The 115,343-nt window shown below is 60.0% G+C and carries 94 protein-coding genes and 1 pseudogene (2 of these 95 cut by a window edge); 41 read left to right on the forward strand and 54 right to left on the reverse strand.

The window, feature by feature from the left end; genetic code table 11:
• From IPQ13_07750 to IPQ13_07895, 30 genes and pseudogenes are all read right to left on the reverse strand, one after another.
• Nucleotides 1-496, reverse strand: partial view of a class I SAM-dependent methyltransferase gene (locus IPQ13_07750; protein ID MBL0210784.1) — the 5' portion only. 152 nt of this gene lie to the left of the window's left edge; the window shows 496 of its 648 coding nt (coding positions 1-496); it begins with the start codon at nt 494-496; its stop codon lies off the left edge, out of view.
• Between the two features lie 53 nt (nt 497-549).
• Nucleotides 550-831, reverse strand: a complete 282-nt coding sequence (locus IPQ13_07755; protein MBL0210785.1) for a TRASH domain-containing protein — start codon at nt 829-831, stop codon at nt 550-552.
• 10 nt (nt 832-841) lie between these two features.
• Nucleotides 842-2,323, reverse strand: a complete 1,482-nt coding sequence (locus IPQ13_07760) for an aminotransferase class V-fold PLP-dependent enzyme (protein ID MBL0210786.1) — start codon at nt 2,321-2,323, stop codon at nt 842-844.
• Between the two features lie 10 nt (nt 2,324-2,333).
• Complete coding sequence (locus IPQ13_07765) at nt 2,334-5,696, reverse strand: efflux RND transporter permease subunit (protein MBL0210787.1); 3,363 nt, start codon at nt 5,694-5,696, stop codon at nt 2,334-2,336.
• Between the two features lie 10 nt (nt 5,697-5,706).
• The gene (locus IPQ13_07770) at nt 5,707-7,176 is read right to left on the reverse strand and encodes an efflux RND transporter periplasmic adaptor subunit (protein ID MBL0210788.1); all 1,470 of its coding nucleotides are present in this window, start codon (nt 7,174-7,176) and stop codon (nt 5,707-5,709) included.
• 329 nt (nt 7,177-7,505) lie between these two features.
• A complete protein-coding gene (locus IPQ13_07775; protein MBL0210789.1) occupies nt 7,506-8,930 on the reverse strand; it encodes a TolC family protein in 1,425 nt (474 codons plus the stop codon).
• A gap of 904 nt (nt 8,931-9,834) precedes the next feature.
• Nucleotides 9,835-11,355 carry a hypothetical protein gene (locus IPQ13_07780; protein ID MBL0210790.1) on the reverse strand — a complete coding sequence of 507 codons (1,521 nt, stop codon included), beginning with the start codon at nt 11,353-11,355 and terminating at the stop codon, nt 9,835-9,837.
• A gap of 229 nt (nt 11,356-11,584) precedes the next feature.
• Entirely contained in the window at nt 11,585-12,364 is a 780-nt protein-coding gene (locus tag IPQ13_07785; GenBank protein MBL0210791.1) for a hypothetical protein, read from the reverse strand.
• 52 nt (nt 12,365-12,416) lie between these two features.
• Nucleotides 12,417-13,118, reverse strand: a complete 702-nt coding sequence (locus IPQ13_07790) for a FecR domain-containing protein (protein MBL0210792.1) — start codon at nt 13,116-13,118, stop codon at nt 12,417-12,419.
• Nucleotides 13,115-14,497, reverse strand: a complete 1,383-nt coding sequence (locus IPQ13_07795) for a sigma-54-dependent Fis family transcriptional regulator (protein MBL0210793.1) — start codon at nt 14,495-14,497, stop codon at nt 13,115-13,117. Before IPQ13_07795 ends, IPQ13_07790 begins: the two co-directional genes overlap by 4 nt.
• 7 nt (nt 14,498-14,504) lie before the next feature.
• The gene (locus IPQ13_07800) at nt 14,505-16,202 is read right to left on the reverse strand and encodes a CHASE2 domain-containing protein (protein ID MBL0210794.1); all 1,698 of its coding nucleotides are present in this window, start codon (nt 16,200-16,202) and stop codon (nt 14,505-14,507) included.
• 496 nt (nt 16,203-16,698) lie between these two features.
• On the reverse strand, nt 16,699-18,861 hold the full coding sequence (gene cadA, locus IPQ13_07805) for a cadmium-translocating P-type ATPase (GenBank protein ID MBL0210795.1): 2,163 nt from the start codon (nt 18,859-18,861) through the stop codon (nt 16,699-16,701).
• Between the two features lie 118 nt (nt 18,862-18,979).
• A complete protein-coding gene (gene dmeF / locus IPQ13_07810; protein MBL0210796.1) occupies nt 18,980-19,924 on the reverse strand; it encodes a CDF family Co(II)/Ni(II) efflux transporter DmeF in 945 nt (314 codons plus the stop codon).
• A 2-nt stretch (nt 19,925-19,926) separates the two neighbouring features.
• Complete coding sequence (locus IPQ13_07815; protein ID MBL0210797.1) at nt 19,927-20,094, reverse strand: hypothetical protein; 168 nt, start codon at nt 20,092-20,094, stop codon at nt 19,927-19,929.
• On the reverse strand, nt 20,091-20,642 hold the full coding sequence (locus IPQ13_07820) for a hypothetical protein (GenBank protein ID MBL0210798.1): 552 nt from the start codon (nt 20,640-20,642) through the stop codon (nt 20,091-20,093). The genes IPQ13_07815 and IPQ13_07820 overlap by 4 nt, the downstream gene beginning before the upstream one ends.
• A 254-nt stretch (nt 20,643-20,896) precedes the next feature.
• Nucleotides 20,897-21,219 (reverse strand): annotated as a pseudogene (locus IPQ13_07825) (YnfA family protein).
• Nucleotides 21,220-21,332: 113 nt separating this feature from the next.
• Nucleotides 21,333-22,175 (reverse strand): PEGA domain-containing protein, encoded by an 843-nt coding sequence (locus tag IPQ13_07830; GenBank protein ID MBL0210799.1) that lies wholly within the window; start codon nt 22,173-22,175, stop codon nt 21,333-21,335.
• 140 nt (nt 22,176-22,315) lie between these two features.
• Nucleotides 22,316-25,414: an efflux RND transporter permease subunit gene (locus IPQ13_07835; protein ID MBL0210800.1), complete on the reverse strand. Its 3,099-nt coding sequence runs from the start codon at nt 25,412-25,414 to the stop codon at nt 22,316-22,318.
• Nucleotides 25,415-25,457: 43 nt separating this feature from the next.
• Nucleotides 25,458-26,588, reverse strand: coding sequence for an efflux RND transporter periplasmic adaptor subunit (locus IPQ13_07840; GenBank protein MBL0210801.1), 1,131 nt, complete (start codon nt 26,586-26,588; stop codon nt 25,458-25,460).
• Nucleotides 26,585-27,763, reverse strand: coding sequence for a TolC family protein (locus IPQ13_07845; protein ID MBL0210802.1), 1,179 nt, complete (start codon nt 27,761-27,763; stop codon nt 26,585-26,587). Before IPQ13_07845 ends, IPQ13_07840 begins: the two co-directional genes overlap by 4 nt.
• A gap of 69 nt (nt 27,764-27,832) precedes the next feature.
• Nucleotides 27,833-28,099, reverse strand: coding sequence for a hypothetical protein (locus tag IPQ13_07850; GenBank protein ID MBL0210803.1), 267 nt, complete (start codon nt 28,097-28,099; stop codon nt 27,833-27,835).
• Nucleotides 28,096-28,476, reverse strand: coding sequence for a winged helix-turn-helix transcriptional regulator (locus IPQ13_07855; protein MBL0210804.1), 381 nt, complete (start codon nt 28,474-28,476; stop codon nt 28,096-28,098). Before IPQ13_07855 ends, IPQ13_07850 begins: the two co-directional genes overlap by 4 nt.
• Nucleotides 28,477-28,566: 90 nt before the next feature.
• The gene (locus tag IPQ13_07860; GenBank protein MBL0210805.1) at nt 28,567-31,686 is read right to left on the reverse strand and encodes an efflux RND transporter permease subunit; all 3,120 of its coding nucleotides are present in this window, start codon (nt 31,684-31,686) and stop codon (nt 28,567-28,569) included.
• Nucleotides 31,687-31,693: 7 nt separating this feature from the next.
• Entirely contained in the window at nt 31,694-33,223 is a 1,530-nt protein-coding gene (locus IPQ13_07865; GenBank protein ID MBL0210806.1) for an efflux RND transporter periplasmic adaptor subunit, read from the reverse strand.
• Nucleotides 33,220-34,338, reverse strand: a complete 1,119-nt coding sequence (locus IPQ13_07870; protein ID MBL0210807.1) for a TolC family protein — start codon at nt 34,336-34,338, stop codon at nt 33,220-33,222. Before IPQ13_07870 ends, IPQ13_07865 begins: the two co-directional genes overlap by 4 nt.
• Nucleotides 34,339-34,480: 142 nt before the next feature.
• On the reverse strand, nt 34,481-35,470 hold the full coding sequence (locus IPQ13_07875; protein MBL0210808.1) for a M56 family metallopeptidase: 990 nt from the start codon (nt 35,468-35,470) through the stop codon (nt 34,481-34,483).
• A complete protein-coding gene (locus IPQ13_07880) occupies nt 35,467-35,835 on the reverse strand; it encodes a BlaI/MecI/CopY family transcriptional regulator (protein MBL0210809.1) in 369 nt (122 codons plus the stop codon). The genes IPQ13_07875 and IPQ13_07880 overlap by 4 nt, the downstream gene beginning before the upstream one ends.
• 187 nt (nt 35,836-36,022) lie before the next feature.
• Nucleotides 36,023-36,508, reverse strand: a complete 486-nt coding sequence (locus IPQ13_07885) for a hypothetical protein (protein ID MBL0210810.1) — start codon at nt 36,506-36,508, stop codon at nt 36,023-36,025.
• The gene (locus IPQ13_07890; GenBank protein MBL0210811.1) at nt 36,447-37,004 is read right to left on the reverse strand and encodes a hypothetical protein; all 558 of its coding nucleotides are present in this window, start codon (nt 37,002-37,004) and stop codon (nt 36,447-36,449) included. Before IPQ13_07890 ends, IPQ13_07885 begins: the two co-directional genes overlap by 62 nt.
• Nucleotides 37,005-37,006: 2 nt before the next feature.
• Entirely contained in the window at nt 37,007-37,567 is a 561-nt protein-coding gene (locus tag IPQ13_07895) for a helix-turn-helix domain-containing protein (protein MBL0210812.1), read from the reverse strand.
• A 33-nt stretch (nt 37,568-37,600) separates the two neighbouring features.
• Here IPQ13_07895 and IPQ13_07900 point away from each other — a divergent pair, with 33 nt between their 5' ends.
• Both IPQ13_07900 and IPQ13_07905 read left to right on the forward strand, forming a co-directional pair.
• Complete coding sequence (locus IPQ13_07900; protein MBL0210813.1) at nt 37,601-37,840, forward strand: helix-turn-helix domain-containing protein; 240 nt, start codon at nt 37,601-37,603, stop codon at nt 37,838-37,840.
• Nucleotides 37,841-38,342: 502 nt separating this feature from the next.
• Nucleotides 38,343-39,230: a DDE-type integrase/transposase/recombinase gene (locus IPQ13_07905; GenBank protein ID MBL0210814.1), complete on the forward strand. Its 888-nt coding sequence runs from the start codon at nt 38,343-38,345 to the stop codon at nt 39,228-39,230.
• A 4-nt stretch (nt 39,231-39,234) separates the two neighbouring features.
• Here the strand turns inward: IPQ13_07905 and IPQ13_07910 are convergent, their stop codons facing one another.
• The 12 genes from IPQ13_07910 to IPQ13_07965 all read right to left on the reverse strand — a co-directional run bounded on the left by IPQ13_07910 (nt 39,235) and on the right by IPQ13_07965 (nt 54,415).
• Nucleotides 39,235-39,672 carry a response regulator gene (locus tag IPQ13_07910; GenBank protein ID MBL0210815.1) on the reverse strand — a complete coding sequence of 146 codons (438 nt, stop codon included), beginning with the start codon at nt 39,670-39,672 and terminating at the stop codon, nt 39,235-39,237.
• Nucleotides 39,669-40,664: a histidine kinase gene (locus IPQ13_07915; protein ID MBL0210816.1), complete on the reverse strand. Its 996-nt coding sequence runs from the start codon at nt 40,662-40,664 to the stop codon at nt 39,669-39,671. The genes IPQ13_07910 and IPQ13_07915 overlap by 4 nt, the downstream gene beginning before the upstream one ends.
• Nucleotides 40,665-40,978: 314 nt before the next feature.
• Entirely contained in the window at nt 40,979-41,821 is an 843-nt protein-coding gene (locus tag IPQ13_07920; protein ID MBL0210817.1) for a MipA/OmpV family protein, read from the reverse strand.
• A gap of 135 nt (nt 41,822-41,956) precedes the next feature.
• Nucleotides 41,957-42,778, reverse strand: a complete 822-nt coding sequence (locus IPQ13_07925) for a hypothetical protein (protein MBL0210818.1) — start codon at nt 42,776-42,778, stop codon at nt 41,957-41,959.
• Nucleotides 42,779-43,312: 534 nt separating this feature from the next.
• The gene (locus tag IPQ13_07930) at nt 43,313-47,551 is read right to left on the reverse strand and encodes a PAS domain S-box protein (GenBank protein ID MBL0210819.1); all 4,239 of its coding nucleotides are present in this window, start codon (nt 47,549-47,551) and stop codon (nt 43,313-43,315) included.
• 494 nt (nt 47,552-48,045) lie between these two features.
• Nucleotides 48,046-48,462 carry a hypothetical protein gene (locus tag IPQ13_07935; protein MBL0210820.1) on the reverse strand — a complete coding sequence of 139 codons (417 nt, stop codon included), beginning with the start codon at nt 48,460-48,462 and terminating at the stop codon, nt 48,046-48,048.
• Nucleotides 48,463-48,604: 142 nt separating this feature from the next.
• On the reverse strand, nt 48,605-50,128 hold the full coding sequence (locus IPQ13_07940) for an efflux transporter outer membrane subunit (protein MBL0210821.1): 1,524 nt from the start codon (nt 50,126-50,128) through the stop codon (nt 48,605-48,607).
• 51 nt (nt 50,129-50,179) lie between these two features.
• A complete protein-coding gene (locus IPQ13_07945; GenBank protein MBL0210822.1) occupies nt 50,180-50,515 on the reverse strand; it encodes a cytochrome c in 336 nt (111 codons plus the stop codon).
• 163 nt (nt 50,516-50,678) lie between these two features.
• Nucleotides 50,679-51,410 (reverse strand): ABC transporter ATP-binding protein, encoded by a 732-nt coding sequence (locus IPQ13_07950; GenBank protein MBL0210823.1) that lies wholly within the window; start codon nt 51,408-51,410, stop codon nt 50,679-50,681.
• Complete coding sequence (locus IPQ13_07955; GenBank protein MBL0210824.1) at nt 51,403-52,617, reverse strand: ABC transporter permease; 1,215 nt, start codon at nt 52,615-52,617, stop codon at nt 51,403-51,405. Before IPQ13_07955 ends, IPQ13_07950 begins: the two co-directional genes overlap by 8 nt.
• A complete protein-coding gene (locus IPQ13_07960) occupies nt 52,614-53,810 on the reverse strand; it encodes an efflux RND transporter periplasmic adaptor subunit (GenBank protein ID MBL0210825.1) in 1,197 nt (398 codons plus the stop codon). The genes IPQ13_07955 and IPQ13_07960 overlap by 4 nt, the downstream gene beginning before the upstream one ends.
• Entirely contained in the window at nt 53,807-54,415 is a 609-nt protein-coding gene (locus tag IPQ13_07965; protein ID MBL0210826.1) for a TetR/AcrR family transcriptional regulator, read from the reverse strand. The genes IPQ13_07960 and IPQ13_07965 overlap by 4 nt, the downstream gene beginning before the upstream one ends.
• Nucleotides 54,416-54,759: 344 nt before the next feature.
• Between IPQ13_07965 and IPQ13_07970 the strand changes: the two genes are divergently transcribed.
• The 8 genes from IPQ13_07970 (at nt 54,760) to yfcC (ending at nt 63,636) form a co-directional block, all read left to right on the forward strand.
• Nucleotides 54,760-55,614 (forward strand): MurR/RpiR family transcriptional regulator, encoded by an 855-nt coding sequence (locus tag IPQ13_07970; protein MBL0210827.1) that lies wholly within the window; start codon nt 54,760-54,762, stop codon nt 55,612-55,614.
• Between the two features lie 255 nt (nt 55,615-55,869).
• Nucleotides 55,870-58,173, forward strand: a complete 2,304-nt coding sequence (locus tag IPQ13_07975; protein MBL0210828.1) for a TonB-dependent receptor — start codon at nt 55,870-55,872, stop codon at nt 58,171-58,173.
• A gap of 37 nt (nt 58,174-58,210) precedes the next feature.
• Nucleotides 58,211-58,576: a TonB-dependent receptor gene (locus tag IPQ13_07980; protein MBL0210829.1), complete on the forward strand. Its 366-nt coding sequence runs from the start codon at nt 58,211-58,213 to the stop codon at nt 58,574-58,576.
• A gap of 79 nt (nt 58,577-58,655) precedes the next feature.
• Nucleotides 58,656-59,216 carry a cyanophycinase gene (locus IPQ13_07985; GenBank protein MBL0210830.1) on the forward strand — a complete coding sequence of 187 codons (561 nt, stop codon included), beginning with the start codon at nt 58,656-58,658 and terminating at the stop codon, nt 59,214-59,216.
• A 10-nt stretch (nt 59,217-59,226) separates the two neighbouring features.
• Nucleotides 59,227-59,496 carry a hypothetical protein gene (locus IPQ13_07990; protein MBL0210831.1) on the forward strand — a complete coding sequence of 90 codons (270 nt, stop codon included), beginning with the start codon at nt 59,227-59,229 and terminating at the stop codon, nt 59,494-59,496.
• Complete coding sequence (locus IPQ13_07995) at nt 59,493-60,986, forward strand: DUF2817 domain-containing protein (GenBank protein MBL0210832.1); 1,494 nt, start codon at nt 59,493-59,495, stop codon at nt 60,984-60,986. Before IPQ13_07990 ends, IPQ13_07995 begins: the two co-directional genes overlap by 4 nt.
• Nucleotides 60,987-61,021: 35 nt before the next feature.
• The gene (locus IPQ13_08000) at nt 61,022-62,188 is read left to right on the forward strand and encodes a beta-aspartyl-peptidase (protein MBL0210833.1); all 1,167 of its coding nucleotides are present in this window, start codon (nt 61,022-61,024) and stop codon (nt 62,186-62,188) included.
• A gap of 56 nt (nt 62,189-62,244) precedes the next feature.
• Nucleotides 62,245-63,636, forward strand: coding sequence for a putative basic amino acid antiporter YfcC (yfcC, locus tag IPQ13_08005; GenBank protein MBL0210834.1), 1,392 nt, complete (start codon nt 62,245-62,247; stop codon nt 63,634-63,636).
• A 142-nt stretch (nt 63,637-63,778) separates the two neighbouring features.
• On the opposite strand, the gene IPQ13_08010 is transcribed toward yfcC, so the two are convergent.
• From IPQ13_08010 to IPQ13_08025, 4 genes are all read right to left on the reverse strand, one after another.
• The gene (locus tag IPQ13_08010; GenBank protein ID MBL0210835.1) at nt 63,779-65,068 is read right to left on the reverse strand and encodes a CapA family protein; all 1,290 of its coding nucleotides are present in this window, start codon (nt 65,066-65,068) and stop codon (nt 63,779-63,781) included.
• A gap of 550 nt (nt 65,069-65,618) precedes the next feature.
• The gene (locus IPQ13_08015; GenBank protein ID MBL0210836.1) at nt 65,619-66,812 is read right to left on the reverse strand and encodes an alpha/beta hydrolase; all 1,194 of its coding nucleotides are present in this window, start codon (nt 66,810-66,812) and stop codon (nt 65,619-65,621) included.
• A 132-nt stretch (nt 66,813-66,944) separates the two neighbouring features.
• Nucleotides 66,945-68,342, reverse strand: a complete 1,398-nt coding sequence (locus tag IPQ13_08020) for a hypothetical protein (protein ID MBL0210837.1) — start codon at nt 68,340-68,342, stop codon at nt 66,945-66,947.
• Nucleotides 68,343-68,873: 531 nt separating this feature from the next.
• The gene (locus IPQ13_08025) at nt 68,874-69,470 is read right to left on the reverse strand and encodes a GAF domain-containing protein (GenBank protein MBL0210838.1); all 597 of its coding nucleotides are present in this window, start codon (nt 69,468-69,470) and stop codon (nt 68,874-68,876) included.
• A gap of 853 nt (nt 69,471-70,323) precedes the next feature.
• Between IPQ13_08025 and IPQ13_08030 the strand changes: the two genes are divergently transcribed.
• From IPQ13_08030 to IPQ13_08085, 12 genes are all read left to right on the forward strand, one after another.
• Complete coding sequence (locus tag IPQ13_08030) at nt 70,324-73,299, forward strand: TerB N-terminal domain-containing protein (protein MBL0210839.1); 2,976 nt, start codon at nt 70,324-70,326, stop codon at nt 73,297-73,299.
• A complete protein-coding gene (locus IPQ13_08035) occupies nt 73,296-74,642 on the forward strand; it encodes an ATP-binding protein (GenBank protein MBL0210840.1) in 1,347 nt (448 codons plus the stop codon). Before IPQ13_08030 ends, IPQ13_08035 begins: the two co-directional genes overlap by 4 nt.
• Nucleotides 74,614-76,797 (forward strand): DEAD/DEAH box helicase, encoded by a 2,184-nt coding sequence (locus tag IPQ13_08040; protein ID MBL0210841.1) that lies wholly within the window; start codon nt 74,614-74,616, stop codon nt 76,795-76,797. The genes IPQ13_08035 and IPQ13_08040 overlap by 29 nt, the downstream gene beginning before the upstream one ends.
• A gap of 855 nt (nt 76,798-77,652) precedes the next feature.
• Nucleotides 77,653-78,336, forward strand: a complete 684-nt coding sequence (locus IPQ13_08045) for a transposase (GenBank protein MBL0210842.1) — start codon at nt 77,653-77,655, stop codon at nt 78,334-78,336.
• An 11-nt stretch (nt 78,337-78,347) separates the two neighbouring features.
• Nucleotides 78,348-79,166: a hypothetical protein gene (locus IPQ13_08050; protein MBL0210843.1), complete on the forward strand. Its 819-nt coding sequence runs from the start codon at nt 78,348-78,350 to the stop codon at nt 79,164-79,166.
• A 22-nt stretch (nt 79,167-79,188) separates the two neighbouring features.
• Entirely contained in the window at nt 79,189-80,034 is an 846-nt protein-coding gene (locus tag IPQ13_08055; protein ID MBL0210844.1) for a serine/threonine protein kinase, read from the forward strand.
• Entirely contained in the window at nt 80,031-81,263 is a 1,233-nt protein-coding gene (locus tag IPQ13_08060) for a hypothetical protein (protein ID MBL0210845.1), read from the forward strand. The genes IPQ13_08055 and IPQ13_08060 overlap by 4 nt, the downstream gene beginning before the upstream one ends.
• An 858-nt stretch (nt 81,264-82,121) precedes the next feature.
• Complete coding sequence (locus IPQ13_08065) at nt 82,122-84,149, forward strand: hypothetical protein (protein ID MBL0210846.1); 2,028 nt, start codon at nt 82,122-82,124, stop codon at nt 84,147-84,149.
• Between the two features lie 286 nt (nt 84,150-84,435).
• Entirely contained in the window at nt 84,436-85,365 is a 930-nt protein-coding gene (locus IPQ13_08070) for a patatin-like phospholipase family protein (protein MBL0210847.1), read from the forward strand.
• A gap of 34 nt (nt 85,366-85,399) precedes the next feature.
• A complete protein-coding gene (gene gmk / locus IPQ13_08075) occupies nt 85,400-86,014 on the forward strand; it encodes a guanylate kinase (protein MBL0210848.1) in 615 nt (204 codons plus the stop codon).
• A gap of 58 nt (nt 86,015-86,072) precedes the next feature.
• The gene (locus tag IPQ13_08080) at nt 86,073-87,659 is read left to right on the forward strand and encodes a S41 family peptidase (GenBank protein MBL0210849.1); all 1,587 of its coding nucleotides are present in this window, start codon (nt 86,073-86,075) and stop codon (nt 87,657-87,659) included.
• Between the two features lie 102 nt (nt 87,660-87,761).
• Complete coding sequence (locus IPQ13_08085; GenBank protein ID MBL0210850.1) at nt 87,762-88,907, forward strand: acyl-CoA dehydrogenase; 1,146 nt, start codon at nt 87,762-87,764, stop codon at nt 88,905-88,907.
• Between the two features lie 134 nt (nt 88,908-89,041).
• Here IPQ13_08085 and tnpA read toward each other — a convergent pair whose 3' ends face one another.
• Nucleotides 89,042-89,392, reverse strand: a complete 351-nt coding sequence (gene tnpA, locus IPQ13_08090; GenBank protein MBL0210851.1) for an IS200/IS605 family transposase — start codon at nt 89,390-89,392, stop codon at nt 89,042-89,044.
• A gap of 239 nt (nt 89,393-89,631) precedes the next feature.
• On the opposite strand from tnpA, the gene IPQ13_08095 reads away from it, so the two are divergent.
• Complete coding sequence (locus IPQ13_08095; GenBank protein MBL0210852.1) at nt 89,632-91,713, forward strand: S9 family peptidase; 2,082 nt, start codon at nt 89,632-89,634, stop codon at nt 91,711-91,713.
• Nucleotides 91,700-92,044: a hypothetical protein gene (locus IPQ13_08100; GenBank protein MBL0210853.1), complete on the forward strand. Its 345-nt coding sequence runs from the start codon at nt 91,700-91,702 to the stop codon at nt 92,042-92,044. The genes IPQ13_08095 and IPQ13_08100 overlap by 14 nt, the downstream gene beginning before the upstream one ends.
• 88 nt (nt 92,045-92,132) lie before the next feature.
• Here the strand turns inward: IPQ13_08100 and aceA are convergent, their stop codons facing one another.
• A complete protein-coding gene (gene aceA / locus IPQ13_08105) occupies nt 92,133-93,404 on the reverse strand; it encodes an isocitrate lyase (protein ID MBL0210854.1) in 1,272 nt (423 codons plus the stop codon).
• Between the two features lie 26 nt (nt 93,405-93,430).
• Nucleotides 93,431-95,062, reverse strand: coding sequence for a malate synthase A (aceB, locus tag IPQ13_08110; protein ID MBL0210855.1), 1,632 nt, complete (start codon nt 95,060-95,062; stop codon nt 93,431-93,433).
• Between the two features lie 144 nt (nt 95,063-95,206).
• Here aceB and IPQ13_08115 point away from each other — a divergent pair, with 144 nt between their 5' ends.
• Nucleotides 95,207-96,637, forward strand: a complete 1,431-nt coding sequence (locus tag IPQ13_08115; GenBank protein ID MBL0210856.1) for a DUF2083 domain-containing protein — start codon at nt 95,207-95,209, stop codon at nt 96,635-96,637.
• Here IPQ13_08115 and folK read toward each other — a convergent pair.
• The 3 genes from folK to IPQ13_08130 all read right to left on the reverse strand — a co-directional run bounded on the left by folK (nt 96,622) and on the right by IPQ13_08130 (nt 98,226).
• Nucleotides 96,622-97,104: a 2-amino-4-hydroxy-6-hydroxymethyldihydropteridine diphosphokinase gene (gene folK / locus IPQ13_08120; protein ID MBL0210857.1), complete on the reverse strand. Its 483-nt coding sequence runs from the start codon at nt 97,102-97,104 to the stop codon at nt 96,622-96,624. The genes IPQ13_08115 and folK overlap by 16 nt on opposite strands.
• Before the next feature lie 73 nt (nt 97,105-97,177).
• Complete coding sequence (queF, locus tag IPQ13_08125) at nt 97,178-97,579, reverse strand: NADPH-dependent 7-cyano-7-deazaguanine reductase QueF (GenBank protein ID MBL0210858.1); 402 nt, start codon at nt 97,577-97,579, stop codon at nt 97,178-97,180.
• Between the two features lie 47 nt (nt 97,580-97,626).
• Nucleotides 97,627-98,226, reverse strand: coding sequence for an HNH endonuclease (locus IPQ13_08130; protein ID MBL0210859.1), 600 nt, complete (start codon nt 98,224-98,226; stop codon nt 97,627-97,629).
• A 44-nt stretch (nt 98,227-98,270) separates the two neighbouring features.
• Between IPQ13_08130 and IPQ13_08135 the strand changes: the two genes are divergently transcribed.
• The 5 genes from IPQ13_08135 to IPQ13_08155 all read left to right on the forward strand — a co-directional run bounded on the left by IPQ13_08135 (nt 98,271) and on the right by IPQ13_08155 (nt 101,648).
• Entirely contained in the window at nt 98,271-98,879 is a 609-nt protein-coding gene (locus IPQ13_08135) for a peptidyl-tRNA hydrolase (protein MBL0210860.1), read from the forward strand.
• Between the two features lie 274 nt (nt 98,880-99,153).
• Entirely contained in the window at nt 99,154-99,543 is a 390-nt protein-coding gene (gene rpsF, locus IPQ13_08140) for a 30S ribosomal protein S6 (protein ID MBL0210861.1), read from the forward strand.
• Nucleotides 99,540-99,803 carry a 30S ribosomal protein S18 gene (locus IPQ13_08145; GenBank protein ID MBL0210862.1) on the forward strand — a complete coding sequence of 88 codons (264 nt, stop codon included), beginning with the start codon at nt 99,540-99,542 and terminating at the stop codon, nt 99,801-99,803. Before rpsF ends, IPQ13_08145 begins: the two co-directional genes overlap by 4 nt.
• Nucleotides 99,804-99,987: 184 nt before the next feature.
• On the forward strand, nt 99,988-101,010 hold the full coding sequence (locus tag IPQ13_08150) for an alpha/beta hydrolase (GenBank protein ID MBL0210863.1): 1,023 nt from the start codon (nt 99,988-99,990) through the stop codon (nt 101,008-101,010).
• Nucleotides 101,011-101,096: 86 nt separating this feature from the next.
• Nucleotides 101,097-101,648 (forward strand): hypothetical protein, encoded by a 552-nt coding sequence (locus tag IPQ13_08155; protein MBL0210864.1) that lies wholly within the window; start codon nt 101,097-101,099, stop codon nt 101,646-101,648.
• Nucleotides 101,649-101,659: 11 nt separating this feature from the next.
• On the opposite strand, the gene IPQ13_08160 is transcribed toward IPQ13_08155, so the two are convergent.
• Together IPQ13_08160 and prfB are read right to left on the reverse strand one after the other, a co-directional pair.
• Nucleotides 101,660-104,119 carry a heavy metal translocating P-type ATPase gene (locus tag IPQ13_08160; GenBank protein ID MBL0210865.1) on the reverse strand — a complete coding sequence of 820 codons (2,460 nt, stop codon included), beginning with the start codon at nt 104,117-104,119 and terminating at the stop codon, nt 101,660-101,662.
• Between the two features lie 16 nt (nt 104,120-104,135).
• The gene (prfB, locus tag IPQ13_08165) at nt 104,136-105,242 is read right to left on the reverse strand and encodes a peptide chain release factor 2 (protein MBL0210866.1); all 1,107 of its coding nucleotides are present in this window, start codon (nt 105,240-105,242) and stop codon (nt 104,136-104,138) included.
• An 80-nt stretch (nt 105,243-105,322) separates the two neighbouring features.
• Here prfB and IPQ13_08170 point away from each other — a divergent pair, with 80 nt between their 5' ends.
• The 11 genes from IPQ13_08170 to IPQ13_08220 all read left to right on the forward strand — a co-directional run.
• Nucleotides 105,323-106,318, forward strand: coding sequence for an alpha/beta hydrolase (locus IPQ13_08170; protein MBL0210867.1), 996 nt, complete (start codon nt 105,323-105,325; stop codon nt 106,316-106,318).
• Between the two features lie 33 nt (nt 106,319-106,351).
• Nucleotides 106,352-107,287 (forward strand): outer membrane protein assembly factor BamD, encoded by a 936-nt coding sequence (bamD, locus tag IPQ13_08175; GenBank protein ID MBL0210868.1) that lies wholly within the window; start codon nt 106,352-106,354, stop codon nt 107,285-107,287.
• 19 nt (nt 107,288-107,306) lie between these two features.
• Complete coding sequence (locus IPQ13_08180; GenBank protein ID MBL0210869.1) at nt 107,307-108,311, forward strand: aldo/keto reductase; 1,005 nt, start codon at nt 107,307-107,309, stop codon at nt 108,309-108,311.
• A 70-nt stretch (nt 108,312-108,381) separates the two neighbouring features.
• Nucleotides 108,382-108,687: a helix-turn-helix transcriptional regulator gene (locus tag IPQ13_08185; protein MBL0210870.1), complete on the forward strand. Its 306-nt coding sequence runs from the start codon at nt 108,382-108,384 to the stop codon at nt 108,685-108,687.
• A gap of 160 nt (nt 108,688-108,847) precedes the next feature.
• On the forward strand, nt 108,848-109,225 hold the full coding sequence (locus tag IPQ13_08190; protein ID MBL0210871.1) for an arsenate reductase ArsC: 378 nt from the start codon (nt 108,848-108,850) through the stop codon (nt 109,223-109,225).
• Nucleotides 109,226-109,307: 82 nt separating this feature from the next.
• Complete coding sequence (gene arsM, locus IPQ13_08195; protein ID MBL0210872.1) at nt 109,308-110,144, forward strand: arsenite methyltransferase; 837 nt, start codon at nt 109,308-109,310, stop codon at nt 110,142-110,144.
• A 51-nt stretch (nt 110,145-110,195) separates the two neighbouring features.
• Nucleotides 110,196-110,825: an arsenite efflux transporter metallochaperone ArsD gene (gene arsD / locus IPQ13_08200; GenBank protein ID MBL0210873.1), complete on the forward strand. Its 630-nt coding sequence runs from the start codon at nt 110,196-110,198 to the stop codon at nt 110,823-110,825.
• 13 nt (nt 110,826-110,838) lie between these two features.
• A complete protein-coding gene (gene arsA / locus IPQ13_08205) occupies nt 110,839-112,587 on the forward strand; it encodes an arsenical pump-driving ATPase (protein ID MBL0210874.1) in 1,749 nt (582 codons plus the stop codon).
• Nucleotides 112,584-113,660 carry an ACR3 family arsenite efflux transporter gene (arsB, locus tag IPQ13_08210; protein MBL0210875.1) on the forward strand — a complete coding sequence of 359 codons (1,077 nt, stop codon included), beginning with the start codon at nt 112,584-112,586 and terminating at the stop codon, nt 113,658-113,660. The genes arsA and arsB overlap by 4 nt, the downstream gene beginning before the upstream one ends.
• Nucleotides 113,661-113,696: 36 nt before the next feature.
• Nucleotides 113,697-114,257 (forward strand): thiamine phosphate synthase, encoded by a 561-nt coding sequence (locus IPQ13_08215; protein ID MBL0210876.1) that lies wholly within the window; start codon nt 113,697-113,699, stop codon nt 114,255-114,257.
• 85 nt (nt 114,258-114,342) lie between these two features.
• Nucleotides 114,343-115,343 carry the 5' portion of a mechanosensitive ion channel gene (locus IPQ13_08220; GenBank protein MBL0210877.1) on the forward strand. 409 nt of this gene lie beyond the right edge of the window, so only the first 1,001 of its 1,410 coding nucleotides appear in the window; it begins with the start codon at nt 114,343-114,345; its stop codon lies beyond the right edge, outside the window.

The raw sequence follows: 115,343 nt of genomic DNA on the forward strand, positions 1-115,343 counted from the left end.
CCAGGGTAAAGCCGATCCATTGGAGGGCGTTTGCAGGGCGGTCCCAATCCGCGATGTGAAGTTCTCCCTCTTCTTTCAGGGAATTTCGCACCTTATCGAGAACCGCCTTCCGTTCAGATGCGGGAATATGGTGAAGGAAGAGGCTCGTGACCACCCGGTCGAAGGGGCCCAGGTCAGGATCCAGATCCTGGGCGAAACCGCGGAGGAATGTCACATCGCTGCCCAGCCGCAGTGCCTTGGCTTGCGCCCGCTCTAATACATTAGGATCCGCATCCACCCCCAGGAGGAAGGCACCAGGGCAGTCGCGCTTCAGGGCGAGCGTCATGGTGCCCGTCCCGCTGCCCAGGTCCAAGACATTCTGACCAGGGCTGAGTGCTGCCTGGGCCACGAGGGCGGCCTTGAATGCCTTCTCCCGGCACAAGATGGCAACCAAGGCATCGTATAGACCCGTCAAGGCGTGGAAGCGCAACGCGGGAACATAGGCGTTTTTTGTCATGGTGGCTCCAAGGGATGCCCGGGCCCTCTCGCGCCCGGGCAGAGGAAATGGACTCAGTGCTTGTGCTCGCTGGGCTCCTTCGGGGCCTCGGGAGCCTTGTCCTTTTTCGCGTTCTTGGGCGTCCCATCCTGTTCGAGATATTTTGATGGATCAGCCAAGAGCTGCTTGTCGCATCCCGCGCAGCAGACGTAGTATTCGTGCCCCTTCACTTTGACGATGGGGCTCTTGCCGGGAGTTACGGCGTTCCCCAGGACGGGGCAGATCGTGTTGGTTGGCCCGCCCGTGGTGGGACTGGCGATAGCAGCCAGGGCACTGAAGATGAGGGTTGTGTACATGAGACGTTCCTTATGAATGGAGGCGTTGAGCCTCAGGGTTGGAAAAGACAGACGATGAAAACCCGTCGCGAAGACTGGGGCAAAAATCCTCCAGAAGGGCTAAGAAGCAGCGCGCATCCTCGAAATTGCTGGCAAGGCCGAAGGAGATTCGCACCGCCCCCGAACCCTTCCCTTCGATGCAATGTAGAAAGTCTTCTGGATTGAAGTGGTGCTCGTGCTCTGGAAGGCTGAAGCAATCTTCCAGTTCCTCTTTCCCAAGGCCCAGGGCGGTCTCGCCCGATCCGGGGTTGCAGAAACAACCCGTGCGCAATGAGATTCGAAGAGATTCGGCTCTGAGCATGACCTCGCGGTGATCCACGAGGTTCCCCTGAGGATCAAGAAGGTTGAACGTGATCGTCGCACCCCGTTGATTCGTGTCCGAGGGCCCATAGATGCGAACGGCGGGAAGGCCATTCTGATGCTTGAGTTGTTGCATCTGCTCCAGCATCCAGCCCGTCAGGCATAGCCCGCGAACGCCGATGGATTCGAGACCCAGGGAGTCGAGGTAGCGGAGTCCCTGAGTGACTGCGGGAAGGTCCAGGAAATTAACGGTTCCATCCTCGAAGGCCTGCTCGCCCTCCGCGAAGTAATGGCGGTCTCCCTGGACCGAGGCGGCGGTGACGGTTCCTCCCGCGAACCAGGGGCGTCGCAGTTTGGAGAGGGCCTCGCGTTGGGCCAAGAGGCAGCCCACTCCTGTTGGATAGCCAAACATTTTATAGAAGGAGATGGATACGAAATCCGGTTTCCAATGGCTGACCTCCAGGCGATGCGAAGGGACGAAGGCCGCGGCATCCAAGAGCACGTCCCATCCATAGCCGTGGGCCAGAGCGATCCATTCAGGCGAGTGCAGGACACCGGAAAAGTTAGAACGCGCGGGATAACCGAAAAGACGTGGGGCGCCGTTGTGGGAGGAGGCTAGCGCAAATTCTAGAGCGCCTTCGTCCAAACGCATCTCAGGGAGGGTCAGGGGGGCGTAGGTGGTTTCGCACCCCTTTCTCTTCGCGAATTCCCGGATGCCATTCATGGAGTTGTGGTTGTCGGAAGACAGGAGTAGGCGCCCTCCGGCCTGGAAGGGATAGGATTCCCCCACCAGCTTCAAGGCCCCCGAGGCGTTGGAGGTGAAGATCACGGTGTAATCCACCGGATCGGCCCGGAAGAAATCAAGGACCTCCCTCCGTGCTTCCTCCAAGTCCTGCGAGGTGAGCCGGGAAGCAGGACTCAAAGAGTGGGGATTTCCCAACACGTGATGGGAGAGATAGGACAGGTGTCCCTGGAGCTGGGATTCGGCGTAAAGACCCGACCCGGAATAATCCAGGTAGACCTGATGATTCTCATCCAGACGGGCGTAGTCCTTGGCCCGGGCGGCGTCCAGGTGGCGAGTCTGGGCGTACATCGCGTATTCAGCGAGAAAGCGTTCCTCTAGGAACGAGCTGGGATTCAGCGGCGTTGCCATGGGATGTGCCTTAGGAATGGAAGCATCGCGGCCCCGGGGAGTCATGTGATTGCCAAGCCAAGTTCAGGCGCGGAATCGGGGGTGATTGGTCCATCCACCACCTCGCGTTTTTCCAGAGGTAGTACACCGCTGGATAGACGAGCAGTTCGAGGATGAAGCTGGTGGCCAGGCCTCCCACCATGGGCGCGGCGATTCGCTTCATGAGATCCGCACCGGTGCCCGTGCTCCACATGATGGGGAGCAGTCCGATGAAGGCTGCGAAGACGGTCATGGCCTTGGGGCGGATGCGCTTCACGGCGCCATGGATGATGGCCTCCACGAGATCGGCCTTGGTGTTGAGCTTGCCGGCTTCCTTGGCCTCATCGTGGGACAGGTCCAGGAAGAGGAGCATGAAGACGCCGGTTTCGGCGTCCAAGCCCATGAGCGCGATGAGGCCCACCCACACCGCGATGGACATGTTGTAGTCCAGGAAGTACAGCAGCCAGAAGGCGCCGATGGCGCTGAAGGGCACCGCCGACATCACGATGGACGCCTTGAAGGCCGACTTCGTGTTCGCGTAGAGCAGGCCGAAGATCAGCACCAGCGTGATCGGCAGAATGAGCTTCAGCCGTTCTTTCACGCGGATCATGTTCTCGTACTGGCCGCTCCAGCTGAGGCTGTAGCCAGCGGGAAGCTTCAGCTCCGTTTCGATGGCCTTCTTGGCCTGGTCCACGTAGGTTCCCACGTCGGTCTTGGACGTGTCGAAGTCAACCAGGACATAACCCGCGAGCAGTGCGTTCTCGTCCCGGATCATGGCGGGACCCGTGGTCCATTTCAGCTCGGCGATCTCCGCCATGGGGATGGTGGACCCGTTCGGCAGGGGCACCAGCACGCGCTTCAGGGCCTCCGGGGACTCGCGGTAGTCCCGGGCATAGCGGACATTGATGGGGTACCGCGCCCGGCCATCGAAGACCGTGCTCTGGTTGTCGCCGCCGATGGCGGTCATCACCATCATGTTGGCCTGCTCGACGCTGAGGCCGTACCGCGCCAGCTGCTCGCGCTTGAGGACGAAGTCCAGGAAGTAGCCCTGGGCGGTGCGCTCGGCGAAAGCGCTGCGGGTGCCCGGCACGCGCTGAAGGATGCTTTCAGCGTCCACGGCGATCTTCTGGATGACATCCAGATCAGCGCCGTTGATCTTCAGGCCCACCGGCGTGCGGATGCCCGTGGAAAGCATGTCGAGGCGCGCCTTGATGGGCATGGTCCAGGCGTTGGGAATGGCCGGAAGCTTCACCACACGGTCCAGTTCCGCGACGATTTCCTCCTGGGTGATGCGGTCCCGCCAGAAGGGGCGAAGCATGGACTTCCCCCAGTCCGGGGCCCAGGAGGAAAACCACCGGGGTTTTTCGCGCCATTGTTCTTCGGGCTTCAGCACGATGACCGTCTCCATCATGGAGAAGGGTGCGGGGTCCGTGGCGGTATCGGCCCGCCCGGCTTTGCCGAACACGCTCCCCACTTCGGGGACCGTCCGGATCAATCGGTCCTGTACTTGAAGGATTCGCTGGGCCTCGGTTTGGCTGATTCCCGGCAGGGTCGAGGGCATGTAGAGCAGCGTGCCCTCGTTCAGGGGCGGCATGAATTCGCTGCCCAGGCCCATGAAGGCCGGGATGGTGGCGAGGACCAGCAGGAAGGCCACCGCGATGGTCGCCTTGGCGTGCCTGATCACGAAGCGGCAAGGGGGTTCGTAGATCCGGTGGAGGAAGACACTGATGGGGTGTTTTTCTTCCGAGTAGTACTTCCCGACCGCGACTTGAGTGAACGTCCAGGCCAGCCATTTGGGCTTGAAGGTGAAAGGTTCGACCCGGGCGAAGAGCATGCGCATGGCCGGGTCCAGGGTAAGCGCCAAGAGCGCGGCGATGCCCATGGCGAAGTTCTTGGAGAAGGCCAGCGGCTTGAAGAGCCGGCCTTCCTGATCCATCAGCGTGAAGATGGGCAGAAAGCTCACCGCCACCACCAGCAGGCTGAAGAAGACGCTGGGGCCGACCTCCATCAAAGCTTCGAGGCGGACATGGTAGAAGTCGCCGGGCTTCCCGGCCTCTATCCACTTCTCAATCTTCCGGTAGGCGTTTTCCACCTCCACGATGGCGCCATCCACCAGCACGCCGATGGAGATGGCGATGCCTGCCAGGCTCATGAGGTTTGCGTTTTGGCCGATCCCATACATAGGGATGAATGCAAGCGCCACCGAGACTGGGATGGTGATGATGGGCACGATGGCGGAGGGGACATGCCAGAGGAAGATCAGGATGATGATCGAAACGACGATCATCTCTTCGATCAGCTTGTGCTTCACGGTTTTGATGGAGCGCTCGATCAGTTCCGAGCGGTCATAGACGGGGACCACCTCAACGCCCTTGGGTAGGCTGACCTTCAGTTCAGCGATGCGGGTTTTCACCCGTTCGATGACATTGAGCGCGTTCTCTCCCTGTCGCATCACCACGATGCCGCCAACCACATCGCCGTGCCCGTCTAAATCCGCGATGCCCCTGCGCATCTCTGGACCAAGGCTGACAGTGGCTACATCGCTGAGGCGGACTGGTGTTCCATTCTCCGCCTTGAGGACGGCGCTTTCGAGGTCCTTCGTGCTCTTCACATAGCCTCGACCTCTGACCATGTACTCGCGCCCGCTGAATTCGACCAGGCGCCCACCGACTTCGGCATTCGCACCCTTCACGGCCTGGATCACGGTCTCGATTGAGATTTTGTAGGACGCCAGTTTGTTCGGGTTGATGCTGACCTGGAACTGCCTGGATTGGCCGCCGATGGTTGCCACTTCAGCCACTCCGGGCACGCTCTGGAGCGAGTAGCGCAGAAACCAGTCTTGATAGGACCGGATCTCGTCCGTGCTGTGTTGGCCTGAGTGATCCACCAAAGCGTACTGGTAGACCCAACCAACGCTCGTGGCGTCCGGTCCCAATTCTGTTTTCACGCCAGGAGGGAGGTTCGATGAGATCTTGCTCAGGTATTCGAGCACCCGGGACCTGGCCCAGTAGATGTCCGTTCCATCCTCGAAGATGACGTACACGTAAGAGAATCCGAAGTCCGAGAGCGCGCGCACCGTTTTCACCTTGGGCGCGCCGAGGAGGCTGGTAACGATGGGATAGGTGACCTGGTCTTCCACCAGGTCGGGGCTGCGATCCCATTTGGAGTAGACGATGACCTGCGTGTCGGAAAGATCCGGCACGGCGTCCAGGGGGATGTTCCGCATGGTCCAGAAGGACATGGCCAAGGCCAGGGCGGTGGCCGCCATGACCAGCCAGCGGTTCTCCGCCGAGAACCGGATGATCTTTTGCAGGAAAGTCGGGTGTTCGGGATCGTAGGCGCTGTTTCCGTGCATGGCGATCTCCTTAATGCTTGTGCCCATCCGCAGGCGCGGATGGGGATGCGGATGAGGAGCTCGCCTTTTGGCTGAGGTGCGCCAGGGCAGCCCTTAGGCGGGATTCGGAATCCACCAGGAAGTTGGCGCGGGTGACCACTTCATCCCCCGCCTTCACACCCGACAGGATCTCAACCTGTTCTCCAACCTTGGTACCCGTGGTGACCTCGCGGGGTTCGAACTTTCCGTCCCCCAGCGCGACGAACACGACCTTCTGGATCCCGGCATCGAGGACTGCATCCAGAGGCACAAGAATGCCTTTGTGGCCCTGTCCCTTCAGCACGACTTCTCCGAAGAGTTCAGGCTTCAACTCCCCCTTCGGATTCGGGAACTCAATGCGGACCTTGGTGGTGCGCGTCTTCGGATCCAGGAGCGGATCGATGAATACAACCCGACCGGTGAAAGTCTTGCCAGGGAACGACCCCAAGGTCATCGTGGCGGTCAGGCCGACCTTGGCGAGCCCGATTTCGGTCTGGTAAATGTCCGCGAGAGCCCATACCCGGCCCAGGTCCGTGATCTCCAGGGGTATGTCCGCGGGTGTGATGCGGGCTCCTTCCACGACGTTCTTGACCGTGACCACGCCCGAGATGGGGGACCGCAGGGTGAGGGCCCGTTGGACTTCCCCGGTCTGCTCAAGGCGATCGATCGTCTCTTGCGGAACATCCCACAGGGTGAGGCGGTGTTTGGCCGCCTCCAGCAGGTCGGTCCCACTAGAGGTCAAAGATCCCCCCGCCAGAGCCTTCTGGGTCTTGAGCGCCAAGAGGAATTCCCTCTGGGAACTCACGAACTCCGGGCTGTAGAGGCTGAAGAGCGGTTGGCCCTTGGCCACGGGCTTCCCGACGAAGTCCACGAAGAGTTTCTCGACGAAACCTTCGACCTTGACGTTGATCTTGCGGACGCGGGTTTCGTCCACGGCCAGCCGGACGGTGGTGCGGACCTCGCCGCTCACCATGCCTTCCTTGACCTTGGCCGTGTTCAGGCCGATGAGCTGTTGCCGTTCGTGGTCGATGGTGACCGTTGCATGGTCCTCGACCTTGGGTCCTTCACCCTTGAGTTCCGCCTCGTAGACCGGCACGTAATCCATACCCATCTCATCCTTCCTGGGCGTGGGAGAAGTCATGGAAGGGTTCATCGGCGAGCGGTAGAAGGAGATCTTGCCCGGGGTGTTGGAAGGTTTGGTGTCCCCACTGCCTTCCATGGGCACCAGCTTCATGCCGCAGATGGGGCAATCCCCGGGATGGTCCATGATGATCTGCGGATGCATCGGGCACTGGTACATCTGCTTCGTTTGCGCCTGGTCCGTGGGGGCTCCGGGTTTAGGTGAGCCAGGCCTTATGAGGAGGGTTCCTCCCACGCCCGCGGCCAGTCCAAGGGCGACCAGGCCAAGGGTCCGGAGTTTCCAGGAGCGCTTGGGCGTAACTTCGTTTATCTCGTCATTCATTGGGAACTCCGTTTCGCTTAGGATTGGGGAGTGAACCCGCCTTCGTCTGATTGGAGGCGCGCATCTCGCAGACTTCTGGGGTTGTGGCCTTGGTTGAGGGTGGCTTCCCTCGGGGTCCACAGCCGTTGCAGCCGACACCCGCAAAGGCCGAGGTCCGTCTTTCCTGATCCCGGGTTGGTTCGGCCACTGGGCACGTTAGCACCACGAAAGCGAAGACAAGGCCCATCGCAGTAGCCAAAAGGCTGAGGTACGGCCTGAGCATGGCGGTGAGATTCAAGGCTTCACACGGGATGGGCTTATTTGGCTCTGGAGTCATGGGTGTCTCCAGATCACATGGATTTCGAAGGAGCGCCACTGTCGCCCATGGCAGCGGTGGCGCCGGACTTCGAGGGCGCGGGTGTGCCCATGGCGGATCCACCGGGAGCGCCCCCCATTCCAATGGAACCCGCGGCAAGGCCTTGGGCGCTGATGGCGGGTGTCCCCGAAAGGTTGATTTCCTCAACGGCGATCTGGATCGCTTCCGCTTGGGCTATAGCCTGCAGGAGTCCCCCGCGGTCCGATACCCAGCCATTGAGCGTTTCCAACACGCTCAGGAAGGGGGCGCGGCCCGTCTCATACTGGGCGAGGGTGGCTTGAAAGGTGGCCTCGCTCTGCACCAGCAGCCCATCCCGGTAGATCCGGATGGTTCCCAAGGCGGAGTCGAACTGTGCGAAACGTTCGCGGATGCGCTGGTTCAAGATATTCCGCACGCTTGTGGCTTCGGAACCTTGAGACTTGCGGCGCCAATCCTGCTCAGCCACGGCCCGCTGCTGTTTCTGTTTCGACCAGACCGGGAGGGAAATCGAGAAGCCGACCGACCACATGGGCTCAAGGGCGCCCCGGGGCATGACGGCACCGCTCACTGCGAAATCCGGATAGCGGTCCCGTTTTGCCAGATCCAGACTACGCTCGGCCTGTTTCACACCGAGGCGCGCGGCCTGAAGTTCGGGGCTTTGCGCCTCGGCTTGGGCAAGCATTCCTTCGACGGGCGTGGCCTGAAATTGCATCTTCTCAAGCGACGCTGTAGTGGGGATGGGCGAATCTTCCGTCGATCCACGAAGGCGATTGAGCGCCGCCAAGAAAACTCGTTCCTCTGCCTGCAGGGAGAAGCGCGTTTGGCTGAGGCGGTTCAGTTCGAGCTGGGCCCGAAGCAGATCCGCTTGCGCCCCCTGCCCGACCTCATAACGCGCCTGGGTGATAGCCAGGGCATTCTTAAGGAAGATCGCCTGATCCTCCAGAAGCCTGATTTGGCCGCGCACCAATAGCAAGCCGAAATAGGCGCGTTTGACATCCGCTTGCAGGCTTAATCGGGTTCGCTCGACCGCTACCTTCGAGATGTCCGCACCGAGCCCGGCGACTTCCCCACGCAGGCCTCGCTTGCCCGGCCACGGCAGCGGCTGGGTGAGCATTACCTGGTAGAAGGATGTCTCCATCTTCCCGACCTGGATGCTCTTGAAACTGTCGTTTTGGATGCCCAGGGAGAGGCTTGGATCGGGAAGCGCCTTTGCCTGAGGAATGCGTTCGCGATCGGCTTCCACCAAAGCATTGGACTTGGCAAGATCGGGGTTGCGGTCGAGGGATTCACTGATAAGGGATTTGAGGACGGGGTCCTCCGCCGCTGCCGGTTCCTGGCGGGACGGGGCGGCTGGCTCCTGGGCTTGGGCCCTGCCGACCATCGGCATGAGACCCAAGGCCAGGCACAGGAATGTGCGCATGGCTTTCTCCGGAAATGAGAGACGTGGCTGATCTGCTTAAGAAATCTGCAGACCGCCTCTCAATTCCGGAAGACTGAAAGCAAGGCTAGGCGTTCGAGGCATCGTGAAGGAGGGGGGATGCCTCCTAAGAAACCGTAACCAGTCCGAAGGAGGGAAGCACCTGCATCACGTGCGACCTGGGCAACCTGAAGGGGCCATGGATGGGGTTCCGGCTTTGGTTCAGGGTTCTTAGCCGGTTCCTCTGCCTGCTTGGAGGCCGTAATTACACTCGTGGCGAGATTGCTGGTGGAACAACCACTGGAAGAATTGGAGCAAGGCTCCGGGCTCTTCGGTGGAGTTGCAGGCTGTGTAGGCCCCTTACATGTGCAGAGATCATCAGAAGGGGCGCCACATCCGCAGACGCAAGCTTGAAGCGAGGGAACCACCGCAATGCGTACGCCCTCCACCGACCCAGAGAGGGTCAGCAGGAAGAGCGCCACGAGGCGGAGGATCAAGCGCAACCGGACCACCTTTCCTTTCTTGAAATATCGAACATCCCCTGGAGGTGAAGCCAGGTTTCTTAAAATATGCACAAAACTCAGACCTCTGCATCTCTTTTCTGAAACGAAAGTTACCCTTGTGACCTTTGCTATAGCCGCTCTTTGAGTGTACATAGCTGTACAGATTCTTCTACGACTCCCTGCATGCAGCATTTACCCGAAAGGACGGCGCTCATTTAGACATTGAGTTGAGTGGGTTCACGGCAACTCCGTGGTCAAGGTGGACTTGCCAGCTCCCAGGGGGGCATTGGGCCTTCGTTCGCGGTAAGGGCCAGCACCTTGCAATTGCATGGTGCTGGCTTCCGTAAGACTGTTATCAAGTTGATGGGCTGTTTCCAACCCAGGTCTCGAGGTTGAAGACCGCCTCACATGCCTCCGCCGCCCATTCCACCCATTCCGCCAAGCACGAGCCGTGTGGCGACGAGGGTTGAACCTGAGGGGGTGGGGGTTCCAATGGCTTCCACTCTGCTGCCCACCTTGACCGCTGTCCAGAAGCTGGCTGCCGTCATGGAAGCACCTTGAGACGCATAAGTGGTGCTGGAGGTGACACTGACCGTGAAGCCGTTAAGGACGAGAGTTTGCGCGCTGGCATTCACCGAGGTCACCGATCCCATCAGGTCGCTGGAGCCCATCCCGCCGCCGCTCCCGATCATTTCAGAAATCCGGAGGGCGTAGGCATACCCAGCGCTGTTCTTCCGCGTCGAGTCCGCCATCACAGCCACCCAGTCGCCCACCTTCAGTTGTGGGGCGGTCATGGGGGTGTCGTGGGACATGATCAATGTAGCGGTGTCCAACCAGAATGTCGTTCCCGACACCGTGAGGGTCATCGCGCTCAGGTCCAGGGCGGTGATCGTTCCATTCACCTGCAGGTTGCTCATCCCTGTTCCAGAGCCCATCCCACCGCCCATGCCCATGGATTCCACTTCGACCCGTGTGGCGTTTACGGTGGTGGTCGAGCCTGAGGCTAGGCTTCCCTCAACTTCCACCATGGCGCCCTCGGCGAGGGTGCCAACCACCGTTGCCTGGGCGTAGTTCACCGTGAGAGACATCAGGCTGAAGGTTTTGGCGGAGGTGTTCAGGTTCAGTACCAGCCCACGGAGCCCCATTCCGCTTCCTGGATCTCCCATGGCGCCCATCACGTTCACCCAGGCGGCAGTGATCTGTGTGCCGGAGACGGTGCCGCGGACCTGTGCCCAGGCGCCGTTGGCCAGAGTACCGTTCACAGTGGCGGAGCCATAACTAACGCTCCAGGTGCCGAGGTTGAACGTTTTGGCCGTCGTATTGAGGTTGGAGACCTGCCCCATGGTGCCGTTCTGGCTGGTGTCCATGCCGGGTTTGCGATGTTCCACGCGGGTGGCCATGTAGGTGCCGTCTGCAAGGAAGGAACCATGCACCGACACGAAATCGCCCGAGTGGAAGTCCGCCATGGTGAGGCTGGTATAGGTTCCGTCCTGGTTCTCCTGGGCTAGCTGAGTGAGAGCATTCATCTGAATCGCCTGGCCCATGACGGTCATGCGGGCAGAGGACTGATCAACTGCCTGGATCGATCCCATGAAGGAGGACATGAGCTGAACGCTCTGCATGGTGTAGCCGCTCCCACCCATGCCCATGCCGCCCGCGGTAGTCATACCTGTCATCACCGTGCCTGGCTGAACCATGGTAGAGGTCGCCGACTGACCATTCATGGTTACCGTTGCCCCGTTCATCCCCAAGGGCGTGTGGTTGATCTGAGGCGCATCGGACGTGCCACCCACCACACCCGCCACAAAGCCCGCAATCGGAGCAGGAGGGTGAGTTGTGGTGGTCCCACCGGTCCCACCACTGCTGCCTCCACAAGCCAGCGACAGCCCGGCGATCAAGATTGCAAAAGAGGCGAAGGATTTCATGAGTACTCCTGTGGTGCAGTGGTCCGAGGGCATTCCTCGAACGAGCAGAGGAACGATTTCAACGGAACAAATTTCAAGGAACGTGCCAGGAGTTTTTTAAAGGACTTACCTTCAACACCGAGACATCGTGACCCGTTTCCGTTGGCAGGGTGGGTAGGAATGTCTCGGTCCAGGGTCCGAGGGAGATGAGCGAAGGAACAGTCCCTGTCAGTCATCCATGGACAGTCATCTACGGGAAAACACGAACGAGAGCCACGCCCACACTCTGTTTGGGGCCGCCGTCGCTAAATCCCGCCGTGATTACCGCCTTCATGGCCCACTTCGACGAGATGGGATGAAACACGTCCATAGAGAGTTCCTTTATCCCTGGCTCGCCTTGGAAGGTAGCCCCACGCGCTTCGAACGCAACCCCCCAGCGATTCCGGTTGAGGTCCCATGTCCCACGGAGGCCCACAACGTAGGAACCGGACGTGAGAGTGTCAGCGGTGCCCGCCTGGTTCGTGGAGGCGCCCTGAATCCATCCGCCGAGAAGTGTCCATTGGAAGAGGCCTAGCCGCTGGTGCAGGGCAAGGAAGCCCCCCACATCAGTCCTCCCCGTACCAAGCCCCTTGGTGTCGCTGGCGGTGGGCAATTTGACGGCGCCCTCTCCATCCAATGACCAACCGTCCTCGTTTTCTGGAAGGAACCGGTAGCTGCCGCGAACGACAACGTCGCCGATTCCCTGATCTTGCGAAGAATCCCCTCCGCCATCACGATTGAGCCAAAGGAATGGGACCGTCAGGCTCGCATCCCATCGAGCCCCGGTGACACCATAAGTGGCATAGCCTAGCCAGAATGTGCTTCGAGTCGGTGAACCGAAGTCGCCCTGTTTTCGACCCACACCCGTCTCCATGTAAGGAAGAACATCCTGGCTCCACAGGGCGCTTCCCGGCAGTGAGAAAGCAAGGGCGGCAAGCATGCTCCAAAAGACCCGAAAACGGGTCTGGAGACTTTCGCAGCAATCGGACATCACTCCTCCACCACGGCCACATCGCCCCCCAGCTTATTGGCCATATCCCGGATCACATATGCTTATGGCCAGGGCCCGAAGGCATTCCCTTGGGCATGGTACCGCCGGGTGACATGGCCCCGGTCCCCATGGACCCATCCGGGCGCATTCCCTGGTTCCATGTCCTCTCCATGAATCCACGCGTGTGCATCGATTCAATCTTGGGTGCGCTAGCAGGCCCGAAGGTAGACCACTCGCCCGCCTTCACGCGGATCGGTTCCGCGTGTGGCGCATCGTGGAGTATTTCCACGACACCTTCGAAGACCACCAGGATGGATTTTCCATCTCTGTCTACCTCTATGCCATACCTCGTTCCCCGCACGGCCAGGAGTGCTCCGGGGACCGCGACACGCCGCTCCTCGCGGCCTCCTTCGATGAGGGCCTGGAAGAATGCTTTGATGCGTCCCTTTTCGAGGACGAGCAAAACCCCGGGTTCACCGCCTGCAAGTTTGACTTGGGTGTTTGCGAAAACCTCGAATCGCGAATTTCGAGCTGGCACGGCAATCACTGTTTGACCCAGCCAGCCCGTCCGAACCATGTCCCCGGAGTTTGCGGCACCGCCCTTTGCGACCTTGGACTCTCTGCTCTTGTCACCACCAGGCAAGAGGAAGACCGATCGTTTGACTTCATCGAACCGGTAAACGAGTGGTGCCTCGGTTCCAGGCCCCGAAGTTTGGAGCAGGGTTAACGCTAGCGGAACAAGAAAGGGGATCATACGTCGCCTCCATCAAGGTCTTCCATTTCGCCACCATCGGTCCGCCTGAGTTTGCGTGCAAGAGTCTTCCGCTCGATTCCGAGGATGCGGGCGGCCTCGGTCTTGTTTCCTCCGGTGTGGGCCAACACCGAAAGAATGTAAATTCGTTCCATGTCGTCCAGCGGCACGAACGGTTCTTGAAAACATCCGGGGAAAAGCACCGATGCGGCAGCAGGTTCTCGAGGGTTTGCAGTGGCTCCGAGAATCTGTTCAAAGACGGCCACATCATCGAGTGAGCCCGTCTCGATGAGCACACGCCGAATCACATGTCCGAGTTCCCGAACGTTCCCCGGCCAGGGGTGGGCCGCCAGGATTGAAACCACTTCCTTCGGCGGGCTGCCGACTTCGGGAAGCCCGAGTTCATGATGGAAACGCTCTTGGAAGTGCGCAACCAGGGCCGTGAGATCCGAGATCCGGTCCCGGAGCGATGGAATCCTGATTTCATATCCCGCCAGCCGATAGTACAGGTCCTCCCGGAATTCCCCTGAGGCCACCATGGCTCTCAAATCGCGGTGGGTCGCAGCAACGACACGCACGTCCACGGGTTCCGCCTTTTCCGCGCCGAGCGGCTGGACGACTCCGTCCTCGAGAAACCTCAAGAGCTTCACCTGAAATACCGGGGAGATCTCGCCGATCTCATCGAAGAAGACCGTGCCGCCATTCGCCTGGGTGAGAGCGCCGCGCCGGTCATTGTGGGCATCTGTGAAGGCGCCGCGCCGGTGGCCGAAGAGTTCGCTCTCGATCAGCGTGTCCGGAATCGCACCGCAGTGGATTGGGATGAAGGGCCCCTCCGGGTGGGCTCCAAATCGGTGGAGCGCCCGGGCCACGAGTTCCTTCCCTGTTCCGGTTTCACCGAAGATTATGACTGGGACCCGCAGCGGCGCAACCCGGCTCGTTGCCTTGTAGACCTCCACAATGGATGGATGGGAGCCTATGATCATGCTCCTCGGGCCGCTTTCCTCGCGTGGGGCTGCGGGGGCATGGCTCGCCAATGCAGCCCGCACCCGTTCCAGCATGACGTCAAGATCGAAGGGCTTGGCTAGGTAGTCGAAAACTCCATCTTTTAGAGCCAGGGCCGCGGTTTCGATGCTCCCTTTGGCCGTCATCAGGATCAGAGGCGGGGGATCGGAGAGTTCCTGGACCTCCTTCAGCAGATCCAATCCACTCCCGCCCGGCATGTAGATGTCGCTGACGATGAGATCTGGCCGTCGTTCCCGAATCGAGGCTCGGCCAGCAGCGTAACCATCGGCGCGTTCCACGCGATAGCCGCTCTTCTCCAACGCCATGGCGACCATCTCGCGGATCGCCAGATCATCATCCACTACTAGAATCCGTGTCATGCCATCCTCAACCGGTGCTTTGAATCGTGATCATCGGGAGTCTAACTCGAAAAATACCACCGCCGTTGGTGCCACTATCGGCCTCCACAGCGCCACGGTGCCAGTCAACCACCTCAGCGACCAAAGCCAATCCAAGGCCGAGCCCCGGCGCAAGTGCCTGGGCGCTTCCCCTTGCGAACCGCCCAAAAATCTTTGAGCGCTCGTGTATAGGAATCCCGGGCCCACGGTCTTCGACTTCTAGCACAGCTAGCGATCCATCTGCCCTTAACCCAATCCGAACCGGGGATCCTTCCGGAGAGAATTTAATGGCGTTGGAAACGAGGTTTTCGATGACCCTCTCAAGGAGGGCTTTGTCGCCCAGCACCTGAAGCCCAGTCCCAATGTCGGCCACTATGTCCCGCTGAGCACCGGCGCGAAGGTAGTCCACCCTCTCGGCGCAGAGAGCCGAGAAATCCAAGAGCTGTGCATCCCGGCCGAAATCCCTTAGCCGCAGTCGCTCCAAGTCGAGCAAGGCATCAACCATCTGCGCGAGACGGGCAGTTTCGGAAACCACCATCCGTGCCACGCGATTTCTTTCCGGCGCGGAAAGGTCGAACTGGGCCAGAAGCTGGGCCAACCCCTTCACGGAGGTCAGGGGAGTCTTGAGTTCATGGGCGACGACACGACGTGCCTCGGCATCCTGCTTTCTTGCTTCGGAGATGATCACCTGGAGGCTCTCCAACTCCGAAATCCGGTTCTCGGCAGTGCTCATGGCTAATTTGGATCGGCGCCAGCGATCAGCCCCCACGACCACACCCACAAAAAGGAGGGCGAGAATCACCGAAAGCGGAGCCAACTCCAGATTTAGAAAGTGGAGCGAAGCTGCCGAGACCATTAGAGGTGCCAGCGCAAGGCCAGAGGTGAATAAAGGTAGTGTGCGGCCTGGGGCCATCGGAAGGAGAGTTCCCAGCAAGGCCAGGCCGAAAGCTAGCAGAACGTTGACGAGGGGCGATGCGCGGTGCAGGAGATCCTTTGACAGGATGGCCTCGGCTGAAATCGCCTCGACCAGGACTCCGGGTTCGGGAGAACCACCCTGGGAAACAGGAGTAACGAATCGGTCGCCTACACCAGCGGCACTCGTGCCAATGAAAACGATCCGGTCCCGGAGGATATCTATTTTGTGCGAGTCAAGAACGGATGCAGCGCTGACAAAAGGAATGGGTCGTGTTCGGAACGCGGGCCGGAGCATCAAGCCCACGGGGATGGGGAGCTGGGCATTGCCAAGCCGCGCTGCAGCCACGGGAAGTGCAGGGAACGCCCTCCCTTCCATCTGTTTCGTCGAGGAGAATCGCCGCACCACACCGTCCCGATCGAGATCGAAGCTGACGTGCCCGACAGGGGTGGCCTGAAGAACCTGATTCGGCAACAGCCAGTGGCCCGCATCATCAACACCCGCTGCCAAAACCGAAGGCCCGCGTCCTAAAGCACGCGCCAAGAGATCGTCGCCTTCTCGTTCCTCCGGTAGCAGTAGGTCGATTGCAACTCCCTTCGCTCCCCCCGAAATCACCTGTTCGACCAGTCGCGCGAGATGTGCTCTATCCCAAGGCCAGCGGCCTCCCAAGCAAATTGCTTCTTCGTCGATGAGCACCACCGCGACCCCTTTTGCAGGTCTGGTTGGTAGATTTCTGAGCATGGTATCCCGGACGAGCAATTCGGCTGATGTCATCACGCCCGCCATCTGCAGGATGAGGGCAAGGACGGCAGCCAGTGCGGGCCAGAGCAGTCTCAGGGCGGGATCTCCTCGTGATTCACCGCGGGTCCATTAAGGTTCGCGGCACCCCTGGATTGTCACTCATCCAGGGGAATGGTCCTATGCGTCTTGCTTGTTGGGTCGTTGGGTTCTCGGCACTGAGCCAATCTCAAGGAACGTGCCAGTGGTTGATCAAGGACTTACGTTTGATACCGAGGCATCCTGACCCAATTTGGGTCAACGATGCGGGTAATAATGTCCCGGCTCTCTCCTGATCACTCCCCGGTGGTGGTTCGCTAGCTGAGGAACGAATTCCCAGTCGAGGCGGCACATCATGAAATCCTTGATGGTCGAAGATGAAAAACGGTCTCAGGTGCTGGTACTGGGCCTTTGAGAAGATGGGTACATCACCGAATGGATCGAGGTTGGGATCCAAGGTTAAGAGATGCCATTCAAGGTCACTCTGAAATCCTCACCCCCTGAGAAGCCGCAGCCCATTGAAGATCACAAGCAGGGACGCTCCCATGTCCGCCGTGATGGCGGACCACAGCGAGGCATGGCCCATGAGGGTCAGGACCACGAAGACCGCTTTCACAGCGAGCGCGAAGGTGATGTTTTGGCGAATCACTTTGAGGGTGCGCCGCGAGTGCTGGATCAGCCATGGCAACCGCGTGAGGTCGTCGTTCATGAGGGCGATATCGGCGGTCTCGATGGCGGCGTCGCTGCCCATGGCGCCCATGGCGATGCCGAGGGAGGCTCGCGCCATGGCGGGCGCGTCGTTCACGCCGTCGCCGACCATGGCTACCTGACCATACTTGGCGACTAGCGCCTCGATTGCTTTCACCTTGTCCTCGGGCAGTAGTTCAGCTTGGATCTCGGTCAGGCCGACCTGTCGGCCTACGGCTTGGGCTGTACCCGAATTGTCACCCGTAAGGAGGACAAGATGCTCTATTCCGGCATCGCGCAGGCCCTGAAGGGTTGAGGCACTGGTGGGTCGAACGGCATCCGCCAGGGCGAGGAAACCGATCAATTCCCGCTCCACCCCGAAGGCCACCACGGTCCGGCCATCACTCTCCAAGGATTCCAATTGGGCATGGATCTCTGGTGTCTCTGCACCCTGATCCTCCATGAAGCGATGGGAGCCGAGCCAGTGGGCACGTCCTTCCAGAACCGCTTTGGCGCCTTTGCCCTGAAGGGACTGAAAGTCCTTGGCGGGCGTGAAGGCTACACCTTGGGATTTCACGTGGGCTACGATCGCCCGGGCCAAGGGATGATCGCTTTGGGACTCCATAGATCCGGCCACGCGAAGGAGTTCCTGCTCGGTGTGGCCGTTGAACGGAGCGACTTGCACGACGCTGGGATGACCTTCGGTGAGGGTTCCGGTCTTATCGAAGGCAATGGCCTTCAGGCGGGCGGGTGCTTCCAGATACATGCCGCCTTTCACGAGGACCCCATGCCGGGCGGCGGAGGCCAAACCCGCCACGATGCTCACAGGAGTGGAGATCACGAGGGCGCAGGGACATGCGATCACCAACAGCACCAGGGCCCGATAGAACCAATCCGCCCAGACGCCGCTCATGAGCAGCGGCGGAATCAATGCCACTAGAATGGCCAGAATCATCACCACGGGTGTGTAGACTTGCGCGAAGCGATCCACCCACTGCTCCGCGGCTGCGCGCTTGCTTGAAGCCTCTCCTATCATTCGGATGATCCGGGCGAGCACCGTGTCGCTCGCTGGCTTGGAACACTCGACCACGAGGGCGCCATCGCCGTTGATGCTCCCGGCGAAGACTTCCTCACCGTGGTCCTTAGAGACCGGCATGCTCTCCCCGGTAATGGGGGCCTGGTTGAGGGCGCTGGTGCCTTGGAGGATCATCCCATCGAGGGGCACGCGCTCTCCTGGTTTCACCTGAAAGAGAGCGCCCACGGGCACCTCCTCGGGCCGAACGGACACAGTCCCGCCATCTTTCACAAGCTGGACAAGCGTCGGCGTCAGATCCATGAGAGCTTCCACGGCTCGGCGCGCACGACTGAGGCTCCAACCCTCAAGAGCATTCGAGACCGCGAAAAGGAAGGCCACCGTGGAAGCTTCGAACCATTCACCTATGCTGATGGCCCCAAGGATCGCCACCACCATCAGCAGGTTCATGTCCGGGCGCAGGCGTCGGGCCGAAAGCCAGGCCTTCGGCGCAATGAACCAGCAGGCGGCCAACATGGCCCCCAAGTAGGCGCCCTTGGAAAACCAGGGGATTGCGTGGACATGGCCCACACCCTCGGCACCCAGGGCCTCGTGCAATCCACCTGATGCCCAGACATGCAGGCCAAAGGCCAACAACGTGAGTCCACCACTGAAAATCGTGAGGGCCAACTGGAGCTTTTGGCGCGCGGATTTCTTCAGTCCTGTTCCCGTGCTTTCTTGCCATGGCTCGGCGCTCATTCCCGTGCGTGCCACGGCTTTGAGGATGGCCTCGGGGGAGGCCGAGGCCCCCTCTGAGACGATCATCTTCGCGTTCAAAAGGTCGAAGGCGAGGTTGGCTGCGCCTCCCACGAGTGGCCCGATTTCGCGCTTGAGGACGGCGATCTCCTCGGCGCAATCCATGCCGTGGATTTTGAAGGCCAGCTTGCGGGGGCTCATGGCACGTCTCCATGGGGTGTAGGGATGTGGCCTATTTCTTTGATGGATGGGAGGTCCATCCTTTTCTTGCCGGGGGACAGTCTGGAGTCATGGTGGGTGATGTCGAACATCGATGGCCTCAAGCTGGCACGCGATGGCGGTTGACTTCCACGGAGATATGAACCAGTTCGTCATGAACACTTAATGCCCGTTTGAAGTAATTGGGATCGGCCTCATCCGTGGTCACGAGCGAAAGAATGCAGGCATATTTACCCTTGCCGACGCGCCACACATGCAGGTCGCAGATGTGGGCCTTGATGGGGCTGGCCTTAATCACCTCCCTGATCTCGGCTACCACCGGGGCCTCCATTTCCGCATCGAGCAACACACGCCCTGAATCACGCAGCAGACCGTAAGCCCAAACCGCCACCAATCCGGCCCCGGCAATACCCATGACTGGGTCCAGCCAGCTCGCCCCCCAGGTTTTGCCGCCAATCAGCGCCAAGATGGCGAGTACCGACGTGGCCGCGTCGGCAACAACATGAAGATAGGCGGAGCGCAGGTTCAAATCATGATGATGACCTGGGTTAACGTGATCGTCATGGGCATGGTGATGATCATGGCCATGACCGTCCTTGAGCAGCCAGGCGCAAGCGATATTGACCAGCAATCCGACCACGGCGATGGCGATGGCTTGGTTGTAACGAATGGGCGTCGGAGCGAGTAAACGCTCAACCGACTGATACAGCATCAATGCGGCGACCAGCACCAGCAAGATCGCGCTCGTATAGCCGCCAAGAACCTCAATCTTCCAGGTGCCGAAGGTGAAGCGGCCATCGTGGGCGAATCGCCGGGCTGCTCCGTATGCCAGCACCGACAGGCCGAGCGCCAAGGCATGCGAACTCATGTGCCAGCCGTCCGCCAGCAGCGCCATGGAGTTGAACATCCAACCGCCGGCGATTTCGGCAACCATCATGACGGCGGTCAATACTACCGCCCACCGCGTGTTTCTCTCGGCGAGCGGATTGCCTTCGTCAAAAACGTGAGAGTGCCGCCATCCATCAATTGAAGAAACAGAACGCATGATCAGTTCCCTTCTTTGGGCTTGCCGGGCCAAGCGTAGAAGCTTGGCAGGGCCAGCAGCGTGAAGAGCCTACTCGTAATGAGCCCGCCCACGTTGACGATGGCACGGGGCTGTCCCAGCTCGCTGCCGCCGATGCCGTGGATCTTTAAGATCATGCGCGGTGCGTTCACTGGAGTTCTCCAACGGACATTTCCACATCTGCTTCAACAGAGTCCTTCCAATCCTGCCGCCGCAGGGAGAGCCGGTATTTCGTCGTGTAGAGCTGTCCTGCGCCAACAGAAAAGGTCCATGTCTCTCGGCGGTTCAACATGTACCTGCCGAAGTGAGGTGACAAATCGCCTATATAGGCCTGGACGACTTCGAAACTCGCAGGAGAACCATCCTTGCGGACCTGGAGTCGTGCTTCTCCGGCCTTGGGTTGAAAGGTCCAGAACTTGGCAACAGGGCGCGGGGGCTCTAAGTGGTAGACCAGGATCTGGTCTCCTGGCTCACCAACACCCTCCAAGGGGTTTTCTATGCCTTTCAGTTGGAGTTTGTTGACGAAACCACTTAAGAGAGTCCCTGGATCAGCCATTGGGGCCACCCGGGAGGGTTCGCAGAGTTGCTTGAACCAGCGCTGTCCTTCGGATGGAGGAGTCGTCTCCCCGATTTGAAATTCGTGCTGTTGTTGGGAGGCGCTTACCCAGACAGCTCCCTTGCCGGTCGTTCCGATGAGCATGGCTCCAGACTCTTGGAACACCCCGTTGGGTTTCCCCTGGCGGAAGGCTTTGAATGAAACCCGGTACTCCACGGATCTCGAAGCTGGCCCCGTGGGAGGCCGGGCTTCAAGGAAGCCTTTTAGCGCTGGCAGGCCCTGCGTTGATGGGGGTGCGGCAGGCAGTGTGATGGCGAAAAGGACTACAAGAGCAATTTTCATAGTCAGTTCTCCGGACTCGGTTCAATGGCGGATTTTGGAGGCAAAGAACTAGAGATTCATGACCTGGGCCCCATCATGGCAAGGGTTCCGGCCAAGGCGAGCGCGGAGCCGATGCCATCCCTCAGGCCGGGCCGATGCCCGCCCACGTCCCATCCCCAGAGCAGGGATAGGACGATGAACACAGCGCCGTAGGCCGCATAGAGCCGACCGAAAAGTGCTGGGATGGCTGGAGGACCAGGGCAATCCCGTAGAGCGCCAATGCGATGAAGCCCCCAAGACCCAACCATGGGCTCCGCCCGCCACGCAGCCAAATCCACACCAAGTAGCCGCCCCCGATTCCAAGGAGGCCCGCCATGAGAAAGAGCATGGAGGAAGGCATTGTCTGTTTCCTTCTCAAGTCGATAGAGGGTGATCTTTTCTGGCGGGAATTCATGGGGTCGGCTGACGGGCAGGCCTTCTCGATGGCTCTGGTTTTTTTGTTGTGGACCGGAGCTACTTTTCCAGTTCCACCACCACGTTGGCCGCTTTGCCCGCGACGACTTCCACGTCGAGAATCTTTGTCTTGAAACCTGGGCGCACCACCGTGATCGTGTGCCTGCCGACTCCAGCCCTTACGCCGCGGCTGTTGGCCGAAAGGTCCTCGGCCGTGCCGATCAGGCGGTCATCCAGGTAGACCGCGGCGTCGTCCGGCAACACCAGGATGCGGAGGCTGCCCTGGTTGGCCGCTAAGGGTGGCAGCGGCGTTTTCTCGGCCTGATTGTTCCGCGGTTCCTCGCCATCCTCCCTGGCCGAAGCGGTCAGCGGCATCGGCTTTCCGCCTGGCTCGAACAGTCGTCCGTAAGGCATCGGCTTCCGCACCGAGTCGAAGGCGTCAAGCTTCTCGCGGCCCGCCAATCGAGGCATGCGCTTGTCGAGGTTCACCTTCTGGCCGGGCCTGGCGTCGAGATTGATGCCGTAGGTCTCGTGGCCCGGGTAACGGAACTCAAGGTGGTAGCTGCCCGGCTTCAGGTAGAGATAGTCCGGATAGCCGTCGAAGTCGTCGGCGATACCGACGTAGACTCCGTCGAGCCAGACTTCAGCATCTTCTGGTGAGATGTCGGTATCCACGACCGCGAAGGCAGGAAGGGTTGGATAGCCAAACCAAGTGCCGACATAGACCGATGGGCCTCGCCGCCACCCGCCCCAGTACCCTGTGCCAAACGAATAATAGCCCCCGCGGTAGTGACTGCTACCACCTAGGTGGCCGCCACCGCGACCACCACCCCGGCCGCCGCCGCGTTGGGCTGCGGCCGGGGTGGTGCCCAAGAGGGCGATAAGGGTCGCGAAGATGATCATTCGTGTTCCAGTGGATCTCATGGAATCTCCTTCATGTCCTGTGTAAACAAGTTGCCCACTCACTACTAATTTCCTTCCCGGGCGCCCAGCAAGCAGCCCCGGGCAAGGTATTCCAAGAGGCCCCCTCCGCCTCAATAACCTCACGCGGGTTCATGGTTTGATTCCTTCGGCTTGCCAATCCATGCGTAGAAGCTCGGCAGGGCTAACAAGGTGAAAAGGGTTGAGGTGACGAGCCCACCCACCATAACGATGGCGAGGGGCCGTTCCAATTCGCTGCCGCCAATGCCGAAGAGCATGGGCATCAGGCCGAGGATGGCGGCGCCTGCCGTCATGAGCTTAGGGCGCACACGGCCAATGGAGGCTTCCCGGATGGCCTCTGCGAAGGGCATGCCCTCGGCCATCAAGTTCTTTGCTTGGATGATGAGCACAAGGCTGTTCTGTACGGCCACACCGAAGAGCCCGATCACACCGACGATGGAACTGATATTCCATGTCTCACCAGCCAACCACAGGGCGATCAGGCCGCCTGCGAAGGCGTTCGGCAGCGTGGCGACGACCGCCAGCACTTCCCGCCACCGTCCCAGAGCCAGGTAGAGGAGCCCGACCACCAGCGCCAGTGCAACAGCGATTGCCACGCTCAGCCGCCGCTGAGTTTCCCGTGCCTCCTCGATTTGTCCGCCGATCTTGACGACGGTGCCCTTGGGCAGTTCCATCGCCGCCATGGCCTTCTCAACGCGAGTAGCGGTGCCGCCCAGATCGCCCTTGGTGCGGATGTTCACGGCGAGGCGGCGCTGGGCCGCTTCACGACGTATGAGGCTGGGCGTGACGGTCTCGTCGAAACGCGTGACCTGGCCCAGCTCCACGATGCGGCCATCCTCCAGAACGATGGGCAGGCGTTTGAGCTTTTCAGGGCTCACCCTTCCATCGTTAGGAAAGCGCAGGATCCGCTCGATGCGCTGGGGTCCGTCGAAGCGGGTTTCCGTTTCCAGGCCTTGGAGGCTGGCTTTCAAGGTTTGGGCGACCAGGGTCCGCGGCACGTTGAGCCGCCGCAAGGCATCTTCGTCCGGCACAATACGCCACTTGGGCAGCGGACCGCTGCCATCCGGGCTCACGGAGGCCACACCTTCGACTTTGCTGAGGCGCTCTTGGATTTCCGGAAGTTTGGCCTGGAGGGCGTCCAGGTCCGGGTTGAAGAGCTTCACCTGAAGGTCCGCGGGTGTGCCCCCAATGCCTTCGGAGATCCGCATCTGCATGGGTGTGGTCAGCTCGACAGGATAAGGAAGATCCTCGATGGCTTCGGCCACATCCCGCTCCACGGCCTTCGCGGGGCGCTGGCCGTCCAACACCACCAGCACATCGCTGATGGTGTGGGGCATGGGATCCTCCGTCAGTTCGGCGCGGCCCGTGCGGCGGTAGACGGAAGACACACCGGAAATCCTCGCTAGCTTTTCCTCCAGCTGGAGGTTCGCCTCATCCACGGAAGCCAGACTGGTTTCCGAGGGCAGGCGGGAATTGAGCATCAGCGCGCCCTCGTCCAGCTTGGGCAAGAAGTTGCTTCCCAGATTGAAGGCCAAGACGAGGCTCGGAATGGTGATGGCCAATGCGATCACCTGAACGACGGCCCCGTGGCGCATGGCCCATTCCAGGCGAGGCTTGTAGAAGCGCTTAATGGCCACGACGAAACGGGGCTCCTCTAGCGAGGATCCCGGGGGAAGGAAGCGTTCCACCAGGGCTGGAACTAGGGTGAAGCTGAGGATCAGGCTGAGAGTCATGGCGGAAGCCACGGCCACGGCCAAGGGCGCATACAGACGGCCCGCCAGGCCACCGATGGCCAACAGCGGAATGAACACCGCTAGGATCACCAGCACCGCCGTGAGGATGGGGACGCCCACCTCGGCGGCGGCGCGGGTCAGGGCCACGCGCCGGGGCTCGATATGCTCCTGATGCTCATGCAGCCGATGAGCGAGGTTTTCCACCATGATGACGGCGGCATCCACCAGCAGGCCCACGGAGATGGCCAGGCCACCCAGCGTCATGGCATTGAGGCCCATTCCCATAATGCTGAGAGGAATGGCCGCGCCGAAGGTGGCAAGGGGCAGCACTGCGATGACCAGCAAGGCCCCCCGGAAGTTTCCCAGCAGCACAATGAGCACCAGCGCCACAAAGAACCCCCCCAGTAACAAGGCCACCGTGACGCCGCTAAGGGCGTGAGTGACGAGGGTGCCTTGGTCGTACATCAGGGTGAGCGACATGCCTTCGGGCAGTCCTTTGCGGAGTTCATCCAAGGCCGCTCGGACCGCCTTGGAAGTGCTCAGCACATCCGCCGTGGGCTGCTTGACCACGCGCAAGCTCACGTCCTCGTGGCCCTGATGCCTGGCCAGACCCCGGCGGAAGGCGGGCCCTTCGCGCACATCCGCCACATCACCCAGTTGCACCATCCCGCGATGGGTTTTGAGTGGGAGGTGACGGACTTCTTCGGAGGTGCCCGCGAGGCTGCCCACGGTCATGAACCAGCCTTTGTCCTGGATTTCCATGACACCCGCAGCCGTGTCCTGTGCGCTGCCTTTCATCGCGTCCGCCACCTGATCCAAGCTGACGCCCTGGAGGCGCATGCGCTCGGGATCGAGGGTCACTTGGAGTTGGCGTTCTTCGCCGCCCAAGCGTTCCACCCGTGCTACGCCAGGGACGGCCTGAAGGCGCGGGACGAGGACCTTTTCGGTGAGGTCCCGGAGCTTCATGGGATCCACGGAGGGGCCTTCTAGGACGATCTCCTGGATCTCCTGGAGGCGCCCCGCGGCGCTGGACATCAACGGTGAACGGGTCCCTTCCGGGAAGCCGCCGATCACACCCGAAAGGCGCTCTGCCACGAGCTGACGGGCTCGCCAGGGGTCGGTGTCACCCTCGAAGGCAACAACCACCTGGACCACTTCTGCCTGCACAGTGGTGATCACGCGCTTGACGCCAGGCAGACCGCCGACGGCCTGTTCCACCGGCTGGGCCACCGTCAATTCCAGCTCCGAAGCCGCCCGGCCTGGACTCTGGATGAGCAAACTCAGAGATGGGAGGGTGAGATCGGGGAACAGGTCCCGCTTGAGGTTTAAGAAGGTCGCGATGCCTGCGACCAGCCACACCAGGGCCAGTGCGAAGACCCACCCCTTGCGCGGCAGCAGCCAGTCGAACCAGCGGCGGATAAGGGTACGGTGCTGGGGCGTGTAGACCGCGTATGGATCGTGCGGCATATGCGGATCAAGAGGGATTTCCTCATCGTTCGGCAAGTTCGGCTCAGTGGTCATGGTCTTCCCCTCCGCTCTTGCGCTTGATCTGGAGGGACTTCAGCAGGTAGGCGCCCTCGCCAACCACGGTCTCGCCGGGTTTCACGCCTTCCAACACCATCACGTCGCCACCCAGTTCAACGCCCCGGCGCACGGGCCGGAACACGGCCTCTTCGCCCTCCTTCACGAATACGCCCCAGATGCCTTCCACCTGCTGCAAGGCACTTTGGGGCAGCACCATGGCCTTGGTCAGGGGCACGTGCACTTCGAGCGGCGTGCCGGGAATGGGCAAGGGTCCGCCCGACAAGCGGAGGCGGTAGCTCAGGCGCCGGGTGTCTCCCGTCAGGGTTGCAGGCGTTCCTTCCAGACGGGCTTTCCAGTGCTGGCCATCTGCCCGCCGGACTTCCGTGAGGGTTCCCTGGGACCAGTCCTGGGGGGCCGGGAGCGGCAGTTCCAGGCGCGCCAGGGATGCGGCGGCGGACTGGAAACTGCCCAACTCAAGGCCTGCTTCGACACCTTGTCCGAGTTGGGCTTTGTATGCGACCACCGTTCCAGCACTGGGCGCCTTCAACGTGAACGTGGCTCCAGCGGTCTCAGGGCTTAGACCCCTAGCCTCCAATGCCAAACGTGAAGCTTCCTCGTCGGCCTGGGCCGTCGCTGCCTCACTACGGGCCGCCTCCAACTCCCGGCGGGAACCCGCCTGGGCCTCTGAGAGGCGCCGTTCGCGCGCAAGCTCGGCCTCGGCTCTTTGTTGCTTGGCTTTCGACGCGAGCCAGTCGGCCTTCAACCGCGCTAGTTCCGGGCTTTGAATCGTCAAAAGAGGTGTGCCGGGACCCACATGCTTTCCAGGAGGGATTGAAATGGCCGAGATGATGCCCCTCACCGGGGAGGTGAGCAAAGCCTGGGCGGTTTCATCGCCGATGGCTTCGGCGGGATACCACGCACCCTCGGCTTTAGACTCGGGCACCTGCATGAAGTGCAGGCCACGCACATCTTTCAGGGGCAAACGGTTCAGGTCTCCGGTCGATGTCTCCCCGGCATGTTGTTCGGTGGAAGGCGGCGCAGCTTCCTTCTTGTGGTCACATGAGGTGAAGGCGATCAGCGCAAGGCTCAAGGCAGAAATTTGAAGCACATTGTTCATGGGTTGTTCCCGTCGGTGAGGGCCTGGAGTTCGGCGGTGAGAAGGTGGGCGGCGTACAGGCGGCGTAGGGAGGCGACCTGGGCTTCCAAGAGCTGGCGGCGGATGGGGAGCGCTTCGGAGGGCCGCTCTTTCCCTTCGTTGAGGCGCATCCCCACGGCCCGAAGCGCGGTATCGAAGGCGGAGAATGGCGTGGGCGCGGACGTGCTTTGAAGACGGATGAGAGCCGATTGGAAACGTGCGTCCAGCTCCAGCCTTGCAATCTCCAGCTCCTGCTTCGCCGCGGAGAGATTGGCTTCGGTTTCCCGATGGATCGCTCGCGTTTCGGAAGGTCTTGGAAAGCGGTAGGCGACACCCAGTGTGGTGATGCGTTCCGGACCTTCCCGGCTGGTGCTTCCGCGCAGGCTCCACCGGCTCGTGGCCAGGGCTTCCTGCTGGCGAAGGGATTGCTCCTCCAGCCCCAACCGCGCGTCGATGGCGCGACGAAGCGAGCTGCGCTCGAACCGGGCAGGTAGGTCCAGTGCAGACAAAAGGACGGGATCGCCGGGATCGGCCAGAGGCACCGGCGTCTCAGACACGGCGGCGAGCGTGCGCAGGTTGGCCCAGGTCAGAAAGCGCGTCCTCCGCGCCTCATCGAGGTCCAGTTGGGCCCTGAGGGCTTCGCCTTCAACAAGGTTGACCTGGAACGCGGGATCAGCCCCGGCTTCGAGACGGGCGCGGGCCGCCTTGAGCCAGGTCTGCACGGTGCCGAGATCAGACTCGCGCAGCCCGAGCAAGCGCTCTGCGAGCCACGCATCTAGGTAGGCCTGCCGCAAGCGGAAGCCAGTCTCGATGCGGGCGGACTCCCGCAGAGCGGGATCGGCCTTGCCCAGGGCTTCCTCCAGACCCCGCTGGGTGCTGGGCGAGAGGAATAGGGGCAGGTCCACTTGCACCGACCGGTCGGTGGTGGAGGGGGAAAGCGACGAGGTGCGCGGGCCCGCGGAGAGCCCAACGGATGGACCCTCCCTAAGCAGACCGCTGGCGCTGCGGAGCTGTCGCTCCCGGCCCGCCAGCAGAGCTTCAGTCCGAAGCTGCTCTGGGCTGGTTCGTGCGCGCTGGAGAATTTCATCATATGAAAGGGGCGCGGGTGCCTGCGCAACCAATACGCAGGGCAAGACCCCCAGTAAAAGGGTTCTCATTCAGACCTCGGAAGAAGGACGGATATTCAGGCAGGGCTAGGCCCCGCGATGCGCTCGCTCAGCAGTTCCTCACGCCTTCGGCGGGTCCTTCTCAGGTTCGATGTAGAGGCTGATCAGCGCAGGTGCCAGCTCATCTTCGTAGCGGACAAGCGGAAGGGGGTCAGGTGGTGGTGGGGCCGGGGTCGGAGGAAGGGGAGCCGCCGTGCAACCATCGCCGCAAATGATATGGCACACCTGCACGCAATCCGCATTGTTGTCTTCGCAACGCTCTCTGCTCACCGCACCCAAGTAGAAGGTGGTAAGCACCAGGAAAAGAACCGCGATCCAACGTCTCATCCAGCGCTCACATGGACATGGGCCTGGGCTTCTTCGTTCAGGCATAGCCCGTGGTACATGAGTTTGGCGATGCAGGTATCCACGATCCGGTAGTGCACGTGGTTGCCATGCCGACGCGTGTCGAGGATGCCCATATCCACGAGACGCCGCAATTGGTTCGAAACTGCCTGGGGCTTCATTCCCACCGCTTCCGCCAAGTCGCCCATGCAAGGATCATCCAGACGGATCAGCGCATGCAACAAACGCAAGCGCGTGTCTGAGGCTAGAACCTCGAAAAGCCGTGCTAATTCCAGCGCCTTTGGACCGCTCAACAGGGGCCGCTCCGCGAGTGACGCTTTGGGCGGACAGATGGGTGGATGGCCTGCATGGTTAGTCATGGGTGATCATTTCACGGCTCAGTGTAACAGTTAATCAGCTTACCGCAACCCCCCTTGCCGAATCTTTTTGGGACTCGGATCCCCAAGGGTTCAGTCGATCCTGCCAGCATCGCCATTCTCCTCCTGTCGGTGCGCCCTGGCTCCGAAGCGCAGGTACAGGCTGGGGACGATGAGCATGTTAAGGGTGGTGGACGATAGGAGGCCGAACAGGATCACGGAGGCCATGGGGGCCTGGATCTCGCTGCCGGGTTCATGGCGGCGGAGGATGATCGGAACGAGGGCCAGGCCCGCCGTCAAAGCGGTCATGAGGATCGGAGCGAGGCGCTGCATGGCGGCCCGCCGCACAGCTTCCTTCAGGTTGACAATGCCCTCTTTATCCATGAGGTGGTGGATGTGGGAGACCAGCATGATGCCGTTGCGGGTGGCGATGCCAAAGAGCGTGATGAAGCCGATGAGGGTTGCCACACTGAGTACGCCGCCGCTGAAGTAGACGCCGACGACGCCGCCCATCCAGGCCAGGGGCAGGTTCAGCATGATGAGCGTGGCATCCTTGGTGGACTTGAAGGCCATGAAGAGCAATCCAAACACCACCGCGATGGCGCCGATTCCCATGAGCACGAGGTTGCGGGCGGCGGATTCACCGCTTTCGAACTGGCCTCCGTACTCCACGTGGTAGCCCTGGGGCATAGGCACCTGGGCCTCGAGGCGCGTGCGGATGTCTTTCACCACATTGAAGAGATCACGGTCCCCGAGGTTGCAGGTGACCACCATCTTCCGCTGGCCATTTTCGCGGGAAATCGCGCTGGGGCCACGATCCATGGAAATGCTGGCCAAGCTTTTCAGGGGAATGGTTCCACCTGAGGGTGTGCTGACAAGGGTGTCTCCAAGGGTGTCCGCGTCCTTTAGAACGCCATGCTCCATGCGCACCAGCACGTCGAAGGCTGCTTGGTCCTCCCGCACGCGCCCGGCGACTTCACCCGCGAAAGCCAGTTCCAGAATATGGGCGAAGGCTGTGGAACTGAGCCCTGCTTGCGCGAGCGCTGCCCGATCGGGATGGACAGACAAGATCGGCAGCTCGGCCGAAGCCTCCACCATGAGGTCCACCACGCCTGGGACCTGGGCCATTTGGGCTTTAGCGGCCTCCGCTAATCGTTTCAACTCCACCCGATCCGTCCCGAATAGTTTCACGGCGATGGCCGCCCGGCTGCCTGAAAGCAGGTGGTCGATGCGGTGGGAAAGAGGTTGCCCGATGGCGATGTAGACCCCAGGGACCTGGGCCAGATCCTTGCGCAAAGCCGTCAGAAGCTCTTCCTTGCTGCGGCCTTTCATTTTAAGGCCCGCATCGATCTCGGACGCGAAGACCTCCATGGCGTGTTCGTCGAGTTCGGCGCGACCCGTCCGGCGGGCCGTGGCCACGACTTCAGGAAGTTTTAAAAGGATCTGCTCTACCTGCCGCCCCAGTTGGTCCGATACACCTAGCGGGGTGCCAGGAAGGCAGGTCATGCTGAGGGTGAGCGTGCCTTCGTTGAATTCGGGCAGGAAGCTGCGGCCCGCCAGAAACAGTGAGCCGAACGCGAGCAGAAGACCCACGACTCCGCCCCAGATCATGATTTTCCATCGGGGCATGGCCCAGGTGAGCAACGGTTCGTACTTGGCCTTGACCCACCGGACCACGCGCCCTTCCTCGTGGGCGCGGTCGCTCATCCCCTTGGGCAGGAGCCAGAGGCACATGGCCGGGGTGACCGTGAGGGCCACCAGAAGCGAAGCGGCGAGAGACACGGTGAAGGCGATGCCCAGGGGCTGGAGCAGTCGCCCCTCCACACCCGCCAGGAAGAAGATCGGCAGGAAGACCACGATGATGATGGCGGTGGCATACACGATGGAACTGCGGATTTCGGAACTGGCGCTGAACACCACATCGAAAGCCTCCCGTCGCGAGAGGGCGTGTTGCTGCATGTTTTCGCGAAGGCGCCTGAGAACGTTCTCCACGTCCACGATGGCGTCGTCCACCAGGTCCCCCACCGCTAGCGCCATGCCCCCCAGGGTCATGGTGTTCAAGGTCGTGCCGAAAGCCTTCAGCGCGAGTATCGCGGCAACCAGGCTCAGGGGAACGGCCACGGCGGTGATGAAGGTGGCCCGTTTGTGGGCCAGGAAAAGGCCCACGATGAGCAGCACCAGAAGCGTGCCGTCACGCAGGGCATCCCGGACGTTGGCGATGGCCACTTGGATGAAGTCGGACTGACGGAAGATGTGGCTCTTCAGCTCCATGCCCTTGGGAAGATCCTTCTGGACCTCCGCCATCACCTGGTCCAGGCGCTTCGTCAGATCCAGCGTATTGGCGCCTGGTTGTTTTTGGATGCCCATGATCACGGCGGGCTTGCCGTCATGGGAACCTTCACCGCGCTTCAGAGAAGGACCGATTTTCACTTGCGCGACATCGCGCAAGCGCACCGGCTGCCCGCCACGGGTGGCGACCAAAGCCTGTTCAAGGTCCTCGGCGTTGCGGAGGCGGCCCAGACCATGGATCAGGTATTCCTGACCCTGGTGGACCATGAATCCGGCCGAGCTATTCTCTCCGGCTTCTTCCACGGCCTTGGCCACGTCCTGAGCGGCGATCTGGTAGGCGGCCAAGCGATCGAGTCGAAGGATCACCTGGAACTGTTTCACCTCGCCGCCGATGGGCACCACTTGGGAGACGCCGGGCACGGACAGAAGGCGGCGCCGGATGCTCCAGTCCGCCTCGGTACGCAGTTCCATCGGGCTGTGCTTCTCCGATACCACGGCCACGAAGAGGATCTCGCCCATGATGCTGGAGATGGGGGTAAGGGTCGGGGTGCTGCCCACCGGCAGGGAACTGCGGGCGATCGAGAGGCGTTCAGTGACCACCTGGCGCGCTTGTTGGATGGGGACATCCCACTCGAATTCAGCGAAGACCAGCGAGATGCCCGTCTGGGATACAGATCGCACCCGCCGGACCCCTGAGGCGCCCAGGAGCGCGGATTCGATGGGGCGCGTGATGAGCTGCTCCACTTCCTGGGGCGCCATGCCGTGGGCTTCGGTGGCCACCGTGACGGTGGGTGCCGTCAGGTCGGGGAACACATCCACGGGCATCCGGATCGCAGACCAGAGGCCCCAGCCCATCATGAGGGCTGCGATCAGGAGGACTATGAAGCGATGGTGGAGGGAAGCTTTGATGATGCGATCGAACATTGGGACCTCAGTGTGCGTGACCGTGTTGGGGGACCTTGCCTGCGCTGGCGGCCAGGCGCACGAGGTGGGCGCCGCGGGTCGCGACCCGTTCGCCCTTTTGGAGGCCTGAAAGCACCTGGACGTATTCCCCGTCCCGTACTCCCAATTTCAGGATGCGGCGCTCGAAGCGCTCGCCGCCTGTCTGGACGTAAACGGTGGCGAGCCCATCTTCCTCCTGGAGCGCGGAGGCAGGGATGGCCAGGGCTTTCGTGGTTTCGCCCAGGAAGACGCGCACCTTGCCAGCCACACCCGCGCGCAGTCCAAGCTTCTGGTTGGGGAAGGAAACCAGGAAGGGCAGCGTGCGGCGGTCAGGCGTGATCGCGCTTCCCACACCCATGAACTTGGCCCCCGTTCGTGGACTCAGTTCAAACTGCTGATCCATCCCCTGGGGTTCGAACCAGATGCCTGAGGGTTGTTTCAGGCGTCCGGCCTCTGATTCGGGAACCTGGACCTCCAGCCAGAGGTGGTCCAGGGACACGATGTGGAAGAGTTCCTGACCCTCCACCACGGAGGAACCAAGGCCCCCCGTGGCGGCGGCCAATGTTCCCGAGATGGGTGACACTAGCGGGGATCCCGCACCACCCACGCCTTCCTGGAACTGTTTCAGCCGGGCATCCATGGCCTGCCATTCCGCTTGGGCCAGGGCCTCGTCCTGGGCGGCTTCTTCCATGCGCCGCCGGGACACGGATTCCGTGGCGAAGAGTCCCTTCATGCGCTGATGCTGTTGCTTTGCCCTTTCCAATCGGACCTTTGCCCTTTCCGCTTCCAGGGAGAGCAGTCCGGGTTGGGCCTCGCTGCCGAGGCGCGGCATGACGTAGGCGAGCACCTGACCCCGCTTCACGTTCATTCCAACATAGGGATAGGTGCCTTTGGCCTCGATGCGCCCGGCCACAGGTGCTTGAAGCCGCGCCTCGCCATCGGGAGGCGGCACCACTTTGCCGAAGGCCTCAAGGTTGGCGCGCACCGTCCGCTCCTCCGCGGTGGCAGTGGCGAAGTCCACGCTCCATTGCTGTTCTTTCAGGAAGGAAACGCCGCCTGCAGGATGCTCGGGCTCGGGCGCCTTCATGGCTTCCATGAGGCTCGGATAAACTTCTATCGTGCCCATGTTGAATCGCTCCTGGCCCTGTGGGCCTTCCCATAGGAGCGCCAGTTGGCGTTTTCCGGACTGCTTGGGTTTGGCTTCGGGCCGGAAGATGCCAGGAGATTTGGAAGGACCGGTTTCGAAGCGCTCTTCGGGTCCACCACCACTGAGGATCACGGTCACCTTGCCATCCTGCACTGGCTTGAAATCCGACAAGCGGCTCAGATGTGCCGCGAAGGCTGAGGGCTCGCCCACGGCCATCACGGGAAACTCGGCGAAGAGTTCCATATTCCCTGTGTAAAGGGTCTGGGCCAGGCCGGGGCGCTCGGGAACACCTGTTTCGGATCGCGGTTTGAACCGGTCGCAACCTGGAACAGCAAGGAGGAGCGCAAGGGCCAGAGGGGTGAACGGTTTCATGGTTGAATCCTTCCGAGCAGACGGTCGAGGTCGAGGCGGGCCCGCCGTGCGGCGAAGGCCAGATCCAGGGCTTGGAGATCGGTATCGAGGGCACTGCGCTGGACATCCAGCAATTCAAAAAGGCTGGTTTCACCGGCTTCGAAGGAGGTATCCGCGCCTTTCAGGAGCTTGGGTGTTTCCTCCACGGCACGACCCAGGATCTCCCGAGCTGTGGTTCCGAGATCCGAGGCCTCTCGCCATAGGGCCCGGGCTTCCGCCTGAGCATCGTCCTTGGTTAGAGATGCGCGGGTCTGGGCCGCACGGGCCTCCGCTTCGCTCCGCTGGCGCTGGGCCTGGCCCCGATTCCACGCTGGGAGCGTCACTCCCAAGGAGAAGACGGCGCCACTTCCTTTCAGGCCCCCTTCCTGCCACTTTTTTACGCCAATCCCCAGATTCAAATCGGGCGTCCATCGTCGGGAGGCCTGGGCTTCCAAGTCCCAGGCTTTGGCCTCTTGTTGAGCCTTGCGCTGCTCGGGCGCATCTGGAAGGAGCTTCAGGATCTCGTCAAGGGGAGGAAGCGCTTCCGGTACCAGACTGCCTTCAAGGGTCGGGGCCCGGCTTTCCCACTGTGCCAGCACATTCAATTGTTCCTCGGAGCGATGGAAGACTGCGCGTTCCTGGGCCAGACGGGCGCTCAGCCCGTCCAATTCCTGCTGTGCCCGGCGTCTCTCAGCACCGGAGGCTTCCCCGGCCTGCTCCTGCCGCTCCAGAGCCTTGGCCAGACGGCGCACACGCTTCACGGCAGCATCCAGGCGATTCAATCGCTCCTGATGCAGCAGGGTCTGGTGGAAAGCGAGTCGGACACGCTGAACCAGTTCGGCCCGGATGGCATCCCCTTCTCCCTGCGCGGCCCTCAGGCGCAAATCTCCCGCTTCTTTGCGAAGACCGCGGCGTCCTGAGACATCCACCAGCTGGGTGATTTGGAAGGTGTCCTCCCGTCTGGGTCCAGCCGGTCCATTTGGATTTTCCCTGGTGGCCTCCAGACTCGGATTCGCCCAGAGTCCGGCCTCTGTCCGCTGCGCCTGGGCCTGGGCTTCGGGCAAGGACCAGAGCTGTTTCAAGTCAGTGCGATCCAACACCCGGCGCACGGCATCCGACTCTGTCCGAGCGACCTGCGCCCCCAGAGGTAGGATGCCGCCGAGGGTGAAACACACGATTAAAAACCGATGGCGCATCGGTTTTATTTGCAAAAAAAGGCGAGGTTGTCGCATGGGTTTCCTAGTGGCTCAGGAGGCCGAGAAGGGATTCAAGGGCGTGATGGGTTTCCCCGGAGAGAGCCGCCAGCAACCCAAGGAGGAAGAGGATTGCCGGCCAAGCCAACGCCCCGGCCCACCATGCCCGGTAGGTGGGACAAGGATTCAGAAGAGCGTCCACCCTTGGGCGGAGATGGCCTCCTCCAAAGGCTGGCATTGAGCGCCAGAGGCCCGGCCAAGTGCCTAAATGCAATCGGCTGGCGGCCAAAAGGGCTTCGGCCACCACCAAGGAATCCCCTACCTGGAGGGCCGCCCCTTCATCGCAGGCCAGCTCCGTCGTCTGGATCAGGTCAGCACGTAATTGGGCGCGCAACTGGGGAGGCAAGATCAGAGTGAAGACTTCCGCCAATAACAGCCGGAGCCCGTCCCTGCGATGCTGGTGGGCTTTTTCATGGGCCAGCACCACGGCCAGATGCTTCTCGGGAAGGGTCGTCAAGAGTCCTTCCGAAAGACATACCTGGGGGCGAAGAATCCCCGTCGTAAACGCCAAGGGTTGGGCCACTTTAAGGCGAAAGAAATCTGTATCGGGTTCTCCGAGGGCGAGCATGGAGAACAGGCTGCGCTGTCCCTGGCGGTAGGCCAGGAGGAAGCGGATCAGCGGGACCGTCACAGCCAGCACCAGACCCGTGAAGAGGAACAATCCCAGCAGCGTGGGTTGCCAATTGCCGTGAGTGAGGCAGAGGTGGGGGTGCCCGCCGTGCTCCAGGCAGTGATCCCAAGATGGGTAGAGCGTCGAAAATTCGGAGGGAAGGAGGCAAACGAGGATGCTCAGGAATCCGATGATCCAAGGGATGAGACTGATCCCGAGGAAGAAGGCGCTGGCCTTTCCAGGTTCGAGGCGAAGGATCCGGGCGCGCGCCTGGGGATAGACCCACGCCAAGGCGCCACCGATGAGCACAGCTACGCCTAGCGCAAGGATCGCCGCGACGGTCAGAATGCCGAGCACACGCATCACTTGGGCGCTTTCCGCAGCTTCGCCCGGCGTTCAGCGACCAGGCGCTCCAGTTCCTCCAAGGTGCCCAGATCATGCCTTTGAAGAGAAAGATCCACGAAGGCTGCCAGTAGGGGCAAAGGTTCGGCGGGATTCATGCGCCCCAGCGTTTCCTTGATGAGGCGGGCGGCTAAATCCTCGCGGTTGATCCGTGGCACATAGACATAGGCGTGACTTGCTTTTTCTCGTGTCAAAAGATCTTTTCGGAACAAACGTTCCATGGCCGACTGGACCGTGTTGGAGTGGACATCCCTGCCGGACTCGATGGCCTGATGCACGGCGCGCACATCCCCGGAACCAAGGGCCCAGAGTTGTTCCAGCACCTGCATCTCCAGGTCGCCGAGATTTAAGGAATGAGCAGGTCGCACCAACACCACGAGCAAAAGTCCAAAAGTAAAGTGTAGTATAGAAAACCGATCGCAAGTCGGTTTTAAAATAGAATCCGGCAGGGAGCCGTTGTTCAAAGGAAAGCGGCCTCGAAGGGCCACGATCATTCCTTGCTACTTTCTGCCTGCCTCACCCCGTGCCGTGCTTCTTCATGATATTCGCGCGCTGGGCGTCGAACTCGGTCTGGCTCAGGAGTTGGCTGTCGAAGAGATCTTTCAGCTCGGTCAATTCTTCCTTGAGCGATTTCGCGGGCGCGGCCGGAGCCTGGGGCGCGGCGGCGGCACCGCCCATAGGCATTTGCTGCTGGCCCATGATCGCCTGGGCCATCTGGCTGGCCATCATGCCGCCCATTCCAAAGCCAAGGCCAGCGCCCATGCCAAGGCCCGCCACGCCGCCTTCGTTGGCCGCAGCGATGTGGATGCTGTCGGCCACCTGCATCTGGGTGTATTCGGTAACCGCGCCATCGAATCGGCTCAGGTATTCGAGGAACTGATGGTGTGCTAACTGTGAACAGGCAAGACTTTTCTCATAAACGATAGGTGTAGTGCGTGATTTAAGCCGGAATGAATTTGGATCGTGCTTCTTTCGCCTTCTCACAGGCTTGGTATTTCTCATACCCCCGGTACGCCAGGACCGCTGAGAGCATGAAATAGATCAGCCAGGGTGTGGGGATACCTTGGAGGAGCATGCTGAGGCCAATGGGAGCAAGAATCACGCCCGCAAACCGAAGGATGTAGGCGGTCTCCAGATCCTTGATGTGCTGGTCCATCTCGTCGAACTGTTTCTTGATCGGGAACCCGCAATTGACAGATCCCCTGCACTCAGGGCTCTGCCGACCGGTGATCTGATGGCATTGTGGGCAGATGATCGCGTTGGGATTGTCCTTCCCTATCCTGGCGATTTGAGGCCCCAATTCGTAGTAGTCCCTGCCAGCGACTTTCGGGTTTGCTCCTACGACATGGATCGTCTGGTGAAGCTCAGTGGTTGCGGCGTTGGAAGGATCTGCCTCGGTTCCAGTGGATCTCTGGTCCCTCGCAAGATCGTTTAGCAGGCGGCTCAATTCCTCCTTCTTGGCCTGTACTTCGTTGTCGCTCTTATCACCTGAAGACATTCCTAGGCTCCTCTCAGTCGATGTTCTGCCGCCTCACTCAGCGACCGTTTGAGCGCTTGGATGGTCGCTTTGGGGCGATCGAGCCCCTTTATGACCCCGATTTCGTAGACAAGAGAAACGGCCTTCCCAACGGAAACAGGATCCAGTTTGAGACGGCGTCGCTTGAAGATTTCGATAACCACTTCTGTGGCCGCGCGAAGCAGCATATCGTTAAAGGATTGGCCCGTGGGTGCAACCAGTTTCGGAACGAGCGGCGTCACCACTTGAGGTTCAGGATCGAAGGCCTTGTTCGGTTCCCCCCCCGACACGAGCCATTCCAGAGTGACGTTGAGCGGACCGCGTAGTGCGTTCAGCGAACGCACACCTGGATTGCGAATTCCGGCCTCCCACTGGGACACCAATGCTCTTGAAGTCCCAGAAGCGGTTCCGAGGGCTTGCTGGGTGATCCCCAGCTTCTCTCTGGCGAACCGAATCCGTTCTCCCAAGGTGGAGGGCGAATTCGGGTTGGAAGAAGGGGGTTGACGCAAGGTGTGCTTTACCTCAATTTTAATCTGTGCAAGCAAATGTTAGCAACACACTAATCCAGGAGTTGTCCAATGGTAATCCAAGGCTGGCATCCCGTTGACTTGGCTGCGGCCATCAAGAAAACCGGCTGGACCCACGCGAAAATCGCGGATGCCTTGTGGGTGAGCCGCTCCACGGTTTCTCACGGGATCAGAACTGGGTCCTCCAAGGCCGTCCGGGACTTCGTTTCGAAACTTCTCGGCGTTCCTGCGACTGAGATCTGGCCGTTTTTGCCCCCGGAGATCCCACCAGGTAGTTCTAGTCGTGGTTGAAAGCAGGGGAGAGGGCTGGCCTCTCCCCTTCCTGCATTCCGCAGAACGAACGAGGACGCCATGACCAATCCTTTCGACAGAACAAACATCGGGCGGGACCCACCACACGGCCTCCCGCATTGTCGCTTCTGACCCTACTCCGGTTTTTGCCCACTTTTCCCTCGCGGCATCACCCCTCGCGAACGTCGGCTCAACCCCGCACTTCGACGATGAAGCAGAAAGGAGGTCCGTCCCTTCTGGGGCATCCGCCCCTCTGGAACCTAGCGAGAGCCACCTTCGCTCCTTAATGACCAGATTTCTATCGGGTGCGGCTTCGTCTGCCCGTTCTGGCCTGGAGGATCGGAACTTAACCGCAAAACAAGGAAAGGACGGATCTCAACCACCCGTCCCCCTCGAAACCTGTGGAGCGAACCATGAACTCCGAACATAAGAATGGCGATCCCGAACCACCCGCGCAAGGTCAAGCCGAAAAATATCCGAATGGGAACCACAGATCTTTCCCATGAATAAGCTAAGCCTTGAACGTCGATGTCAAATCGTGGCGGCCCTAGTGGAGGGTGTCTCGATTCGTGCAACTTGTCGATTAACGGGCTGTTCCAAGAACACCGTACTCAAGCTCCTGGTCGAGCTAGGCAAGGTCTGCAAGGACTACCAGGATCAAACCCTCGTAAATCTCAAGACACGAATCATCCAATGCGACGAGATCTGGGCATTTATCGGATGCAAGGCTAAGAATGTCCCGGAGCATCTTCGGGGCACTGTCGGAATTGGTGACGTTTGGACGTGGACCGGAATCGACGCGGAATCAAAGCTCATTCTTGCGTGGCGAGTTGGCTCCCGAGACCTAGAAGATGCAAAGGCCTTCATCCGTGATGTGGAGCGCCGTCTCCTTCATCGCATTCAGCTGACCACGGACGGGCATCGACCCTACTTGGAGGCCGTCGCGGAGTCATTTGGGATTTGGATCGATTACGCAATGCTGATCAAGATGTTCGGAAAAAAGGAGAAAACGGAGAACCGGAAATACAGCCCTTCTGCATGTAAGGACATCCTGAAGTTACGTATCTCGGGACGTCCGAAAATGAAGGATGTTTCGACCTCGTATGTCGAACGGCAAAACCTCACCATGCGGATGAGCATGCGAAGGTTTACCAGGCTCACGAATGCCTTTTCGAGGAAGTTGGAAAACCACGAAGCTGCGGTGGCGATACATTTCATGTATTACAATTTTGCGAGGATCCACCAGACTCTTCGGGTGACTCCGGCGATGGAAGCTGGTATCGCTGACCATCCCTGGAGTATTTGTGACATCTTAATGCTACTGGACCAGTCGAGAATTGCGCCCAAGTGTCCCAAACAAATTTGTCAAGACCCACCAAATTCAAACTGACCCACTACCCCGCTTTCGCAGCGTAGCGCATGATCTTCTTGCTAGTGGCAGGAGTGAGAATGGGTGCCTGGCCGTGTGCTTTCATTGCGCGTATCCGGTCCAGGCACCTGACCAGGCGTTCGGCACGCACGGGTTTCAGTAGGTAGTCCGCTGCTTCGAGATCGAAGGCTTCCACCGCGTGATCAGAAAAGGCGGTCACGAACACAATGGGCAGTGCAGAGGTGGAACCTTCTGCTACTTCCAGGCCGCTGGCGCCAGGCATGCGGATATCAAGGAAGAGTGCGTCCACCTCGGGCTGCTCCTCAAGCCATGCTTGAACTGAAGACCCATCCTCGAAGGCCGCGACCACTTCACATCCCGCTTCTTCCAGAAGACGCACCAAACGCTTGCGGTTATACGGTTCGTCCTCTGCGACGGCCACCCGGAGTGCATTGGAACTCACACGTCCCCCTGGATCGCGGGGGCTTCCAGCCGGAGTTCAGCGACAGTAAGCGGGCCTTCGGATCGGAGATCCAGCGTGGAGAACCCCTCCGCGATGAGGGCTAGACGGGCCTTGAGATTCCTCAACCCTGTCCCCTGAGGATCCGGATTGCTCAGCGGCATTCCCGAATTGCTTACGCGGATATACAAGTCACCCTCAGTCGTTCGCCGGGCCTCGATGTGCAGCTCCCCGCCCTTTCGTACAGGCGCGATGCCGTGCTTGATGGCGTTTTCCACTAGGGGCAGCACTAGGAGCGGTGGCAAGCGCAATTCTTCTATCTCTTCGGGCCAGTCCCAATCTACAGACAACCGCGAGCCAAGACGGAGCTGTTCTATGGCGAGGTACTGCTCCAGCAGACTGCGCTCCTCGGCCAAGGAGATAAATGGCTTGTCACGGATCCGTGTGAGGCGGCGATAAAAATCTGCTACATCCAGCAGGGCTTCCTCTGCGCGTCCGGCATCCTCGCGCACGAGTTCACTCAAAGCCCCCAAAGCATTGTAGAGAACATGAGGATCCAACTGGGCGAGGAGCGCCTGATTCCTGGATTCCCGCTCCTGGGCCTCCAGAATTTTCCGAGCCGCTTCGGAGTCTGCCCAGTCCAGGTCAGAAGCCTCCTTTCCTGCAACGAACCAGCCCACCAGGATGGCGAAGGGCATCTGGATGATGAGCCGCACCAGTTCGATGGGCAGCTTAGACTGCTCCGCGACGACTTGCATACCCCGTGCAATATGCTGGAGCCCGGGACCTCCGTGAAGGCGATAAAGCAGGGAAAGCAGGCCTAGCCAGGCAAGATTCCACATCAGGGCCTGGATCCATCCGCGAACCACACCCGTGCGGTGGCGCGCGTCTCCGGTCCACTGCCACGCCCAAGGGGAAAAGGCATAGAAGGCCGATAAGTAGATCACACCTCCAAAGAAGACCGTGGGGCGTTCGGGGATCGGTGACTCCCCCATGGACCATCGCATCAGGAAGAGCAGCGCGATGAACAAATGTATAGCGCCCAGCTGTGAAGGTCTGAACCGACGGATCGTTAGGTGAAGTACCTGATGGGCGAGCATGGGCAATATCCAGAGTGGCGAAATCCTTCGGGCGGGCTTGGAGGTAGAGACTACTCACGTCTTAGATGCCAGGAACTTCGACGGCGAATTTGATGAAGAGATCGAAAAGTGCCAAAAACAGGGTACCGATGGCCGCCTTGGAAATGGGGCCCCATCGGTGGAGAACCGTCCCGGGATCTGGAAGAAAAAGAACGTGTTCATGCCACACCCTAGAACTGGTACGTGAAGCCGAACCCGGCAGAAAGGGTTTCAGGCTTCCGGACAAGGGGACTCGATGCGGCGTCTCCTTGCAACTTAGTACCCCGCAACATAAGGAAATAGCGCAAGGACCGATCCGGACTGAAGCCGGCGAAGATTCCTGCCTGGAGTTCGCGGAGGCCCGCTCCCGGCGTGTAGGAGGCACCTTCTCCTGTCTTTAGCCGCGAATCCCCGGAAGCCAGAAGCCCCTGGCGGCGCGCAGATTGTTCTTCGGATACTCCGAAATCATAGCTCAGGTTTTTTGCATCCCCGAAGACGGCCGAGGCTGTCATTCCAGCGAACCAATGCTCTGCGATCCGGGTCCGATAGGCTAATTCCAGGGTGCTACGGCTTCCGACCTCCGATCGCATACCTGTTGCCAGGGTCAGACCCGCGCTCAGTGGACCTAAGCGGTACTTCATGGCCGTCCCAACCCAAATGGCCGCGGTCCGATCGCCCATTCCGGCCAGCTCATCAGCCCTGTCTTCAACGCGGCGCTCTGAATAGCCCAGTCCAAGGTCCCAGGTGAATGATCGGCTTTTTAGAAGGTGCATGCCGAGACCTGCTCCCACGGATACCCGACTGCTGCCGAAGAAGTAGCGGCCATCATACTCGGCGCTCAACATGGGCATGGCTATGTTCCGCTCGGTGTCGGAACCCGGGATTGCGGGCCCGGTCATAGCCATGGCACCCGCCTTGAAAGACCATCCGGGTTTCGAGTGACCTCCTTCATCGCTGAAGTTGCTGATGGGGTCCTGAGCCTGGACCATGGCACAGGCCAGCACGACGAGAAGCGTTATCTTGCAAACATTCATAAGTAACACCACATCCAGAGAGTACTGCATCGAAAAGGCCGGGTTCGTGGCGATCGAACAGAGAGGAACAAGCCATCCCCAAATCGCGCGCTTACCCGGCCTTGCATTCCGTGGGACGCAAGATGATCAATCAGATTAAAGACCCAGCATGACCTTGCGCAGGCCTTCCTTGTGAGTGCGTAATTGTGAGAGGAATTCTCGCCCTTTAACGCGCTGAGCCTCGCTTAGAACGGGTAAGGATTCCAGGTAGGCGCCTCGAACCTCTGTAGCCAGGGCGAAGGCGGCCTCCGCAACCTTCTGCTGGTTCTGACGCAGCGCGTCTTCAGTTGTGTTCGGGTCTAGGCCTGCGTCCACGGCCGTCATGATCAGGCCATGGAAAGCTTCCTTCTTCGCCTCGATGGCGGGCTTATGGGCTACATGGATACTCTCCACTGCTTGCTTCTGGGCGTCACTCAAATCCAGACGCGCGCCCATGAGATGCATCATCATGCCGTGACGGTGCCCTTGTTCCTCTCCGAGACCCTGGCCCATTTTGCTTCTTATCATCTCAAAGCCCATCTTCGCTTTGGCCTTCTGGCTTTCTGTCAGATGAGGGAGGAGTTCCAGATAAATGGAACGGACTTCCTTGGCCAGTTCGAACCCCATTTCGGCGGTCCTTTGCTGAAGGGGTAGCAGGCTATCGGTGGTGTTGGCAGGATCCAGGCCGGCATCCAGCAAGGCTGAGCGAGCATCGAAGAAGAGCTGGGCCTTGGCGGCGAGGGCGGGCTTGTGGCGATCAACGGCCTGCTTGAACGATGTCTTCTGGACATCTGTGATGCCCAGCTTCTGGACCATCAAGCCGTGGCCTTTGAATGCGCTGCCACCGCAGGGGCCGTCCACTTGCATGCCGTGCTTCATAGCGAAGGGGCCGCCGATTCCGGTGGCGAGGACGAGGGGAAGGGCGATCTTGAAGAACATGGGCAACCTCCTTGGTTGAGTGGCCATCGTGTTGGCCTGTGTTAATGGTTAGGCCTATCCCATGCGCCCGTTTGGTCTCACAGATCGATTGCCTCCAGGCCAGGATGAATTGAGTGGCAGTAGGGGTGAATTGCCATCAACTTGCACAATAAGCCCCAGAGTCGCTTCATCTGAACAGCCGAAATCAAGGTCAACCACTCCAATTCTTGATTCATGTTCGGTAGGCCTAAGAATGGCTCCATTGCATTGCTTATCGCTGGTTGTGATTAAGTGAGGATTACCAAGATCCGCAGGAGCAGATTAACTCTGGCCAGAGTGGAAGAGGTGTATTTGACTCAGGCCCCCCGGCTTGAACCTCAATTGATCGCGCGGATAAGTCCTTGTACGCGGCAAAATCCGCAAGGCGAAATTGTGTGAAGGTTTGGGATTCTACGATGTGATATCGAATGGGCACTTCCGGCCGATTCCCGGTTGCATCGTTGTTGGCCGTGGACCAAGTAGCAGGATCAGCTCCTAAGCAGGGTGCTCAATTCCTCACACCACCCGACCCACTTCCTTCAGAGCCTCCTGAATTCCCGCCAGTAGTTCTTTTATCGTTTCCCATTCAGCGGTTTCGGTCTTGGCATAGGCTTCCAGCGCTGCGGCCCTGCTGGCCAGAGCATAGGCACCGATCATGGCGGCGGAACCTTTGATGCGGTGGCTTTGCCGCACGACGCAGGGCTTATCCTTTTGCCGTATGCCGTCCTGCATCTCCTGTAGATCTGCGTTTGTCGTCGCAATGAAATCATTCAGAATTTCATTTGCCGACGCTACATCGCCGCGGCACAAATCAAGCAGCGTTTTGGAATCGACACCGGGGGGCATCCATTCCATGGTCTTGATGGAAGGCGTTGCCAACGCTTCTGGAGCCTCTAGCTTCACGTGGGGCATCCATTGGCGAAGCTTGGAGGCTAGAAAGGAAATGGTCACGGGCTTGATCAGGTAGTCGTCCATGCCCAGCTCCAGGCAGCGTTCAGCCTCGCCACCCATGGCATTGGCCGTGAGCGCCAGAATTGGCGTTCTGGCCACTGGGTGGGTGCGCTCCCAGTCCCGAATGGCCTTGGTCAGTTGGTAGCCGTCCATGCGCGGCATGTGCAGATCGGCAAGGATCACCGCATAGCGGCCACTTTGCCACTTCTCAAATGCCTCTTGCCCATCACCTGCGACCTCCAGGGCGTAGCCCGCGCGATGCACCTGTTGGGTGAGAACAATGCGATTGGTGGGATGGTCCTCGGCCAAAAGGATCAGGCTGCGTTCCTGCTCCGCCATTTCAATGCTGGGTGCGGGCCGCACCGGAATGGTTTTCGAGGAGTCCATCACCTCGGGCCTCACGATGTCCTGCACGTTTCCCACGGGGAGGTTCACCGCCAGGGTCATGGTGGTACCTTGCCCCAAGGTGCTTCGCATCGTCAGGCTGCCACCCATCAACTCCGCCAGGCGTCGTGAGATGACAAGGCCCAGTCCAGTTCCACCAAAACGCCTGGTGGTGCTGGCTTCGGCTTGAGCGAAGGGGGAGAAGAGCTTCGCCTGGTTTTCAGGCGACACGCCGATGCCCGTGTCCTCCACATCAAAGGCCAGTGATTCATCGCCGTCGTTAGACTCCAGCACCCGTAGCCTCAAGGCGATGGAACCGCTTTCGGTGAACTTCAGCGCATTGCTCAGGAAATTGTTCAGGATCTGGCGGATGCGCAGGGCATCGGCCACATGGGCCGGGGCCAGCATTGGGTCTATATCCAAGATGAATTTCAAGCTCTTGGAGGAAATGGGGGATCTGAATGTTTGCGATACGGATTCCATGAGCTCCCGCATCGAGAATGTTCCGGGAGCCAGCTCCAGCTTGTTCGCTTCGATCTTCGAGAAATCGAGGATGTCGCCGATGATCTGCAGCAGGCTATCGGATGATTCATGGATGATGTTCGCGACCCGGCGCTGCTCCGCGTCGAGATCGCTTTGCGTGAGCACTTCCAGCATGCCGGCGACCCCGATGAGCGGTGTGCGCAGCTCGTGGCTCATGGAGGCCAGGAACGTTGATTTCGCTTCGTTCGCGGCGCGGGCCTCGGCTTCCCGCTGGCGAAGTTCCTCTTCCAGTACCTGCATGGTGGCCACGGTGGTGCGCAGATCAGCGGTGCGCTTTTCCACCTTGGACTCAAGCAGTTCGTTCGACAGCTCGAGTTCTTCCCTCAGCCGCGTGTGCTGGATGGCCACTACCAGCTGATCGGTCATATCCAAGGCGATTTCCGCGTGCTGGAGTGTCAGCAGGCCGGGAGTTGTGGCGGAAAGGGCCACAAAGCCTAGCACGGTGTCTTCACTTTCCATGGGAATGTAAATTAGGTCGTGCAGGCCCTGAGAAAGCAGCAGTTCCTCCAGGATGCAGCCATGGATTTCGCTCAAATCTGGCAGGTCCAGGAAAGGCGCTGAAAGCAGATCCTTGAGATCGTGGAAATCACTGATGGGCCGGACTTCACCCGCCAGGGGCAGCCAAGGACTGTCCTGGTCCACCGCCAGAAGGTTGCCCTCCGTGAGGCCCTGGTCAAACAGCACCACCGCGGCCCGCTCGAAGGGCACGATGTGCCGGAGCCGGGCCAGCGCCCCCCGCGCCAGGTCCGCGGTGGAGCGCGCCCCGAGAAGCGCCGCATCAATTGCCCGCATGGCCTCCAACCGCTCGATGTACTCATGGACCTCGCGCGCGGCTTGCACCCGCTCAGTAATGTCTTGCTCAACGGAGGTAAAATTTGTGATCACGCCGAGATGATCTATCAACGGGGTGATGGTTTTTTCCACGGTGTAATAGCTGCCATCCTTGCGTCGATTGATGATCTCCCCTTGCCAAACCTTCCCGGCAAGCAGGGTGGCCCACATGGCGACATAAAATGCGTCATCATGTTGCCCCGACTTGACCAAGTCTCCAGGGCGCCTGCCGATGGCTTCCGAAGCGCTGTATCCTGTAAGAGTGGAGAAGGCTGGATTGACCCACTCGATCACACCCTGCCGATCGGTAATCGTGATGGCATTCGCCGCGGCCTCCAACGCGCTGCCCTGCAACCGCAAGCTGGCTTCAGCCCGCTTGCGCTCGGTGATGTCGCGGCAGATGCCCAACACCATTGGAACCTGGCCGTTCGCGCCACACATGGGTGCGGCGCGAAGGTCGAGCCAGCGGTGGGTCCCCTTCAGCCCTGTGACGTCGAACTCCAGTGATCCGCTTTCACCGCACACCACGCGCTCATGCAGGGAACTAAAAGCAGCATGGAATTCTGGTCGGATGAAGGCTAGGAGGCCGCAGCCCTGAACCTCCTGCAATGAATCTGCTTCGAGCATGGCTAGGCCCGCGGCGTTCATCTCCAGCAGCTTGCCATGTTGGTCGCTGAGTTTCACGCATTCCGGCTCGGCTTCAATGATGGCCCGCAATTGCTGTTCGCTCGCCTGCAGGGCCTTTTGCGCCGCGCGTTCGGCGGATTTATCGCTGAAGACCAGCACCGCACCGCTGATGGCGCCGCTGTCACCGCGGATGGGCGCCGCGCTGTTGGCAATGGGGCGTTCGGTGCCGTCCCGGGCGATCAGCAGTGTGTGGTTGGCCAAACCCGCCACCGCGCCCAGCCGCAGCACCTGATCCACTGGGTGATCCATCGTGGTCCGGGTGTCCTCGTTCATGATGCAGAACACCTGCTCCAGTGGTTTGCTTTGGGCGTCTGCTTCGGTCCAGCCGGTGAGCTTTTCAGCCACCGGGTTCATCCCCCGGATAAGGCCCCCGCGGTCCGTGGTTATGACCCCATCGCCAATGCTGTACAGGGTGGCGCGAAAGGTTTTCTGGGTCTCATGCTCCCGGCGTTCCAAGTCGTAGAGATCCCGGAAAAGCCCGGCCTGTTGGCGCCTGTAAACGTAGGCCGTCGCGGCGGCGGCAAGCAGGATGAGCGAACCGACCACAAGGCCGATCATGCCCGCCCGATAGCGCGCTTCAGCCAGGATTTCATCCGCATCCACCTTGGCCACCATAAACCACGGCGAATCCGGAATTGGGCGCAGATCGGCCAGCACTTGGACACCGCGGTAGTCTTTGCCCTGAAACACGCCCTGTTTGCCCAACAGCGCTTCTCTCGCCGCAAGATCAGACTTGCTCACAAGATCGCGCAAAACCACGGCGGACCTGGGACGATGGCGGAGATGGTTCAGAAAAACGATTTCTTCGCCATCGCGCTGGACCAGCAAGGTCTCGGCACTGGGACTGGGCGTGGGCCAGGATTGGATCAAGGGAAACAAATAGTCGTCGGCAAGGCTACGCAGAATCACCACCGCCAGCGGTTGCCCTTTAACTCCGCGCACCACCGCAGCCAAATCTATATGAGCAGTGCCATCCACCTCGCGAAAAAAGTCGGAGAGCTGGGGTTCCTTGCTGATCAGGACAACTTGGATGATCCGCTGAGTGGCCGGATCCGTCAGTGCTGGAGTATCGAGGGTGCTGAGCACTTTGCGGCCGTCCAGAGTGAAAAGCAGCACCTCGTGATACTCGTCCCCCATCCGTTCGAGCAGCAGCTTTTCCATCAAATCGGCGCGGTTGTCCAGGGACCTGGGAAGGTTAAGAAATTTCTCGATGGCCTGGCTTAGCGAAGGGGCTCTCTCAACCCTTCGAGCATCATTCAATCGTTCTTTGCGCCATCGCTGTATCTGTCCGGATTTAAGTTCGCCGATAGCGGCAAGTTCCCCATGCTTTTTTTTACGGATGTTTTCGGTTTCCGCCAAGTAATACCAATAGCCCGAAGCTAGCAGACCCAGAGCGATGGCAACGAAAACGACCACCGAGACCTGCCGAATGGATCTGGATTGCTTGGATAGACAACGCATGGTTGTATGCCTATTTATGCATGGGTGTTTCAAATTAGGACTATATGATCCGATTTAATTCGCGTCAACCGCAACTTCAGGCATTCCACAGTGTCCATTCCCACTCCCCGAATTCTCCCTGGGCGGGCTTCTCGGGTTGTGTGTCCCCCCGGGCACAGGCAACACTCACTTGCAGTACTCGGGCATAGTATTTAATTATTCTATTTGTTAAAGGTTACTGCCTGACGATGCCATCCTTCTCATCCCTTGAGGCTTTTGCCTATTGCACAGGTTACGTCTACTGGCGAGGCCATGCTTGGGTGAATCGTGGAGGTTCATCCAGGTGGATTTGAATAACGTTGATTGGCGCTTTCCGCTTCCTGATTCAGCGTGGAAGACAATCAGATTGCCGCTTACAGCTTGTGTTGGCTCTTGGACCGCAATGTCTGGGCGGCTATTGCTGTGGTTACGACCCATACGAGCGTTCGAAGGGTCATGGCGACCACCGTGCGCTGCTCGTAAGCCCCGCCGGAATAGATGTGTACGCTGAGAGCCGCAAACGTGAGGGCTGTTGCCCCAGCGATGGCTGCGGCCAGCCAAACCGCCCATCGTTTCTGCAGCCAAAGCCCGACACCGGCGATGACATAAGCGAGACCCGCCACAGTGTTAAACCAGAGCACAAACGGCACGTAGTTGCCGACCGCAGCGCGAGTGGCCGCACCGCCGAACAGAATCGCGCCGCCTTCCTTGATGGTCAGCAGACCGAACCCGACTGCAACCAGAGAAACAGCCCAGATCCAGAATCCTCGTTGTTGTTTGGGTGTAGCCATGATGGCCCTTCCTTCCTGTTGGTGTTCTGACGAAATGAATTGCTGATGTCTGGGGTGCGATCCCTGATGAGTTCCTGGTGCTTTGCTTGACGCTTTGTCGGTGAATACCTTGTCCACGCTTAATCCGACTCCGAGCCGCATACTATTCGTGCGCTTGAGCCGAGATCTGGTGATTGTCTTTATCTTGAGTTGTCGGCTCCTCCCAGCCACCACCCATTGCCTGGTATAGGGCAACGGTGTTGCCCAGGCGTTGGGCTTGGATCGCCAATACATTGATGCGTACCTGCTGTGCTTGTTGCTGGGCCTGGAGTATTTGCAAATAGCTGGCAGCGCCTAAAGCAAGTTGTTGCTGAACCAATCTCAAGGATTGTTCAGCTGATTGGCTGGCGGCCACCAGTGATGCCTGAGCTTGTGCGTCACTCTCAATGGTGCGGAGAATGTCCGCCACATTGCGCAAAGCCTGCAACACAGTCTGCTTGTAGTTTGCACCTGCGGCATCCAGTCCGGCCTCGGCGGCCCGGGCGTTGGAGCGTAAGCCCGGATTGAACAATGGCTGTGTCAGTTGGCTGCCCAGACTCCAGATCAGCGAGCCAGGGCCGAATAGGCTTGCCGTAGTCAGAGCCTGGGATCCGAGGTTAGCGGTCAGGGTCAATTGCGGGTAGAGCTTGGCGATGGCAACGCCATACTGCGCGGTGGCTGCATGGAGCAGGGCCTCTGAGGCCCGGATGTCCGGGCGTCTGCGTACTAGCTCTGAAGGCACACTCAAGGGCAAATCGGCCGGCAATGAAAAATCCACCAGCGTGAAATTTGGAACATCCATAGCGCTAGGGGGCTGTCCGGCCAGAACGGCCAGCAAATGGTGGGTTTGCTCAAGCCGATTGCGCATTGCGGGGATACCCGCGCGGGTTTGTTCTACTTGCGTTTGCAAGGCCAGGATCTCGTATTCCGAGGCCGCGCCTGCGGCCACCCGCTTCCGCGTGATTTCCAGTTGCTCCTGTTGCGCACGCAGGATGTCTTTGCTGGCTTCGATTTGGGCAGTCAACTGAGCCTGGGAAATTGCGGCCAAGGCGATGCTAGCGGCCAGGTTCAGCCGCGCACCTTCAAGTTGGAATGACTGGTAGTCCACTTGTGCCGCCAGTGCTTCAAGCCCTCGGCGGAGGCCCCCGGCCAGATCGAGGTCGTAACCAACCACAATGCTGGCGTTGTAGGAATCAAAGGTGCGTTCACCGTCAGGCAAACCCATTGCCGAACCATTGGTTCTTTGCCGCTGGCCGCCAAGCTTTGCATTGACCTGAGGAAGCTGGGTTGAACGGGATTGAGCAGCGTAGTTCTGCTCGGCCTGGCGTAAAGTGGCTTGGGCTGATGAAAGCGTTGGACTGGCCTGGAACGCTAGTTCTATCAAGCCATTGAGCTTGGTGGAGCGGAACTCCTTCCACCACTCGTCTGGAACTTGCGCTGAAACAAGACGCTGCTCGTTCCCCAGAATTCCAGGGCTCGACAGCGTCTGCCCCGGAAGCGGGCCCGTTGTATACCTTGATACTTGCGAAGCCACTGGGCGCTTGAAATCCGGCCCGGCCGCGCAACCGGCCAACAGTCCCGCCAAGACGAACCCAAGGAAGGGAAAAGCCACATTTCGTCGTAAGTGCGTAGAGGACGGGTTGGTCATGCCAGGCTCCAAGGACAGGAACATTGATCAGGCTTGGGAGAACTGAGCACGTCAATGCCTGCCATAGAAATGCTCCTTGAAGGGCTTACGAAACCCTTGGTGGCAGGCAAGGCAATTGTTTTGCAATGTCGCGAACGCAGAAATCACCGCCAGACCGTCTCGGCGAGTAGCTGCCTGCCCGAGTTCCTGCGCAGCTTGGTGGGTTTTCTCGTCGTAGCTCTTGAATTTCCCGGCATTAGTGCCGACGAACTTCATAATCCGCATCTTCTCGGTGAGCGGCGGCTGAGGATGGTCGGCAATCACCGGTGCAATTCTTGCCACCAGATTCCAATCTTCGCTTGAAATACCATCGGTAACGACCTGCATGTGCTTGCCTAAGTCTTGCATTATCTTCTGCAGGGCTAGCGGTTTGACCGTGGCGCTGTCATCGGCCCATAGCATCGAGCTGACCGTCATTAGAAGCGCACCTATAACGCCGAAGGTGAGTGGGTTTTTGAAGGTTCGTTGATATCTCACAGGAGCCTCTTGGACTAAAAGATTTGGTTAAATTTCAATCGAAACCGCGCCCTTCACCAGCTTCCTCATAGGTCACTCCATCGCGGATGTGGTAGATCCGCTTGAAAGTGGGAATGATTTTTTCGTCGTGGGTGACAACGATGATCGCGGTATCGAACTGCTTGGCCATCTGGTTGAGAATGCGGATCACTGCCATCGCGCGCTCGCTGTCGAGCGGCGCGGTGGGTTCATCGGCGAGGATGACCGGCGGATGATTAACCAAACCTCGGGCGATGGATACGCGCTGCTGTTCTCCGCCCGAAAGCTGCGATGGCATGGCAGCGGCACGGTGCTCCACGTCGAGCGCTTTCAACAGCTCAATGGCCTGCTTGCGCGCCTCGGCATTGGACTTGCCTGCCAACATCGGCAACAAGGCGACGTTGTCGGTAACATTCAGGAACGGGATCAAGTAAGGAGCCTGAAACACAAAACCGATCTTGTCGCGCCGCAACGTGCGCAGATCGGGAATCTTCCAACCGTCGTCGTAGATGACGTCCCGGCCCAACGTCATGCGCCCAGCCGTGGGTTCAATGACCGCCCCTAGGCATTTGAGCATGGTGGTCTTGCCGGAGCCAGATGGACCGACCAGACCCACGACTTCACCTGGAGCGACATACATGTCCACGCCCTTGAGCGCGTCCACGGCCGTATCGCCATGGCCATAACGCTTCTTGAGCCCTTCGATGCGAATGCCGCGCCCGGATGAATCGGAATATTGCTTATCCACCGATGGCCTCCGCAGGATCAACTTTGAGCGCCGCGCGAATCGCCAGTACGCTGGCAAGCACGCAGATCACCATGACCGCCACGAAGCCGCGCACGGCGTCGCCGGACTCCAGCAACACGTACTTCGGAAAGATCGGCGCCCAGAACGTGGCGGAGATCTTCCCCACCACGAAGCCGATGAGCCCCAAGGCCACGGCTTGTTGAAGGATCATCGCGGCGATGGTGCGGTTCTTGGTGCCGATGAGCTTGAGCACCGCAATCTCGCGGATCTTGCCCATCGTGAGCGTGTAGATGATGAAGGCCACGATGGCGGCGCTGACAATTGCCAGGATCACCAGGAACATGGCGATTTGCTTTGCCGCAGTAGCAATCAATTTCTTGATCAGGATGTCTTGCATCTGCGTGCGGGTGTAAACGGTCAGCCTCTTCCAGCGGCGGATCGGCTCAGCCACAGTATCTGGATCGGCGCCGTGTTTGACCTGCACCAGCACGGCGTTGACGGTGGGGTTCGTGCTTTGCGAGGCGATGACGGCATTAAGCAGACCGGGAACGCCGGGTCGGTTCAGAGCCGGATTTTGAGCGGTGCGGGCTCGTTGCCGCACGATGGCATCGTTGTCCTTGAGAAATTGGGCTTCTTGCGCATCCTTGATCGGTATGAAAACCATCGGGTCGCCACCCGAGGAAACCATTCGGCGCGTGAGCCCCACCACGGTGAACTCGTTTCGCCGGATGCGAATGCGCTCGCCCAGCGCGAAGCCAGTGGCGATATCGGCGACAGCCTCGTAATGGCCGCGCGTGAGGTGACGCCCATCCACTAGGTATCCGGGCTGTCCCGGATGACCCGGGCCATCGGGTGTGATGCCGACCACCATGGCTCGCACATCGCGCGTCCCGCCATCCACTAGTTGCCGCACCTGCATCGTCAGGTACGTGACGTTGGCGGCCCGAGCTACGCCCGACATGCCTAGGATCCCGCGATAAGTATCGTCATAAATGCTTGACGATTCAGCGTAGGGGCCAAGCGTGTCCTGCTGCACCACCCATAGATCGGCTCCGCTATTGTCGAGCAACACATTGGCGTCATCCACCATGCCGCGATACACGCCGGCCATGGTGAGCGTCACACCAATCAGCAGCCCCAGTCCGATGCCCGTGAATACGAACTTGCCCCAGGAATGCAGAATGTCGCGTCCCGCGAGGCTGATCATGACGATTTGCCTACGATGCGATCGACGATCTTGATGCGGCTGTTCGAATCCAGCGCCTTCTTGCTGTAAACAACGACGCGTTCACCACCGCTGAGACCCTCCAGAATCTGTACCTGTCCTTCGAGGTCGGTCGCGCCCGTCTTGACGGGTGCAAAGCGCAAGCTGCCGTCCTGGACGACCCACACACCGAGATGTCCGTCGACACGTTGCACGCTGGCATTGGGCACGACAGGCATCGGTTTTTGTGCGGCCAGCGCAACCGTCACTTCGGCCAATTCACCGATGGGTGGCAGCGTTTGTGGGCGCTGATTGAACTCGACCTTGGCCAAGACTTCTTCAGTGACGGCATCGGCATGAGGCTCTATGCGCGATACCCGTCCGGCTAGCGGATCACCAGCCTGGGAGCGCAAGACTATTTGTGCTGGCAGATTGGCTCGCAACCCCAGCGCACGCTGCTGATCGAAGCGAACGTTGATCCAAACGCTTCCGGGCTCCACCACCTCCACTACTGTCTGACCAGCGATCACCGTGGTGCCGGGGTCGGCGTCACGCCGGGTAACGAGTCCATCCACCGGCGACACTAGCAGCAGATTGGTGCGCTGCCGGTGCAGGCCGTCACGTTCCGCGCGGACACGAGCCAGTTCCTGGCGAGTGGCGTCGAGGTTGGCGCGGGCCGCCGCCAAACTGGCCTGCGCGACCTGCGATTCTTGCCGCTTCGCTTCGAAAGCTTCTTCGCTCACCGAGCGGGCGATCAGCAATTGTTCGTAGCGCTTGGCCTGGGTTTCAGCAAAAGATTTGCGGGCACTGACTTCCTGGATTTGTGCTTCCACCGCTAGCACGCTGGCCTCTGCCCGCTTGAGTGATGCATCCTGGGCGTTGATCTTGTCATCTAGATCGACTGGGTCCATTTCGCCGAGCAGCTGCCCCATCTTGACGTGGTCGCCCGGTTGAACCTCCACGCGCTTGACCCGACCGGCGAACGTCGGCCCAATCTTGTGGAGGTACCGCGCTTCTACGGTACCAATGCCGAAGAGAGCGGGTGTGATCCCTCGGCTCTCGACCGTCACCAGGGTCACCGGCACAGGCGCCAGTGGACCCGCGCGCAAGGCGACATACGCCAACAAGCCAAGCAACAGCATAAGAACCCCGGCAAGTGCCAGGTTTCGGCCATGGGTCGACAGGAAACTTTTCATTGTGTGCTCCTCACACCACGCTGATAAATGGCGAATACACCAGGTGCGTCGGTGCGAATACGTTGGATATCGCCCGAGAGCAAGGAATGCATGACCAGGCCCTGGATGGTTCCAATGAACAGCGTGGCCGCGGCATTGGTGTCCACCTCCGGTGAGATCTCCCCTATGGCTTTGCCTTGCTCAACGTGGGCCTGAACACGCTCGGCGTAGCGCTGGATCAACGCCTGTGCCACGCGTTTGGCCGGGGTGAATTTGGCGCGTTGCAACTCACCGAACATCATCCGGGGCACCCCGGGGTGCTCGGCCACGAACTCGACATGGCTCATGAACATGGCCCGCATCGCTGCCAGTGGGGATTTTATGCCTTGCGTAGCCTGATCAATTTGTGCCAAGAGGCGATCTGTCACCCACTCCATCACAGCCTGCCAGATGGCGTCTTTCGTTGGGAAGTGACGAAACAGCGCGCCTTGAGTCAGGTTCATATGCTTGGCAATGGCTGCTGTTGTGATTTCGCTGGGGATTCCAGAACTCGCCAACGCAACAACGGCCTCGACGGTGACCGCTCGTCGTTCATCTGCGGGTAGATGTTTTGGGTGGATGTCCAAGGCTGTCGTCTCCATAAAGTAAGTAATCAATTACTAGCTTAATCAAAAAAGTGAATGAAGCAAGTAGGATCGCTACTCAAATGCCTAGATCCAATCCAGAGCCAGAGAGGTCCAAGGAGAAGTGAGCTGCTCTTTTGTGGTCCTTGAAGACACCGTGGAGTACTTCAACCAGTTCCAACAGCCCACTTGACTGATTCGGAAAAGAAGGCCCCTGTGGCCTTCTTGCGCATTCTGTGGCAGATGGAGACAGCACCCCTGGGGGCGACTCCGTTCTGAAGGGCCTGCCCGTTCCGTCGGGGCTGGCCGGATCTAGGTCCTAGTCTGACCGCGCTATCCTAGGCACCATGTCCGCCTCGAAGAACCCTTTGCTAAACCGCCTGCACAGTGCGCGGGGCCTATCCCCCAGCCAACGGCAGATCGCGGACTGCCTGATCGCCAATATCAATGAGGCGGCCCTCTGGGGCGTTGAGGAACTGGCTGCGAAGTCCATGACTTGTGTCGCCACCGTGGTTCGCTTCGCCAAGAAGCTGGAGTACTCGGGCTACCTGGAGATGCGGAAAGCTCTCGTTAGCGCCGCCAAGAAGCACTACAACCGTGGGGAGCGTCTCCTGCAGGCCCCGATGCAGGCTTCGACGACCCTCTTGGAGGTGGCCCGCCGAGACATGCGGAACATTGAGCTGCTGGTGAATTCCGTGGACGAGAAGCTCCTCCAGCGGGTCGTGAAGCAGGTGATGGCCAGCCACATCCGCCTAGTCATCGGGGACGGCGTCTCGGCCTTGATGGCCCGGCAGCTGGCCTACCTCCTCGTCAGCACTGGCCTCCCGGTGATGGAGGGGAATCCCCATGATTTCACGGGCCAGGTGGGGGTGCTCACCGGAAAGGATCTGCTTATCGCCATAAGCACCACCCCCTATACCCGGGAGACTCTGGACGCGGCTGCCTACGCCCAGAAGCGGGGCATCCCCGTGTTGGTCTTCACGGACAACCTGAACTCACCCTTGGCCAAGTCAGCCACCTTTACCTTGCCCATCCCCGGGGAGAATCTGCTCTTCTCCCATAGCCTGACCGCCTTCGGCGTCCTGGCCCACGCCATCGCCACCTCCATCGCCACTTCCATCGCCAGCCAGGACCCCCAACTGGCCCGGAACAAATTCAGAGAGTTGGAGCGGGCCGCCCGCAGCAAATACGCCAAGGAGTGATCTGGGTTGGAGCCCTGCTTCCCGGCTCATCAGGTATCTCCAATGTGCCTTCGATTCCCCTGAGGCCATGTGATGGAAAGCTGTGGCAATTCTAGTTGATTGATCCAATATGAATAAAAACTTGACTCTCTGATTGAATAAGCAATATTTTTTAAACAAATCTTTCATTCAACCGGAGGTCACATGATTCGAGCATCACAATCTACCCGATTCGCTGCGCTCATTTTGGCGCTCGTGGCGGCCCCCTCGGCCTTGATGGCCCAAGGCACGACAACCTCGGCTCTTTCAGGCACAGTCCTGGACCAAACTGGAAAACCCCTACAGGGGGTAGTGGTTCGGGTGACCTCCGATTCGCTCATCGGTGGAGCCAGGTCGACGGTCACCAGCGAAAACGGCCGATATCGCATTCCGACGCTCCCTCCGGGGCGCTACTTGATTGTGGTCGAGGCGAAGGGCTTTCCCGCCCGAAAGACGAGTGAGGTTGCTGAGCTCGGCAAGACAACCGTCGTTGACTTCCGCCTGGCTCCTGAGGCATCAACCGTGGTCGAGGTGGTGGGGCAATTACGCAACGAGGAAATGGCGTCAACGATGACCCGGAACTTCAGGGCAGAGGACATTGAAAACCTGCCCATCAAGCGTGACATCGCTGCCATCGCCGCCCTGACCCCGGGAATCAACCTGACCGTCAGCTCGGGCGCACGAGTATCCGCTTCGGGTTTCGGGGGCGACCGCGACAACTCCAACGCCTACCTGATCAACGGCATTAACGTCGGCGATTCCTCAGCGGGACAAGCCTGGGTGCAGGTAAACCCGGACTGGTTCGAGGAGGTCCAGATCGGCGGCGTCGGTGCAGGCGCGGAATTCGGCGGCTTTTCCGGCGCCTATTTCAACGGTGTCATCAAGAAGGGGGGCAACCAGTTCTCGGGCTCCCTGGCGGGCTACTATCAGAAGGATAGCTGGAGCGCGAACCGCAATTCGCCGGACCCCTCCTTCCCGGAGATCACCGTTCGCAAAGTCGGTGATACGGCCTCCGACCTCGCGCTAAACTTCGGCGGCCCCTTCATCAAAGACAAGCTCTGGTACTTCTTTTCCATCGAGGCGATCTCCATCGAGCGCACGCCGGTGGGAAGCCCGGTCTCAGAGAAGCGGTCCACTCCAAGGGCCATGGGGAACCTGACCCTCCAAGCCGCGCCCTCGGCCACCCTGTCCCTGTTCATGGACTATGACACCGTCGAAACGGACCACCGCGGAGCCAGCCGCGTCCTCGCGCCCGAGGCCACCCGCAAGCAGGAAGGTCCGAATTTCACCTACGGACTTGAGTGGCTGCAGACCCTTAACAGCAGCATGGTGCTGACCCTCAGGGCCAGCGGCTACAACGGCATTGACGACCACAAGGCCTACAACGGCGAGGGCTATTCGCTCTATGTCGACGGCACTGTGCCCGCGAATTCCTCCATCCCTGGCTATGCGAAATACGTCGGCTTCGAACAGATGAACAACACCTACCAGGCCTTCGAGAACACCCGTAGCCGCGTGGGCCTGCTGGCCTCCCTGGACTGGTTCATCGCCTCCGGGAAGGGCTCCCACGCCCTGAAGTTCGGCCTAGATATCGACCGGGCCCGAGACAAGGAAAGAACTTGGTACCCCGGCGGTATTTCCCTGAACGCGCTCGCGGATGGCGATACGGTTTACACAGACTATGTCCAGGTAGGCGGCGGCTGGGACTTCGACACGAAGCTGGAGCGCAACACCTTCTTCATGCAGGACGCCTGGACCGTCAACGATCAGTTGCTCCTGCGGCCCGGCCTCCGCTTGGAGCAATTTAAGGGCGGGGACCAGTGGAATACCACCACGATAGCCCCACGGCTCGGATTCACCTGGACGCCGGACGCCGCCAAGACCTTCGCCATCAAAGGCCATTTCGGCAGGTATTACGACGGACTTTCCGGCGCCAGCTACGACCGCGCAATCCCCGGTGCCTATCCGGTCGAGAAGCGCTACTGGTGGCCGAATTATGACGACGCACAGGTGGTCGTTCTGCACAACCTAGCCAACCCGCTGGCGGAGTACCCCTTGCCGGCCTTCAATGAAGACACCTTCCGCAACCGCGTGAGCGAGCAGAGCAACATCAACCCCGACACCAAGCACCCCTACTTTGACGAGATCCAGTTCGCAGTGGAGAAGCGGTTCAGCAAGAACTGGGTGGCGGCCGCGAGTTACGTGCGCCGGAACGGCAAGGATCTGATCGCCCGCTTCGACCGCCTGCCCCTATCCTCCTCCACCACATCTGTGACCAATCCCCTCACCAGCGAGGTGCTGACCTTCCGGCGACCTGGCTTCAACTCAGACTTGAACCTGACCCCCACACGACTTCTACATCACCAACGATTCCAATGCCAAGCGTACGTACACAGCCACAACAGTCTCCGTGGACGGGCGCTTCACCGCGGATTGGGATATGAACTTCAGCTACACCAAGGCCAGCAACAAGGGCAACCTCCTGAAATCAAATGGCTACTCCTCCGGGCGAGAATGGATCGGGTCCCAGTACAACAATGAAGGCTCCCTTCCTGGTTTCAACGATGACGAAGTCAAATTGCGAACCTCCTACAAGGCCCCCTGGGGGACGCGATTCAATGCCAGCTTTGTCTATCTCAGTGGTCTCCACTACACCCGTTTCATTCGGACCTCCCGCCTGAGCAACCGCGAGTACTACTACGTCAACATTGAGCCGCTCGGCTCCAGTTCCTACGATGCCCGCCGACTGCTGGATCTTCGCGCTTCTCACCGTTTTGGCTTGGGTGGCAAGAAAGCTGTAGAGGTTTTCGTGGACGTGTTCAATGTCCTGAATGACGCGGCCGTCACTTCCAGAGGGGAACGGTACGATAGCGCCTACTACAACATGGTCTTCGACCAGGAGCCGCCGCGGACGTTCCGCATCGGGGCCAAATTCCTGTTCTGATCTCGAATCCAGATTGAATATGAAACAAGCGGCGGGGTGCGTGGATAGCCGCCCCGCCGCTGTGTGATGGGATGGGACCATGAAGCAGCTCTTTCTTGTTCTTGCCTTGGTGTTCTCTGGCTTGAAAACAGGGGCCTCTGTACCGCCACCTAAGGGCACCTTGGTCATCGTGGGTGGCGGGGGGATGCCCCAGGACATCATGGACGCCTTCCTCCAGGCAGCCGGGGGCCGCGGTGGCATGGTGGGCATCATTCCCACCTCTACCGAAGATCCCGAGGGCGCAATAAAGGAATGGAGGCAGGATCTCGACAAGGCCGGGCTCACCCTGGTGGCCATCGATGTGCGGACGCGCGAGCAGTCCTCCCTTCCCGAGAACTTGGACAAGGCCCGGAGCTGCACTGGATTCTGGTTTAGCGGAGGGGATCAGAACCGGGTGGGCGACAAGATCGTCGGCACGCCCCTTCATCGCGTGATCAGGGAACGCTACGAGGCGGGCGCGGTGATCGGTGGCACCAGTGCGGGTGCGGCGATCATGTCGAAGCTCATGCTCACTGGGGAAGATCGGAACGGTATTGAATCCCTTTCCGAGTTCGGCCCAGGGGCCTATCGCACCCGCGAAGGCATGGGCTTCCCTACCTGAGCGCGTGGTCGTGGACCAGCACTTCCTGCGCCGGAATCGAGAGAACCGCCTCTTCAGCCTGATCATGGAACACCCTGACTACCTGGGTCTAGGCATCGATGAGGCTACGGCCCTGGTCGTAAAAGGCGGAATAGCGGTGGTGGCGGGCAAACGCTCCGTGATGGTCTTCGATCCCTCGGACATGGTTGCGAACGGGACCTCTTTCCGAGATCTGCGCATACACGTTCTCTGCCCCGGCCAATCCATCGACCTCGCCACGAGGAAGGTCTCCAAGCCATGAGCGTTGCTCCGTTCCTGCGGTCCGCTGGGATCCTGCTGTGTCTCTCCACCTTCGGGTCCGCCGGACTCCCGCAAGCGCTCATCCCTGTCGACCATCGGGCCATGCACAGGACGATCTCTTACGATGAGATGTCGAGCTTCCTGCAACAAATTGTCCGGCCCGGATTCATCACCGTCACCGAAGAGGGACGCAGCACTCAAGGGAGAAAGCTCTTCCTGGTGCGTCTCAACCGGGGTGGAGCAAAGGCGCGCTTCCGCGTGCTCTATTACGCCCAGCAGCATGGGGACGAGGTGGCGGGCAAGGATGCCCAGCTCACCCTGATCCGCGACCTCGCTCGCCATCCCGACCTCCTACCCGAGGATGTGGACCTCTATTTGATGCCCATGCTCAATCCTGACGGCGCTGAGGCCCACCGGCGCACCAATGGAGTCGACGCCGACCTGAACCGTGACCACCTCCTCATGGCCCAACCCGAAACCCGGGCTCTGCACCAGGTGGCTCGCCGTATCCGGCCCCACCTGGCTGTGGACAGCCATGAATTTGGCAGGGATGGAGATGGATACCGCGCCAAAGGTTGGGAAGCCTGGCCCATCATCACCATGGATGGAGCGAACCACCCGCTGATTCCGGAGTACCTCAAGAGAGCAGGCATGGAGGCAGTGGCCTCGGCCGCTCCACTCTTGCAGAAGGCGGGTCACCCATACCGCCGCTACAGTGTGGGTGGGCCGCCGCCCGAGGAGGAGACGCGCCCCTCCACCCCCGAAGTGGACGATGGCCGCAACGGAATGGGCACATTGGGAGCGCTGTCCTTCATCATCGAGTCCGGTGTGCGCCACCGGGCCTCCGATCCCCAGGCCGATCTGGGCGAACGGGTGGATGGCTACCGCATCCTATACCAGCACCTGCTCGGCAATCGACCTTGGCGGAACCGCATCCGAAAGCTCGCTGAACGGGCCCGGCGTGAACCTCTGCCGCCCTTCATCGCCACCAACGTGTTCTGGGCGAATCGCGATGGGAAGGTCAGCACAGTCAAAATCACGGAAGCAGCTTCGGGCCGCGTGCTGGACGTACCCACCGCCAACGACATGACCGACCTGGTGGTAAAAGGCAGTGTGCCCACTCCTAGGGCCTACGTCATCGAGGCCTCGGCCGCGGCGCGCTTCATCCCTGTGCTGGAGGCCCAAGGCCTGCGCTGGGAGACCTTGGTGGCGCCCCGCCGCATGCGGGTGGAGCGGTGCCGCCTGCTCCGCCTCGAGGAGCCCTACGACGATCTGTACCAACGCTACAAGGACCGGCAGATCGTCGAGCGCCTCGCGGTAGCTGATCTCGATCTGCCCGTAGGCTCACTCCTCGTCCCCCTTGACCAGGACCTGGCCCGCCGTGCCATTCAGCTGCTCGAGCCCTGCCTCCTCTATGGACTCTATGGCTACCCTGGTTTCCGTGACCTGGCGCGGCCTGGCGCCAGCCTGCCCGTGTCCCGCGTCTTCTGAATGTGCTCAGGACCTCGCGGTCCGGTTGGAGTCCCATGTTGCTCCTGATCAAGAATGCCGACATCTACGCCCCGGAACCGGGCGGCCAGTGCGATCTACTCATTGGCGGTGGGGTGATCCTGGGCATGGAACCGAACATTCGCGTCCCCCGCAAGTACTGCGAGGTTATCGACGCCCGGAACCTCAAGGCACTGCCCGGTTTTATTGACGGCCACGTCCACATCATGGGCGGTGGCGGAGAGGGGGGTTTCGCCACCCGCACACCAGACTTGCCTCTCACGGATGCCATTAAGGGGGGTGTCACCACTGTGGTGGGCTGCCTTGGGACCGACGGCCAAACGCGGAGCATGGCGGGACTCCTGGCCAAGGCCAAGGGCCTGGAGGAAGAAGGCATCAGCACATTCGTCTACTCGGGCTCGTACGGCCTCCCCCTGCGCACGCTCATGCCCAGCCTTGAGGATGACCTGCTCTTCATCGACAAAGTGATCGGCGCCGGCGAAGTAGCCCTGTCCGACCACCGATCGAGTCAGCCCACCTTCGAGGCTTTCGCCCAGGTGGTGGCTATGGCGCGACGTGGTGGATTGCTTTCGGGCAAAGCCGGAATCGTGAATGTCCATCTGGGTGATGGGCCGCGCGGGCTCGAATTCCTCCGACGCATCCTCACCGAGACCGAACTATCCGCCGCCCAGATGCTCCCCACCCACATCAACCGGAACCCTGGCCTGTTTGAGGAAGGCATCGCCTATGCCAAAGCTGGCGGCTTCGTGGACTTCACGACCTCGACCCTGCCCGCATATCTGGAGGACGGGGAGATCCCATGCGCCGAGGCTCTGCGCCGCATGTTGGAGGCAGGCGTGGATCCTGGCCAGATCACATTCACCTCCGATGGCCAAGGCAGCCTGCCGGACTGGGATCGCAACGGCCGCCTGCGGGGCATTTCAGTGGGCCGAGTCACCTCGCTCTTCCCGGCCATGCGGCAGGCCGTGCTCGAGGAAGGCATTCCCCTGCAGACAGCCCTCCGTGTAATCACCCAGAATCCCGCCCGCATCCTGAAGCTGCGGCGCAAGGGTTGCCTAGCGCCGGGCATGGACGCGGATATCGTCCTGGTGGATCCCCGTGACTTTGAGATCCGCACCGTCATCGCCAAGGGCTGTCTCCTCATGAAGGCCGGACGCATGCAAACCAAGGGGATGTTTGAGTGAACGATCAAGAACAAGCCACCACGCCCCGGCCTCCGGTTCCGCCGGTAGGCCTGAAGATGCCCCACACCCTTGTGATCGTTGGAGCCCTGATCGCGCTGGTGCTGATCCTCTCCTGGATCGTGCCCTCGGGCGAGTTCGAGCGCTTCGAAAAGGTGCTGCCGGATGGTAGTCGGATCAAGGTGCCCGTGGACGGGACCTTCCACCTGCTTCCTAAGACCTACCTGGGCCTTCAAACCCTATTCCTGGCGCCCATCAAGGGCTTTCTGGACGGGGCCGGACTGATCTCCTTCCTGCTCATCATCGGAGGCAGTTTCGCCGTCTTCCAGGAAACCGGCGCGGTGGAGCAGGGCATCAAACGGTTGATGGTCCATGTGCAACGCCATCCGGCCATGGAAGCGCTCTTCATCCCGGTGCTGATGACCATATTCTCCCTGGCCGGGGCGGTCTTCGGCATGGCGGAGGAACTGATCCCGTTCATCGTGATCTTTATCGCCCTTTCACGGGCCCTCGGCTATGACTCCATCGTGGGCACCAGCATCCCCTTTCTCGGTGCCGCCGCAGGTTTCGCCTGCGCCTTCTTCAATCCCTTCACTGTCGGCGTAGCCCAGGGCATCGCGGGCGTCCCCATCTATTCAGGCTTGGGATACCGGGTGGTCGCCTGGGTTGTCGCCACCGGCGTAGTGATCGCCTACGTGATGGTTTATGCTGCCAAAATCAAGCGGAACCCAGAGCTCAGTCCCGTCCGGGACATCGACTTGGCCCGCGGATCAACCGTCTCGGCAGAATCTGGAGATGCCTGGAACACCTCCCACGTCCTCGCACTCCTGACGTTCCTCGGAGCCCTGATCCTGCTGGTTTACGGCGTCCTGAAATACCAGTGGTACCTGGAAGCCATTGCCGCCCTCTTTCTTGGCATGGGCATCTTCGTCGGACTCATCGCCCGCATGGGGCCTAGCACCATTGCGAAGCATTTCATCGCTGGTGCAAAGGATATGGTGGGCGTGGTGTTCATTGTGGCCTGTGCCCGCGCGCTGTTGGTCATCGCCAACGATGCACGGATCATGGATACCCTGCTGCTTTATAGTTCAACCGCCATCCGTGTGCTGCCCAGAGCCATGACCGCCCAGGTGATGTTCCTGGTTCAGTGCTTCATCAACTTCTTCATCCACTCTGGAACGGCTCAAGCCGCGCTCACCATGCCGGTTCTGGCGCCTTTGTCCGATCTGGTTGGCATCACGCGCCAGACTTGCGTCTACAGCTTTTCCCTATCGGAACTCATCAACCCTATCCTGCCCACCAGCGCCGTGACCATGGGCGTGCTGGGCGCGGCAAAGATCCCTTGGGATCGTTGGGCCCGCTGGTTCCTGCCCCTCATGCTCATCCTGGTGGTCCTGGCATTCGCACTGTTAGTGCCTCCGACGCTCTTCTTCTATTGGGGCCCGCTGTGAGGCAGAGCCTTCCTGGTTGCCTGGCTCTTCTTGTTGCCCTCTCCACCATTGGGGCCGTGGCCCAGGATGCAGCCGGGGACTATCTCCGCGTCAGCCGCATGGCACGCCTCGCCCTTGCCACTGCATGGTTGATGGCGGACCGCTAGAATTCGACTTCGGCGTACCAGCCTCGGCTGACGATCTTGGTGCCAAAGGGCTTGGAAAGCCTTTGCATCAAGGCGATGATCTCGCCCGAACGCTTGGATCCGGCTAGACGCGGCACACCATAAAGCGGACCCTCATCATCGATGGTGACGGGCAGAAGCTGAATCCGCTTCAGCTTCCCCTGGTTCAGGGTCATGCGGACCATCACGGTCTCCATGACCTCGCGGGAATCGCGCCGGTCCCAGACGGAGACATCGGCAGACCAAGGCATCTCGATATCCCGCTGGTGGATCAGGTCGACAGGAATGCGGTCCGGTGTCCGGTATTGGTAGATGAAATCCCCAAGGCTGTAGAAGATCGGTTTTCCTTTGTAGATCTCGATGCCACGGAGCACATGGGGTCCGGTTCCGATCACAAAGTCAGCCCCGGCATCCACGGCCCGGCGGAACATGATCTCGTCATTGGGAGGTGTCGCATCCTGGATGCCGTAAGCGCGATGGTGGGTAACGTCGTGGTTGTGCAGCGAAACAAGCAGCACATCCGAGCGGCGCTTGGCGAGGATCACATCATCCTCCATGGCCATCACGTCGCTTTCCAGGGGGCCCTCCACCTTTTCCACCTTGCCGTCCTTCGCCATCAGAATCACGGCCGGATCGATAGTGGCCAAGGAGGGACCATTGGGATCCTTGGTGCGGTACTTGGCGGTCCAATAACGCATGTAGGACAGCAGCGCGATGGAGATCTTGTGGCCCCCCACCTGCATGCGCCCCGGTTTACGTGCCTCTGCGAGCGTGTTGCCTGCCCCCGCGTAAGTGATGTTGGAGTGATCCAGGGCCAGCAGGGACTCCTTGAGTCCCTCTGGCCCAAAATCCAGAGCATGGTTGTTGGCTAGGCTCACCATATTGATGCCGGTACGCGCCAACTCCCATCGGAAGTCCCTGGGCGCCCGGAAATTGTAAAAGGGGCGTTGGAGGTCCGCCCGATCATTCATCGAAAATTCCATGTTCCCGTAAGCGATGTCCGCTTCTTGCATAATCTGCAAGAGCCCAGCGCGGTCTGGATCCGTGAGGTGGCTGATGGGCTGGTTGAAGATCATGTCGCCCACTGCCGTGACGATCATGTCCCCCGGTTCCGCTTTCAGGAGGTCATTGATGCGGCCCGCCCAATCAAGTCGTTCGACCAGTTCCTTCGGATGGATGCGCCGCTGGTAGACGGAGCGGGGGTCGTCCTTTATGGAACTCGGAACGGTCTGGGCCGCGGCGGAGACCACGCGCGTTAGGATGGCCACGCCCATCAGAAACCTTCGATGCGACCAGCCAGTTGAGTTCACGGTGTCCTCCTGATTTCGGAAACGAAATATGAAAAATTTTATTTCATTTTGATATATTTAGCTAAATTTTATGATCATTTTTGTGCGCCGACACAAACAAACTCCCTCGGGCCGAATTCCAACAGCGCGAGGGCGCCGCCCCTACAAAGAAGAATGTCTTTCGTTGAGGAGGTAAATTCGGAAGCGGCTGAGAGGAGGTTCAAGGAAGGATTTGCAAGGTCCCTCCAGGCCCACCGCGCAATGAACCGTGGACACCTCCTCAGATTTCTTAGTGGGTAGCGGGCAGTCTTCTGAAGTAGGAGCTGTGCCCCGTTCAGGGGCCTACATATTGGTGGGGTGAGAGGCATGCCTTAACGGTGGCGGAAGCAAAGAGAAGGCCCGTGCTGTTTGGTTCAGGGCCAAACCATACGAGGGAAGCGTGTCGAAAGAGTCATAGGCCAACTTGGATTCCCATCCTGTTATTGCTAGTACCCAGGAAGACGCAAGCGTGAAGCAAACAAAGCCTCCGCTAATTCCCGAATGCTCCCAGTTTTTCCTTGTCGCAGGGGCATTCAACTTCCCTGATACGGATAATCAGAGCGTCGCTGGGTCCACTCGCAGACTTGATGGTAGGGAAGTGCTCCATGTCGTTTTGTGGCCACACTTCCTCCCTGATTCGCTTCCCCAGAGTCTGGTCCGCCGGCAATCCGAGGACCCTGTATCTGAAATGAGCGATAAGCTGCTCTGAATAGAAGAATTCGCTATGCCCGTAGAAACTGTCGTCACGGAGCACGTGGCCTTTCCAGCAACCGATGTCTACAGGTAAATAGGGCCAGCTGCCTATATCCGTTGGATTGTAGTTGGCAGGAGATTTTAGGGGGGGGTTAACTGAGCGATGTAGAGAACCAAGGATTATTTGATGGTTGTGCATTCTAGAGACTCCCATCGTGGGATCTCCAGTAGATGCGTAGTTCACCACTTTTTTTAGCCTGCCCGACCGCAGCCACTGAGCGGCCTTCCCATCTTTTCCTTCAAATTCTTCAGCCGGTGTGTCGCCCTCGATCAGGGCCATTCGATCTGCTTTCAGTGTCGAATGGGAGAAGGCGCTGATCAACAGGCGGGTCCCATGACTATGCCCAACGAGATGGACAGGGATGCCTTGGAATCTCGTCCCGATCTCATCAAGGACCTTTGAGAACGAGGTGGTTACTTCGCTCGCGATTTTGGCGTGTTGGTCGTAGGTGTCAGAGGCGTACCACCAGCTCGTGAGCTTGTATCTAGCAATCCAGTTGTGGTGGAGCACAGGGTTAGCCCACTTGAACAGCAGCACGGGTCCACGGTCGTCTAGATTTTTCGCTCGGTCTGCGGCGGTTTGTAGTCGAGTGTCATACCCGTGAACAAAGATGGTCAACCGACCGGAGGTTTGGGCCTCCTGCCTGAGTTGTGCCCAGAATGCTTCCTTGTCTGAGGCCATCAAGGGCGGCGAGCCCTCGCCGGACTGAGAGTCACCCTTGGTTTTCATTGTCCAGAAGGCAAGGGGCCCAGGGCGCTCCAGTATGCTGTCCTGGGTGAACTCCACGAAGCCCAGGCCGTATACCTTTGTGCCCACTGCAAAAGGTCGGTTGACGGCATTAGTGTTCCGCTTACACCCCAAACCAAGTAGGGAGAGAAAACCCACAAGTAGAAATATTGTGATATTTCCTTTGAGGCTCAAATGAAACATGCCTTGCTCCTGTCAGAAATTTACTAGGTGTACCAAACATTTCTTTTCTGTGGTTCATCGCTTAAATACTTCTCACTGGCGTCCACTGTCTCCTCTTTGGCTATTGCTGGCTCAAGAGCAGGCTGATACTTGCTACTTCTTGAACCATTCAGCCGCTTTATCCATGTTGAAGCCGATGCTCAACACAAACTGCCCAGGGTAGGCGTTGGTCTTCGTGCCGCTGAGCAACAGCCTCTCCTCTCGGTTCCAAATCCAGCCTGCGTTGATGGTCAGAGCAGAAAGCGCACCGCTCAAGGTAGCGTTTGAGAAGGTATGATCCCCGAAACGGTATCCAATGGCGCCACCGAATTGGTCAAGCGGTTTGCTAGAAGGCTTAATGAACGCCTTTAAGACAAAGCCGGAAGGACTCGCTTTCGTATTCCCGAAATCGGTCTTAGAGCCGATGAGCCAGTTGAACCCGACGAGGAACTCCGAAGGCTTGTCCTTCGCATCCAGGTGGGTGTCCTCCGTCACCTTCACCTTACTTACAGGAATGTCTAGGCTCAAATAGAAGGACTCCCAACTCCCTGTGTTCATCACCTGCTTGAACGACGCCGTTTCCTTTGGATCGGTGGTTCCACTCTTGTCAAGCGCTTTGGCGTTGATTTCGACTGCCGCTCGCCATTCGTTCAGTGTGTAAGTTCTTTCGAACGCGATGTACTGCGGCATGGGCTGTGGGGTGGCCCCGCGTACACTCATTAACAAGTTTTTGCCGCCATTTGTGGCCTTCAACAGTGATTCCATGTCCTGCTGGATCCGACTCTTGCGCTCCGGTTCTGTCACATCAATGACGCCTGTTGTGTTTCCGTTGTCGTTCGCGGCGATACTGATGACTCGGACCTTTGCACCCTTCCAGTTCACCCAACGTGCAGGGTCGGCGTAGTCACTCGCTGTGAAGTCCATCTGGTCGGCCACATCGTTTTGCGCCTGTTCTATAAGGGCGAGAACCTCCTCGAATTTCGAATTCAACTTGATCCGCAAGCCATCCGAGGTTTCCTCAGAGGTCGGGGTTCCCCCAAAGGCCGTTTCCATGAGGTCCAGCAACTCCGCTTGGCTCAACTCCTTCGGTCCGCTTCCGGACCCGGGCGCAGGTAGTACCGTTGCCCCAATAAGCTTGGTGAATTTCGCTTGAAGTTCGAGCGCCTTAAGGAGTGCAGTCACAAGGGGCAACTCTTTCTTGTCCTTGCCAGTTTGCACATCCAACGCGATGACACCCTTGCCCTTTTTTGCGAGATTGATAATGACCCAGCGCGTGCGTGGTCCAGGAAGGGCCGCCTTGGCGGCTGCTGCCTCCAGACTCTTGTCCACAGCTTCCTTCGCCTCACGAGCGGCCTTCTGCTGCTCGGTTTCCTTGGGTTGCTTTGGGACGGGAATTGTAACGGTAAGCTGGGTCCTAAATTGCTCCTTGGCCACAGGTGCATCCTGAGCGAGGACATGCATGCACACGATGGAAATTCCTGCGACGAGCAACGCTTTCACGAAGCCTTGCATGAGCCCTCCCTTGAGCCGTGCCGGTTGCTGATGCCCACACTTACACCGCTAGAAAGTTGCGCCACAGCGCTTAGTTGACCAGCGAAAGGCACAGCTCGATGGTTATAAAATGGGACGAGAATATAGGTTGGTTTCGAGTTGGGGTCCTGAAATATATGAATGAGCCCAGAAGCTTTGAAGGTCTGATGTCTGTCGAATTGGGATCTTGAAAACACAAAACTCCCACTCTGTTGAACTAGGTTGAGTCGCTCATTTCCTGAGCCATATCTGGATTCGCACGGTGGATTCTAGAACTTGCCAAACAAGCTAACGAGACCTTCCGCCGAACGGTGTTTCTTTATCCCCTGAACGGATTATTGAGTCCGCGCTGACATGTCCCAACAGCGACTCACGCATCCCAGCGGGCAGACCTGGGGGCAGATGCTTATGGCTCGCCAGGAGGCCAGGGTGCTGCATCACCGCCAATTCGGAATATGAATCTTGAAGTCATCTCGGCCCCTGATTCTCCCTGAAGCTGCGCTATACCTGGTCTTACATGGATGTCCTGGTTTTTATTTGATGAAAAGCCAGCGCCCCTGCCCGGGCCAGATTCCGCAGGGCTTCCTCCTGGGATTCGGTTGGCGCGGAGGCTTTTTCACCTTTTAAAGTGGCCGCGTATAGGACCCCTATGATCTTGTTCGAGAAAAGAAGTGGAATCCCCATGAAGCTTGAAAGCGCAAAGGTCTCCGCAAAATGTGAATTCAAAAGCGATAGTGTTCCGAGATCTTCACCCACATAGCTCACGCAATGTTCTTCAAAAATACGATGGCTGAATGGACTGCACAAAATGGGGATGCGCATGCCTAGGTAGACCGTTTTCAAGCGCATATGCGAATGGGCCAGAACCTCCACCTCCACAGGGTTCTCCATGTCGGTGATCCCGCCAAATAACCAATTCGGACTGGGGTAGATTGACCCCGCTTGTTCCAGCATCACACGTAACAAATCATCCATGGCGGTGCACTGGGCGATGATTGTGTTGACCTCCGCGGCCGAATCAACTGAGCTCGCGCCCATGGCCAGCCCCTTGTCCGTGGATGGCGTTGAAGGGCTTCCTTGAGCCTGGCTAGGATTGGACTTTTTCATCATCTGGATGTGCTGAAATTCTACCCTGCCGGGTGAATTCGGCCGCGCGGATATGGCCGGGATAATTTATTTCAACCTTGATGCGTTTGCTGCACAGGATGAACACATCTCGTAAGCGGTCGCCAAACCTCGTCAGGAAGCCGCTCACACGTGCTGCGTTACATCCGTGCAAATCTCGGCCACAGCACTCGACTCGGCCGGAAGGAAGAATTTCGGGACTCCCTGAATCCGATTTTCAAGTCTTCGCCGGGTGGGCACCAACCCCTCTTGGACCGCCTCCGCAACAATGGCTCGTACTTGTTCAAGCCGTGAACGCCGCTAGCTGATGGCGTTCTCCTTCTTCCAGGCTAGGCACCTCGCCAACTGATCATTTGGCAAGCGGAACAGCTTCTCATGCTCTCCATTCCCTCCAGCGGTCCTGCGAGTCCGATGGACATCTAGCGTCTTGGTATTGGGACCAAGGTGAACCGTCAGATGTTCTTTGGCTCCTTTGACGGCGGACACCAACTTGTTGTCAAAGAAGGTGAGCACAGCCTCCTGAAGATCGAGCTTTTTGGCGCCCTAAGGAAGGGGCGGGACATCGGCCATGTTCATCCTCAGGTTCCAAATGGTGAAAGGGGAGCTCGCAATCTAGGTATGCTACCGAAGCTTCGAAGCGACACGCAGTTGCATCGCGTCCGTACAAGGTATGACTGAATTTCTATCCGTTTTTTCGACATCTGAGGCTTCCGTGTGGTTCCTTCTCGTTTTGCTCGTTGTCGCAGGATTCGGAATCGCCTATTCGATTTCGCCTGCGGCAAGGGCTCGCCGGAAGGCTGACGCCACCGTCAACCGCCTTCAGGCCCTCCTTCGAAGCGTGGATGACGCTCATCGACAGGCCACGGACCAGGAGACCAAAACCGCTCAAGCCTATGCCAGGGAGGTCCGGCACCTCCGCCTGAAGGCCATCAAGGTCGAGGAATTGAAACGCCATGCATCCGGCCTGCGCCTTTCTGCCTTGCGGAACGCCGGCATCGACGACTTCTCCCAGATGCAAGGATGGAGCGCGCAGAGACTGATGCAAGTGAGGGGCATCGGCCCCGATTCCGCACACCGGATCGCTTCCCTGGTGGATTCCATCAGCCGCCAGTCGAATCAGCAGCCTATCCCCCACCCTGTCGAAGGCCCCATTACACCGGCCGGCTATGAGGTGTTGGAAGCCATCCATCTGGACATCCAAACCCAGACAACCTTCCGGGAGCCCAAACCCCAGCTCCAAGGCGTCATCAAGGATTTCCAGGCTCGCCAAGCCCAGGTGCGATCCAAGACCGGCTTCTTCGCCTGGTTCCCCGGGTTCGGGGCCAAGCCTGGGCTCCACGAAGCTGTCGCGGAAACCGCAGCCATGGAAGCGGACCTTCAACATACCCACCCGGCCTCTGGGCTGAACCGGGGTCTGCCCCACGACCTGGACCTGTTGGCCGGGCTGCGCCGGAACGGCGTGGATCCATCCGTGGTCGACCAAGATCTGAAGGCCCATCCGGACTGGTATCAGAGCGCACTGAATGCCCTTCTTGGGGAACGCCCCTCAATGCTCCAACTGGCCCAGGGGCTGGGGCGGTACCGCCTGGCCGCTCCAAGTTCTCCGTCGAAGGATTCCTCGTCCGTGGCCCACACCGTCACCGTCGATGGACTTCCCATTCAGATCAGCATCCGGATGGACATGTCGACAGGGTCTGGGGGGTCCGCGACCTCCGAACCCCGGGAACGGCCTTCGACGCAGGATGCGGCCGCCTTCTGGGTGGGCCCTGGAAAGGACATCACGGTTGCGGACCACCTCATCCCAGGGGGGATGGTTTATGTGGGCACCGGGCTTGCGTCCATCCAGGGCTACTCGACCGAACCCGCCATCATTGACCCCAAAAAGAAGGTCCAGACCCAAGGGGCGGACTTCCGTACTCGTCAAACCAACTACTGGCCCAGCTACGAAAGCATTTCCCCTGAAGCCCGGGGCTCGTACCTGAAGTGGCTTGTGGCCGGGAAGTCCGACCCCCAGGCCGACATCGGCTTCGTGTTCTTGTACTTCTATGGGCTCGAACGACGGGTGCTTCACGACTTGGCCAATCGCACCGAAACGGATCCGGAAGTCGCCGCGATCCTCGGCGAGATCCGCCGACTCCTGGGGATCTACGGCGGGAACGGTTCATTCCATACCTATGCGACCAGCCTTTTGGATTACCGGGCCGCTAAGCATTTGGCGGGCGTTCCCCAGATTCATGCGACCGTGCCCTTGGTCACGAGCCCCTACGGTTCAAACCTGGACCTGAAGGTGGGCCTAGCAGCCCACGCGGTGCAGAAGCTGTCGCTGCCAGCTGCGTGGGCCGTGGCCTGGCTCCACGCGGATCCGACCATGCGCCCCAAAACCGTGGCCAAGCGATGCCCGAAAGAATTCGATGCGCTGTTCGCGCTGGAATACCGGAAGCGGTTTGGCGATGGCCTGAAGATCCCCGAGAACAAGACTCGCTTGAAGATCCAGCACCGGACGGCTAGCCCATCCTTTGGGCACGGCATGCTGGAAGCATCACTGGACCTTCCGGATGTGACGGTCCTGTCCGGTCCAATCTCCAAGCTGCAGGAGACCGCTGAAGCCTGCTATCCGCAGCTGGACACTTACAGCCGCTTCATGGGCCGCAATCCAGAAAAGGCCGGGACACTAGAAGCTTTGCTCCTGCTACCCCCAGCCCTGTGGCCAGATTTGGTCCGGTCGGAAATGGTAGACCTGCAACAGAAGGTGGATGCTTCAACTGGATCGTTGGTCGTGCCTTTTTTGGACATCCAGCTTCGTCTTCCCGAAGGTGGGGATCTGAACAAGGCCAAGTTCAGCGCGTTGAGCCGGGCTCTGGGTGCCTTGGGCCTAGGCATCGAGCCCGATCCCCGGTTCGGTGGATCCCTGCCGGAGATGAACGATGCGGTTGCGCTCTTCAAAGCCGAAGGGCTGGACCAGGATCGCCCGGTGTCCCAAGGTTTCGTTTTCGGAGCACTTGCCGTGCATCTGGCAGCGGTGGTGGCCCATGCCGACGGGGAATTTGGGGCGGAAGAAGAAATCCTGCTGACCGGTCACATGGCCCAGTGGCTGCACCTGAATGATCAGGAACGCCTGCGCCTCGTGGCCCGCCTCGATCTGATGCGGAAGACCAAGCCCGTCCTGACCGGACTGCAGAAGCGGATCGATGCCCTCACCACGGATCAGAAGTCCGCTTTGGCGGATCTGCTTGTTCTGGTGGTCCACGCCGAGGGTGTCGTGTCTCCAGGTGAAGTGAAGGTCCTGGAGAAGGTCTTCGGAATGCTGGGGCAGAAGGACGGAGCCATCTATTCGAAGCTTCATGGCGCGGCGGCGGAACCCATCACGATTCGCCAGGCCGGGCCAGAGGAATCGGGCTTCAAGTTGCCACCCAAGCCCGTGGAACCTGCGCCGACCGGCATGACCTTGGATATGGCAAAGGTGGCCGCCCTCCGAGCCGAATCGGCGAAGGTGTCCGACCTGCTTGGGTCGATCTTCAAAGAAGAAGAACATCTGCCGGTGCCGGTTCCCGATCCCGATGCGCAGGACCTTCTGGAGGAACCATCCCTGCTGGGGCTGGATCCAGACCACGCTGGACTGCTCCAAACTCTGCTGGCCCGTCCCCAGTGGAGCCGCGCCGAGTTGGACGATATTTGCTCGGAACGAGGCATGATGGTGGACGGTGCGTTGGAGCGCATTAACGAAGCTGCCCTGGATGCCTTTGATGAGCCGCTGATCGAAGGCGATGACCCCCTTGAAGTGCATCGCGACCGCTTGTTGGATAGAACCGCATGAACCCGATCCGCCCCCGTGACCGTGATGCCCTACTCCAGGCCCTTCGAGCGGGTGTCGTCCCACGGGCTGGCCAGCACCTTATCCAGGTCGGCCGGGCCAAAGAAATCGCTGCCCTGCTGAAGGATCTCGATCGGATGGCGGATGGCGGCACTGGCTTCCGCCTGGTCATCGGGGAGTATGGATCGGGGAAGACCTTCTTTCTAAACTTGATTCGAGCCGTGGCCATGGAAAAGAAGATGGTCGCCACGGTAGCGGACTTGAACCCAAATCGCCGCCTTCATGCTTCTGCCGGCCAGGCCCGGTCGCTTTATGCAGAGCTGGCGCGGAACATTGCCACGCGCACAAAGCCAGATGGCGGCGCGCTGCCCGGAATCGTCGAAAAGTTCATTTTCACGGCCAAAACAGAAGCGATGGCCGAAGGGCTTCCCACAGAATCGGTCATTCAGCGCAAGTTGGAACGCCTGTCCGAAATGGTCAATGGGTATGACTTCGCGCAGGTAATCGCAGCCTATTGGAAAGGATTTCAAGACGGCAACGAAACGGTAAAGGCGGATGCTGTCCGATGGCTCCGTGGCGAATTCACCACCAAGACCGACGCCCGAAATGCCTTGGGTGTCCGGACCATCGTGGATGACGCATCCATCTACGACCAGTTGAAGCTGCTGGGTCTTTTCGTTCGGTTGGCCGGGTTCTCAGGCCTTCTAATCTGCCTCGACGAACTGGTGAATCTCTACAAGCTATCCAACACCCAGGCGCGAAACTCAAACTACGAACAGATCCTCCGCATTCTGAACGATGTGCTTCAGGGAACGGCGGAAGGCCTGGGATTCGTGCTGGGTGGCACCCCGGAATTCCTGATGGATACGCGCCGAGGACTCTACAGCTACGCAGCCCTTCAATCCCGGCTCGCCGAGAACACATTCGCGAAGAGCGGCTTGGTGGACTACAGCCATCCTGTGATGCGCCTGTCCGCCCTATCCCAGGAGGACTTCCTGGTGCTGCTGGACAAAATCCGGATGGTCTACGCGGGCGGAGACCCCGCGCAAGTCGCAATGCCTGATGAAGGTCTGACCGCGTTCATGTCCCATTGCCATCAGCGGATCGGGGAAGCCTACTTCCGCACCCCGCGCACGACGATCACGGCGTTCGTAAACCTCTTGGCTGTCCTGGATCAGAACCCTGGCGCCAGGTGGCAGGATCTCCTTGGGCAGATCCAGGTCGCCCGGGATACAGGTGGCGTAGCGGACCTGCAGGTGGAAGAAGACGGGCCCGCCCAGACAAGTTCTGTGGCTGCCACGACAGGAAGCGGCGCGGATGACGGATTCACCAGTTTCAAGCTCTAACGGGCCATCCACCCAAAGCTTCGGCCTCCTGGATGGCCGGATTCAGTATTGGCTCTGGAATTCCGGATGGACGGAACTACGGGACGCCCAGGAACAGGCGATTCCAGTGCTGGTGGAAGGCACACAGGATGTGATCATCGCGGCTTCCACCGCTTCAGGGAAAACTGAAGCCGCCTTCCTGCCGATCCTAACCCGCTTGAGTCAGAAAGGGAACGAAGGCAGCTTGGCCGTGTATATCAGCCCACTGAAGGCGTTGATCAATGATCAGTGGCGCCGCTTGGATGAGCTGACTGAGGTGGTGGATCTCCAGGTGGTGCCTTGGCATGGCGACATCTCCAAGACCACAAAGGACAGGTTTATCAAGGCACCGCGAGGCGTCCTGCTGATCACCCCGGAGTCTTTGGAAGCCATGTTTATGCACCACGGACATGGATTGAAGGGCCTATTCAAGGGGGTGCAGTACGTGGTGGTCGATGAAGTGCATGCCTTTATGGGCACGGAACGCGGCAAGCAACTGCAGTCCTTAATGCACCGTCTGGAAACAGCAGTGGGGCGTACGGTGCCGCGGGTCGGCCTGTCCGCCACATTGGGGGACATGGAAGGGGCAGTTCAGTTTCTTCGCCGGGGCGGGTCAGCCCGCCTGATCGTCAGCAAGGACAGTGGGCAAGAACTGAAGGTCCAGGTGCGAGGGATCCGCGTTCCTGCGAAGGCCAAGAAGGGGCCGGACGGGGAAGACATAGACGAAGGGGATGAAGCCATTGCCCGTCATTTGTTTCAGGTGCTCCGAGGCGCAAATCATCTTGTGTTTCCCAATTCCCGTTCAAGAGTGGAATTCTTCGCAGACCGTCTACGGTGCATGTCGGAAGACGCAGGCTACCCCAACGAGTTCTGGCCCCACCACGGGAACTTGGCCAAGGACATCAGGGAAGAAACCGAAGCTGCCCTTAAACAGAAGGAGCGGCCAGCCACCGCCATCTGCACTTCCACCCTGGAATTGGGCATCGACATCGGATCCGTGAAGAGTGTCGTCCAGATCGGCCCACCCCCTTCTGTGGCCAGCCTGCGTCAGCGGCTTGGCCGTTCAGGCCGTCGGAAGGGAGAACCTGCCATCCTCCGCGCCTACTGTCAGGAACGCCAACTGGATGCGAATGCCCCGCTGTCAGACCTTCTTCGGGAAGGGCTGGTCCAGACCATAGCCATGATCCAGTTGCTGATCGAAGGTTGGTATGAACCGATCCGCACGAGCGGGATTCATGGTTCCACCTTCATCCAGCAGATCCTTTCCAGCCTCTATCAACATGGCGGAATGCTGGTCGGCCCCCTGTGGAACCTGCATTGCGCCACCGGACCCTTCCCGGCAGTTACAAAAGACCACTACACAACTCTGCTTCGCCACCTCGGCGAGGAAGAGATCATCTTTCAGGATCCGACCGGCCTCCTGATGCTGGCGCCGAAGGGCGAACGCATCACACAGCACTACACGTTCTATGCGGCGTTCAGCAGCGACGAAGAATTCAGGATCGTCACTGCCGGCAAGAGCCTCGGCTCGATGCCCGTCAATCAGCCCCTTCAGGAAGGCAGCTTCCTGATATTCGCGGGACGCCGGTGGATGGTGAGGTCGGTGTCGATGGAGGACCTGGTCATCGATGTGGTGCCGGCGGCTGCAGGGGCTGCTCCACACTTTCTCGGGCCATCCGGGGCATGGGTGCATCGCCATGTCCGACTAAAAATGAGGGAAATCCTGGCCACGACCGATTCCGTGCATTTCCTTGATACAGAAGGGCAACACTTGCTTCAGGAAGCGAGGGATAATTTCACGCGGCTGGAGCTTCTAAACCTCCGGTTCATCACGCTGGGCCGCACCACCCACATCCTGCACTGGTCGGGAAATGCGGAAGCAAACACGCTGGCCCTGTGGCTCACGGCGAAAGGTCTAAAGGCTAGCCCTGAAGGTGTGTCCGTTGCGGTGATGGACGCCGATCCCAGTGATGTTCAGAAGTGGGTGGAAGCCTTTGCAACAGATCCGGGGATGTCAGCGGAGGACCTTGCGGCAACAGTGGTCAACAAGACCGTCGAGAAGTGGGACTACCTGCTTCCGGAGGGACTACTGAATGCGAACTACGCATCGATGTTTCTTGCCTTCGAATCGAAGTGAGAAACAGATAGGCTCTCTAAGGTTCCTGCAGGTCAATCAAACCGGATTCCACACAACGGGTGGACTAAGGTTGGGGCAAACGTTAGGGATTGATATAGCACCCCCAGGGGACCTACGCGGACAACCCAAGCTCGTTGCGCAGATCGTGAATGGTGCTCCCCGGCTCCAGGATCCCTGCGAGGTGCCAGCGTAGAAACTCGTTCACGATGTCCATCGCATCGTCGGTCAGAAGTGTCCCCATATGGATGCGTTAATGGTGGTGGTCGACAATGGATTGGAGTTAGCACAACCGGAGGATGGAGTTCTGGGTGGCTCCCTTTAACGGAAGGTGGTCCCAAAGTAAGTGCGGATAAGTGCCGTGTCTAATTTTGTCGACGAGTTCCGGACGGAATCCAGCCCACTGCCCGTTCTTGTCCGTGCCGAAAAATGGTGCGATACGAAAACAATCCTCATGCTGATAGGAGGGGTCACCCTTCCGAAGGGAGACATCCCCCTTCATCTGGGTCCCTGCAATAACGATTGCCGGCCGGGGCCTCACTACCCCAACCCGCCAAGAGACGTCCTCATGGTGGGGTAGCGCCGCCGCGGGAAGCTTCTGTGGAGGGGGGGGCTGACCGCAAAAGGTTTCAGAGTGAATCTCACCCGGCCATGGTCGCCCTGTGAGTTTGGCAGACGTTTCGCCTCAAGGCGCGCGGGATGTCCAGGAACAGCGGCAATCATGCTGCCGCGGTGCAGAGCCTGTTGGATCAAGGATGCTGGAAATCTCATCGCCAGGTGATTTCATGCCCACGCCTTCTTTATTGAGAAAGGCGATCCGCCCTTGCATTGATAATAGATATGCATTAATATCCTGATATGCTTAATGACCGGGATTTCCTTCAAGTTGTCTTAGATGCCAGGTGGCCGAACGGAATCCGCTGCCAGAAATGTCAGGGCAGCCGAGGAGCACTCATCCCTACCAAGCGCCTGTGGGCCTGCTCGGCCACAGGATGCTCTGGCCAGGTCTCTCTCCTGACAGGAACAATCTTTTCGGATTCAAGAAAGCCGTTGAATAAATGGATTTTCGCCCTTCAGGTTTTTCTGGATGCCAAAGGCCGTCTTTCAGCCTCCGAGTTCCAGATCAAAGTTGGCCTAGGGTCAAATCACACGGCACTTCGATGGCTCAAGGCAATCCGCGAATTGGCGGGCAAAGTAGCTATTCGTCATGGCGGTCTTCCTTCTCAATGGATTTCATTTCTGAGGACCAACTCGCTCCTCAACCCAAGTCGGAGTCGGGGTGATGCAGCTTGTCTGAGAAGTTGCATTGAACGAGCCTGCAATCTCCTAAAGCACGGCTCGCGACGTGGCCCAATTGCCGCTCCGGCTGAATTGGCCAATGAAGATAAGGATTTCGGAAGGGATTCACTCCGATCCAGGATCCTGGAAATCGGATTTTGGATTTGGATGGGCAAACCCAAATCGCCAACGTCACTGCTGCGGTTGATAGCAGCGATGCCGCATGGACGATCCTTAGCGCTGAAACCCACGCAGGCGAACTAAAAGGAGCGACTATGCAGCAGCTTCAATCTATCCAGGTCCTTGGATGCGGTCTAGCGTCGCCAGAAGCTCCGGTAAGGTTTGCCGAGACGGATCTTGCTGTACCCTTACGATATCATCGTGAGGCAAGCTTGGTCGTAGATGTAGCAAAAACAGGATGCCTAGGGCTTGGATTACGGACACGGACCGAGCGAGTAGGACCTGAGTCTGCGCTTGTTGATGAGTTTCTTGGCGAGGTCTCGTTTGTTCATTCCGATGAGCAGCGCGTCTTCATTCTAAAAGAGCCGCAAATCGGCCAATCCTTCCCAGACGTTGTCGTCGTCGTATATGAGCCCAAGAACCTAGAGCAGTGGCCAAAAGCTCGGCGAGAACTCACAACCGAGGACCTCAGACTTCTTCAACTGATCCACACGAATCGTGGTGCGTCCGAAAATGAGTTGAAGTTCTTTCTCGGAAAGATGCCTTCTAGGGCCCTTGAGCGCCTACGGGCTGCGCAAATGATTGAGCGACAGGGTGACCGCTGGCATACGCGCGAGATGTCGAGCATATTCGCGTTGAGTTCTGTGTTGGCCTTCGAAGCGAAGATGTCTCCGACATCAAAGGTGCTTGAACAGGCTCTTGCGAATAAATGGTTTGCCACCAACTCAGCGATTCTCGTCCCGGCAATTGGTGGGCGATCCCGGATTGCAGAGGCGGCCAAGAGACATGATCTTAGTGTATACACGAAACAAGCTGGGAAACGCCTTTCCATCCGGCCAAAGCGATTTAACAAACCGCTCTCCTATGCAAGCTGGATCATCAATGAATGGGCTTGGAGATTGGCTACCCAGTAGCAAGGTCCCTTGGAGGAAGTGAATGGATGCTCTGGAGCTTGGTCGTCATTTCCCAAATGCATCCGGGATTTCACTTCTTGGAGCTGGAGGACAGAAGTTAGTCTTCGCAGCAACACACGCCACGCATGGTCCAATTGTGATCAAACTGATTCATCAGAATCAGGATCTCGAGCGAGTAAAACGTGAAGTTGATGCTGTGGAAATCATTAATTCAGCACGCGTACCGCCCGTCTTAGAAAAAGGGGCAATTACTGATGCTTCTGGCCGTGTCCATGTATGGCTCATCGAGGCTAGGATTCAAGGGCAATGCCTGCGCCAAGTCCTGCAGAAGGGCCCAGTCCCATACTCTCTGATTCCCACCTTGGGGCATGATCTGCTGGAAGCAATTCGCGATGCAGAGTCCCGCAGAATTGTTCATCGAGATATTAAGCCGGACAACGTGATGGTCGACCAGAACGGACGATTCTGGTTGCTGGATTTTGGGATTGCACGACACCTTGATAAATCATCCCTGACTGCGACTGTGAATGCCTGGGGCCTCGGCACCCCTGGTTATGCTCCACCTGAGCAATACAAGAACCAGAAGGATTTGATCCACACCTGCACAGATCTTTTTGCGCTGGGAACGACCATCTACGAAGCCGTTACTGGAGTAAACCCATACCTTCAGGGTGCAGGTTCTGTTGCGGAAGTGTTGAGAAGAATCGAATTCAAAGATGTTGTATTCGACCCCTCTCAGTTTCATGGGAATACAAAGCTTATTGGATTTCTATCAACAACCATGAATGCCCGCCGTTCCCATCGTCCGAGCTCCGCTCGCGATGCGCTTGGGTGGTGGCTGGACATTTTCCCCGAGGTGGCTACATGAGACTGATGCTTCAGTTCGGCTACGGAATGATGGACCTCTCCAAGGAGCTTCTAAAAGCATGGGGCGGTGGAGGGGTGATACTTAGCCCTCGAGATCTGGACGGGAATCAACTCCTCACATTCGCGAAGCAGGTCAACAAGCTCCCAGGAGCGTTTTGTTTGTTGGACCCACAGCACTACAACCCGAGTGCGAATCATGAGCGACTTGTAGCTCATGATTTCTGGCCGGCCAGCTATAACACGGGTTCTTTCTGGTCCGGCAATGCCCATCTTGAGCATCTCCGCAATATTAAGGAGACTAATGACCAGCTAGGAACGCCGCAAATCATTGCCCCCGGTCCGCTACTCAAGAAGGGTGATTCGAATTGGAAAGGCAAGTTGCAGACGATCGTGGATGGGTTTGAGAAAATCGCGCCGGATCGCGAGTATTACCTCACCATTGCTTTAAGTGAAGACCGGGCACTGTCCTCAAATTTCATTCACGAGCTGCTTGATGAACTCGAGAAGGTTGATGCATTCGGTGTCTACATTGTGGCGGAGCACCCAAAGAACGCATATCTCGTTGAGGATGTTGATTGGATTGCAAACCTTCTCGATCTGATTGCTGGCTGTCGTATCCAAGGGAAGGATGTCCTACTTGGGTACTGCAATCACCAGATGCTCATCGCGGGTTGTGCGGGAGCCAACCACATAGCGAGCGGAACATGGCTCAACGTCAGGGCTTTTACGGTCGGGAAATTTGATCAGGCCACTGATGATGACGACAGCAGGAAATCAACTTGGTACTACGTTCCTCAAGGGCTTTCTGAATTCAAGGTCAAAGATCTTGACCTGGCCCACAAGCGAAAGATATTGAACGCATTCAAACCCGATAAAAAATACGGCAGCCACTATGCAGATCCGATCTTCCTGGGACCTCAGCCCACGACTGTCTCCAAAGAACGAGCGGCATTCGCACATTACCTCCAGTGCTTGAAATTCCAGTCAGAAGGCGTTCAGAAGGCCACCTTCCCTGAGACCGTAGAGGCGTATGAGAAGGACCTGAAAGAATCGGAAGCCTCATTGGCGAAGATTCACAGCCTTGGAATACGAGCGCATTACAAGGACTTCGAGGACATCTTTAACATCAATCGGGTCGCGCTTAAGGGATTGGTCGACACCAGAGGAGCGATCCTGGAGAGAAAATGGTCAGCACTGATGGGCGGTGACGAGGAGAAAGAATCTGCATAGGTAACCAAGCGCTCGGTTGAGACCCCGATCATGGTTAGCCGGCTCGTTAGAACCTACACCTTGAAGAGAATGATCATTTGGAGGGGTATGCGAACTGGCTAATACATAAGTCTCCAGTTATTAATAACTTTCGACATATTTTACACGCGGCGACAATCATTCCTTCCCCTTTTGCATGAAACGACAAATATTCCTTCCTCACCCCTCTCCAAACCACCCTGAAAGAACTCTTTCTAGCCCGCAGAGCGACAAACTATCCTTCCCGGGTGCGACAGACTATGGTTCCGCGACACAGCTTTTTTTGGTGGAGGCGGCGGGAATTGAGCCCTCGGGATGGCGCGCAGGTAGGCGTAGCGTAGGGCGCATGCGCCCGCAGCGTTAAGCGCCGTGCGCAGCCAGCACGGAAGGGCAGATGGCCCTATCCCGGAACTCGCGGAGAGGACTGTTTTTATTTTTTTTCCTTTCCTATTTTCTGCTTTTGCTTTGTTTGGAGGCGGCGGGAATTGAGCCCACTGGATGGCACACAACTAGGTACACGCGAGCACGCAGGGCCACTACATGGTTATGCTCTCTGTCCGGCTTCCGTCATACTTGGACCAGTTGAGCCTCGGTCGGGGCCGTCAAATTCTTTTATAATTCGTGCATGGCAAGGCCTCGCTGTCCTTGGTTTGAGCTACTGGCCAGACGCATCAGATTCATTTTTTACCAAAGAGTTAGTAAAATAATAATATATTAATTAAATAAATAAACAAAAGGACGTGAGCATGCAAAAAAATTATAAACTCCGCATGAATATCCTTTTGATTTGTTTAATGTTTTCAACCATAGCAACCACATTATCTTGTGGCGGAGGTGGTCGTGATTCGGTTCCAACTCCACCTCCCCCCCCCTGCACCAATAGGCCCTCCGACAAATGTAGCGGCATCAGGAGGCCAAATCCCTGGCTTCAGCGAGGGCTCATTAGGCATCAAGATAACTTGGGATCCAAGTCCAGATAATGTGATTTACTACGAAATTCAACATACTTGGCCGGGGCAAATTCAGCCTATCATTATTGTCGTTTATTCGAGTGAACTAAGGGAACGCTGGATTTCGTTAGGACCAGAATTAATTCAAACTAGTATTCAGGTACGTGCATGGAAAAATGGAATTTATTCCACATGGTCGTCACCTGTATATCACAAAGCGGGTCCAAACCCACCTAGACTCGAAATACCAATTTTAGAAATTGATAATTCTGTACCGATTAAAATTGATCGAACCTCGCAGATGGCTGAAACAATAATCATTGAACGAGCTGAAGGTACTCCTGAATCGCATTCGAGCTGGGAAGTGATAAAGACAATTGATTACCTGGGTAATCCTTTGTTGAACACTTTTGATGCTGAAGTCAAAGAATTGCAAAATTATGTATATCGAGCCCGAAATCAATCACAAGGCTTGGTGGGAGGCTACTCACAAATTATTTTTGCATCTACTGGAGTATTTATACCAGACCATTTTAAAGCAGAGCAGGTTAACAGCGGAGTGAGAATAAGTTGGATTAATCGATCTAAAATATACACAGCTTTGGAACTATTCAGAGCCGACGATTTTTCACCTTCTGGATCACCTGTAGGAGAAGTACTTGTTTCAAGTATGGATGCAAATACAACGGAAGGATTTGATAATTCAATTATTCAAAGCGGATTCTATATATATTACCTCCGGTTAATAACTCCACAAACCAGGTGGTATGGATCAGTCTCCTCTGTCAGGTTCCTGGGTGTAGATTCCTTCCTAGAAAATACGTCAATGACGCTGCCACAGGTATTTACAGGGTTCCCCGGGGGACGCCCAAACGGCCCAACCTATACAATGACTGCTTATGACTATTCACTCACAATTAACAAGATTGGATTTGACCAAACTCCTGAGCATGTGATTAATCCAGTATCTGGGGCACCCCACCCAGGAATTTGGGTTGATCTCTCTGAGAATCCCCATCTGCTTTATTTAAAGCCCAACGGACCGCCTGGTGGCGCTCCTTCGCAAACATTCATACACACATGGATGGAAAATGAGATTTGGAAAGATGAAACAATTGGTGAGCTTCCAGTAAATATCCCATTTAATTGGGATGTGTACAGTCACGTTGCACTAGGCCCTGGTAACCCTCTGGCATTCACAGTAGATCATATTAATTTACTTGGTTTCCAACCTTACAACGAAGATACACGTAAATTTTATTGGAAGGAAAATGGAACCTGGAAACCTGTGGAATATAAATTTTTATTCCACGTCGATACCTCGTCAGGACTTTCAGAAGGTCATGTATTTCTTAGTTATACTGTCACCAAGGATGGCACCTGGTTTGTTGCGTATGCGGGAACAGGAAATAACCTCATACTCTTTCAATCCACTGACCATGGCTCAACATGGTCTAGGCGAGATTTTGATGTACCTATTGATTATAGCAATCGGCCAGTCATACATGTACATATTATCTCCACTGATCATTTATTCATTTTTAGAGAACGGCTCAGCGCTCCTCCTCGCCCTAGTCTCGAATGGAATGCCCAGCAAGTTATCAATGGACTCGGAGGCCCAGAAGAACATGTTTTATTCAGTAATTCTACAGGTCATGGAGTGACGATCAGGTCTAGGTTCAATGCAACTACCAACACACTGGCAATCCTAGCCGACCCAAGTACAGGTTTGACGGTTGGAATTCGCCAAAGCAATGGTGAATGGAAAATTTGTCCGGTTCTTCCAGGCGAATGGCGTATGGATGATCGACTGGATACTTGTCTTATCGATTGGGATGAAAGTCATAATAAACTGTATTTACTTGCTGATTATGAATCCATATTAGGTGGAATTAAAATGAAATTGATAGAATGGTAGAATACATTAAAAAACCATTAAACCAATAAGAGACTACGAATCAAATGAAATTATTCACACGCTAAGTGTTATTTCACTTAATCATTCATTAATGACGCTGCTATCAGTTGCCCATTTGTAGCACCAGTTCGGTCCCATCATCCGTGCGAGATTGTCATGATGCTATGCAAGCATTCGAATCAAAGCAGTTTCTGCTGGCTTCTCTCGTTTGGATCCTCTACCGGAGGGTCTCCACTCCACCCATCCGCTCCGCGCTATCCTCACATTCACTAGAGGATCCCCGATCATGCGTCTCCTACCCACCATCGCCATCGCACTTCTCTCCCTTCTCACCGCCTGCCAACCCGCCCCGCCCGTCACAATCCCCCGCCCCACCATCCCCCAGGGGCCTCCACCCAAGCCCAAGATCGCCCTGGTCCTGGGCGGCGGCGCGGCGCGGGGCTTCGCCCATGTGGGCGTCATCCGGGCGCTGGAGCAGGAGAAGATCCCCATCGACATGGTGGTGGGCACCAGCGTGGGCGGCCTCATCGGCGCGATCTACGCGGCCGATGTCAACAGCTTCGACCTGGAATGGACCGCCTTCCAGCTTGAAAAGGACGACCTCTTCGACTTCGGGGTGCTGAATGCGGTCGTAGGCATGGGGCTCGCGAAGGGCGACAAGCTCGAAGCCTGGGTGAAGGGCCACATCAAGACCGCGAATATCGAGAACATGAAGATCCCCTTCGCCGCCGTGGCGACCGACCTGAATTGGGGCCACAAAGTGGTGCTCGACAAAGGCTCCGTGGCCCGCGCCATAAGAGCAAGCGCCGCGATCCCGGGCGTCTTCCAGCCGGTCCAGCACCAGGGCAAGATCCTGGTGGATGGCGGCGTCACGGACAACATCCCCATCTCGGTGGCCAAGGCCAAGGGCGCGGATATCGTGATCGCCGTGGACATCAGCGCGAACCTCGGCAACACGAACATCACCAACCTCGTGGGCGTCACGCTCCAGGCCACGAGCATCATGTTCGCCCGCAACGTCGAACACGCCAAGAAGGACGCCGATGTCCTGATCACGCCCGGAGGCATCGGCGATGTCGGCATGCTCGATTTCACCCAGAAGAAACGCTGCATGCAGGCAGGCATCGCGGCCACGCAGCAGGCCATGCCGGCCATCCGCAAGGCCATCGAGGCCTGGGTCGCGGCCCATACGCAGCCGGTCGTCCAAACGCCTTGATTCCCCGTTAAGCTATTGTTTTGGGCTGTTTTTCATGCGCACCCATCCCGGCAACGTCTTCGTGATCTCCGCCCCTTCGGGGACGGGTAAGTCCACGCTGGCCCACCGGCTGGTGGCTTCGCTCGACGATCTCATCTTCTCCATTTCCACCACCACGCGCGCGCCGCGGGCCAGCGAGGTGGACGGCAAGGACTATTTTTTTGTGGATGACGCGACCTTCGACCGGATGGTGCACGAGGACGGCTTCATCGAGTGGGTGCAGGTCTACGGGAACCGCTATGGGACAGGCCGGAAGTGGCTCCAGGGCGTTCTTGATTCGGGCCAGGACGTGCTGCTGGATATCGAGACCACCGGCGCCTTGAACCTGCGCCGCGCCATTCCCGACGCGGTGATGATCTTCATCCTCCCGCCTTCCGCGGCGGAGCTGGAGCGCCGCCTGCGCGGACGGGGCAAGGACTCCGAAACGCAGATCCAGGAGCGCTTGAAATATGCCCGGCATGAGCTGGAGCTTTACCACGCCTATGATTTCCTGGTGGTGAACGAGGACCTGGAATCGGCGTACAGGCAGATGGAATCCATCGTCTGGGCTACCCGGGTCCGCCGGGAACGCATGGTGGGAAAAGCGCAGGCGATACTAAGCGGGTTCTAGGCCCGGAACGAGAACAGCCATGGCAGCACCCAAACAGTTACACGGCAAAGGATTGAAAATGGCGCGTTGGGTTTCGAAAAACTGGATGTGGGTCATGGTGGCGGGCACCACCGCCGTCTACGCGCCGCTGGCGGGGCGCACCGGCGACGAGCGGGCCCAGGCCCGGAGCCTGGACACGCTCACGGAAATCATGGGCCTGTTGGAAAAAAAGACCGTCGAGCCGCCGAATCCGCGGCAGCTCACCAAGTCCAGCATCCAGGGCATGCTCCACACCCTGGATCCCCACTCGAACTACATGGATGAAGGCGAATTCCGCATGATGCGCGAGGACCAGCGGGCCTCGTTCTACGGCATCGGCTCCATCATCAGCCAGCAGGCGGACGGCATCGTGGTCATGTCCACGGTGCGGGGCGGCCCCAGCGAGAAGGTGGGCATCCGGCCTGGCGACTACCTGCGGGAGATCGACGGCAAAAGCACCGAGGGCTGGACCAACACCCAAGCTGTGCAGAAGCTCCGGGGCGAAAAAGGGACGCCGGTGGAGGTGGCCGTGCAGCGGGCCGGCTACCCGGACCTGGTGCGCTTCACCATCACCCGCGGGGAAATCCCCACCAACAGCGTCTATTACGCCTTCATGCTGGACAAGGACACGGGCTTCATCCTGATCAAGGACTTCGGCGAAGCCACCAGCGAAGAGTTCGAGCGGGCCGTGGAGAAGCTCAAGGGCCAGGGCATGAAAAAGCTCGTGCTGGACCTGCGCAACAACGGCGGCGGCGTGCTGGATGCGGCCGTGGGCATCTGCCGGCAGCTGGTGGGTCCCGGCGAACTGATCGTCACGCAGAAGGGCCGCGACGGCCGCGACACGGTCGAGACCCGGGCGCCCAAGGGTTCGGTCATGGATCCCTTCCCCGTGGTGATCCTCGTGAACCGCGGCACCGCCTCGGCTTCGGAAATCGTCACGGGCGCCGTGCAGGACCACGACCGCGGACTGGTGGTCGGCACCACCTCCTGGGGCAAGGGCCTGGTGCAGAGCGTCCTCACCATCGGCCGCAGCCGCGGCCTGGCGCTCACCACCGGCCGCTACTACACCCCCTCGGGGCGCAGCATCCAGCGCGACTACATGCACGGGCTGGACGACTACTACAACCCCGAAGAGGATGCCAAGGTTCCCATCAAGCCCGAAGGCCCGCCCTACAAGACGGACCTGGGCCGCACGGTCTACGGCGGCGGGGGCATCACGCCGGACTACATCGTGCCCGCCGCCCTGCTCAAGCCCTTTGTGGGCAATCTCCGCTTCCGCACCTCGGCCTTCTTCAAGTTCGCCGTGCACGAAAAAGAGCGCTTCGGCGTGAAGCAGGATGTGGGCGCCGACGACGTGGTGCTGGCGAGGTTCCGGCAATGGACCCTGGAACAGAAGATCGCCATCACCGACAAGGAGTGGGAAGAGAACAAGGAGGAGATGCGGGACCAGATCTCCTATGAGATGCAGAACCTGGCCTACGGACTGGACGCGGGCTTCAAGTACCTCTGCACCAAGGATCCCCAGGTGCAGAAGGCCCTTTCCCTGATGCCCGAAGCCGCCGGCTTGGCCCAGAAAAAGATCCTCGTCCAGAAGCTGGGGGTCGCGACCACCGTGGCGCAATACTGATCCATCCAGGCAACTACATTAGATTAATTTATGACTTCATAAATTAATCGTGCACCCGCGGTCCAGGGCCAGTAGGCTTGGCTCTAACCGAGCGGGGCCACCATGGATTTCACCCTTCCTGAACATGTCGAAGCGCTGCGCCAGTCGTTGCGCAAATTCGCCGAAAAGGAGATCCGTCCCCACGTCATGGAATGGGATGAATCCAAAACCTATCCCATGGCCATCATCAAGCAGCTTGGCGAAATGGGGATGCTCGGCGTCATCTTCCCCGAGGAATACGGCGGCGCGGGCATGGGCTACATCGAGTACGCCGTGGTGGTGGAAGAACTTTCACGGGTCTGCGGCAGCGTCGGCATCAGCATCGCGGCCCACAACAGCCTCTGCTCGAACCACATCTACGCCATGGGCAACGAGGCGCAGAAACAGAAATACCTAAAGCCCTTGGCGTCGGGGAAAGTGATCGGCGCCTGGGGCCTCACGGAGCCCGGCGCAGGCAGCGACGCCGGCGCGCAGCTCACCACCGCCCGCAAAGACGGCAGCCACTACATCCTGAACGGCACCAAGAATTTCATCACCCACGGCACCGTGGGCGAGATCGCCGTCGTGATGGCCCGCACCAGCCCCGGCAATGGGACCAACGGCATCAGCGCCTTCATCCTTGAGAAAGGCATGCCCGGCTTCCGCGCCGGCAAGCAGGAAAACAAGTTGGGACTGCGCGCCAGCGACACCTCGGAACTCATCTTCGAGGATGTGAAGGTGCCCGCCGAAAACATGCTGGGCGAAGAGGGCGTGGGGTTCCGCCAGGCCATGAAGACGCTGGACGGCGGCCGCATCAGCATCGGCGCCCTGGCGCTTGGAATGGCCCAAGGGGCCTACGAAGAGTCCGTGAAGTATTCCAAGATCCGCCACACCTTCGGCAAGCCCCTGAGCGGGCATCAGGCCATCCAGTTCAAGCTCGCGGACATGGCCGTGCAGATCGAGGCCGCGCGCCTGCTCATCTACCAGGCGGCGAATCTCAAGGACCAGGGCCTGCCCTACGCCAAGGCCGCCAGCATGGCCAAGCTCTTCAGCTCCGAGATCGCCTGCAAGGTGGCCGAGGAGGCCGTGCAGATCCACGGCGGCTACGGCTACATCAAGGATTACCCCGTGGAAAAGTACTACCGCGACGTGAAGCTCTGCACCATCGGCGAAGGCACCTCGGAAATCCAGAGGACCGTCATCGCGCGGTACATCCTGAATGAATTTTGAACCACGAACGAACGCGAATAGCCGCGAGTAAATATCCCCCGGCAGAGCCGGGGGCTTTATCAGTGAGCCGCTCAAAGCGCCCCATTTGTTGAGCCACCTTACGGTGGCGACCTTAGCGAAAGAGTGAAAGTTGTTCAAATCTCTGATCCTCTTTTTCTTGGTGCCGGATGTAATCCGCACCACCGCTTGTCGCGCCCCACCGTTGACACGAAATACCCTCGTGCCCAAAGTGCTGCCCACGAAATTGCGCTTCTCTCCATACACCCGCGCCAAATGGATCGCGCTCTTCCCTTTGATGAACCGATCACCTGCGACACCGCATACTTCGGTGGAATCGAGATCAGCATGTGAACGTGGTCAGCCATCAGGTGCCCTTCCTCGATTCGACTCTCCTTCTGCTCCGCCAACTTCCGGAACACCTCACCCAGATGTGGCCGCAGCTTTTCGTAAAGTGTCTTTCTCCTACACTTCGGAATGAAGACGATGTGATACTTACACTCCCATTTCGAGGGCTTAGACTTTCAGTCAGGTCCATCTTGGTTCTCCTCCTGTGTGTGCTTGGCGGCTCACAAGAATGAGTTTCCGAGATGGACTCCCTTGAATGTCAAACTTCTGCTGTCACCCCGGCAGAGCCGGGGGTTTTCCTGGGATAAATAAAAACGATGTGCGGGCGGGCCTTCCAGCCCGCCCGTTATCATTCAGGTAGTCAACTGGGAGCCCCCCCATGCGCATCCTCCTCACGCCCATCGCCGCGCTGCTGGCCCTGGCCCCTGCTTCCGCCGGGAGGCCCATGCAGGTCGCGGATCTCTTCAAGGTCAAGCGGGTGGGGGATCCGCAGGTGTCGGCCCTGGGCGACATCGCCTACCAGGTGGGGTCGGTCGATCTGGAAAGCAACCGGGTCACCACCCGCATCTGGCTCCAGCGGGCCGGGCGGGAGGGCGCGCCGGGCATGAAGGAGCCCGCCCCCCTGAACCTGGGGGAAGGCTCCCAATCCCATCCCCGCTTCAGCCCCGATGGCACCAAGATCTGCTTCGAGCAGGGCGGCCAGCTCTGGATCGAGGATACGGCCGGGCGCATCCGGCGCCAGCTCACGACGGTGCCCGGCGGCGCCAGCGGGGCCTCCTGGAGCCCCGACGGCAAGTGGATCGCCTTCACGTCCGCCATCGTGCCCTCCGGCAGCTGGGATGACAACGCCAAGTACCTCGCCGCCAAAGCCAAATCGAAAACCAGCCTCCGCCGCTATGGCACCCTGATGTTCCGCCGCTGGACCGAATGGTTCGACCCCTTGCAGAAGCAGCATCTCTTCGTGGTCCGGGCGGACACGCCGCCGGCGCCCACGGAATTCCCGCGGGATCTGACCCCGGGCTTCGGCTTCGATGCGCCGAATTTCGCGGATGTCGCCAGTGGCGACGAGTACGCCTGGGCGCCGGACTCCAGGTCCATCGCCTTCGGCGCCAATCCCCAGCAGGACCAGGCCATCAGCACCAATGGCGAAATCTTCGAAGTGGCCCTGGCCGGCGGCCTTCCCAGGCTCATCAGCCGGAATCCGGCCATGGACACGACACCGCGCTATTCGCCGGACGGCAAGTACATGGCCTGGCGGGCCCAGATGCGGCCCGGGTACGAGGCGGACAAGTTCCGGCTCTGGATCATGGACCGTGCCTCCGGGAAGGTCGTGAAGACCACGGAAAGCTTGGATCTCAGTGTGGGGAATTACTCATGGAACGGCGATGGGATCCTCTTCACCGCCGACGAGAAGGGCAAGGTGGAGCTCTATGCCTGGGAGCCCTTCGGGGATGCCAAGGCCCGGCGCATCAGCGATGGCCTGCATGTGGAAAGCCTCGCGGTGATGCCCGGCGGCGACCGAGTGCTCGCCCAGATGAGCAGCACCGCGGCGCCGATGGATGTCTACACCGTGGACCTGAAATCCGGGAAGGCGACCCGGGCAACCCACCACAACGCAGCGCTGGCCGAGGAGCTGGGACTCAACCAGCCGGAACCATTCTGGTTCAAAGGCGGCGCGGGCAAGGATGGGAAAGCGCCGCGGGTGCAGGGTTTCATCATCAAACCCGTGGATTTCGACCCCGCCAAAAGCTACCCCGTGGTCTACCTGATCCACGGCGGGCCCCAAGGGGCCTGGAGTGACGCCTGGAGCCACCGCTGGAATCCCCAATTGTGGGCCGGTGCCGGTTTTGTGGTGGTGGAAGTGAATCCCCGCGGCTCCTTCGGATACGGCCAGATCTTCACTGATGAGATCCGTGGCGATTGGAACGGCCTGGTGATGAAGGACATCATGAACGGCCTGGACGCGGCCTTGAAGCAGGTGCCCAATGCCGATCCGAAGCGCGTGGTGGCCGCGGGCGCCAGCTACGGCGGCTACGCGGTGAACTGGATGGCCGGCCACTATGCGGACCGCTTTGCGGCCTTCATCAGCCACGCGGGCATCTACAACACCGAGTCCATGCAGCTGGCCACCGAAGAGTTGTGGTTCCCGCGCTGGGAATTCAAGGGCTGGCCCTGGGAGAACCCGCAGACCAAGGCCTTGTGGCAGCGCCAGAGCCCCCACAACGCCGCGCAGAATTTCAAAAAGCCCATGCTCGTGTCCCACGGCGAGCTGGATTACCGCGTGCCCTTCACCGAAGGCATCCAGCTCTACCAGACCCTCCAGCTGCGCCACGTGCCCAGCGAATTCCTGGTCTGGCCCGACGAGGGCCACTGGGTGCTGAAACCCCAGAACAGCCAGGCCTGGCACAAGGCTGTGCTGGGCTGGGCCGAGAAATGGACGAAGGCCGATGCCGGAAAGTAAGGCGCCCGGGAACGGACCTGCGCCCACCTATTGGTCCCGCTACTGGGCCTTTTTCGCGAAATTCCCCTGGCTCGGCGATTCCGAGGAAGACGTCCTAAAACGCTTCGGCTGCACCAACGCTCAACTGATCACCTTGCATCTCATCGGCATTCTGCTGGCGCTCATCACCACCGCGCTCTGGGTCTTCGAGCCCATCCGCGCGCTGCCCATCCACACGCTTTTCCAGACCCTGCTCTTCGTGGCTTCCACCATGTTCCTGCGCCCGGCCTTCATGCTGCTCTCGCAGTCGGTGATGTCCCTGGGTAGCGGCGGGGATGACGATGGGTTCTGAAATCTGGAACCGCGAAAATCGCTAAATAACGCGAAAAAACATCTGGTTAACATTTCGCGTAGTTTCGCGTATTTCGCGGTTCAAGGTTTTAAAACTGCGCGGCCTCGGTGCTTTCTTGCAGGGCCATCGTCGAGGACAGTCCCGCTGAGATGACTTGAGTCACGGTGTCGAAGTAGCCGGTGCCCACTTCGCGCTGGTGGCGGGTGGCGGTGTAGCCGCGCACTTCCGCGGCGATCTCGGCAGCCTGCAACTGCACATACGCCGACATCCCTTCGTCCTTGTAGGCGTGGGCCAGCTCGAACATGCCGTGGTTCAGGCTGTGGAAGCCCGCCAGGGTCACGAACTGGAACTTGTAGCCCATGGCGTTCAGCTCCCGCTGGAAGCGCGCGATGGTGGCGGCGTCCAGATGTTTCTGCCAGTTGAAGGAGGGCGAACAGTTGTAGGCCAGCAGCTTGGTGGGATAGTCCTTGCGGATGCTTTCGGCGAATTTTTTCGCGTCGGCGAGGTCCGGCGTGGAGGTCTCGCACCACACGAGGTCCGCGTAGGGCGCGTAGGCCAGGCCCCGGGCGATGGCGCAGTCAATGCCGCCCTTGATGTGGAAGAAGCCCTCGGGTGTGCGCTCTCCAGTGATGAAGGGATGGTCTCGCTCGTCTACGTCCGAGGTGAGCAGCTTCGCGCTATCGGCGTCGGTGCGGGCAATGATGACCGAAGGCACATCAAGCACATCCGAGGCCAGGCGGGCCGCCACCAGGGTGCGGAGGAACTGGCCAATCGGCACCAGCACCTTGCCGCCCAGATGGCCGCACTTCTTCTCGCTTGATAGCTGGTCTTCGAAGTGCACACCCGCGGCGCCGGCTTCGATCATGGATTTCATCAGTTCGAAGGCGTTGAGCGGTCCGCCGAATCCGGCCTCCGCGTCCGCCACGATGGGCGCCAACCAGTGGGTGTCCGTGCGGCCTTCGGCGTAGTCGATCTGGTCCGCCCGCACCAAGGCTGCGTTGATGCGCTTCACCAACTGAGGCACCGAATTCGCGGGATACAGGCTCTGGTCTGGATACGTGGCGCCAGAGGTGTTGGCATCCGCCGCCACCTGCCAGCCACTGCAATAGATCGCTTGGAGACCCGCACGCACCTGCTGGACGGCCTGCCCGCCGGTCATGGCGCCCAGGGCCGCCACGTGGTTTTCCTCATGGAGCAGGTCCCACAGGCGATGGGCGCCGAGGTTCGCCAGGGTGTGCTCCACCTTCACGGAGCCGCGCAACTTCTTCACCTCCACAGGCGTGTAGGGTCGCGCGATGCCCTGGAAGCGCCGGGGATCGTGGTGGGCGTTCGGGTTCAGCTGGTTCAGTTCGGGGGGCATGGTTGCTCCTAAAAGGTGGCTTGAGGTCAGCTGACGCGGGCCATCAGCTCGTCGGCGAGCAGATTCCCGTAGGCCGGGATGGTGAGGAAATCCTGCAATACCGCATCGGTGCAGAGGGATTCGAAGAGGAGCCGGGCTTCGGCGAAGCAGCTGCCAGTGAACCGCGAATCGCCCAGCTCGGCGCGCAGCCGCGCCATCTCCTCGACGATGATCTGTGCCAGCCGGGGCCGGTCCACGATGCGGCCATCCGTGAGGAGCACGCGGTGGTGGAGCCATTGCCAAACCTGGGCCCGGCTTATTTCGGCGGTGGCGGCGTCTTCCATCAGATGGTCGATGGGCACACAGCCGTTGCCCCCCAGCCAGGCCTCCAGGTAGCGGATGCCGACGCGGACATTGTGCCGCAGGCCCGCTTCGGTACGGGGTCCATCCGGCACCTGCAACAGATCATCCGCGGTGATGGTTCCAAGACTGCCCTTCACGTGCAATTGGTTAGGGCCGGACATGTGCGCATCGAAGACTTCGGTCGCCAGGGCCACCAGCCCTGGATGCGCCACCCAGGTGCCATCGTGGCCATCGGTGACTTCGCGCAGCTTGTCCTGCCGCACGCGTTCCATGGCCTTTTCATTGGCTTCCACATCCTCCTTGATGGGGATCTGGGCCGCCATGCCGCCCATGGCCAGGGCGCCCCGCCGGTGGCAGGTCTGGATGAGCAGCTGGCTGTAGGTCCTCAGAAAAGGTTGCATCATGCCGACGCTGGCGCGATCCGGCAGTACGGCGCCCGGGTCCATGCGCCGCTTCTTGATGAAGCTGAAGATGTAATCCCAGCGGCCGCAATTCAGGCCCGCGATGTGGTCCTTCAGGGCGAACAGGATCTCGTCCATCTGGAATGCGGCAGGCAAGGTTTCGATGAGCACCGTGGCGCGGATGCTCCCCGGCCTCAGCCCGAGGGCCGCTTCCGTATGCACAAAAATATCGCGCCAGAGCGTGGCTTCCTCGTGGTGCTCCAGCTTGGGAAGGTACAGGTAGGGACCGCTGCCCCGGTCCACCAATTCCTTGGCGTTGTGGAAGACATAGAGCCCGAAATCGAAGAGCGGCGCGGGTACCACGACGCCATCCACGGCCATGTGCCGCTCCTCCAGATGCAGGCCCCGGGGCCGCACCATCAGGACCGCAGGTTTTTCGTTCAGCCGGTAGCTGCGGCCGGTGGCGCCATCCTCGAATTGAAGCGTGCGCCGCACCGCCTGCATCAGGTTCTTCTGGCCTTCCAGCAGGCGGTTCCAGGTGGGGGCGCAGGAATCCTCGAAGTCCGCCATGAAACAGCGGGCGCCCGAGTTCAGGGCGTTGATGACCATCTTGCGGTCCGGGGGACCGGTGATCTCCACGCGGCGGTCCCGGAGGTCCTCCGGAAGCGGGGCGATGGTCCAGTCCCCGTCCCGGATGGCGCGAGTATCGGGCAGGAAATCCAGGCGCTTGCCGGCATCGAGCTCGGCCTGGACCCGGAGCCGGGCCTTCAGCAGGGTCTGGATGCGGGGTTGGAAGGCGCGCGCCAGGTCGGCGACGAAAGCCAGGGCCTCGGAACCCAACACCTCCTCTCGAAGCCGGTGGTCCGGGTCCAAGAGTGAAATTCCAGGAAGTTTCGGGCTAGCTTCGCATCGCATAGGCGTATCCTAGGTGAGATGTAAAATATTTACTCCACGCACAAGGTGCGCAAGATGTGTTTCATAAATATGGTGTTAATTAAGTAAATAAAAGTAAATTTACATGATTGATATTGTTAAGTTTGTAAATCATCCGGAGCCCCCATGGCCACCTCCCCTTCCCTGCTCGGCGCCAAATTGCGCGGCCTCCGCCGCCGCGAAGGGCTGAGCCAAGCCCAGCTGGCGGAGCAGCTCGAGGTCTCGCCCAGCTACCTGAATCTCATTGAGCACAACAAGCGGCCCCTCACCGCGCCGCTGCTCATCAAGCTGGCCCAGCTCTACCGGGTGGACCTCCACACCTTCGCGCCGGATCAGGACGCGGCGCTGTCCTCGGACCTGGCGGAGGTGTTGGGCGACCCGCTTTTCGAAGAGTTGGACCTCACCACCGGCGAGCTGCGGGATCTGGTGCAGCAGTGTCCCTCCGCGGCCCGCGCCCTGAAGACCCTGTATGGCGCCTATCAAAGCTCCCGCTCCTCCGCAGAAGCACTGGCCGCCAAGCTCAGCGACGGCCAGGACCTGGCAGGCGTGGACCGGTCGCGGCTTCCCACGGAAGAGGTCAACGATTTCATCCAGATGCATCGAAACCATTTTCCAGCCCTGGAGGCCACCGCCGAAACCCTGTGGCAGCGGGCCAAGCTCGATTCCACCGGCTTATTCCAGGACCTCGTGCGGCACCTGGAGCGGGAACACCGCGTCAAGGTGCAGATCCTCACGGTGCGGGAGAGCTGTGGCGTGCTGCGGCGGTTCCAGCCCGAACGGATGCTGCTGGAGCTTTCGGAGCGGCTGCCCCTCCATTCCCGCGTTTTCCAGCTCGCCCACCAGATCGCCTTGCTGGAATTGCCCGACGTGCTGAACGGACTCGCCGCAGATCCCGCGCTTTCCTGCGACGAAAGCCGCGCCCTGGCCCGGGTGGCGCTCGCCAACTATTTCGCCGGGGCCGTGATGATGCCTTACGCGCCCTTCCGGGAGGCCGCGCGAAAAGAGCGCCACGACGTTGAGCTGCTGGGCCGGCGCTTCCAGGCCAGCTTCGAGCAGGTCTGCCACCGACTAACAACTTTGCGGCGACCGGGGCAGGAAGGCATCGCCTTCCACTTCCTGCGCATCGACATCGCCGGAAATATTTCCAAGCGGTTCTCCGCGTCGGGCATCCGCTTCGCGCGGTTTTCCGGCGCCTGCCCGCGCTGGAACGTCCACGCATCGTTCCTGACGCCCGGCACCATCCGCACCCAGGTTTCCGAAATGCCTGATGGGACGATCTATTTCTGCATCGCCCGCACCATCCATCAGGAGCGCGGCGGACCCCATGCGGCCCATGCCGTGCAGGCCGTGGGCCTGGGCTGCCTCGCGGAGCACGCCAAGGAATTGATCTACGCCGATGGCGTGAATGTGGCGAACCACGCGGCCGCCGTGCCCATCGGCGTGAGTTGCCGCATCTGCGAACGGCCCGACTGCGACCAGCGCGCCTTCCCGCCCCTGCACCAGCCCTTGAAGATCCACGAGAACCTGCGCCGGGGTTCCTTCTACGCGGAAGGATGATTCCCTGGAATGACACCACTGCATTCGCCCGGATCCGTGAGCACCCGCCAGGGTTCCAGCACGAAGGGCCTCGAAAAAGCCCGGGGGTGAGGCAGCTCCAGATGCAGTTCTGGACCCAGCATCCGCAAGTCATCGGGCGTATCCCAGGTCCAGGTTCCGGTCTGGCCGCTCACCGCGATGAGGTCCAGATCCAGTGTCCGGGGCGCGTTCCGCCCCTGACCGCGGTCGCGGCCGCAGCGCAGCTCGATGCGCAGCAGCGCCTCCAGCAATAGACGTGGATCTTCGATTCCGGCCGTCAACAAAGCCACCGTGTTCAGATAGTCCGGTCCGCGGCCCGATTCATCCGGCGTTTCCATCACGAGGCTGGAAACCCTCACCACGCCCAGCTCTTGGAGCCCCTTGATCCCCGCCGCGAGATTCGCGCGGCGATCACCAAGGTTCGAGCCGAGGGCGATGACGGCGTTCATCTGAACCGCGAAATGGCGCGAAATGGCGCGAATAAAGATATTTTTTTAGCGTCCTTTCGCGCCTTTCGCGGTTTCATTTTTTCTTCCCGTGTTCGGCGATCACCACGGTCCTGATGCCGCCGCGGATCAGGAAATCACCCTCGACTCGCATCCACTGAGGCTGCGTGGCGGCCACCAGATCATCCAGGATCTGGTTGGTGACGGCTTCGTGGAAAGCGCCTCGGTCCCGGTAGCTCCACAGGTAGAGCTTCAACGATTTCGATTCCACGCAGAGCTGGTCCGGCTGGTAGCGGATGGTGATGTGGGCGAAGTCCGGCTGGCCGGTCATGGGGCAGAGGCAGGTGAATTCCTCGGTGCTGAAGACGATCTCGAAGGGGCGGCTCGGCCGTGGGCTCTGGAAGGTGTCGAGCCTCGTGGACGGCTGGGTGACACGGCGCTGCGGCAGCTTTTCCAGGGTGGGTTTCTTGGTAGGCACATTGAACTCCTGAGGCCCGGCTAACAATGAAAGCTAACCACGGTCAGTCATTGTTGGGTCTGAGATGAACGAAGGCTTGGTCGAGGGTGCGTAAGCACTGTCTTATGCCAAGTACGAATGTAGGAATCGGTAAGGTGTTCTGGATTACTGGTGATGTATTCCATGAACCATGAAGTAAGACCATCCCAATTTGAAATATCACCAGGTGGGAGAAGTTGCCACCCGAGCTCTTCGAGCAGCCAGTTTGATTTGGAGCTATTCCTGAGTTGAGAAGTGGCTACCCAGTTTTCAATGACATCCTGTCCACCCCGAGCAACAGGAACCACGTGGTCAATAGTCGGGGAAAGCTCCCAAAAAGCTATGTGCGTTTTACTCATTTTCCAGTTTGTATGAAAGGGGAATTCAGAGGGAATCACCTTGTGAATCAGCCTTAATGTACCGGGAAAGATTAATCGGGCTCCGGAGTATCGGTCTATGAATCCATCCCGTACAAATACATCCATACACTCTTTTGGGGTGTAGGCACGTTTGTTTGGTTTGACGTAAGAAAAGGGATATTCAGAATTCAATATGCACTTTGCATCGTTATGGTGGCCTGTGATCAGTAGGTCGCAGACAGATTTGATAGTGTTCACACTTTGGGTCATGAGGCTCCTAGAGATGCCCAACCCTTGATTGTAGGCTGTTCTACATGTGGACTCTCCTACCCTTGGGCAATCCCGGCGCTGAATACGCCAACACCCGGCATAACATGGGCCGCCTTCTGCTCCAGCGCTGGATGGCGGACCGCGGGCTGAAACCTCCGGTCAAACGGAAATTCGCCCACGGTACCCTCTATGGCCTCAACGACCGCCTGCAGGCCCTGGTGCCCGCGACCTACATGAACCTGAGCGGCGAAGTCCTGCCCGAGGCCGATGCGGCGGGCATCTACGTCCGCAAGCTCGTGCTGTTCTATGACGACAAGGATCTGCCCCTGGGTTTTGGCCGCTTCCGGCTGGAGGGCAGCGACGGTGGCCACAACGGGTTGAAATCGATTTTCCATCACGCAGGGACTCAAGCCATCGCCCGCCTGCGCCTGGGCATCGGCCCCTTCGAGCGGCCTTTGCACGAATACGTGCTCGGTGAATGGAGCGAGCCCCAGTGGGCCTTGATCGACGAAATGGATGCGCCTTTCGGAAGCTTCCTGGACCTGCTCGGAGCCACTGAAGACCTGGGCACGCTTCCCAATCAGGTGAATGCGGATTCCTTTTGGAGGGGGGAGAGTCCCGAGTCTCAAGTCCCAAGTCCCAAGGAAATCTAGCGGCGCCTACGGCGCACCATCTAATTCACGGCCTACGGCCGCCGCTGTATCGATCCCGAGAAGCTGAGCGATGGAACTAGGCCCTCGGGACTTGGGACTTGGGACTTGGGACTTGAGACTCGGGACTTGAGACTCGGGGCCCTAAACCCACCACCCAAGCATCCTTCCTTGAAACACAAGCCTTTCAATGAGAGACTTGGGGTTCGCGTCCCGCAATAGGGAAGCTCCTTGCTCCCATCCCAGAATGGGGGCTTCACATCCACAAGGAGGAACGATGCGTCTATACGAGACCATCTTCATCGCCTCCCCTACGTTGACCGAAGAACAGGTCGACGAACTGGTCAAACAGTACGAGGGGATCATTGCCGAGCAGGGTGGCGAACTGCTCAAAACCGACAAGTGGGGCCGCAAAAAGCTGGCCTACGAAGTCCAGAAATTCTCGGAAGGGTACTACACCCTGTTCGAGATGAACGCTGGCCCCAAGCTCATCGCTGAGCTGGAGCGCCGTTTCCGCAACAACGATGCGGTCATCAAGTTCATGAGCGTGCGCCTCGATGCCGAAGCGAAGTCCGCGGCCCGCCGCAAGGCCCGCTTTGACCGCGAAGGCAAGCGCAAGGCGGCCGCCGGCATCAAAGAGCGTCCCCCAGAGGAGGTGGCAGGATGAAAAAGCGACCTGACGCAAAAGGCAAACCGAAGAAGAAGAAGGTATTCAGCGGCCGGCGCAGCAAATTCTGCAAGTTCTGCGTCGAGAAATCCGTGCTCATCGACTACAAGGACATCAAGACCCTGCAGGGCTTCACGCCCGAGCGCGGCAAGGTCCTGCCCCGCCGCACCAGCGGCGTGTGCGCCAACCACCAGCGCATGCTCGTGGAATCCATCAAGCGAGCCCGCAACATCGCGCTGCTGCCTTTCGCCACCGACTAGTTCCATTTTGTCGGCATGCTCAGAAAACCGCCCCCCAAAAGGGCGGTTTTTCTATGCCAGGCCGGATATTGGTACATGGCAGGGCTTCCCGAAGGCAGGCTTTTTCAACCCCGACGGCTCCCGGGGTGTCTGTTGGATTTCCAGCAGCCATCGCCACCAGCGCGATCCCAGGAAAGGGCGCCCCATGGATACGAGACGGTCGCGATTTTCGGGATGGCTGGCCTCCAGCATCCTGGTTTCGGCGATGCTGGCGGGTTGCGGTGGGGGCCCCGACGGGGGTGCGGCGTCTGCCCTGCCACCCCCGGCCAATCCGTGTCCTTCCCTGCAGTCCGGCGTCGATCTGCTCCCTGGCACCACCGCGGCACCCGCCTGCGCCGAGGCCTCCGCGCCAGTGACATCGTCCTATGCTCCCGGTCCCGACCATCTGCTGGATCTTTACAGGCCGGCCAGCGGTTCGGGACCCTTCGCGACCGTGATCTGGATCCACGGCGGCGGATGGCGGGAGGGCTCGCGGACACAGGCCGAGCAGGCAAAGCGGCTTGTCTGCCGGGGCTATGCGGTGGCTTCGATCGACTACCGATTGAGCGGAACCGCCAAGTTCCCCGCCCAGATCCAGGACGTCAAGGCCGCGATCAGGTATCTCCGGGCCAATGCCACGGCCTACAACCTGGACGGCACGCGGTTCGCCACCTTCGGCAGTTCCGCGGGCGGCCACTTGGCCTCGCTGGCAGCCACCAGCGCGGGGATCGCGGCACTCGAAGACCTGAGCCAAGGCAATGCCAGCACTTCGAGCGCGGTCCAGGCGGCCATCGCCTGGTTCGGCCCCGTGGATCTGGGGAAGATGGACTCGCAGTTGCTGGCTCAGGGCTGCCCGCCGGGAGCCGCGACGCACGGTTTGGCCACTTCCCCCGAGAGCCAGTTCCTGGGCTGCACGGTCAATGATCCAGCCTGCGCCGCGACCATCGCCATGGCAAACCCGATCACGTATCTGGGGCCGAACTCACCGCCCATGTACATCCTTCACGGCACCGAAGATTGCACCGTGCCAATGGCTCAAAGCGACCTTCTGAAGGCCGCCCTGGAATCCGCTGGCCGCTGTGTCACCAAGCGCAATGTGGCCGGCGCCGGCCATGGGGGGGCCCAGTGGCAGACCGCACCGCCCCAGGACGCGGTGGCGACGTTCCTGGACGCGGTGTTCAAGCGGTAGGTCGAGGCCCCTCGGCCTGCCTTGATGGCAGGTGTCCAGGGAAGGCTCCCGAGGCGTTTTTCGCGGCCTTCCGTTACCCTGGAGGCATGTCCAAAGCGGCGCCCGAACTCCCCAAACTCCCCTTGCCCCTTCGCAAGCAGAAGGCGCTTCTGGCTTCCTGGAAACCCCTGGTCTGCAACTGGCTGGTGCCGGGCTCGGGCTATTGGATGATCGGGGAGAAGGGCCGCGCCAAGGTGCTCTTCGGCATCACCGTGCTGTTCTGCGCGCTCGCCTGGATGCAGCTCTCTGCGGGAGCCGGGAACGGGGTTCCGGGCGGCGTCTTCGTCCCGAAAACGGAACCTTTTGAATGGATGCCCACCCTGGGCGCTGGCGCGACGGTGGGCGTGGGACCGATCTACGGCCTCTTCGCCTGGGCCTTCGGCGGCGCGGGCACCGAACCCATCCGCAACCTCACCCAGGAATACGGGGCCAGCTACGTGATGATCGCCGGTCTGCTGAACTGGCTGTGCTGCTTCGACATTTTCGATCGCGCCACCGGGCGCTGGGTGTGGCGATTGCCCAGGGACGAGCAGGAAGCCATCGCGGCCCAGTCCATTGGCAGCGCCGCGAATGGAAGCAATCTGAATCCCAGCGAGTAGCCGGAGCGAACCTAGGCGCTTTCCAGATCCCGCTTGGCGGATTCCACCTTCAAGCTGCGTCCGCTGTTCAGCACGACGCTGATGGAGCTGGCCATCATGGCCGTGGCGGCCAGGATCGGATGCACGAAGCCGGCGAGGGCCAGCGGGACCAGCACGACGTTGTAGCCCAGCGCCCAGCCCAGGTTCTGGCGGATGCGGCGCAGGCTGAGACGCGAAAGCTTGAGGAAGACCGGCAAGCGGCGCAGGTCCCGGTGCACCAGCACCAGGCCCGCGCTTTCCAGGGCCACGGAGGCGCCGCTGCCCATGGCGATGCCCAGATCCGCTTGGGATAAGGCCACCGCATCGTTGATGCCATCGCCCACCATGGCCACGGGCCCGACGCGGGATTGAATCGCCGCGAGCCGCTCCGCCTTTTCGGATGGCAAGGCGCCGCCGATCACGCGCTCCGGGGGGATGCCGACCTGGCCCGCGACATCGAGACAGGCCTCGACCCGGTCGCCGCTGAGCAGCCAGCACTCGACGCCCATGCGCTGCAGGGAACGGATGCTGGCGGCGGCTTCCAAGCGCACGGTGTCGCCGAGGCCCCAGAGCGCAACCGCGCGATCGCCCATCGCGAACATGACGAGCGAACCCCGCAGTCCATCCCCCGTCCACCAGGATTCAGGCGCTGTGACGCCCTGCTCCTTCAGCCAGGCGGGCCTTCCGATGAGCACACGTTGATCCTTGAAGCGGCCGCTCACGCCCAGCCCCGCTCGCACTTCGCGGTTCCAGACATCGGGAAGGCGCTGGCCCGTGCCTTGAGCCCGGGTGGCGCCCTCCCGGAATATTCGCTCGGCCAGCGGATGGCTGGAAATCTCCTCCAGGGCCGCCGCCAGCATCAAGGCTTCGTCTTCGGCCAGCCCCTCAAGCCGCGACCCCGTAAAATCCAACCGTCCCGTGGTGAGCGTTCCGGTTTTGTCGAACACGAAGGCTTTCAGCTTGGGCCCCTGCTCCAGCACCTCGCCGTTTCGCAGCAGCAACCCCCGTTTGGCGCACTCGGTGACCGCGCCCACAAGCACCATGGGCGTCGCGATGCCGAGTGCGCAGGGACAGGCCACCACCAGCACGGCGATGCCCGCCATCAGCGATTGCACCAAGGTCAGGTGATGGGCATAGGCCACGAAGCCCGCGAGCAGGGCAAGGGCGACAACCACAGGCATGAAGACCGCTGCGATGCGATCCGCCAGGAGCTGGATCGGCGGTTTTGCGGCCAAAGTCTGGCGCACGCGCTGCACCACCTGCGCCAGCCGCGTGTCCGAGCCCACAGCCTGGGCTTCCAGTTCCAGCGTCCCGGTGTTGAGCAGCGTGCCCGCCAACACCGAGCTGCCGGGGCCTGCCTCCACCGGCTTCGGCTCGCCCGTAAGACTTGATGTATCCACCCAACCTTCGCCGTGGAGCACACGGCCATCCACGGGAATGCGTTCCCCCAGCTTCACCCGCAGACGGTCGCCGACCTTCACCTGCTCCATGGGCACTTCCTGGAACGCGGAGCCGTTCCATTTTTCAGCGCCCCGGGAGGAGAGCTGCAGCAGGCCATGGACGGCCATCCGGGCCTTGCGTTTCGAGCCACCTTCGATGGCGCGGCCGATGACCAGCAGGCTTACCAGCATGGAGGCTGTATCGAAGTAGACATGGTGCGTATGCAGCACTACGGAGGCATAAAGGCTCACGAGGAAGGCCATCACCGCGCCGAAACCCACCAGGGAATCGGTGTTGGGCGCGCCCAGCCGGATGCGGCGCCATCCGTTCGTGATGATGGGCCAGCCGCAGTAGAGCAGCACCGGCAGTGCCGCCAACCCCGTGGTCCAGGTGAAGGTGTCCCGCACGATCATCGGCATCGGATTCTTGTCGTAGATGCGCGATTGGAAGACGAGATCCGAGATCCACTCGATGCCTTGGTCGTGGGCGAAGGTGGCGTACATGACCATGGCATTCATCATGGCGTTGGCGCCCAGGACGATGGCCAGCAGCAGGCGCACCGAATGATGGACGCTGAGGGCCTCGTTGCCTTCCTCCAACGGCCCCGCCAATTCCCGCGAGGGGAATCCGAGCTGGCTGATGTGCGCGATGATGTCGTCCTTGCCCGCGAAGCTCGGCGCGTAAAGTACCTGGGCCACTTCCGAGATGGGCTCCACCACAGCCTTCACGACGCCCCGCCGGGATTGCAGGATGCCTTCGATGAGCGGCGCGCAGGCGCCGCAGGCGATGCCTTCGACCTTCAGCCAGAGCTCGAGGTAGGGCCCTGGCGGCAATTCGGTTTCATGGGCCGCACCCTTGAACCGCGGTCCCTGGCGCATGGCTTCCTCGACGCCCAGAATGCCGAACACCGTGGCGCAGCCCGGACAGCAGAACTCGTACTCTGCCCCGTGGATCGCCCGCTTAGCCCGGCCCTCGGCGATGGGAGAAAGACAGAGATCGCAGTGGGGTTTCATCCGCGGGCTTCGCGTCCTAACTTTCTGTCTTCAGCGATTTCGCCAGCAGCTGGGTCCGGATGAAGGCATCGATGTCGCCATCCAGGACTTTCTGGGTCTGGCTGGTCTCCTCGCCGGTGCGGTGGTCCTTGACCATCTGATAAGGCTGCAGCACGTAGCTGCGGATCTGGGAACCCCAGGCCACGTCGGACTTTTCGCCGGAGGCGGCGGCCACTTTGTCCAGGAACTTCCGCTGCTCCAGTTCGTAGAGTCGGCCCTGTAATACCTTCAGCGCCGTCGCGCGGTTCTTGATCTGGCTGCGCTCGTTCTGGCAAGAAACCACGATGCCCGTGGGCAGGTGGGTGAAGCGCACGGCGGATTCGGTGCGGTTCACGTGCTGGCCGCCGGCGCCCGAGGCCCGGAACACATCGATCTTCAGATCCTTTTCCGGAATGTCCACGTTGATGGTGTCGTCCAGTTCCGGGCTCACGTAGACAGCGGCGAAGCTGGTGTGGCGCCGCTTGGCGGAATCGAAGGGGCTGATGCGCACCAGCCGGTGGACCCCGGCCTCGGCCCGCAGGTAGCCGTAGGAAAAAGGCATGGTGACCTGGAAGGTGGCGCCCTTGATGCCCGCTTCCTCGCCATCCTGGTAGTCCAGCATTTCCGTGGGCCAGCCCTTCCGCTCGCAGAATCTCAGGTACATGCGCAGCAGCATGGCGGCCCAATCCTGGCTTTCGGTGCCGCCGGCCCCCGGCGCGATGGCGACGATGGCATTGTTGCTGTCCAGATCGCCGCTGAGCATCATGCGCAGCTCGGCATCTTCCACCAGCTTGCGCAAGGCTCCTTCCAGGCTTTCGGCCTCGCCCAGCATCTCTGGGTCTTCGCGGCTGAGTTCCAGGGCGGTCTCCAGGTCCTCGATCCCGGTGTTCAGCTTTTTCGCCAGGGCGATGTCGTCGCCCAGGACCCCGCGTTTTTTCAACAGGGGCTTGGCGGCGTCAGGGTCATCCCAGAATCCTGGCGCGGCGGTCTTTTCCTCGATTTGTTCCAGCTCCAAGGCTTTGCGTTCCGGGTCGAGATGCGCCGCCAGCTGGCGCACACGGGGCTCTAGTTCGTTCTTGGCCCTGATGAGGGTTTCAAAGTCCATTCGGCATCCTGGCTCGCGCAAAGGCAATCCTTCATTCTACAAGGCTCGGCGGGTCCTGTCTGGCGCGGTATTCTGGTGGGATGCCCGAATCTCTCACCGTGCTGCCCAGCGATCTGGAACCCTCCGACCGGGGTTCCCTGCAAGGCCATGGCGGTTTGCGGCTGGCCTTTGCGCGCTGGGAGCACCCGGATCCCGTCGGCCGCGTGGTGATTTCCCACGGATACGGGGAGCATGGTGAACGCTACCGGCACACGGCCAAATGGCTGCACTCGCTCGGTTGGTCCGTCTCCAGCATGGACCATGCTGGATTCGGCAAGTCCGGCGGCACCCGCGGGGATGCCAGGGGCATCCGGCCCTTCGCAGATGATCTCGCGCTTTTCTTGCGCCAGGAGCGCCTTCACGATGCCAGCCGTCTCGGCGCCCATCCGCGCCTTGTGGACGACGTCCCCGTGCTCTCCCCGCCCGTTCTCCCCCAGGTCGTCCTGGGCCATAGCTTTGGCGGATTGGTGGCCATGCTCGCCTGCCTCTGGCATCCCGATTCGATGGATGGGCTCATCCTCAGCAGCCCTGCCGTCAGCCTGCGCCCCCGGGCCGGTTTGATGAAACTCGTGGGTTCGGTGCTCTTCCGCCTGGGCCCCCATCTTTCCATCGATCTCCCCGGCAACAAGAACCTGGTCTGTTCGGATCCGGTGCTGGTGCAGCGGTATTGGGCGGACCCCTACTGCCACCGCCGGGTGACCGCCTCCTTCCCGGCCGCCATCCAGGCGGGCCGCGAAGAGCTCCTGGCCTTCGGCTCCGGATTGGACCGGCCCATCCTGCTTCTCCAGGCAGGCACCGACACGGTGGTGGACCCGGACGGCGCCGAGGCGATCTGGTCCTCCATCAAGCCCGGGCTGCTGGAGCGCCACCGGCTGGCGGGCTTCTACCACGAGGTTTTCCACGACATCCACCGCGCCGAAGCCCAGGCCCTGGTAGAGCCTTGGCTGGAAGGCAGGCGCCGAACCTGGACAGCCGACAACGCATCCATGTCCCTGGAACCCGTATCGGGTCCGCTGCCTCCAGCCATCGCCGTATAAAATTCCCACCCCACCCCTGTCTCTAGGAAACCCATGAACCGATTCCTCCGCCTTACATTAAGTCTGAGCCTGCTCGCGGCGGTGGGCCTCGGCTGCCGCAAACCCAAGGCCGTAAACAAAATCCAGGGCAAGACAGCGGCTGAATTGCTGGCCAACGGTGAATCACTGCTGCGCAAAGGCAAGTGGGAACAGGGCCGGGCCGACCTGCGACTCATCGAGGAGTACCTGCCCTCCACGCCCGAATTTCCTAAAGCCAAGCTCCTGCTGGCGGACAGCTATTTCTTCGGGTCCACCAACAACTACCCCGAGGCCCAGGTCGAATACCAGAGCTTTTTGAACTATTTCCCGCGCAGCGAAAAGCGCGACTACGCGCTCTACCACATCGCCCTCTGCCATTACGCTTCCATCGAATCGGCGGACCGGGACCAATCGGAAACGAAAAAAGCCCTGGAGACGTTCCAGCAGCTCCTCAAGGAAAGCCCCGGCTCCTCCTATGCGGAGCAGGCCAAGAGCAAGGTCACCCAATGCTGGAGGCGCGTCGCCGAGCATGAGCTGCTGGTGGGTGTCTACTACGTGAGCGCCTACAACTACCCGGCCGCGGAAAATCGCCTCAAGGGACTGCTCCAGACCTACCCGGAATATGTGGACCGGGAGCGGGCCTACTTCTACCTGGGCGAGGCCCTGCGCAAGAAATTCGTCACCCAGGAGGTCCTCACCCAATTCAACAAGGAGTACCTGGCCAAGTACCAGAAGAAGGACTTCACGGAGCTGACCCCTTCGGATCTCGCCCGCTACAGGCTGGATTTCGATAAATTTTCAAAAGAGGAAATCGCCAAGTACCGCGAGGAAGGCAAGGGTTTCTATCAGAAGCTGGTGGAGAGCTACACCACCGGCGAATGGGCCACGCGCGCCCGGGAACGCCTGGTGGAAATGGGCCAGCGAGATGTGAAGGAAGAGCTCGATAGCTAGGCGCAATCAAGGAGCTTTCATGCAACCCAGTTCCCTGGGGCTCGGCACCTACCTGGGTTCTCCTGATCCAGCCACCGACACCCGCTATGTCGAGGCTGCCCTCGCGTTCTTCCAGGCCGGGGGCACCGTCTTCGACACCGCCGCCAACTACCGGGGCGGGCGCAGCGAGCAGGCTCTGGGCCTGGTTTTCGCGGAACTGCCGAGGGAGGCCTTCTTCGTCAGCACCAAGGCGGGCTACTTGCCCATGGGCGACGGCATCATCGAAGAGTCGCAGCGCGACTGGTTCCAGCGTGTGCTGGCAGGACCGGGCATCCTTGCTTCGGATGAAGTCCTGGATGGCTGCCATGCCATGACGCCGAAGTACCTCTCCTACCAGCTGGACGTCAGTTGCGCCGCCCTGGGCGTGACCACCCTGGACCTCTTCCACCTCCACAATCCCGAGCACCAACGTCCGGCGTTGGGACCCCAAGCCCACGATGAAGCCCTGCGGAAAGCCTTCGAGGCCTGCGAAGGCTTCGTCCAGGAAGGGCGCATCAAGGCTTACGGTTGCGCCACCTGGAACGGCTTCCGGGTGCCCGCGGACGCCGAGGAGCACTTGAGCCTGGAAAATCTGTTGCGCATCGCCCAGGACGTGGGCGGGCCGGCCCACCATTTCAGGTGGATCCAGGCGCCCCTGAACCTGGCCATGCCCGAAGCCTTCCTCGCCCCCACCCAGCGCTTCGGTGGCCGGGAGATGCCGCTGCTGGAAGCCTGCCAGGCCGCGGGCCTCCAAGTGCAGACCAGCGCGAGCATGATGCAGGGCCGGATCCTCCGGCAATTGGAAGGCCAGCGCGCCGCCCTAGCCGGCCTGTTCCCCGGCTGCGCCAGCGCCGCCCAGATGGCCTTGCAATTCACGCGATCCTGCCCCGGAGTCACAACGGCGCTCTGCGGCATGGGCCGAAAGGCGCACGTGGATGAAAACACCCCGGTCATGGGTCTGCCCAAGCTGCCGGTCGAAACGCTGAGGGGCCTGCTCGGGAACTGATTCGAAAATTTTCGAAATAAATCCTTGCGGACTATTTCGAAAATACTAGAATTAGCTCCAGGAGGCCGCAATGCCCACGCCGCTGGAACGCCATGCCGAGATGCTCGCGGCCCTGGGCCATCCCGTGCGTCTGGCCATCCTGCGGGCTGTGGTCAAGGGGCCTGAGGCGGGCACTCCGGCGGGCGATCTCCAGTCCCAGGTGGGCATTCCCGCCTCCACCCTCAGCCACCACCTTGCCACGCTGAGCGAGGCGGATCTCGTCAGGGTCGAGCGCTCCGGCAATTTCCTGCTCTACCGCTGCGATTTCAATTCTCTGCGCGCCCTTTGCGATTACGTCTGGAAGGACTGCTGCTCCGGTGGCAAGAGCTGCTGCTGATATTTTTTCCAAGTCTATTTCGAATTTATTCGAATCATTCAGTCATCTTTCTAAGGAGGTTCTTCATGGTGGACTTGCTCGAATCCAAGATCTTGGCGGTTCATCGGGTGGCGAAGTGAAAGTGCTTTTTCTCTGCACCGGAAACAGTTGCCGGTCGCAGATGGGCGAGATCCTCCTGCGCCGGCTTCGTCCCGCCTGGCAGGTTCATTCCGCGGGTTTGGAGGCTCATGGACTCAATCCTGTGATGCTTCAAGCGATGGCGGACGGCGGCAAACTGCCGGCCGATCTCCATTCAAAGACCCTTGAGGACTTGCTCGCCGCCGGTCACCCCTTGGATTCCTTCGACACCGTCGTGACCCTTTGCGGGGATGCCCTGGATCGGTGTCCGGTCCTGCCCGTGACGGTCTCGCACGAGCATTGGGGCCTTCCCGACCCTGCCAAGTTTTTCGGTTCCGAAAGAGAGATCCTCGGCCATTTCCGCCGCGTGCGGGATGACCTGAACCACCGGATGCAGCAATGGGCCGGAAACCACCCCTGAATCCATCCTTCTTCAATCAGCCAATACCGGGCCGCTTTCCTGCCCGCGTTCCAACCTTCCCAACCATTCACAGGAGCTGACCATGACCTTCACTTCCCATACCATCCACGACACTGTCCGCCAAGCCTATGGCCGCATCGCCTCGGGTGGCGGGGGCTGCTGTAGCGCCGACACCGGTTGCTGCGGCTCGGGTACCGAAAATGATGCCATCGCCCTTGCGCTGGGCTATTCATCCACCGAGCTGGCCGCCATTCCAGAAGGATCGAATCTGGGCCTTTCCTGCGGCAATCCCACGGCGCTCGCTTCCTTGAAGCCCGGCGAAACCGTGCTGGATCTGGGCAGCGGCGCCGGGTTCGACATTTTCATCGCCGCTTCGAAAGTGGGCGCCACGGGGCAGGCCATCGGCGTGGACATGACCCCCGAAATGGTGGCCAAGGCCCGCACAAATGCTGCTGCGTTCCACCGCCGCACGGGCCTGGACAACGTCACCTTCCACCTTTCTCAGATCGAGCAATTGCCCCTGCCGGATGCCTCGGTGGATGTGGTGATCTCGAACTGCGTGCTGAACCTGAGCCCTGATCAGCCTGCGGTATGGAATGAGATCGCGCGGGTGCTTCGGCCTGGGGGCCGGGTTTCGATTTCGGACATGGTGATGTTGAGACCCCTGCCGGAAGCCCTTCGGGTAAGTGTCGAGGCCCTGGTCGGCTGCATCGCGGGCGCGCCGCTTCTTGAGGATCTGCGCTCGATGATCCGCGCGGCGGGTTTGGTGGAGGCTGAGCTCACACCCAAGGACGGCGCCATTGCCGCCATGCTCCAGGGGGATGATCCAACGGCCAAGAGCCTGCTGGCCCTACTGCCCGAGAACGCCCAGCCAGAGGATTTCATCGCCAGCTTCATCATCTCCGCCCGGAAGCCCTGAGCCGTCCATGTCTCCGCTCAAGGTTCCACGATGCCCTTTCAGGAGGTTCCCATGCCGAAAATCCAAGTGTTCGATCCTGCGATGTGCTGCCCCACTGGCGTCTGCGGTCCCGCCGTGGATCCCCACCTCGTACGCTTCGCCGCTGATCTCGAATGGTTGAGGGCCCAGGGCACTGCCGTGGAACGGTTCAATCTTTCGCAACAGGCCGCGGCCTTCGCCGAAGATGCCGAGGTCAAAGCGGCGCTCCAAACCCAGGGTGAAGGCGCCTTGCCCCTGATCAAAGTCGATGGCGAGGTCAGGTCCTCCGGGAAATACCCTTCCCGCGACCAGCTCGCCGCCTGGGCGGGCCTTGACGCTCCGCCTGCCTCCATCTACACAGAAGCCGTCCAGGAGTTGGTTTCCATCGGCGCGGCCATCGCCTCCAACTGCGAGCCCTGCTTCAAATTCCACTATGACAAGGCCCGGAAGCTGGGAGTGTCCAAGGAGGATATGGTGCGCGCCGTCGATACCGCTCAAAGCGTCAAGGAGGCACCAGCAAGATCCATCCTAAGTCTTGCGGCGCGCTATCTGATTGAGCCGGGAGCGGTACGGCCTGATGCCTCTGAAATCAAAAGCCAGTCCACCGCCCCTACGGCCAGTTGCTGTGGTGGATCCAGCGAGACCAGCGGCAATTGCGGCTAGAAAAGGACCACCCATGTCCCTGCTCGTTCCCCATCCCACGCCGATCCTGTTCTTCACCGGCAAGGGTGGTGTCGGAAAGACCTCCGCTGCCTGCGCCACGGCCATTTCCCTCGCCGAGGCAGGAAAACGCGTGCTGCTCGTCAGCACCGATCCTGCGTCCAACTTGGACGAGGTGCTGGGCGTCACCTTGAGCGGCGCGCCCCTGGCGATCCCGGATGTGCCGGGCCTGATGGCCCTGAACATCGACCCGGAAGAAGCCGCCCGTGCCTATCGGGAGCGCATGGTCGGCCCGGTTCGCGGAATTCTGCCCGAGGCCGTGGTGGCGAGCATGGAGGAGCAACTTTCAGGTGCCTGCACCACGGAGATCGCCGCGTTCGATGAATTCTCCAAGCTGTTGGGCGATTCGGCCAGGACTGCCGCCTACGACCACATTCTTTTCGACACCGCACCTACCGGACATACGCTGCGCCTGCTCGAGCTTCCCGCGGCCTGGTCCAGCTTCATTGATGCCAATGTCGGCGGCAACTCGTGCCTGGGTCCGCTCTCGGGACTCGCGGCCCAGAAGTCGCTTTACGCAGCCTCGAATGCCGCGCTGCGCGATGGCGCGCGGACCACGCTCGTGTTGGTGGCGCGGCCGGATCGGCCCTCCTTGCGGGAAGCGGAGCGAACCCGCGCGGAGCTTGCCCAGCTTGGCATCCAGAATGTCTACCTGATCCTCAATGGCATCTTCAAGGCCACGGATCCCTCGGATGACCTTGCGGTGGCGATGGAAGCCCAAGCCGACACGGCATTGCAGGACCTGCCCGAGGGGCTCCAGCGCCTTCCCCAGACATCAGTTCCGCTGCTGCCCTACGGTCTTGTGGGCATCCCTGCGCTCCGCAGCATGGGAGCTGCTGAACCGGCGTCTCCAACCTTGCCCCCGGACGGAGCGATCGATTTATCCCGCTTCGACACCCTGGCCTCCCTCGTGGATAACTTCATCCTCCAGGGGAAAGGCGTGGTGATGGCCATGGGCAAGGGCGGCGTGGGAAAGACTACGCTGGCGGCCCATCTGGCCACAAGCTTGGCGGAACAGGGGTTCCGGGTCACCCTGACCACCACCGACCCGGCGGCCCATGTGGAACAGGCCGTCGGCGAACGACCGCCAACGCTTCGCGTCACATGCATCGATCCTGAAGTGGTCGTCCAGCGGTACCGGGCGGAAGTCCTGGCCACCGCGGGCCAGGGGTTGGATGCGGAAGGGCGCGCAATGCTCGAAGAGGATCTGCGCTCTCCATGCACCGAGGAGATCGCCATTTTCCGCGCCTTCGCAGATACCGTGGCCCGGGGGCAGGATGAGTTTGTCATCATCGACACAGCCCCCACTGGACACACTTTGCTGCTCCTGGATGCGGCAGAGGCCTATCACCGGGAAGTGCTCAGGACGACCAGCGATATGCCGGAAACCGTGCGGCAACTCCTACCCCGGCTGCGGGACCCGGATTTCACGCGCATCCTGCTGGTGACCCTGCCGGAGGCCACGCCCATCCACGAAGCCATGCAGCTCGAACGCGACTTGGCGCGCGCCGGAATCCGCCCCTTCGCCTGGGTTGTGAACCAGAGCCTTAGCCCGCTCAAGGTCACGGACCCGGTGCTCCGGACCCGCCAGGCTCATGAGGCGAAACATGTGAACGAGCTGCTCGACCATGCTGCCCGGGTCGTGCTGGAGCCGCTCTCCTTCACTCGATCGGCTTCATCCCACCTGACTGGAGTCAACCCGTGAACGCCACCAAACGTCTTTCCTTTCTCGATCGCTACCTGACGCTGTGGATCTTCCTGGCCATGGGCCTGGGAATCCTGCTGGGCAACACCCTGCCCGGTTTCAACCGCACCATCAACAGCCTGAACGTCGGCACCACGAGCCTTCCGATCGCCGCCGGCCTCATCCTGATGATGTATCCGGTTCTCGCAAAAGTGCATTACGAGGAGATGGGCAAGGTGTTCCTCGACCGCAAGGTCCTGGCCTTTTCGCTCATCCAGAACTGGGTCGTGGGGCCCATCGTCATGTTCGCCCTGGCCGTGATCTTCCTGAGGGACAAGCCCGAGTACATGACGGGCCTGATCCTGGTGGGACTCGCGCGCTGCATCGCCATGGTCATCGTGTGGAACGACCTCGCCGGCGGCAACCGTGAATACTGCGCCGGTCTGGTGGCTTTGAACGCCGTTTTCCAGATGTTGCTCTACTCAGTCTATGCGTGGTTCTTCCTGACGGTGGCGCCCGCCTGGATCGGCATGGAGAGGGTCGCGATCAACATCACCATGGCGGAGATCGCCAAGACGGTGATGATCTACCTCGGCATCCCATTCTTCGGCGGCCTCCTCACCCGGTTGGCGCTGGTCCGGCTGAAAGGGCACGACTGGTATGAGCACCGGTTCGTCCCCAGGATCAGCCCCATCACCCTGATCTCGCTGCTCTTCACCATCATCGTGATGTTCAGCCTGAAGGGCGACAGCATCGTCAAGGTTCCCCTGGATGTGGGCCGCGTAGCGCTGCCGCTGCTGTTGTATTTCCTCGTGATGTTCCTGGGCTCATTCTGGTTCAGCCGTTTCATGGGCGCGCCCTACGGCCATTCCGCCACACTCTCGTTCACCGCCGCCTCCAATGACTTCGAGCTGGCCATTGCCGTGGCCGTGGGGACCTTCGGCATCGCCCACGGCGCGGCCTTCGCGGCGGTCATCGGGCCCCTGGTGGAGGTGCCCGTCCTGATCGGCCTGGTGAACGTGGCCCTCTGGCTCCGGAAGCGCTGGTACCCGGGGTCCGGGGAACCGGTGCCCCTGGCGGGGAAACCGGCTTGAACCGGAATTGATAGGAGCAGGAGCTAAGCTTCCACTATGTTCATTCTCGGCATCAGCCCCGGCACTGGATTCAATGAGGCCCGCTGGAAGGCGGTGCTGGCCTCGGGCATCGATGGTCTGATGATCCGTGAACGGCAGCTGGAGGCGCGGCCTCTCTTGGCGCTGGTTCGGCAAGTGCGGGATCTCGCGCCCTCGTTGGAAGTATGGGTGAACGGGCGGTTGGACGTGGCACTGGCCGCAAGTTGCGGGCTGCACGCGCCGGAAGCCTACCCGGAGGTTCCCTCCGGCCTGGTTCCGCTGTCCCGTCCCGTTCATTCCGAGGATCAGATCCTGACCCGGACCGCGTGCCGACAATGGCTGCTGGGTCCGATCTTCGAGGTTCCAGGAAAAGGCGCGCCCTGGGGCGTGGAACGGCTCCACCGGGCGCTGGATGGAATCGCCGCGGGGCCGCGCATCCTGGCCCTGGGCGGGATCACGCCTGCCAATTCTGCCTCGCTGCGCCATCCCAGGCTCGATGGTGTCGCGCTCATCCGGGCGCTCGCGGATGCGCCCGAACCCCGCCGCGTGGTGGAAGCCTTGCGCCAATCCTGGGCCTGATGCCCTCTGGCCCCGCCAAGAGGGTTGTCACGCCCCGACGGCTTGGCGCACACTCGATTTCATGTTCAGGGATTTGAGAGAGCGCGTGAGCGGCACCCGCCGCACCTTGGCCTGGGTGCTGCTGCTCCTGATTGTCATTGCCGGCGCCTTCCTGGTGCCGCGCATGAGTGGCGGCTTGCATCCGGCCTGGCTTCGGGGCGCGCGCATCATGTTCTGGGCCGCGGTGGCCATCCTCTCCGTCCGCCTGCTCACCTTTGCCCTCATTGACCCGCTGTTGCGAGAGCGCAAGACTGCTACGCCGGGATTCGCCCGAGACCTGATCGTCGTGCTGCTCTACGGCCTGGTGATGGGCGGCGTGCTCAAGGAAGTGGCGGGTGTCAGCCTGCCTCAGCTGCTGGGCACCGGCGCCATCGCGGCGGCCATCGTGGGCCTGTCGCTCCAGGAAACCCTTGGAAACCTCTTCGCGGGGATCTCCATGCACCTGGATCCGGCGTTCCAGGAAGGGGAGTGGATCGAAATCACCGGCAACCTGAGGGGCGGCCCAGGCCGGGAGACTTTGATCGGGCGCGTGGAAGCCATGACCTGGCGCACCGTGCAATTGCGCAACGACTACGGCGACACGGACATCATTCCCAACCGTCTCATCGCCCAGGCGGTGGTGACGAATCTCTACGCGCCGACGGGTCTGCACAAGCGCGTGTTCAAGCTGGTGGTGGAACCGAACCCCAACCTGCACATCGCCCTGGAAAAGCTGACCGTCGCCCTGGCCGGCGTCCCCCACCTGCCCCACCAACCGCCGGAAGTCGTGGTGTGCGGGTCGGATATGGGCGGAGCGCTCCTGGAATGCCGCTATTGGACCCTGGGTTGGCGCGACAGCCGCCAATCCCTCTACCTCGCCACCCGCCTGGCCAACTCGGTGCTGCCCCGCGAGGGTTTCTCGCTCCTGGGCCCCATGGGCCCCACCACCGTCCACGCCCAGCAGGCCCACCCGAGCGACGCCCATATGCGCGACCTGCTGGCCCTGTTGCAGCTCCCGGCCCACCTGTCCGAGGACCTCCGCGGGGCCGTGTTGCTGAGGCGTGTCAG

Source organism: Holophagaceae bacterium, from assembly GCA_016720465.1.
In the GTDB taxonomy this organism is placed as follows: domain Bacteria; phylum Acidobacteriota; class Holophagae; order Holophagales; family Holophagaceae; genus JANXPB01.

Excerpts from the sequence above, each read along its gene's own strand:
- IPQ13_08185 (MBL0210870.1), top strand. The coding sequence starts at position 108,382 with ATGCCCACGCCGCTGGAACGCCATGCCGAGATGCTCGCGGCCCTGGGC.
- IPQ13_08095 (MBL0210852.1), top strand. The coding sequence starts at position 89,632 with ATGCGCATCCTCCTCACGCCCATCGCCGCGCTGCTGGCCCTGGCCCCT.
- IPQ13_08080 (MBL0210849.1), top strand. The coding sequence starts at position 86,073 with ATGGCGCGTTGGGTTTCGAAAAACTGGATGTGGGTCATGGTGGCGGGC.
- IPQ13_07760 (MBL0210786.1), bottom strand. The coding sequence starts at position 2,323 with ATGGCAACGCCGCTGAATCCCAGCTCGTTCCTAGAGGAACGCTTTCTC.
- IPQ13_07770 (MBL0210788.1), bottom strand. The coding sequence starts at position 7,176 with ATGAATGACGAGATAAACGAAGTTACGCCCAAGCGCTCCTGGAAACTC.
- IPQ13_07785 (MBL0210791.1), bottom strand. The coding sequence starts at position 12,364 with ATGTCCGATTGCTGCGAAAGTCTCCAGACCCGTTTTCGGGTCTTTTGG.
- IPQ13_07845 (MBL0210802.1), bottom strand. The coding sequence starts at position 27,763 with ATGAGAACCCTTTTACTGGGGGTCTTGCCCTGCGTATTGGTTGCGCAG.
- IPQ13_07885 (MBL0210810.1), bottom strand. The coding sequence starts at position 36,508 with ATGAGAAATACCAAGCCTGTGAGAAGGCGAAAGAAGCACGATCCAAAT.
- IPQ13_07790 (MBL0210792.1), bottom strand. The coding sequence starts at position 13,118 with ATGATCCCCTTTCTTGTTCCGCTAGCGTTAACCCTGCTCCAAACTTCG.
- IPQ13_07920 (MBL0210817.1), bottom strand. The coding sequence starts at position 41,821 with ATGAATGTTTGCAAGATAACGCTTCTCGTCGTGCTGGCCTGTGCCATG.
- IPQ13_07905 (MBL0210814.1), top strand. The coding sequence starts at position 38,343 with ATGAATAAGCTAAGCCTTGAACGTCGATGTCAAATCGTGGCGGCCCTA.
- IPQ13_07855 (MBL0210804.1), bottom strand. The coding sequence starts at position 28,476 with ATGACTAACCATGCAGGCCATCCACCCATCTGTCCGCCCAAAGCGTCA.
- IPQ13_07995 (MBL0210832.1), top strand. The coding sequence starts at position 59,493 with ATGAGCGTTGCTCCGTTCCTGCGGTCCGCTGGGATCCTGCTGTGTCTC.
- IPQ13_07925 (MBL0210818.1), bottom strand. The coding sequence starts at position 42,778 with ATGTTCTTCAAGATCGCCCTTCCCCTCGTCCTCGCCACCGGAATCGGC.
- IPQ13_08000 (MBL0210833.1), top strand. The coding sequence starts at position 61,022 with ATGTTGCTCCTGATCAAGAATGCCGACATCTACGCCCCGGAACCGGGC.
- IPQ13_08025 (MBL0210838.1), bottom strand. The coding sequence starts at position 69,470 with ATGATGAAAAAGTCCAATCCTAGCCAGGCTCAAGGAAGCCCTTCAACG.
- IPQ13_08170 (MBL0210867.1), top strand. The coding sequence starts at position 105,323 with ATGCCCGAATCTCTCACCGTGCTGCCCAGCGATCTGGAACCCTCCGAC.
- IPQ13_07840 (MBL0210801.1), bottom strand. The coding sequence starts at position 26,588 with ATGAACAATGTGCTTCAAATTTCTGCCTTGAGCCTTGCGCTGATCGCC.
- IPQ13_07890 (MBL0210811.1), bottom strand. The coding sequence starts at position 37,004 with ATGTCTTCAGGTGATAAGAGCGACAACGAAGTACAGGCCAAGAAGGAG.
- IPQ13_08180 (MBL0210869.1), top strand. The coding sequence starts at position 107,307 with ATGCAACCCAGTTCCCTGGGGCTCGGCACCTACCTGGGTTCTCCTGAT.
- IPQ13_07940 (MBL0210821.1), bottom strand. The coding sequence starts at position 50,128 with ATGACCAACCCGTCCTCTACGCACTTACGACGAAATGTGGCTTTTCCC.
- IPQ13_07865 (MBL0210806.1), bottom strand. The coding sequence starts at position 33,223 with ATGAAACCGTTCACCCCTCTGGCCCTTGCGCTCCTCCTTGCTGTTCCA.
- IPQ13_08050 (MBL0210843.1), top strand. The coding sequence starts at position 78,348 with ATGCAGCAGCTTCAATCTATCCAGGTCCTTGGATGCGGTCTAGCGTCG.
- IPQ13_08020 (MBL0210837.1), bottom strand. The coding sequence starts at position 68,342 with ATGCAAGGCTTCGTGAAAGCGTTGCTCGTCGCAGGAATTTCCATCGTG.
- IPQ13_08115 (MBL0210856.1), top strand. The coding sequence starts at position 95,207 with ATGGCCACCTCCCCTTCCCTGCTCGGCGCCAAATTGCGCGGCCTCCGC.
- yfcC (MBL0210834.1), top strand. The coding sequence starts at position 62,245 with ATGCCCCACACCCTTGTGATCGTTGGAGCCCTGATCGCGCTGGTGCTG.
- bamD (MBL0210868.1), top strand. The coding sequence starts at position 106,352 with ATGAACCGATTCCTCCGCCTTACATTAAGTCTGAGCCTGCTCGCGGCG.
- IPQ13_07860 (MBL0210805.1), bottom strand. The coding sequence starts at position 31,686 with ATGTTCGATCGCATCATCAAAGCTTCCCTCCACCATCGCTTCATAGTC.
- IPQ13_08215 (MBL0210876.1), top strand. The coding sequence starts at position 113,697 with ATGTTCATTCTCGGCATCAGCCCCGGCACTGGATTCAATGAGGCCCGC.
- IPQ13_08070 (MBL0210847.1), top strand. The coding sequence starts at position 84,436 with ATGCGTCTCCTACCCACCATCGCCATCGCACTTCTCTCCCTTCTCACC.
- IPQ13_07880 (MBL0210809.1), bottom strand. The coding sequence starts at position 35,835 with ATGCAGGTGCTGGAACAACTCTGGGCCCTTGGTTCCGGGGATGTGCGC.
- IPQ13_07900 (MBL0210813.1), top strand. The coding sequence starts at position 37,601 with ATGGTAATCCAAGGCTGGCATCCCGTTGACTTGGCTGCGGCCATCAAG.
- gmk (MBL0210848.1), top strand. The coding sequence starts at position 85,400 with ATGCGCACCCATCCCGGCAACGTCTTCGTGATCTCCGCCCCTTCGGGG.
- IPQ13_08040 (MBL0210841.1), top strand. The coding sequence starts at position 74,614 with ATGACGGATTCACCAGTTTCAAGCTCTAACGGGCCATCCACCCAAAGC.
- folK (MBL0210857.1), bottom strand. The coding sequence starts at position 97,104 with ATGAACGCCGTCATCGCCCTCGGCTCGAACCTTGGTGATCGCCGCGCG.
- arsA (MBL0210874.1), top strand. The coding sequence starts at position 110,839 with ATGTCCCTGCTCGTTCCCCATCCCACGCCGATCCTGTTCTTCACCGGC.
- IPQ13_08150 (MBL0210863.1), top strand. The coding sequence starts at position 99,988 with ATGGATACGAGACGGTCGCGATTTTCGGGATGGCTGGCCTCCAGCATC.
- IPQ13_07795 (MBL0210793.1), bottom strand. The coding sequence starts at position 14,497 with ATGACACGGATTCTAGTAGTGGATGATGATCTGGCGATCCGCGAGATG.
- arsD (MBL0210873.1), top strand. The coding sequence starts at position 110,196 with ATGCCGAAAATCCAAGTGTTCGATCCTGCGATGTGCTGCCCCACTGGC.
- aceB (MBL0210855.1), bottom strand. The coding sequence starts at position 95,062 with ATGCGATGCGAAGCTAGCCCGAAACTTCCTGGAATTTCACTCTTGGAC.
- IPQ13_07960 (MBL0210825.1), bottom strand. The coding sequence starts at position 53,810 with ATGAAAAGTTTCCTGTCGACCCATGGCCGAAACCTGGCACTTGCCGGG.
- aceA (MBL0210854.1), bottom strand. The coding sequence starts at position 93,404 with ATGCCCCCCGAACTGAACCAGCTGAACCCGAACGCCCACCACGATCCC.
- IPQ13_07955 (MBL0210824.1), bottom strand. The coding sequence starts at position 52,617 with ATGATCAGCCTCGCGGGACGCGACATTCTGCATTCCTGGGGCAAGTTC.
- IPQ13_07975 (MBL0210828.1), top strand. The coding sequence starts at position 55,870 with ATGGCCCAAGGCACGACAACCTCGGCTCTTTCAGGCACAGTCCTGGAC.
- IPQ13_07985 (MBL0210830.1), top strand. The coding sequence starts at position 58,656 with ATGAAGCAGCTCTTTCTTGTTCTTGCCTTGGTGTTCTCTGGCTTGAAA.
- IPQ13_08085 (MBL0210850.1), top strand. The coding sequence starts at position 87,762 with ATGGATTTCACCCTTCCTGAACATGTCGAAGCGCTGCGCCAGTCGTTG.
- IPQ13_07935 (MBL0210820.1), bottom strand. The coding sequence starts at position 48,462 with ATGGCTACACCCAAACAACAACGAGGATTCTGGATCTGGGCTGTTTCT.
- rpsF (MBL0210861.1), top strand. The coding sequence starts at position 99,154 with ATGCGTCTATACGAGACCATCTTCATCGCCTCCCCTACGTTGACCGAA.
- dmeF (MBL0210796.1), bottom strand. The coding sequence starts at position 19,924 with ATGCGTTCTGTTTCTTCAATTGATGGATGGCGGCACTCTCACGTTTTT.
- IPQ13_07970 (MBL0210827.1), top strand. The coding sequence starts at position 54,760 with ATGTCCGCCTCGAAGAACCCTTTGCTAAACCGCCTGCACAGTGCGCGG.
- IPQ13_08015 (MBL0210836.1), bottom strand. The coding sequence starts at position 66,812 with ATGTTTCATTTGAGCCTCAAAGGAAATATCACAATATTTCTACTTGTG.
- IPQ13_07850 (MBL0210803.1), bottom strand. The coding sequence starts at position 28,099 with ATGAGACGTTGGATCGCGGTTCTTTTCCTGGTGCTTACCACCTTCTAC.
- IPQ13_07800 (MBL0210794.1), bottom strand. The coding sequence starts at position 16,202 with ATGACATCAGCCGAATTGCTCGTCCGGGATACCATGCTCAGAAATCTA.
- IPQ13_07945 (MBL0210822.1), bottom strand. The coding sequence starts at position 50,515 with ATGCAAGACTTAGGCAAGCACATGCAGGTCGTTACCGATGGTATTTCA.
- prfB (MBL0210866.1), bottom strand. The coding sequence starts at position 105,242 with ATGGACTTTGAAACCCTCATCAGGGCCAAGAACGAACTAGAGCCCCGT.
- IPQ13_07755 (MBL0210785.1), bottom strand. The coding sequence starts at position 831 with ATGTACACAACCCTCATCTTCAGTGCCCTGGCTGCTATCGCCAGTCCC.
- IPQ13_08145 (MBL0210862.1), top strand. The coding sequence starts at position 99,540 with ATGAAAAAGCGACCTGACGCAAAAGGCAAACCGAAGAAGAAGAAGGTA.
- IPQ13_07780 (MBL0210790.1), bottom strand. The coding sequence starts at position 11,355 with ATGAAATCCTTCGCCTCTTTTGCAATCTTGATCGCCGGGCTGTCGCTG.
- IPQ13_08035 (MBL0210840.1), top strand. The coding sequence starts at position 73,296 with ATGAACCCGATCCGCCCCCGTGACCGTGATGCCCTACTCCAGGCCCTT.
- IPQ13_08100 (MBL0210853.1), top strand. The coding sequence starts at position 91,700 with ATGCCGGAAAGTAAGGCGCCCGGGAACGGACCTGCGCCCACCTATTGG.
- IPQ13_08045 (MBL0210842.1), top strand. The coding sequence starts at position 77,653 with ATGCTTAATGACCGGGATTTCCTTCAAGTTGTCTTAGATGCCAGGTGG.
- IPQ13_08155 (MBL0210864.1), top strand. The coding sequence starts at position 101,097 with ATGTCCAAAGCGGCGCCCGAACTCCCCAAACTCCCCTTGCCCCTTCGC.
- IPQ13_07915 (MBL0210816.1), bottom strand. The coding sequence starts at position 40,664 with ATGGGGGAGTCACCGATCCCCGAACGCCCCACGGTCTTCTTTGGAGGT.
- IPQ13_08190 (MBL0210871.1), top strand. The coding sequence starts at position 108,848 with ATGGGCGAGATCCTCCTGCGCCGGCTTCGTCCCGCCTGGCAGGTTCAT.
- IPQ13_07765 (MBL0210787.1), bottom strand. The coding sequence starts at position 5,696 with ATGCACGGAAACAGCGCCTACGATCCCGAACACCCGACTTTCCTGCAA.
- IPQ13_08055 (MBL0210844.1), top strand. The coding sequence starts at position 79,189 with ATGGATGCTCTGGAGCTTGGTCGTCATTTCCCAAATGCATCCGGGATT.
- IPQ13_07775 (MBL0210789.1), bottom strand. The coding sequence starts at position 8,930 with ATGCGCACATTCCTGTGCCTGGCCTTGGGTCTCATGCCGATGGTCGGC.
- IPQ13_08130 (MBL0210859.1), bottom strand. The coding sequence starts at position 98,226 with ATGACCCAAAGTGTGAACACTATCAAATCTGTCTGCGACCTACTGATC.
- arsM (MBL0210872.1), top strand. The coding sequence starts at position 109,308 with ATGACCTTCACTTCCCATACCATCCACGACACTGTCCGCCAAGCCTAT.
- IPQ13_07820 (MBL0210798.1), bottom strand. The coding sequence starts at position 20,642 with ATGCTCATCGGAACGACCGGCAAGGGAGCTGTCTGGGTAAGCGCCTCC.
- IPQ13_08060 (MBL0210845.1), top strand. The coding sequence starts at position 80,031 with ATGAGACTGATGCTTCAGTTCGGCTACGGAATGATGGACCTCTCCAAG.
- IPQ13_08160 (MBL0210865.1), bottom strand. The coding sequence starts at position 104,119 with ATGAAACCCCACTGCGATCTCTGTCTTTCTCCCATCGCCGAGGGCCGG.
- cadA (MBL0210795.1), bottom strand. The coding sequence starts at position 18,861 with ATGAGCCCCCGCAAGCTGGCCTTCAAAATCCACGGCATGGATTGCGCC.
- IPQ13_07835 (MBL0210800.1), bottom strand. The coding sequence starts at position 25,414 with ATGCCGCACGATCCATACGCGGTCTACACGCCCCAGCACCGTACCCTT.
- IPQ13_07830 (MBL0210799.1), bottom strand. The coding sequence starts at position 22,175 with ATGATCATCTTCGCGACCCTTATCGCCCTCTTGGGCACCACCCCGGCC.
- IPQ13_08135 (MBL0210860.1), top strand. The coding sequence starts at position 98,271 with ATGTGGACTCTCCTACCCTTGGGCAATCCCGGCGCTGAATACGCCAAC.